The sequence below is a fragment of the Burkholderia catarinensis genome, from assembly GCF_001883705.2.
Classification (GTDB): domain Bacteria; phylum Pseudomonadota; class Gammaproteobacteria; order Burkholderiales; family Burkholderiaceae; genus Burkholderia; species Burkholderia catarinensis.
The window spans coordinates 1-115343 of sequence record NZ_MDEQ02000009.1 but is presented as its reverse complement, the minus strand read 5'-3'; the positions used below and the strand labels follow the sequence as shown (position 1 = coordinate 115343).

The following is a 115343-nucleotide window of genomic DNA, read 5'->3' as shown; positions in this document are numbered from 1 at the left end:
GGCCGAGGCCGCGCGGCAGGTCGCGGCGCTTCATGCCGGCACCGTGCCGTACGAGGCCGATCGCGCGTTCACGACCGACGACGCGCAGGTCGTCGCGCGCGCCGCGCGCGTGGCCGCCTATCGTGACGAAGCGTGGCTGCGCCCGCTGATCGGGCCGCTGCTGGCGGGCGTGTGCGTCGCGCCGACGGCCGCGAAGACCGCGCCGTCGCAGTCGCTCGCGATCGCGCTCGGCCACGCGGTCGAGACGATCCCGACGCCCGAGGGCGTGCGCGCCTTGCGCGATGCGCTGGCCGCCGTGCGTCATACCGGCGTGCAGAAGAAGCTCGCACGCAACCTGAAGCCGGCCGAACGCGCGCTCGGCGAGCGGCCGCATACCGCGCTGCGCATGACGCTCGACGCGAAGCCCGACAAGAAGCAGCTCGCGATGCTCGCCGCCTGCATGGAAGCCGGCTTCTGGCAGCCGATGACGCTCGGCCATGCCGAATGGCGCGAGCGGCTCGTCGATGCGCCGGCCGGCGCCGCGTTCTCCGCGCGCATGATCTGGCAAGCGCGCGGCAGTGACGGCACGACGCAGTCGTTCATGCCCGACATCGCGAAGGGCAAGGTCGTGCTGCGCGACGCAGCCGGGCACGCGTGCGACATCGCGGCCGACAGCGACATCCGGCTATGGCACCCGCTGCTGGCCGGCGCGGACGAACGGCTCGCATGGCAGCGCGCGATCGTCGGCCGCGCGCTGCGGCAGCCGGTCAGGCAGGCCTTCCGCGAGTACTACGTGCCCGCCGATGACGACGCGTCGGCCAGCGATTCCGCGATGTTCGAAGGTCACGTGCTGTCGAGCCGGCCGCTGCTCGGCGTCGCGCGCCGCGAGGGCTGGTCGATCCGCGCATACGACGACGGGCTCGTCCGCGAGTTCGGCGACGTGCGCGCGACCTTCCTCGTCGATGCCCGGCTCTATCCCGGTTCGGAAAGCCACGGCACGTCGCGCCGGCTGCACGTCGAGCGCCGGCACGAACGGCGCTGGGTGCCGCTGCCGATCGGCGAGATCGATCGCGTCGTGTTCTCGGAAGTGGCACGCGCGGTCGACCTGCTCGTCAGCGTGGCCGCGTTCGCGCTCGACGACGACGCGACGCGCACAGCCGCCGCTGCGCTCACGACGGACGCGGTCCGCCAGCGCGAAATCGAAACGGAACGCCGGCAGCGCCTGAACCGGTTGTCGGATCTGCCGCTGGGCACGATGGCGCGGCAACGCCGGCACGTGCTGTCGCTCGTGTTCGCCGAACCGGTTGCGCAAGGGAAGATCACGATCGATGAACGCCATGTGCGCGTCGGCCCGTGGTCGGTGCATTGCGCGACCGGGCGCGTGACGCGCGACGGCGAGCCCGTCGAACCCGCGATCGAGCCGCCGCCGTCGCCGCTGCGCGCGGTGCCGTGGCTGCCTTACGACGAAGCGCTGCTGCAACGGATCGTCGATGTGGTCGCGGGGTTGCTCGACTGAGCGGCGGCCGTCAGATCGAGCCGAACAGCGCGCGCGGCCGGTCCTTCAGCGTGCCGGACAGGATCCGCAGCCCGTTGACGAGCTCGTCGCGCGTGGCCGGGCACGCGAGGTTGATGCGCACGCCGTGCTCGATTTCCGCGCGATCGACCGCGAACGTCGACGACGGCATCACGATCACGCCGCGCGCCTTCGCGTTCGCGCAGCGCTACAAGGCGCGCTTCAACCAGGACGTCGAGTTGTATGCACCGTTCGCGTACGACGCGGCGCTCGCGATGATCGCGGCGATCCGCAAGGCCGATTCGGTCGATCGCAGCAAGCTCGTCACGAGCCTGCCGGGTGTGTCGGTGACCGGCGTGACCGGGAAGATCTCGTTCGACGAGCGCGGCGACCTGATCAAGCCGCCGTACACGCTGTTCCGCGTCGAACAAGGGCAATGGCACAGCATCCGCACGGTCGGCGGCGCGTCGAACTGATCGACGCCGGGCAGCCCGGCAGCGGGCGGCGTTATCGCGCCGCCTGCTGCCGCTGCACCTCCTGCGCTTTCATCTGCAGATACGCGCCGCGCTCGACTTCGTGCAGCTGTTGCGGATACTGCTCGGTCGCATCGAACCAGTGCGCGAGGCGCTGGTCGAGCGACTTGTCGAGCGTCGCGAGATACGCGTCGATCGCGAGGTAGTAGCGCATCGTGTTGCGCTCCAGCAGCCCGCGCACGCCGCCGATGTATTGCGGCTGCGCGGCCGATGCGGCGCCGACGGTCGTAAACCCGATCTTGTCGCTGCCGGCCGTCGCGAGGTAGGTCTTCATCGCCATGCGGCCGACCGTGCCGAAGCCATACGAATACGTGAGGTGCAGGAACGTGCGCGACGCGCCGACCGGCACGGCCTCCAGCTCGATCCGGTAATCCTTCGTACCCATCGGGCCGCTGTCGGCGGTCAGGTCGACCTGGAAATAGTCGGGCGTGGCGGCCGCCACGCGATAGCGGAACTGCACGCGATAGGTGTCCGACAGCTTCTGCTGGATCTTGCGGCCGAGGTTCACGTCGAGCACCGGGCCGTTGCTGCCGGTCGACGCGTGACAGTACTTCGTGTTCAGGTGCAGGATCAGTACCGCGCACCAGTTCGCGGGGCCCTGCGCGGGATCGTCGAGCTGGCCGTTCACGACCGCGAACGGATAGTCGACCACCGCATAGATGTCGCCCTTCAGCGATGACGACGCCTCGGACGATTCGAGGTAGAGCGGGCGGTGGAACGGGTTGTTCTTCAGTTGCTCGCCCAGGCTGTGATAACGGTCGAGCAGCGCCGCCGCGCCGGTCGCGCCCTCCGCGCCGAACGACAGCGCGCTCCAGCCGACACACAGCGCCGCGACGAGCGCGTGCCACGCGCGGCGGGCACGCCACGTGCCGCGCGGATATTCGGATGTCTCCATTCTTGTTCTCCCGCCGGGCGCGCGATGGTCTCGCGCATGGGTCACAGAATACGCCTGCCCGCAGCGCAACATTGCAAGGCGCGCGGCCGCTATCGGCTCCGCTTCACCGGCATCGGCAATTGCGCGGCGGTGATCCGGATCAGCGCCGACAGCCATTCGCGGTCGTCCCAGCGATCGCCGGCAATGACGAGGTGCGGCTTCGCGTTCGGGTACGGCGAGCCTTCGTCGCAGGCGCCGAGAAACGCGCGGCCTTCGGACGTCGGCTTGACGAACAGCCGGTCGTCGCAGACGAGCGCGACCATCTTGCCGTCGCAATAGATGCCGTATTCGCCGAACATCTTGCGGGCCGATACCGTGCCGGCCGCCGCCATCTGCTCGACGATGAAATCGACCGTGCCCTGACTGGATGCCATCCGCTGCTCCTTGCGAAAGAATTTAAGACCGTGGCGTGCACCGGCCGTTCCGTTCCATCGACAGATGCGCTGCGGCACGTTATCCATTCGTCGTCGGAAAACGCATTCACGCACGGGCGGGCCTTCCCGGCCAACAATCTCCTGACACGCCTGACAGTTACATCGCGGCCCGATGAATCGTTCGCCGCACCCGTTCGCCGCGCGTTCCGCTTACTTGTCGGCGGCAAACGCACTCGACATCTGCCGCGCCCGCTTCACATCGTCGCCATGCAGATAAATCGACGTCGTCGAAATCGACGCATGCCGCAGGTTGTCACGCACCGTCGTCAACTCCGCGCCTCTCGCAAGCGCGTGCGTCGCATGCGTATGACGCATCCAGTGCGGGCTCGCCTGCCGCAGCTTCTGCGCGAGCGCCGGGTTGTCGGCATCGACGAGCCCGGCCGTCTGCGCGAAAAAGCGCTGCATCACCTTCCACAGCCGCACGCTCGTGATCGCGGCCGCGCCGTCTTCCGCGAGGCTCGGGATCAGCGGCGTATCGGGCCGCCAGCGCACCGGCGTGACCGGCAGCCGGCGCGCGACCAGATAGCGATCGAGCGCCGTGCGCGCGAGCGGCGGCAGCGCGACGCGCGCGGCCTTGCTGCCCTTGCCGATCACCTTCAGCCATGCGTCGCCGTGCGCGTCCGTCTCGATGCCGCCGAGCGTCGCGCCGACCAGCTCGCTCGCACGCAGCCCGGTCGCATAGCCGAAATCGAGGATGAAGCGCAGCCGTTGCGCGGCGGCCGGCGTCCAGCCCGACTGCGGCGCGCCGGCGGCCGTGCCCTTGCGAAACTCGAGCCCGTCGGCGATCGTGCGCACCAGCAGCCATTCGCCTTCGGTGAACGCATGCGACGTGTCGAGCGCGTTCGCGCCGCGCGTGTCGCGCACCTTGACGCCCGCGAACGGATTCGCGAGCAGGTAGCGCTGCTCGATCAGCCAGCGGAACAGCGCGCCGAGCACCGACAGCGTGTATGCCGCCGAGCGTGCGGACAGCGCGCCCGAGAACGGCCGCCAGTCGGGCGCGCTGCGCGGCCGCACGGGCCCGACCCAGCGTTCGTGCGGCGTCGGGCGCCGGATGAACGCGCGATACGCGACCGCATCCTCGGTCGTCAGCGACGACAGCGCGCGGCCGCGCTCGACGATCGCCCACAGGATCAGCCGCTCGGCCTCCTTGCGGTACGCGCGCCGCGTCGCGGCCGATTCGTGCAGCGACAGCCATGCGTGCACGGCCGCGTAATCGTTGTCCGCATCGAGCGTGCTGGTCGCGCGCGGCGCGCGGAACGTGCCGGCCGACCCGTCGACCTCGTGCGGCAGCTTCAACTGCTCCCACGGCACGATGCTGCCGCGCGGCGTCGCGGCGATCAGCGCGCGCGCCCGTTCGGTCAGGTCCGGATGCTCGGCGAAGAACGCTTCGATGCGTCGCGCGCTGGCCGCGCCGAGGCCTGCAATCGCACTCCACCACTGGCGCCGGCGCGGAATCCGCACGGTCAGGTCGGCCAGCGTCGCGATCCCGTGCGCACGCAGCGCGACGACCGCACGCGCGGGCAGCCACAGGCCGACGTCGTCGCTGATCTGCGGAACCGGGGTGCGCGCATAACGCAGCATGCCGATCGCTTCGATCGCGGCCTTCGCCTCCCGCACACGCTCACCGTCGGGATGACCAAGCCGTTCCGCGAGATCGGGCCGGCCGGCCTGGCGCGCGACGCGCACGAGGCGGCGTCGAATGCCGCCGATCACGCCGCGCGCCGAGCGCCCTTCGCCGAGACGACCGGGCAGGTAGCGCTCGACGGCCTGGCGCACGGTCATGCCCGCATACCACGCGCGCAGCGCGGCCAGTTCGTCGGCGTCGGGAAAGCCTGCGGGCGCAGGCGCGGAATCGGGGGAAGGCGGTGAGGCGAGGCGCGGTTTCATGGGCGCAAGTTTGACAGAAGCGCGCGCAACAGCGAAACCCAATGGGGCATGAACGCGCGGTGCGGCCTGTTATGCTGCGCACTGCATTCCGGTGTCGCCCGTCCGTTTCCGCCACGCATGCGCCGGCAGCGGGCGCGATACACATTGCATTGAATTGCATTGGACGATCCGATGCGTGGCATCAGGCTTCGCAAGCCGCAGCCCGTCGTTTATCAAAGGCTGCACGGTTCGTCCAGTGCATTTCCGGCCGTCGGTCAATAACACCTTCCTATATAAGAACCGCAATTTCATGACATCACGCCTTCTCGCCGCGCTCGTTGCCGCGGCCTTGAGCTGCACCGCGCTGCCCGCCGCCCACGCGCGCACCTATCTCGCGCCGGCCGCATCGTTCGGGAAAGGGGCTTACATTCACCAGTTCGTGCTGCGCGACCCCGTCACGCACCAGCCGCTGCCGAATGCGCGCTACCGGCTGTTCCTGCCCGGTCAGGTCATCGCGGGCGTGCCCGTCAAGCCGGGCCAGCACGACAGCGTGATCTTCGGCACGACCGACGCGGCCGGGCGCACCGTCAGGATCCGGCTGCCGAAATTGCATCCGCAAAAGCAATGGGTGTTCAACGCCATCATCGGCGAAGGCGACATGGGCGAAGCGTTCCATCTGGTCAGCTCGTCCGGCGACGCGCCGCTCGGCGGCGTGCCGTATGTGCTGGACGTCCAGGACGAATATCTGGCGTGCGGCTACTCGGATGCCGGCGGCTACACCTACTACGCGCAATCGCGCACGCCGCGCAACATCAATCTCTACACCGGGATGCTGATCGCGCCCGACGACACCGACTGGTGCGCGGGCCCGGGAGCGGCCATCGCGAACGGTGCGAACGATCCCGGCGCGCCGGACCTGTACACGCAATATCTCGGCAGTCTGGTCGCCAACGGCAACCGGATCAGCGACGAGTTGCGGCAGCAGATCATCGGGAAGCTGCTGTCGCTCGCCATCGCCGGACACGACACGGCTCGTATCGCCGCGGTGCTCGACCTCGGCGACATCCCCGACGACCGCCTGAACGACATCGGCTATCGGCTCGTCGACGCGGGCATGGAAGTCGAGCGCGGGCTCGCAATGATCGACGCGCATCTCGCGAAGCAGCCGGACGATGCGTATGCGCTCGACAGCAAGGGCTGGGCGCTGCATCGCCTCGGCCGCGACGACGAAGCGCTGACGTGGTTCGACCGGTCGATCGCGATCTTCGCAAAATCCGGCGACGAAGAAAGCGTGGCACGCGAAGCGCATGCGACCGGCTTGACGCACAAGGGCGAAGTGCTGTGGAAGCTGGGCCGCCAGGACGAAGCACGCGATGCGTTCGCGCAGGCACGCAAGGTTCAGCCGAAGAACGTGGAGCTGGCGGAAACGTTGAAGCGGCTGGCGATTCAGATCGGGCAGGACGGCGCGAAGGCGGCCGATACGACCAGCGAGTAGAGGAAGTGACGGCGCGGCAACGGCTGTCGCGGGCCTTTCCCGAAACGATGGCCGGGCCCGGCCGACGTCGCCGGACGGGAGCCGCGGGCCACGTCCACCCGCGTCACTCCTCGCCTTTCACGCCCGGATTGAGCATCACGACGAAGCCGGCCACGCCGACGATCAACGCGATCGCGCCGCCGCGCAGCGCCATCGTTTCATCGAACAGCAGCCCCGTCACGACGGCCATCATCCCCGCGAGCGACACGAACACGGCGATCGCCGCGACGACGATCCGGTACTGGCGGCGTATCATCGCGCGCCCGACGCGTTAAGCCGCGGCAGCGGCCGCCGGCACGTCGTTGTCGTCGCCGCGGATCAGCAGCACCGGGCACTTCGAGCCGCGCACGAAGCGCTCGGCGACGCTGCCGAGCAGCACGCGCCGGATGCCGCGCCGCCCGTGCGTGCCGACCACCGCGAGATCGATCCCGCGCTCCTTCACGTAACGCTGCAGGCGTTCCGCGATGTCCTCGCCGATACTCTCGGTCTCGACGAGCTCGGCCTCGCCCTTCGCACCGGCCAGCGCGATGACCTGCTCGGCTTCGCGCAGCACCTTGAACCCGTCGCGTCGAATCTCCTCGACGAGCTCGTGCGGATCGAAGCCTCCCGCGTACGTGAACAACACCGACTTGTCGACCACATACACGGCGCTGACGTGCGCGTCGCCCGTCAACGCCACCTTCACTGCCTCGGCAAGCGCCTGTTGCGACGAAGCGCTGCCGTCGACGGCCACCATGATCTTCTCGTACATGCGAACCTCGCTGGGGTGAACTGCCGTGCGCCCGATCGCGCGCGGCCATGTCGCCATCATCGGCGGATGGCCGGTTCGAATGTTGACGGCGGTCAAGGTCGGCCGGAAACCGCGCGTGCGGCAAAGCGACGCGACCGGAAGTCGGACCCTTGCGCTTGCGGCAAGGTCGCGCACCTGGCCGGCTGGGGGCCGACGCCATGCGGATTGAGCGGCCATTGCGCGGAAGGCGCTATCATCGGATGTGCGACTTTCGTCCGGCCCTTTTTTGCCGGCTCACCTTCAACTCGCTCAACCGACATGACAACGACTACCGAACGCGTGGACGGCGCCGCCCAGCATCTCGTCGCCGCCCGCCATGCCGGCTCGCCCGGCCCGCTGCTGCCCGATGCGCTGCGTCCCGAGAACGTCGATACCGCGCTCGCAATCCAGCAGCGCGTCGCCGACCTGCTCGGCGAACCCGTCGGCGGCTGGAAATGCGCGCTGCCGCCGCCCGACCGCGTGATCCTCGCGCCGATCTTCGCGTCGACGATCCGCGAAGCCGACGCGCCTTATCGCGTCGTCGGCGGGCCGATCGTGCGGATCGAACCGGAAATCGCGTTCGTGCTCGATCGCGACCTGCCCGCGCGCGCGCAGCCGTACGACGAGCATGACGTGCGCGGCGCGATCCGCGAAGTGCGCATCGTGCTCGAGGTGCTCGGCTGCCGCTATGCGGAGCCGGCGCGCGCATCGAAGTTCGAGCTGCTGGCCGACGGCCAATTCAACCAGGGGCTGTGCGTCGGCCCCGTCGTGCCCGACGGGCTGAACGTGCCGCTCGCGACGCTCGCGCTGTCGTTCGAAGGCGCGCTGAACCGCGCGATCGACGGCCGCCATCCGGACGGCGATCCGCTGAAGCCGCTGGTGTGGCTCGTCAATTTCCTCGCGTCGCGCGGCGATGCCGTGCGCGCCGGGCAAATCGTGACGACGGGCTCGTACGCGGGCGCGATCGACGTGCCGCTCGGCGACGCGCTGACGGTCCGCTTCGGCGAACTCGGCAGTCTGTCGGTGACGTTGACGGCGTGACGGGTCAGGGGCGTGGCTGCCCGGTCACGGCACCGTGCACCTTCGGCCCGCCGTGATAACGTTGCACATCATCGCGCGCTCCGGCCCGAGGGCCGGACACACGAACCGCTTTCACGCCCTTGCCCGCCATGTCGCTGACACCGCTGCCCGCCCTGCTCGACGAAACCCTGCGCACCGTCGCGCGCCGTTACCGGCTGCCGCCGCTCGACAGCGCGTCGTCGCCGGCCGATGCCGCGAACCCGGCCGCCACCCTTGCGCTCGTGATCGAGGACGCGCGCCGGATACGGAGCGACGGCCAGTCTCCCGGCGCGGCACTGCGGCAGCGCTTCATCGATGCACTCGCACGGATGATCCGCGACGCGATGGATCCGCATTCCGGCGATCCCGCCTTTCAGGCCGCGGTGCTGCGGCACGATGCGCCGAGCGTGCGCGAATACGCGTCGTTGTCCGCGCACGCCGAGCAGGACCGGCGCGCGCTGCACTCGGCCGTCAATGCAATCGCGCACCCGGCCAAACTCGAGCGCAGCGCACAGGCGTGGCAACGCGACGGGCTCGCCCGGCTGCACGCGGCCGCCACCGCCGCTTCGTGGGCCGATCTGCATGCCACGCTGCAGCAACTGCTCGCGCTGCCCGACATGGCCGCCGACGCCGCGTTCAAGCAGGACATCGTCAAGCTGAAAGACAGCTCCGCACTCGAACGCATGCTGCGGGTCGACGCGCTGGCATCGGACGAGCACGTCCGTCGATATCGCGCGCTCTGGGTCCGCCAGGGTCCGCTCGAAGGCAGCACGGTCGCCGTCGCGCGGGGAGTCGCGTCGCAGCAGCGCGGCGCGGCTGTCGAAGCGCTGGCCGCGCAGGCGCTCGACGCGTTGGCCCGCAGGCTCGAAGCCGTGGACCGGCAGCGCACGTACCGCGTGGTCACGTCGATGCGCGTGCCGTCATCGATCCCGGGCCGGCACGACCGCGCGAAAACCGAATGGGACGCGATCCTGCTCGAACGCGAGCGCGGCGACGAACCGGCGACCGCATGGAACGTCCGCTTCCTCGTCGAAGCGAAGGCATCCGCGGATGCGGCGACGACCGATTTGCCGCGGCTGCTGCGCGGCCTGACCCTGCTCGCGCAGGCCGACCCGGGCACGATCTATTCGTTCGAGACGCACCAGGGCACGGTGCGCGTGCACGGCGCGTCGCTGCGCGCGCTGACGACCGACGACGCTGCGCTGCCACGGGAAGTGCTCTATTGCTGCGATGCGTCCGCGGACGCGACGCCGCGCCTGTTGGGCGCCGCGAGCCGGATGCAGTTGCTGTCGGCGCAAGCCAGCCTCGAATACGCGAGCGCGCTCGCACAGCAGCCGGATGCCGATCCGGGCCACCTCGGCGTCATCTGGCACGCGCTGCTGACCCTGCCGCAATGGCACGCCGTGCTGCATCAATACCCGTCGTTGCGGCAGGTCCGCGAGCTGATGGTGGCGATCGACGACTTGCGGGCCGCGATCGACGATGTGGCCGACGACGGCATCGCAAGCAGCGTGTGCGCGTGATGCCCGAGCCGGGCCGCCGCTAAACGGCGACACGGGGCCTGCTCAGTTGTTCAGCACGCCGAACGGCAACGTCCACCCCGCCAGCCGGCCGCCGTCGGCCCATCGATCCGCGGCCGGATCGCAAGGCAGCAGAACCGGTGCGGCCGCACACTCGAGCGTTTCCTTCGGCGTATGGCCGAACTCCGCCTTGCACTGAGTGGACTTCCATTCAGCCGGGGCCGGCAATCGGCGCGACTTGCCGGCCTGCGCATGCGGGCTGCCGAAGCGGCCCGTGAGGTACGATACGCGCCGGGGCAAGACGCCCCCCCTGAGAGAACCGGCCGTCGCGGCCCCATACCCAGCACAAGAAAAATGCCAAGAAACCCGTCGCTGCACCGAAACCTGTTCGCCGCGCTGGCGGCCAGCCTGCTCTGGATTCCGGCCGCCCATGCCAGCGGGGACGACGGCTGCTATGCGCCGACCACGCTCCGGCAAACCGGCTACTCGTGCGCCAACCTGCCGATGCTGAGCCCCGCCAACGACACGCGCATCAACGCGATGCTGCTGATGGTCGACAGCGCCAAGGTCGCGCAGGTGTTTCCGGACCCGAAGACGATCCCGGCGAAAGACCGGATCAACCAGATCATCGTGCCGTTCCCGATGGACTTTTCCGGATGGATCTCTATCGGCCAGAAGGAGCCCGACAAGGGCAGCGGCGCGGCGGATGCCGATGCGCCGTCGAACCGGTACGCCGACGGCGAAGGCAGCATTTGCCGCAGCATGAACTCGGGCTCGGACGCGTTCAACGACGCACTGAATGGCACGAGCGGGATCCCCGCCGACGAAGCCACGCGCCTGCGCGCGGCGCGCGCCGACATCGCCCAGAAGACCTGCGCCGCGGGCGGCGCGAGCGCCGCATGGACGAAGCCGCCGGTCAAATCGCCGGTCGGCCAGCAGTTCGCCGCCTACCTCGACGGCACGAACGCGTTCTACCGCGCCGACTTCCTCGGCGCGACCCGGGCCTTCGCGAACGCATCGCACAGCGCGAACCCGTGGCTGAAGGAAACCGGGCTCTACATGGCCGGGCGCGCGCAGTTGAACGCCGCGCAGGCCAATGTGTTCGACAACGACAACCCCGCGCCATCGCGCGCGCGCGTGACGAAGGTGTCGCTCGACGCGGCGAACACCGTGTTTCGGACCTACCTGAAGGTGTATCCGCAGGGGCGCTATGCGGTCTCCGCGACGGGGCTGCTGCGGCGCGTCGCATGGCTCGGCGGGAACGTCACGCAGCAGGCCGACCTCTACGGCCACGCGCTCGCGCGCTGGTCGCCGGCGACGTCGAACGTGCCGCTGATGCAACTGGCGAACGAGCTCGACAGCAAGCTGCTGTTCGGGTCGAAATTCGACGCGAGCCAGATCCAGTCGCCGACCGTGCTCGCGACCGTCGACCTGATGCGCATGCGTACGTCGGACAGCAGCGATTCGAGCCGCAGCAAGCCGCTGACGCTGGACGATCTGCAGGCGCAGAAGCCGCGCTTCGCGAACGCGCCCGCGCTCTACGACTACCTGCTCGCGACCTGGTATGTCCAGATCGGGCACAAGCCGGATGCCGCGCTCGACTTGCTGCCGCCGACGCCCGCCGTGCCGCTCGACTACTTCGGCCTGAGCCAGCAGGCGCTGCGCGGGTTCGCGCTGGAGGATAGCGGCCAGAGCGACAAGGCCCGCCAGCTGTGGCGCGACCTGATCCCGCTCGCGAAATTCCGCTTCCAGCGCGAGGCGCTGGAACTCGCGCTCGCGATCAACCTGGAGCAGGCCGGGCTCGTCAACGACGCGTTCGCCGACGATTCGCTCGTGCAGAACGCCGCGATCCGCGCGGTCCTGCTGCGACGCGCGGCCAATGCGGACCTGCTGCGCGCGCAGGCGCAGAACCAGGCGGCCGGCGGCGCGCTGCGCGACACCGCGCTGTACACGCTGCTGTACAAGGAACTCACGCGCTCGCACTACGCGGATTTCATCGCCGATACCGCGCTCGCGTCCGGCACGCCCGCCGATCCGCTGAAGCCGTTCATCGCGTCCGGCACCAGGAAAGACGACGGCTATACGTGCCCGTCCGCGCGCGACATCGCGGCGACACTCCAAATGAATCCCGGCGATGCGAAAGGATTGAACTGCCTCGCCGATTTCGTGCGCCTCAATCCGCCCGTGGTCAGCCTCGAAGGCGATCCGGCGCCGTGGGTGCGCAACGCATCGGCGGCCTCCGCCACGCGCGTGCCGCCGACCCTCGGCAACGCGCCGTCGCAGTTCGCGGGCAAGCCGTACGAGCGGATGTCGAGCTACGTGACCGTGATGGCCGATGCGCAGGCGAACCCGAACGACCGCGCATACGCGTACTACCGTGCGATCAAGTGCTATGCGCCGGGCGGCTACAACGAATGCGGCGGCAAGGACGTGCCGAAGAACGCGCGCAAGCGCTGGTTCGATACGCTGAAGGCCAGCTATCCGGGCAGCCCGTGGGCGCAGAAGCTGCGCTACTACTGGTAAGCACCGCGTGAAGCGCATCGCGTGCATCGCGCTGCTGCTGGCCGGACGCGTCGCGCTGGCCGGCACCGTCGACGCCGCGCAGTACGACGCGTTCTGGCTCTGGGCGGGCGTGAAGCCGCAGGCGGTCGTACGCGGCGCGCGCGCCGTCTATGTACTGCAAGGACAGATCGAAGCATCGCCGCGGGACGAGTCGCAGGTACGCGTCATCGCACAGGGCGTGGCACTCCCGCCCGCGCCGAATGCGCGCGTGTGGCTCGTCTATCGGGCGCATACGCTGCGCTGGACGCCGCGCGTCACGCAGATCATGCTGGCGCAGCTCGAGCGCTGGCGCGCGTCGGGCCGCACGATCACGGGCATCCAGATCGACTTCGATGCACGCACGCGCCATTTGCAGGATTACCTCGAATTCCTGCGGACGCTGCGCGAGACCTTGCCCGCCGATTGCCGGCTGAGCATCACGGGGCTGCTCGACTGGAGCAGCCGCATCGATACCGACCAGGTCAACCAGCTCAGGGGGATCGTCGACGAAGTGGTCGTGCAGACCTACCAGGGCCGCAGCACGATCCCCGATTACGCGGCCTACCTGCCGCGCGTCGCGCGGCTGCAGCTGCCGTTTCGCATCGGCGTGATCCAGGGCGGCGAGTGGGACGCGCCGCCCTACCTCGCATCGAATCCGTGGTTCCGCGGCTACGTCGTGTTCCTGCGCAACGACTAGCCGGTCGAAATACCGCGACGGCGCCCCTTCCCGCGCACCGGATTCAGTCCGCGCGCGGCGAACTCGCGTCCACGTACACCCACGCGGCGACACCCGATTCGAGCACGACGCGATCGCGGCGATATGAGTCGACTTCGTAGTCGTCCGCGTGCTGCAGTTCTTCTGGCGTGATCGCGAACACGGTGCCCGTTACGCGGTCGCCCGGTTGGCCGGTATAGGCCACCACCGGATGATGGGTCTTCCCGCTCGTCGCGACCACCTCCGGGTCGTCGATCTTCAGCATCGTCATCGCGTAGCCAGGCATCGCGTCCGCCTGACCATCGAGCCTGCGGCCGAAGGTGGCGAGCTGCACCTGTTCGAGTTGCAGCGTGCCATATGAAAAAAGGTGCTCGGAGAAAGTCGGGGCGGTGCTGGACATGATTGGGTTCGATAAGGAAGCCGGATGCCGCGCCCGGCGTATCCGGGCGTCCGCGTCAAGCGGTATGGGCTGAAACGTGCGGCCGGCGATCCGGCAGCCGCTTCGAACGGTGCCGCCGGATCGCCTGCCGTCAATCACCGCGCCGCCCGCCGAAGCGGGCATGCGCCGACACCGTCAAGCCTGCACGAATGCCAGCAGGTCGGCGTTCAGGACCTCCGCATTGACCGTCAGCATCCCGTGCGAATAGCCCGGATAGGTTTTGAGCGACCCGTTCTTCAGCAGCTTGATCGACTTCAGCGCGGCATCCGCGATCGGCACGATCTGGTCGTCTTCGCCATGCAGCACGAGCGTCGGGACGGTGATCGCCTTCAGGTCCTCGGTCTGGTCCGTTTCCGAAAACGCCTTGATGCCTTCGTAGTGCGCCTTCGCGCCGCCTTCCATCCCCTGCCGCCACCAGTTCCGGATGACACCCTGATGCACGGTTGCACCTTCACGGTTGAACCCGTAGAACGGGCCGCTCGCCACATCGAGGAAGAACTGCGCGCGATTGTCGGCGAGCGCTTTCCGGAAGCCGTCGAACACCTCGAGCGGCAAGCCTTCGGGGTTCGATTCGGTTTTCAGCATCAGCGGCGGCACCGCGCTGACCAGCACTGCCTTCGCGACGCGGCCGGCCGGCTGGCCGTGCTTCGCGACGTAGCGGGCCACTTCGCCGCCGCCGGTCGAATGACCGATATGCACCGCGTTGCGCAGGTCGAGGGCTTCGACGACCGCGAATGCGTCCGCCGCGTAATGGTCCATGTCATGGCCGTCGGACACCTGCGCCGACCGGCCGTGGCCGCGCCGGTCGTGCGCCACCACGCGATAGCCCTTCTGAACGAAGAAGAGCATCTGCGCATCCCAGTCGTCGGACGACAACGGCCAGCCATGATGGAAGACGACGGGCTGTGCGTCCTTCGGGCCCCAGTCCTTGTAGAAAATCTCGACGTGATCCTTCGTTGTGACGGTTGGCATCGCGATGGACTCCTGTGAGTGGATGAACGTGGCGTACTGGCCGGCAGCCATTATCGGACATTATTGTGAAACCGCAATGCCATGGCACGCCGCGATTGCCGACCATCCACCAGCAGGAAATAAACGCCCGTGAGACGAACGAGGCGGCGCGCCGGCGTCAGCCGTCCGTCGAGACCGTCACGGCCTCCCACGCCCGGATTTCCGCTTCCAGCGCCGACAATTTGTTCCGCACGAGCCGCAACGCATCGCTGCCGAGCAACAGGTGCGCGGGCGGCCGTTCCGCCGCGATCGCCGCGAGCATCGCGCGCGCGGCTTTCGCCGGGTCTCCCAACTGCTTGCCGCTCTTCTCCTCGCGCGCCTTGCGGATCGGGTCGAAGATCGCGTCGTAGTCGGCGATCGAGCGCGGCGTGCGCGCCATCGAGCGGCCCGCCCAGTCGGTGCGGAACGAACCCGGCGCCACGGCCGTCACGGCGATGCCGAACGGTTCGAGCTCCTTGCCGAGGGTTTCGGAAATGCCTTCCAGCGCGAATTTGCTGCCGCAGTAGTAAGCGATTCCCGGCATCGTGATGTGACCGCCCATCGACGTGATGTTCAGGATGCGGCCGCGCCGGCGCTCGCGCATGAACGGCACGACGGCCTTCATCATCGCGACCGCGCCGAATACGTTCACGTCGAACTGCCGGCGCATCTCCGCGAGCGGCGCTTCTTCCATGATCCCTTCGTGTCCGTAGCCGGCGTTGTTCACCAGCACGTCGACCGGCCCGACGTTCGCATCGATGTCCGCGACGACGCTGTCGATACAGTCGAAGTCGGTCACGTCGAGCACGCGCGCAAAAGCCTGCGCGGACAACGCTTCGAAATCCCGCGCCGCCTGCGCGCTTCGTACGGTGCCGACCACCGTGTGACCTGCCGCGAGCGCTTCTTGCGCGAGCGCGCGGCCGAAGCCGCTGCTGACGCCGGTGATGAGCATGAGGTTGCCGGATGCCATTTGAGCTTCTCCCGAATGTCGATTGAAGCGTGCATACTAGTCTGGCGAACACCGTCGAATAAGCCAGATTCCGCTGATTTTCTTGCACAAAACTATGAGCGCCGCGCCCACCTCCGCCCGATCTCCGTCGCTGTCCCCGCGCGACCGGAAGCGCCTGATCTCGCTGCTGCGCGCGCTGGCGCCCGACGAAGGCTACAACCTCACGGCACTGCCGAGCGTGCGCATCCTGCGTTCGAACCGCGCGCTGTCGCGCACGCCGGTGCTGTACGACCCGGGCATCGTGATCGTGTGCCAGGGATGCAAGCGCGGCTACTTCGGCGGCGAGCGCTATCTGTACGACGAGCATCACTACCTCGCCGTGTCCGTACCCGTGCCGTTCAGCATGGAAACCGACGCGACACCCGAGCGCCCGCTGCTCGCGCTATACCTGCACCTCGATTTCACGATGGCCGCCGAACTCGCGGCGCAGATCGACCGCGAAGGCATGACGGAACACGTGCAGGCGCCCAGGAGCATGATGTCGACGCCGATGGATGAGACGATGCACGCGTCGGTCCTGCGTTTCGTCGACGCGCTGCAGCGGCCGCTCGACGCCGCGGTGCTCGGCCCGGCGCTGCTTCGCGAGCTGTATTTCCGCGTGCTGACCGGCGCGCAAGGCAGCGCGATGCGCAGCGCGCTGGCGATGCGCGGGCAGTTCGGCCGGATCGGCCGGTCGCTGCGCGTGATCCATGCCGATTACGCGCAGCCGCTCGACGTGCCGCAACTGGCCGGCGAAGCCGGCATGAGCGTGCCGAGCTTTCACAGCCACTTCAAGGCGATCACGCAGGTGTCGCCGATGCAGTACCTGAAGTCGACGCGCCTGCATCAGGCGCGGCTGTTGATGGTGCGCCAGGACCTGACGGCGGAGGCGGCCGGCTATGCGGTCGGTTATACGAGCCCGTCGCAGTTCAGCCGGGAATTCAAGCGGCTGTTCGGGCGGACGCCCGCGCAGGAGACGAAGCGCATGCGCGAGAGTTTCGCGATTCCGGCGGCGTTCGAGGATGCGGTTTATGTGTCGTCGCATTGACGTACCGCGTCCCGCTCCGCCTGCACGCCGTCACCGCGCCCCCACCTTCCACACCGCCACCTCGTGCAACGTCTCCCCTGGCCTGAGCACGGTGTTCGGGAACGACGGATGGTTCGGCGAATCGGGAAAGTGCCCGGCTTCCAGCGCGAACGCGTCGGTCTGCCGGTAAACCGTCGCGCCCTTGCCCGCGACGCTGCCGTTCAACCTGTTGAACGTATGGAACGGCAGCCCCGGCTGCGTCGTGTACACCTCGAGAAACCGCCCCGACGCCGGATCGTACGCATTAGCGCGCGGGGCGCAACGCGAAACCTGCCACTGCGCCGACGATGCACAGCGCGCCCACATAAATCTCTGCCGCTTGCGGGTTCGATTTCAGCATCACGGAGACGAACACCGGCGTCAGGCCGCCGAACAGTGCATACGCAACGTTATACGAGAACGAGATTCCCGAAAAACGCACGATCGGCGGAAATGCCTTGACCATGGCGACCGGGATTGCCGCCACCGCCCCGACGAAGAAACCGGATATCGCGTAGAGCGGCAGCAGCGACGACGGATCGACGGAAAGCTGCCTGAGCATGAAAAAATACGATGCGCCGAGCAACAGGCAGCCACCGAAGATCGTGCGGGCGGTGCCGATGCGTCCGGCCACCGAACCGGCGACGATACATCCAACGGTCAGGCAGAGCGTCGCAGCCGAATTGGCCTGCAGCGCGAGCGCCGGCTCGATATGAAAACGCTTTGCGACGAGCGTCGGCGTCATCAGGATCACGACGACGATCGCGGCAGTCAGCGTCCACGTGAGCATCATGGAAACGAGCACTGCCCTGCCGTGATCGCGCAGCACCGCCTTCAACGGCACTTCGCGGGTCAGCGCCCGGCTGCGCTTCATTTCGACGAACACGGGCGTTTCATTGAGCCAGCGTCGCAGAAATGCGGACAGGATTCCGAACAGGCCGCCGACCACGAAAGGAATCCGCCACGCATAAGCGCTGATTGCAGCATGCGAGTAGTGTTGGTTGATCCCTGCCGCGATCAGCGAGCCGAGCAGGATGCCAAGGGTGAGGCCGCCCGTCAGCAGACCGCAGGCGTAGCCGACATGACGCGGCGGCACATGCTCGGACACGAACACCCAGGCGCCGGGCACCTCGCCGCCCACGGCCGCGCCTTGCAGCACGCGACACAGCAGAAGCAGCACGGGGGCGGTAACGCCAAGCGACGCGTAGGTCGGCAACAGCCCCATCATCAGCGTGGGCAAGGCCATCAGCATCACGCTCATCGTGAACATGCGCTTGCGGCCGACGAGATCGCCGAAATGCGCCATGATCACGCCGCCGAGGGGTCGCGCAAGATAGCCTGCCGCAAAAACCCCGAACGTCTGCACCTGGCGCAGCCAGTCGGGGACCGACTGCGGGAAGAACAGTTGACCGATGACCGTCGCGAAAAACACGTAAATCACGAAGTCGTAAAACTCTAGTGCGCCACCCAGCGCGGCGAGCACCAGCGTTCGGTGATCGCCGGCCGACAGCGGACGGTGCGGCGCAAGCGGAATCTGAGACGCGTTCAATGAATTCATTCCTGGAAGAGGTTGGGTTTCGGATCGGCAGGCAGATCCGATGACGTGCCACCTCCCGAGAACACGCAACGCGTTCACGTCATTCCATTGCGCATCGGTTTATCGGCGTCACTGCGGTGCCGGGAATAAACCGACGGTCTCGCGTGTTTGATGGGGATAGACGGGCCGACGGGCCTGTTTCACCCATGCGGTTTGTTCGCGCATGACAAGTTCATTCACTCCCTCGGTGACATCGTGCGGTTTGCGGTCCCGGGCGCCACGAAACCCGTCGAGTTCACCTCGCAAGTCTCGCAACGCCTCGGCCAGGGCTTTACCCTCGCCGTGCCGGGAAGCCCGGGAGCATTGGCGGGCGGGCACGGCAAACAGGCACCCACATCAACCGATTGATCACGCCGACGCCTGACGCCCCCCGCGAACCGTAACGCACCGGCATGCCGGCCGCGGCGCCCGCACGGTGTCGCCGCCCGGCGCCCGCGCCGCCGCGAACACTCAGCTCGCGATCGCCTGGCCGGCCTGCTGCAGCTGACCGAGCATTTCTTCCATGCCGTTTTCGGCGATCCGCTTGCCGATCGCACCGAGGTCGGCGTCTCCGGGCGCGGCAATCAGCGCATAGGTGATCCTGGCCCGGCGCCAGGTCACGACATCCATGCTGCCGACTTGTTGTCGGGCTGGCACGGTGTCGGGTCTTTCGTCCTTCATCACGCACAGCGCCACGGGCAAGCCTTTTTCGGGCAGATAGACCATCTGCACCAGCGGTTTGTGATTGAAATTCAGTCGCTGTATGCGTTTGAATGTCAGCCCGACCGAACGCAGGTCCGGAATGCGTATCCGCAGCCCGTCGTCCCGGCGAATGTTTTCAACCGTATGCGCTGCGGCAGCGAGATTCGACGAATCGAACGCAACGGTGTCGCGTGTATAGAGCCGCTGATAATTCACGGCCGCCATGATCCACGGGGACATCTGCGTCTGCGCAGTTACCGGTGCGCCCTGCGGCGCGAAACCGCGTTGAGCCGCACCCGGCGCGAAGTGGAGTATGGCGCCGCAGCAGAACGCACCCGCGACGAAGGCGACCGCGAGCCACGACACCGTCATGCGAATGCGCGAGCGAACCGGCGCGGACGACGGCGCGCGTACGTCGGGCTGCGACGCCGGCGCATCCACGCGACGACCGTCGCCGACCGCGGACTGCGCCGAAGGCGCGGCGTACGCCTGCGCGATTTCGGCGACCTTGCGTACCAGGCTCTGCGGCACCGGCGGCCATTCCTGCCGCTGGAACGCGCGCTGATAGGGCAACACCGATGCTTCGAACCAGGCAACCCGCGTGGCGATCTCGGCCGACGTTCCAATCGCCCTGTCGACTGCCTCGCGCTGGTGCGACGTGAGTTCGCCATCCACGTATGCCATGAGCAGGATGTCGTCCATTTTCATGCCCCCTGATCCTCACTGTTCGCTGCGCTTGTCACCGTTCGCTCCTTTCGATCGCTGAACAGGGCACCGATCGCCTGGCGGGCACGCGAAAGCCGGCTCATGATCGTACCGATGGGTACGTCGAGCGCCTCGGCCGCTTCGCTGTAGCTGAGCCCTTCCACGCCAACCAGCAACATGACCACGCGCTGCGCTTCAGGCAACTGCTGCACCGCCCTGACGATCTGTGCATCCAGCGCCTGCTGTTCCAGTGTCGGCGCGGAGGGATCGGAGACGGTTTCGAGCAGGTCGTCGTCCCAGTCCATGCCCGAGCGCCGGCGCACACTGCGTGCGCGGAGCTCGTTGAGCCAGGTGGATTGCACGATCGAGAACATCCAGCTGAGCGGCGCGGTGCCCGGTCGCAATTGATGCGCGCGTTCGAGTGCACGGAGGCACGCGCACTGCACGAGATCCTCGGCGTCGTGCCGATCGCCGGAGATTCGCAGCGCGAATGCCCACAGACGCGGCAGCATCGCGGGAAGCATGGCGGACAGTTCGGCTGCGGTCATCTACGTCGATCCCCCCGCGGTGCAACCAAGCCGACGTTGACGAACTGCAGTATCTGACGTGTATCCATGGGTTTAGGCGAAATTGAGCGGGCGACACCCCCGCAGTCCACGTAAACAGCTGGACGGCGCAGATATTCCATCTGCCGTCGCGTATTACCCGAACTGCCGGATCACAGGTCCTCGCGGCCAGAGAGCGCGTTGGCTCAGGCCCGGGCGATGAATGGATAGGTCAGCAAGCCGAACTGCACCAGGTTGACGCCGAAGTGCGCGAGCATGGCCGATTGCAGCCCGCCGGCGCGATAGGCGAGCCCGTATCCGATGCCGGACAGGCCGGCCAGCAGGACCAGCAGCGCGCCGCCCTGATAATGAGCAAGGCCGAACAGAACGGCGCCGGCCACAAGCGCCAGCCAGCCGGCATTCGGTTGCGCGCGCATCAACCGCGTCGCGCCCGCCTGGATATAGCCGCGGAACAACGCCTCTTCCGCGAACGCGACCAGCAGAAAGTTGTCGAGCACCCACAGCCACGCGAAATGCGGCCACTTCGGCGCCCACGCAATCACCCCGGCCCACCAGGCGATCGAGAAGCAGACCACCGATGTCGCCGCACACGCGACGACCACCGCTATCGCCCGTGTCGACAGCGACTTCTCCGGCCGAACCCACGGGTACGCCAGGACCAGCCAGAACGCGACCAGCGGCTTGTCGAAGTTGAGATACATCGTGTAGGGCGCTGCATCCGGCGTCAGACGTGCCGCCTGAATCACCCTGAGATTGTCGAAACCCGGCAGCCAATGCTGAAACAGACCGACCGCAATGACGCAGAAGACGACGTTGCACAAAACCTTGCCGACGAACGGCAGATTCCGCTGCAACAGCACGCCGGTGCCGACCAGCAGTGCGATCGGCACGAGCGCGATCGGCTGCAACTGCCGCGACGCGAACGCGATCGCATAGCCGATTGCGAGCAGGATCAGCGTCAGCCGGCGCGGCATCCTCGAGATCGCCGTCAGTGCGGCAAGAAAAATCGCACACCACGTCAATGCGGTCATTGCACCTTCCGGAGAATCGCTAACGGGTCGTCGATCGCGTCGAGTGCCGCACGCGTATCAGACCACCGTGACGACCACGTCGATGTTGCCGCGGGTCGCCTTCGAATACGGACACGTCTGGTGCGCCGCGTCGACCAGCGCCTGTGCGACATCGGCGTCGACGCCCGGCACGCTGACGTTCAGCCGTGCCTGCAGGAAGTACGCGCCGTCGTTGATGGCCAGATCGATCTGCGCATCGACATGCGTGTCGCGCGGCAGCGAAACCTTCAGCTTTTGCGCGGCCAGGCCCATCGCGCCGATGAAGCATGCCGACCAGCCCGCCGCCAGCAACTGCTCGGGATTCGTGCCGGGCGCGGCCGAGCCGGGCGCGGAGAGCTTCACATCCAGGCGGCCATCCGCGCTATGCGCGGCGCCATCGCGCCCGCCGGTGGTGCGAACCTCGCCGGTGTACAGAATTTTCGTTTCGTGGTGCATGATCGGTACCGTGTTGAACGGGGTGGGTGAATGACGATGCCGAAAATCGGCTTCGCGTCGGCAGCAGGCAATCAACTGCCTCGATAGAGCTTCTCGAGCGCCGCGAGCTGACCGTCTTTCTGCGTCTGCACCAGTTCCGCTCGGACCTGGGCGCGCGTCTTTCCCTTCGGCGACTTGCCGGCCGTCGCCCATTGGCTCGCTTGCCCGACGGCATGGTCGTTGATGCTCGTGTCGACGGGGCTGCTTGCAAATGCGGAAGTGGTGGCTGCAACGGCGGCGCACGCCGCGAAAGCCAAAGCGATCGTCTTTACTTTCATGTCGTTCTCCTGGATAAATTCGACTGTCACAAATCTGTCCGGGCCCGCGGCGGTCGCTGATCTCGCGAAGCCGGCTCGAGCGCCCTGTTCTGATTCGATCGGTGAGATGCATTAAATCCAGACCACGTATCCGACGTGTGTCTCGAGAAATGGCTTTTGCAAGGCCCTGTATCCAGACCGGTGTCATACACATTGAGAAACAAATCTGCCGTCTCGTTTGCGATCAATCGCCAAACGAAACCGGGTTTTTCCGACAAAATGGCGCCACGACAGCGGGTTCACCCTTTATGTCGCCGCCACGAAAAAACCATGGAGAGATAGCCGATGTCCAGATACGCCCTCGGAGCGCTGCTGTTGTTCAGCGTCATGACCTCGGTCCACGCGCACGCCGAAACGATCAAGCCGATCAAGGCGTCGAAGTCCGACCTCGCCGGTGCGATATTCAATCGCGCCGACGCCGTGAAAAAAGACCAAAGCGGCGAAACGAGCGCGGACGTCGCGACGTTCACGTCGACCGACAACGCTTACCAGACCGGCGTCTATCGATCCGGGCCGTCGCATGAAGAAATCAAGGGGCCGCACGGGCTGCCGTACAACGAGTTCCTGTACTTTCTGTCAGGCAGCGTGAAGCTGACGTCGTCGGACGGTTCGGTGATGCTCGTGAAGACCGGCGAGGCCGTCACGCTTCCCAAGGGATGGACGGGACATTTCGACACACCGGGCTATACCAAGCTCTATGTAACCTACAGCCCCGACGACAGAAAAAAATAGTCCGGCATGTCGAGCGATCCGGCCATGGCGGAATAGCGCGCCCTTCTCGATTGTTCTGTTGACGCAGACCATCACTTCGGGAGTCAGGCGGTGCGGAATCAATCACAGGAAATCGAGGACAATCAGCGGCCCGTGCGGGCGCTCGGGAGCACGGAACATTTGTTCTGGCTGCTCGACCAGAATCGGCCGACGCATTTCGCGATGGTCGCGGAGATCGACCGGCGCTTTCCGCCGGACGCATGGCGTGCGGCTTTTCAGGCGCTCCAGCGCCGGCATCCGCTGTTGTCGACCTGCATCGCCACCGACGCGCAACAGAATTCAGGCTTCTATCGCGTGGCTGACGCCGCGGTGCCGTTGCGCGTGCTCGAGCAAGACCCGACTTCGTGGCGGGCGGAAGCGGCCCGCGAAATCGCCACGCGCTTCGACTGGTCCGCGGCGCCGCTGCTGCGCGCGACCTTGCTGCAAGGCGAATGCAGCTCGACGCTGATCCTGGTTGCACATCATTCCGTGGTCGACGGCATGGGCAGTGCATCGCTGATCGACGATCTGTTGCGCATGCTGTCGGGCGAGCGACTGGCATCGTTGCCGTTGGTGCCGTCGCTGGAGACCGTGCTCGATACCGATCTGAACCACGCCGCCGTCTCGCCGGCCCCATCGCCGGCACCCGCGCCCAAGCCATTTCGTCCGGACGCCGCGCAAGTGCCGCAGGTCGACGCCATTGCGCTTTCTGCCGACGTCACCCGCCGGCTCGTGGTCCGGGCACGTGTCGAGCAAACCACCGTGCACGGCGCCATTGCCGCGGCCGTTCACGAAGCCGGCCGGCGTCTGTCCAGCGCGTGGACCGAACGCGCGTTGAGAACCGTCACACCGATCGACCTGCGCGATCTCTCCGACGACGCGCGTGTCGCTGCCGGCGTATACATCACGCAGACCATCACGGTCGACGATCACCCGCGCGGTACGGATGTCTGGACCGCCGCCCGCAAGATCAAACAGGATCTTGCACCGTCGCAAGCGCGCGCGAGCGTGGCGGCGGAACTGAAGGCACTTGATGCCGCGATGTCCGCGCGGCCGAGCGTTCAGCATGCGGCCGGGTTTCTATCGGCCGTGCTTGCCTTCGACGTCATGGTGTCGAATCTGGGCAATCAGCCCATTGCTTGCGCGTACGACGGCTTGTCGCTCAAAGCGCTATGGGGCCCCGTCGTGACTTCGGGCTTCGCCGACGACCAGGTCATCGGCGCGTGCACGATCGATGGCGTGCTACGTCTCACGCATACGAGCCATGGCGCGATACCCGGACTTCTCGAAGAAGTCCGCGCGATTCTCCACGAAGCCGTGAGCTGACCGTCAGGCCGCTCGCCTCGTCTGCGCTCGACGCCGAACATCGCGCGCGTCGCATCGCCAGACGGATTCCGGAACACCGGTGCGTGCATTCAGCACGCCACCGGCAATACCCGCTTGCGGTGCTCGACGATCGACAGAAGCAGCGCCGCCAGGCCGCATGCAGCGATCAGTATCAACAGCATCGTCTTGCCCATGCTGACCAGCACCATGCTGCCGAGCGCGGGGAATCCGAATGCGCCGACGAAATACGACGCCACGAACCACGTCAGCACGGCGTGCCGGTGCCGCGCATCGGCACTGTTGACGGCCTGCGCCTGAACGATCGGATAGACGAGGCCATACCCGGTGCCGAGCAGCACGGCGCTGGCCGAATGCAGCAGCGCGTTGTGCGGCACGGCGAACGTCACGGCGACGCTCAGTAACATGAAGCCGAGCAGGATCTGCGTCGTCGCGCTGACGCGGATCTGAATCACGACCGCACCGAGCAGCCAGCGGATGACGACCACCGTGGCGGAATACAGACCGAAAAACGTTCCGGCTTTCACGCCCGCGCCTTGCGCCATCGACATCTGGAACGTCATCAGCCCCGAGAAGACGCTCGAGCCCAGCGCGATGATCGCGATCGGATAAATCGCATGGGTGCGGGCGATCGCGCCCATCTCGCGTACCCACCGTTCCCGCATCGGCGGCGCAACGGCGTGCGACGCAGGCGAGAGGCGGCCGAAACATTCCAGCATCACCGCAGCCGTCGCGCACAGTCCGCCGACCGTGAAGAACACCGCGCCCGTCGTCCAGTGCCAATTGCGTATCGCGAGTGCCGCAACGGCCGGACCGCCTCCGACGCCGGCCATCTGAAACGACCCGAACCGCAGGAACCAGCGCTCACGTTCGATATCTGCCGTGCGCTCCGCGAGCATCATCGGCGCCGCGAGGCAGAACCCGCCCCAACCGATGCCGACCAGCAATCCGGGCACGACGCTCAGCGAGCCGGTGCGCCCGATCAGCGCGAAGCCGACGACGCCTGCGCCGACGACCAGCGCCGCCAGCGCGGTCGCACGTGCAGCGCCGATCCGGTGCGCAAGCCACGCGACCAGCGGCAGGCCGATCAGCGCACCGATCATCGCTTCGGCCAGTGCGGCCCCCGTGTCGATGTCGCTTCCACCCGCCACACGGAAATGCATCGACAGCAGAAATGTCGCGCCGTAGCCGCATGCCGTCAGCAGCGCGCCGAGCAGCACGAACGAGGCGACGCGCGGCGACATCGTGCGTGGATCGGCCATCATGCTTCCCCTTGTTTCAAGATTCCGGTCGATTCGTGCGGCGGCGCGAAAAGCTCGCCGCTCAGGGCCGTCGCGATATGATCCGCACAATCCGCCATCGAAGAAATGAACTGTTCCGATGATGCGCCGCATACGTTCGTATAGACGCAGACGACAGCCCACGGTCCTGCACGCGCGCGCGACGCGCTCAGGTATCGGCGAGCAGCGGATCGGGATGCTGCCCGACGGTTGCGGCCAGGATCGTGAGTGCCCGGCTCGCCGGAACGCGCGCGTCGCCGGCGTGAGGGCGAAACACCGGGTCGCCGCGGTCGATGCAACGCCCGGTCAGTGCACAGACAGCCGCGCCGTCGGCAAAACCTCTGCTCCAGATCTGCTCGGTAGACTTGCCCAGACACGCGTCGCTCCACGAGACGCTGATCGCGCTTACCGAAATCCGCCTCACGATCACGACGTTGACTGGTCGCCTCGCCGTGCGCGAACCCGCGCTTGCACGGCGCGGCCGGTACCCGATGGACCACTTCTTCGTGCACGCCTGGCGCTGCTCGGCGGACGGATCGAGAACGTTCAGCAGCACCCGTACCACGATATCGCCCTCCGATAGCGCGGTCATCGGTCGGTCTCCGGCAGCCGACTTCATTCGGGCTGCGCCGGCGGAAACGAAACGGATTCGCTCAATTCGCGCCATTGTGCGTCCTCTTCCGCACGGAACCTTGCCGCCGCGCCGGCTACCGCGACCGCGTCGCTGCCCATCAGCAATCGCAAAGGCGCTGTCGGCGATCCGGCAATGCCGAGCAGCGCCCGGGCAATCCGCGCGGGATCGCCGGGTTGCATGCCGTCGATGCTGCGCAACCGTGCCGCGACCGGTTCGATGATCGGCTTGTACGCGTCGCTGATCGGCGGAATGGTCATCGACGAACCGGCCCAACGGGTCCGCATCGATCCCGGCTCGACGATCGTTACCTGGATGCCGAAATCACGGACCTCCTTCGCCAGCACTTCGGAGAAACCGCCCACCGCCCATTTGGCTGCCTGATAGGCGGCGAGCCCGGGGCCGCCGACTCTTCCGCCCACCGACGAGATCTGAATGATGTGGCCGGCCCGTTGCCGACGCATGAACGGCAGTGCCGCACGAGTGACATTGCACACGCCGAAGAAGTTGACCTCCATCTGCTCGTGCAGCGCCTTGTCGGTGATGTCTTCGATCGACGCCAGATCGGCGTAGCCCGCGTTGTTCACCAGCACGTCGAGTCGACCGAATTGCTCCACCGCCAGGCTGACGGCGCCGCGCGCCGCGCCCGGGTCGGTGACGTTCAGCGGGATCGCTTGAATCCGATCGCCATATGCGTCCGCCAGGCTGGCCAGACGCGTCACGTCCCTCGCCGTTGCCGCCAGTTTGTGGCCGGCGGAAAGCACCGCCTCGGCAAGCTGAAGACCCAAGCCGCCGGAGCAGCCCGTGATGAACCAAACTTTGCTGTCATTCATTGTCGCACTCCCGGTCATTTGCGATCGACGTCCCGTCCCGCACACGGCGTGAAAACGGGTGTTCGCCGTGCGTCCGCGGGATCGCGGACTCGCCGAACTCGACGTCATGCATCATTGGGAGCCCGCCATGTATCTCGCGTATGTCCCTGGCGTATCGGAATGTATCCGGCGAACCTCTGTACGAAGCGGCGATCGCGCACTCATCCCGAAGCACTTTCCGCGGTTCATGAACGACATTCACAAATGAATCAATCATCTGGACACCTACATGATTGCGTGCGAGTTTTTGAAAGGCTGTATGAAAGCGGACGGCAACAGAACAACGGCCGCCGCCGACATCGCCTCCATGCCCTCACGCGACGGCGAGCGGCAATGTCACGCGCGCTTCGAGGCCTCCGGTGCTGCGATTGTTCAGTTGCAGTTCCCCCTGCATCGCTTGCGTCAGCCGCCGTGCGATCGCGAGCCCCAATCCGGATCCCGGCGCGCGCGCCGATGTCTGCGGCGCCCGATACCACGGCGTGAATACCGCTTCCATCTCCGCCGGCACGATGCCCGGCCCTGAATCCACCACGGCAAGCATCACGAGTCTGGCATCGACGCGAACGCACAGGCGGACATCGCGCCCGTAACGCAGTGCATTGTCGATCAGGTTGACGAGCACGCGCCGCAGTGCATGCGGGAATGTCACGAGCGGACAGTCCACCCGCCCGTCCAGGGCGACGGCAAGACCCGCGTCACGATAGTTGTCGACCAGCGAGCCGAGCAACTCGTCCACGTCGACGCGGCGCGGCGGCTCCGCCACGCTGCATTGAAGCCGCGCGCAGGCAAGGCTCGCGTTGATCAGTTCTCCCATCTCGGCAAGGTCGCGCTCCATCGCATCGCGCAACGTGCGATCTTCCAGCATTCCGCTACGCAGCATCACGCGCGTCAGCGGCGTACGCAGATCATGCGCATAGGCCGCGAGCACCTGCAGCAATTCCGTCAAGCGTTCCCCGTGCTGGTGATGCGCGTCGTTGATCGCGACTGCCAGTCTCGCGATCGACGGCGTGCCGCGCTCGACCAGTGACCGGGGCAACTCTTCCAGCCCATGGTTCTCGACTGCCGCGGCGAGTTGCCGGATGGTCGCGTCCAGTCGCAGCGCACGCAGCCACAGCACCACCACCAACAGCGCAAGCACCGCGGCCGCCACGCTTGCAATCAGGAAATCGCCGCCGACGGCGGGAAGCAATTCATTCGCCAGCAGGTCGCGAGCGTCGTACAGGGCCGCCGCGACGAACAGCACGCCAGCCACGACGAACAGCCGGGCCGGACACGCGACGAGTTCGCGCGCATGCCCACGGCATGCGCGGCTGAGGTTGCGGATACAGCGCGTGAGCCGAGCCTCAAACCAGGCTCCGGACGATAAGGTAGGAATGTTGGCCATCTTCGTTCTCCTGTCGCCGTCGCGGCGGACGGTACAGGGAAGATGAAAACATGCGTGAGGGGGTTCGCACCATCAAACGAGCGGCCATCCACCCCCTACGAAGGTTTAGGTTGCCGTTGCGGCGCAGACCGGCGATCAGCCGTATCCGAGCGCACGGGCAAGCCAGCCTTCGAGCTCCTGTGCGTCGATCGGCTTCTCGAGGAGACAAAGCGCGGTGCTGGCCCGCGCTCGCTCGGACGTGCGGGCGGTGACGAACGCCGTGACCAACACGGTAGGAATGCGCAGGCCGCGTGCTTCCATCCGGGCCAGGACTTCGATGCCATCCATCTCGGGCATCTGGATGTCGCAGATCAGGCAACCCGTTCGCGACGCCACGTCCGACGCCAGGAATGCCGGCCCCGACGCGAATTCGCGCGCCTCCCCGCCCAACGAACGCACGAAACTTCCCGCGGCGGCGCGTACGAAGGGATCGTCGTCGACAATGGATACGAGATCGGAGGTTGAGAGTGAAAAAGGCATCCCTGCTTATGACGAGGGGGACGGACCGGCCCGTCCCGAGCACTGTTAACCCAAGTTGCCAGCATACCGTCACGCCGCGGCACCGTCATCATACCTACGTATGGGTAGGGCCGGCGTCGGTGCATGGACCGGTTGATGAAAGATCCGGGTAAACGAATGGCGCTCGCTTTTTCCGCAGCGGGCGCGGCGGCCTGTGCCCCGGGCGCGCCACGCCGGAGATCGGGATGCCGCACGCCGCATGGATGCAGGTTATCCGGCTCGGCGCGCGATGCGCCAGCGCCGATGGTTTTCCGCGCCCGGGCCGCCGCTAGCGCGACGGTACGTCGATGCCGAGCGCAGTCATCTTGCGCACCAGTTCAGCGACCGAGCGGCACTGCATTTTTCGCATCGCCTGGCTGCGATGAATCTTGGCCGTGATCTCCGCGATTCCCATGTTGCCCGCGACTTGCTTGTTCATCAGGCCCGTCGCGACGTGTTGCAGCACCTCGCGTTCACGCGGCGTCAGCGATTCCCAACACGCGCGCAGATCGAGCAGCGAGCGATCGTCCTGCAGCCGTTTCGCATCGCGGTCAAGCGCCGCAATCACCGCATCGATCATGTCCTGGTCGCGGAACGGTTTCGTCAGGAAATCCATCGCGCCGGCTTTCATCGCCTTCACCGTCATCGCAATATCGCCGTGCGCCGTGATGAAGATGATCGGCATCTGCGGGCCGCCGCTCTCTGCCAGCGACGTCTGAAACGCGATTCCGCTCTGCCCGCGCAGCCTGACGTCCAGGACGAGGCACGACGGTCCTGCGCCCTTCGTTGCCGCGAGAAACTCGTCCGTCGACGCAAAGGCACGAACGTCCAGGTCGATCGATCGCAGCAGGCTGATCAGCGCGGCACGAACGAACTCGTCGTCATCGACGACGTAGACGACTCGGCCGCTCCGATCCGCGGATGCAGGTGTCGCGTGGGGCATTCTGGTTTCCGGCATCGATATTCGCTGATGAATTTTCAGGAGTGGTCGCGGAGCGGCTCAAACACAACTCGAAGAACCTGTCCGCCCGCCGCGCGTCGCGCCGACGGACGACGCATCATGGATCGACGCGCGGCAGCATGACGGTTGCTCGCGTACCGGCACCCTCGCGCGGCGACAGCGTCAACGTTCCGCCGTGAGCGTCGACAATCGAATGCGAGATGGCGAGGCCCATGCCCATCCCGTTCTCCTTGGTCGTGAAAAGCGGTTCGAGCAGCCGGTCCGCGACGTCGGGTGCAATGCCGCTGCCCGAATCCTCCACGGTCACGCGTACGCTGTCAACGCCGTGCGCTGCGCAGGCAAGCGAAAGACAACGCGCCGTCTCGAGCTCGGCCATCGATTCGGCGCCGTTCGTCAGCAGGTTGATCACGACCTGCTGGAGCTGGATCCGGTCGCCGTATACGTAGACGGGGCCATCGTGACTGCGCAGCTCCAGCACCACGTCCAGCGTGTCGAGCTGCCGCGCGACGAGCGCCGCGGCCTCGCGCACGGCCTCGGCGAGGTCAACCGTCGCAAACTGCGGCGCGGCCTTGCGTGCCTTCGCGCGCAGCGCCTGGATGATGCTCTTGGCCCGCGCCGCGCTCCGATTGATGTGTGCGAGCATCGCCCGCGCTTCGCCGACGTCCGGCGGTTCCCGGTTCAGCCAACGCAACGCGGCGCTCGCCGACGTGTCCACGGCGGCAATCGGCTGTCCGATCTCATGGACGATGGATGCGACGAGCTCCCCCATCGCTGTCAGGCGGCTGGCGCGCTCGAGGCCGGCAAGTGCGGCACGCAACTGTTCCTCGGCATGCGCGCGCTGACGGTTCTGCTCGACCAGCTCCTCATAGAGCCGCGCATTCTCGAGCGCGAACGCGGCCTGCGAGGCGATCACCTCCACCAGCGCCGCCTTGGCCGCGGTAAACATCCGCGCCGCCAGATTGTTTTCCATATACAGCACGCCGACGAGCGTCGCATAACGCATCAGCGGTACGCACATCACCGAACGGGGGCGCCGGCGGCGAACATAAGCATCCTGACCATGAACCGGCGACTCCGACGCATCGTCGATCACCACCCCTTCCTGCGTCCGGGCGACCGCCTGCACGACCGAGACAGGAAGCACGCTCGCCGTCAACGACACGGCCTCTTGCGTCACGACGATCGTACCGTCGATCACGTCCGCGCGCGCCGGTACATGCCAGACGCCCTCGCGCAGCACCGCGAGCGCGCCATGCTCCGCCCCGGCGCTTTCGAGTGTCGTGCGCAACAGCGTTTCCACGAGACGCGCCGGCACGATGTCGCTCGCCAGCGCGTTCGACACGCGCAGCACCGCGTTGACGTCCAGTGCGTGCATCCGACTCCCGACAGGGTTGCCCGCTCCGGCATCGAATACATCGGGATGCGCGGCCTGCAACTGGCGCACCTTCGCCAGCGCCCCCCAACGCTGCCATGCGCTCTGCGCATGGCGCAAATAAGCGTGCGCAGCGATATCGTCGCGGCCCGCATGGAATCGCGCCGCGCACTCGGCTGCCAGCGCCTCGACCTGCGTGAAGCCATGCTTGCCCGCGTGCGCCACGGCGCGCGCATAAGCTTCCGCCGCGTCCAGCGGCTGGCCATTCACGCGCGCGTGCTCCGCGCGCACCAGCTCGCGTCGCGCGACGAAGTTCGCCGGGCAGGCCCGCGCCCAGACGTCGAGTTGCTCGACATGGCGCTGCAGCGCAGCTTCCTGGGACGCATCGCGGCAGGGCAGCGCAAGCAATGCGAGCGCGCCGTAGAACGGCAAATCGGCCCGCTCGGCAAACGAACGAGCCGCATGCTCGCAAGCTTCGGCGCGCCGGCGCGCGTCAAGCGCGTCCGGCAGATCGCCGAACAACAGTGCCGCCTGCAGCCTGTAGACCCAGTAGGCGAGATCGACCAGGGTCGCCGGCCTGCCCTCCGGCGGCGGCAACACGTCGCGATCGTCGGTCTCGCCTTCCTGTAACCGCCTCAGCAGCATCTGCTGCGCAAGCAGTGCATCGATCACGAGCTGGAAATTCGCATCGCGCGCGATCACAAGCCCGTGCGCCACCGTGTCGCGTACGTCGCCGAGAAATTCGCCGGCGAACAGCATGCCGGTGGCCTCGTTGCGCTTGCAATAGAGCGCAAAAGTATGATCGCAGCACTCGACCGTGATCTCGAATGCCCGCGAGATATACCCACGGGCCGAGCGCGCCGGCAACACCCACGGCACCACGATCGTGCCGTGCGCCATGTACACGCGGCCGCGATACCGATCGAGTCCGCGCTCGTCGACCAGATGCAGCGCGAGCTCGCCAAATGCCAGCGACGCGGCGTAATCGCCGTAACGTGCGCCGAAGATCTGGTTCATGCAGACGTAGACGTCGGCCGACGCATCGGAATGGCCGTGCTCGATCGCCAGATTCACCGCGCGCAGCAGAATCATGTCGACCAGATCCTGGTCGGAATAGAGTGCCGGCGGGATCAGGTCGGCAAAGATGTCGACAATCGCGCGCTGCAGCGGATCGCCGATGATCGGCAGGTCACGCAGCGCGTCGATCCCGTTGCGGTCCAGCCAGCCGCGCAGGCGAAGGTATTCGCGATGCACGTCCGCGCTGTCCGGATGAGGCGGGATATCGATGCCGGACCGCTTCAGGAACGCAAGGCCGACACCGAGAGCCAGGTCGAAGCGGCCCAGCGCCGTGTACAACGCCGCGCGCAGGCGCGTGAGATCCGCGCCGAAAGTGCCGTCGCCGGCCACCCGCTCCAGCTCGGCCAGGCGCGCTTCGGCGGCTTCGAGCGCACCGGTCATGAACTCGGCCTCGCCGCACAGCATGCGCGCCTCGAGCCCGTCGTCGCTGGTGTCCCGTTCGCCGAGGAAATCGACGGCGGCGCGAAAAAAGCCGAGTGCGGAATGATGCGCGGTTGCCGCCCTGGCTTGCCGCCCGGCCTCCAGATTCACGCGCGCGAACGCGCAGCGCTGCGCGCGCGCCTCGACAACCGTGCTGGCGAGGTTCGCCTGCGCGGCCAGCACGAAGGCGTCGGCGCAGGCATCGCCCGCCGCCAGCAAGCGGCAGGCGATTGCATGATGCAGCGCCGCCCGTTCGCCCTCCGGGATCGACGCATACGCCGCCTCGCGAATGCGATCGTGCCAGAACGTCCAGTCGTCGCCGTCGCGCTGGAGACTGCCGGCATCGAGCGCCGCCTGCAGCCCCTCGATCGCATCGGGCTCGGTCAGGCCAGCGGCCGTGGCCAGCAGGCGCGTCGACGCACGCTGGCCGATGCAGGCCAGCAAGCGCAACATGAATCGTGCGGCGTCCGGCAGCAGCTCGAACTGCCGCGCCAGCATCATCGCGACGTCATCGCCGCCGCGATGCGCGGCAATGTGCACCATGTTCCAGCGCCACAGGCCGGCGCCCGCGTCGTAATCGAGCATGCCTTCATCGGCTAGCAGGCGCAGCAGGTGATGCACGAAGAACGGATTGCGGCCGGTTCTCCGTCCGATCAGGTCGGACAACGGGCGAAGCGCATCGGTATCCTGATGCAGCGCGTGGGCGATCAGCTCGGTCGTCGCCCGCTCGTTCAGCGGCCCGAGTTCCACCGTCAATGCATCGGGAATGTCGGCCAGCGGGCCGGCCCGCAACGGGTGACCCGCATCGATCTCGTTCCCGCGATATGCACCAACGAGCAGCAACGCCGTGTCGCGGTGTTGCTGCGCCAGGCGCTCCAGCACCTGTATCGTGCCCGCATCGGCCCATTGCAGATCGTCGAGCAGCAGCGCGAGCGGGCGCTCCGGTGCCGCGAAACACGCGATCAGCCGGGCGATCGCTTGCAGCACGCGCTCTCGCTCCAGCCCTGGCGCCAGTTCGGATTGCTCCGGCGTGCCCGCTTGCGGGCCAAGCACCGCCGAGAGCGCCGGCAGGAATCTCGCGAGCGTGCGTCCGACAGGCGCCACTGCCGTTCCGATTCGCGCGCGCCACCTGTCGAATTCGTCGTCCGCGCAACCCAGCACGAACTGCAGCAGCGGCTCCAGCGCCTGGGCAAGCATCGCATACGGCGTGCCGCGGCGCCCTTCCTCGCCCTTGCTGGTGGCCACGAGCAGCGCCCCGTCGTGCCTGATTCGCGCGACGGCCTCCAGAAGCAGCGTCGACTTGCCCATGCCCGAGTGGCCGGAAACCCATGCGACGCGCGCCTCTCCAACGGTGGCGACGGCACGGTACTGCGCGCGCAACGCGTCGATCTCCTGTTCGCGGCCCACCACGTGATCGGCTTGCTGCAGACGCTGCAGCGCCGCATGGACATCGAGCGCGAACATCGGAATGCGACCGTCACGGCGAAGGCACTGCTCGCATCGCTGCAGGTCGGCGACGAGCCCCGCAGCCGTGCCGTACCGCTGCTCCGGCGCCTTTTCGAGCAGCTTCACGACGATCCGCGAAATCTGCTCCGGTACGTGCGGAACGAGGTCGTGAGGGGGGCGCGCCGAATGCGTGGCGTGTGCGTGCACGAGTCCGGCGGCATCGGTCGCATCGAACGGCGGCACACCGGTCAACTGCTCATAGAGAATGCATCCGAGCGAATAAAGATCGGCCCGCGCGTCGACACGCAGGTTCATGCGCGTGCCGAGTTCGGGCGCCGTATAGACGAAATCCGTGTCGTCCCGATCGAGATCGGCGTCGCGCAACGGGTCGGTCGCGCCGGGGCCGATGGCGTAGCCGAAGCCCGTCAGAAACGCACGATCATCGTCATCGACGAGGAAGCGATGCGGCGCAAGCGCGCGATGCACGATACCGGCCGCATGCATCTCGCCCAGCGCTGTCGCGAGCGAAATCGCGCGCCGCAGAAACGCCGGCAAACGCTGCTGCGGTACACCGCCAACGGAGAGCGGCATCCCGCCCGGATCGGCAAGGACGAGCACGGCGCCGCCACCGTGCGACACGATGGCTTGTGGAACAGCGGACCAGCGTTCGTGCAGTGCCGAGCGCAACCCATATTCGCGTTGCAGCGCGGCGACCGCGGACGGTGCCGCGACGCCGCGCCCGGCGACCAGCACGGACGGCGCATGGTCGTCGATCGCACGGTGCAGCCGTGGCGGGCCGGGGCTCAATTCGATAAAGCGGCGTGTCGAAAGTTCGATCATGCGAATGCAGTAAGGAAACGGTGGCGTCATCAACTCGAACGCCGCTGGCACGGCGGCGTGGAGCACGGCATGCGGCACCCGTGCAACGTGCCGGAGCGGGATGCCGGGTTGTATCCGTTCGTTCGAACCCGCGGTCGCGACGCGGGCCGCGGGGCTCCCGCGATTTCGCTCGTGCGGTGTCGCACCTCACCGGCCGCCGCGCCTTTCTTCCAGGTACCCGTGATAACACGCGAACCCGCAGATTATTCCAGCACGATATCGTCAATGCAACAACGCGCGCCGGAATCGGCACGCCCCGCATCACGCAGATCGCGCGCCGCTCCCGACGATCGATTGTCCGCGGTTCGAATCGAGCCGGTTCGACAGCGCGATACGCTCTCCACGCGCTTGCGACGATGTGCGCCGGCCAACGCATGCGAGCTGCCCAAGCGGACTCGCGCCCCGTCATGACCGGCGCTTTCGTATCCGGATGTACCTGGTCTCCGGATGGATACATGACATTGCAAAATGCCACGCCCCGGACACATGCGGGATACCTTTGCGGCGCTCAATACCCACGCGACGGATTCTGACGACCAGCGCAACGCGGCCGGCGCATCCGGCTCCCGCCTTCGCCAGATACCGTGCGTACCGTTCGATCGACCCACCTTCCGGATTCCGACATGAAGACATCAAGGATCACCTTCGCGCTCGTCGCGTTTGCTACCGCAGCCTGCGCCCATGCAGCGGCCCCCGTCGATTCGATGACAGGGAATCAAGATGCCGCGGCCACGACCCAATGGGCACCGGCCGCGGCGATGCCGATGGGAAAGACACGTATCGAAGTGCGCCAGGAGCTCGCGCACGCGCGCCAGAGCGGCGAGCTCGACGCGCTCAGGAAACTCTATTCCGGCCATTGAAGCGCCGTCGTTTCCGGCGATCCGACACGGGCAGGCGCAATAGTGGCCGGCTCGTGCACGTGCTTCATTGGCCGGCCGCCCATCCGCGTCCGGGCGAAGCCACGAAGATGCGTTGCCGTTGACGAGCGGCCCTGCCGCGCGAATTCCAGTGACCCGCAGTCGCGCCGGTCGATTGCGGAAATTGCCATGCGGTTGCACTACGGCGGCCACCGTCGCAGCGCGCTCGATTGTCTCTCACTGTATCCGAGTGCGCCGCAGGTACATTGCATTGCATAAACCCCGTTCGACGAAATAAGCCCGATACCTCCCGGCGGTCCAATACGTCGGTACAGACGTCGCACGGCCAGCTCGATGCACTCACACCACCCTCTGCCCGACCGCCGCATCTGGACATTCCTTTCCCCAGGGATTCCTCCGGACCGCACTCGCTGTCGACGCGTCGCGTGACGTGCAGCCGGGATCCCATGCCGGACTTGAGTCGTCATGGAGCAAACCGAACTTTCAACGATGCTGCCCGATATGCTGCCGCGCCTGTGGTCGTTCGCGATGCGCATTTCCGGTAACCGGTACGATGCCGAAGAGCTCGTCCAGCGTGCATGCATTCGCGCACTCGAGCGGGCTCATCAGTTGCGCTCCGATACGTCGCCGGTGAGCTGGATGTTCTCGATCATCCAGTCGATATGGCTCAATGAACTGCGGCAACGCAATCATCGCAACCGCCTCGTGCTCGAACTGAGCGACGCATTGCTGGAAACGGTCTCCGATCCCCGCTCCACGCCCGAAACCGGGCTGGCCATCCGGCAAATCATCGACGCCGTCGAGCGGCTGCCGGAATCCCAGCGCACCGTATTGCTGCTCGTCAGCGTCGATGGGCTCAGCTATCGGCAAGCAGCCGATACGCTCGACATACCGGTCGGCACCATCATGAGCCGGATATCCCGCGCGCGCAAAGCGCTTCGCATGGTGTTCGACGGATCCGGCGAATCACGAATGGAGACGGGACATTGTATCGACGCGCAGACCTGACATCGACGCGCGACGTCGCGTGTCTGCCGAGGCGAACCGGCAGCGACACGATCGCCGGCGCGGGGGATCGCACTGGAATAAATGATGGCCATCGCGTGTTCAGTGAAAGCAGCCGCACCCGCTTCTGCGCACGTGGCCGAACGCCGACCGCTTGCACCGGTGCCCGCCACGGGCGACTTTATTCCCGCAACCAATGCCGAAGATGTCATCGCTGTCCAGAATGTTGCTCGTCTATGACGGAACCAACGAAGCAAACGCCGCACTCGCGCGGTGTGCGTCGCTTTCTCGCGCATTGTCGGCCACGGTCGACGTCGTCGCCATTGTCGACAACGTAACCGCCAACGCACAGTCGGCCGGACTGCTCAGCGAGCTCGGCCATCAGCGTCTGGAAGAATTCGCCCATCGCGATCTTCAACGGGCGGTCGGCAAACTGACGGACGACGGCATCGCCGCATGCGGCCATCTCCGGTTCGGACGCGCGGCCGATGCTATCGCGGCGCATGCGTCGACAACCTGCGCGGACATGATCGTCGTCGGATATCGTGCCCGCACCGGGTTCGCTCGCTGGTGGCGCGAGCGCCCCGTTCACTTCGATCTGGCCGAGCGCCTTCATGGTGCGGCGCTTATCGTCGTCACGGTCCCGTCGACCTAGCGCCGGCGCGCATCGATGCGCGCGGACGACGCGCGATCGCGTTCGTCCGCGATTCGCCCGGTCTAAATCGCGTCGGCCGCATCGATACATGGTTGAACGGTCGCGGCAAGAATCATCCGCTGCCGGTTGGCGGGCAGACAGACATCGCTCGCTCGCGGACGAAACACCGGATCACCGCGTTGTATCGCACGCCCCGTCAGCACACATATCGACGGGACACGCGCGCGGCTCCTGCACCAGATTTGCTCGGCATACCGCCCTGAACACGAGTCGCTCCATGAAACACTGATCATGGACAACGAAAGGCGTTCCATCACGGCTATTCTGAAAGGCGGTTCGGCCCGCGCACGCGCATCGCCCTCATCCCATTGGCGCAGCCCGAGGCGTCGCGCCTTGTATCGGGTGCGCTGCGCCTGCAAGCAAACGCTGCGTTGTTCTTGCGAAGGATCGAGGACATTGATCAACGTGCGAGCCACGATGTCCGCTTCATGCAACATCACCATCACCTCTTCTCCCAATCAATCGGATCGATCATGTGAAAGCGGACGCACGAATCACCGATACCCCGTCATTCGGCCCCGCGATGCGCCCTCGCTCAGGCTCCGCCTTTCTCACGCAGCATCAGCTCGCTTTTCACCGATTTGACGCCGTGGATCTTCCTGGCCGACTCGACCGCGAGATGGTCTTCGTCTTCAGTTTGCACCTGGCCGGCCAGCGTCACCTGTCCGGTCGCGGCATTGCCGAAAACCGTGATCGCTTGCCCTTGCAGCCCCTTCGTTCGCGACAGCGTTTTCTGAATCGACCGCGAGAACGCGCGATTGGCCGCACGCGTGGCCTTCTTCGTCTGGGTGGACGTCACCGCGGCATCCGTGCCCGCCGCATTGGCACTTTCGTCGGCAAATGCCTGCAGTTGCAGGCAAGCGAGCAGGACGGCCGCCAGACCGCCATTCAGGATGACTTGTCGAATTTTCATGATGGGTTCCTTGGGTTGCTGGTATCGAATGGCACGCATGTTCCGGTCGTGTGCATCGTCGCGACGCACGCGAATCGCATCATTGCCACATCGCGAAGCCGACTCGATCACCTGCCGCCCGAGTCGTTGCCGATGCGATTCGTGTACCGGTGGAACCAGAATAAGGCGCAGCGTCACCGGCATCCATAGCATCTGTAGCTAGCTGCACGACCCGTCAGGATAGATGGCCGCATACGTTCGTATAGGCTGCGGAAATGACTGCACGCGTCGCTGCGCATCACGCCGCCTGATGCGCGGCCGCGGCACCGTCAACCGGAAAACGCGGGAGCGTCACCATTGCGCGCGTGCCGCCTTCGACGCGCGGCGTCAGTGCCAGTTGACCATCGTGCGCATCCACGATCGACTTGCAGATGGAAAGGCCCATGCCCATGCCGTGCGGCTTGGTGGTGAACAGCGGTTCGAAGATGTGTTGCGCCAATCGCGGATCGATGCCGTCGCCGCTATCGTCGATCCGAATGCGCAAGCCATCCTGAACGGCTTCGCACGCCAGCACGAGTACGCGGCGCTCCTCGGGGATGCACAGCATCGATTCCGCGCCGTTCATCAGCAGGCCGATGACGGCCTGCTGCAGCGGAATGCGTTCGCCGCGCATCGGCAGCGGGGACTCGAGTCCGTCGACGCGCAAGCTCACCTTCATCGCATCCAGCGTGCTTGCCATGATCTCGGCCGCCTCGGAAAGCGCTTCGGCAAGATCGAACGTTGCGAACGCGGGCGCTTCGTGCCGTGCGTTGGCGCGCAGCGCGCGGATGATGGTGCGCGCGCGCTCGGCGCACGCGCAGATGTGGGCGAACATCTCGCGCGCGGCGTCGAGGTTCGGCGCGCCGCGATCGAGCCACTTCAGCCCCGCGCGCGCGGAAGTGTCGATTGCCGTGATCGGTTGCGCGACTTCATGCACGATCGAGGCCGCCAGCTCGCCGTAGGCCTTCAGCCGCTCGGCACGATCCGCGTCGGAAGGCGTGTCGCCGATCCTTGCCGCGATGCTGTCCGCGCGTGCCTGCCGAGCGGCAAGCTCGTCGTGCAGACGCAGGTTCTCCAGAACGAACCCGGCATGCAGCGCAATGATCTCGACCAACGCGGTATTCGCCGGCGTAAAGACCCCAGGCAAGCCCCCGTGTTCCAGATACAGTGCCCCCATCAATGCGCCATTGCACCGTATCGGCACGCAGATCACCGAGCGCGGCTTGCGACGGCGCACATAGTCGTCCGTCCGCCAATGGTCGGCAGAGCAGGCATCGGGCAGCACCAGTCCGTTGCGCAGATGGACGGCGGCGGCAATGATCGGGAGCGGCAACCGGTCGACCGGCAGTCGCTCCACGTGCGGCGCATCCGCCGCCGTCGCACCGGCGGCCCCCTCCCAGCCGCCTTCGCGCATGACCGCAATCACGCCCCACGTCGCTGCCGTACCCTGTATCGCAGCCTCGAGCAATTTCCCGACGCGCGTCGCGGGCGGAACCTCGTCCGCCATCATGTGGGAAACCTGGCGCAACACATGCATGTCCAGTGCGGGCAGCGATTGAGACATGAGTTCCTCAAAGACCGGGGTCGTTTCAGGGCCGCTCGCGTCGGAGAGCGATTTCCAGGAAGTCCGCGCAGCGAAAGCGCTGCAGGAATCGTCGAGTTCGTTGTTCATGCGTCTATCTCCTGCTTACCGGGCATCGGCCTCTGCCAACCTGAAATTGACATTTCATGTAGTGAGTACTCCACAAACGAATGGTAGCAGCACTTTCTCAAAATAAAAACGTGAAGATGTCGGACGTGCGCTCGCGATGCTGGCCACCCGGCCGTCGAAGTCAAATATAACTCTTTGAATTTACGATACATTTATGTCATGTTGCGGACACGCCAAGAGTTCCGTAGAATCCGTAGTTCATGTAGCGTTCCCTGTACAAAAAACACGGAATCCCGCTATTGAGAGTTTTTTTCAGGCGGCATGGCCAGGTTGTCGGCCGCCATAGGAACGGTATGGCTCAAGCAGCAAAAGGCAAGACTGTGCGCGGAACCGGTGTCCGGGAGGCAGCGGCACAGGAAACCCGTGACAAGATCCTGCGCGCGGCGACCAAGGTCTTCGCGCGCTACGGCTACGAAGGCGGCAGCGTGGAAAGGATTTCCAGGCTGGCGAAATCCTATGACCGGATGATCTACTACTACTACGGGAGCAAGGAGGGGCTGTTCGTTGCGGTGCTCGAAGGCATCTATCGACGGATGGACGAGGCGGAACTCAAAATGGCGCCCGATGCTTCGAACCCCGTGGAAGCGCTCAAATCCGTGATTCGCTTCAAGCTGGACTATTATTGGCGCAATCCCGATTTCATCACGCTGCTCAACACGGAGAACCTGCACAAGGGCAAGCACTTGTCCAAGCTCGAGCGCCGGGGCGAGTATTCGTCGCATGCGGTAGAGATCATCGCGAAGATTCTCGAGAACGGCGTCGAACAAGGCCTGTTTCGCAAGGGGCTGAGGGCGCGCGACGTTTTCCTGCTGATCATCTCGACCGCGTATTTTTATACGTCGAACCTGTATACGTTGTCCGCGTTCCTCGGGGAGGAACTGAATGCGCCGGATGCCGTGCGCCATTGGGAGACGTTCGTGATCGACAGCGTGCTGCGGGTGGTCCGCAAGGATCCATCGACCGATGATTGAGCGTGTGCCGGCGCCAATATCGACCCTCGTGACCATCAGGATGCAGGCCCCCTTGCGATGAACTATCTTCGCGCCAACACCATCGACGAAGTGCTCGGCAGCCTTGCGGCACAGCCTCGGCCACGCATCGTTTGCGGGGCCACCGACGCCTTTGCCGATATCGGCCTCGTGCCCGCCCGATCGGCCTGGGTGGATATCAGCCGCATCGACGCCTTGCGCGCCATCGAGCAGCACGACGGCGTCATCCGCATCGGCGCGGCGACCACCTGGGAAGCCATCGCCCGGACGGCATGGTTGCCCGTGGCGCTGACGGAGGCGGCCGCTTGCGTCGGCCCCCGGCAGATTCGCGTCCAGGGCACGATCGGCGGAAACGTATGCCATGCGTCGCCGGTGGCGGACGGTATTCCCGCGCTGCTGGCGCTCGACGCTCGCGTCGAGCTGGCGAGCCTGCGGGGCGGGCGCCGCCTGCCGTTGGCCGAGTTCCTGCTCGGCAACGGCCGGACCGCGCTGCATGCGGACGAACTGCTGGTTGCCGTGCTGTTTGCGCAACCGCGCACGCACGACCGCACGTCGTTCATCAAATGCACGAATCGCGACGGCTCGGCGATCGCCGTCGTGTCGGCCGCCGCGCAGCTGCGCGTGTGCGCGGACGGTACGGTGGAGGCGGCCGCCGTTGCCGTCGGCGGCGCATCCGGCGTTGCGCGCCGGATGCGGGCGCTCGAGGCGGCACTGGCGGGCCGGCGGCTCGACGAACTGGCCGGCGTGATCGCAGCGGCACCTCTTGCGGAGCTGTCTCCGGTCGACGACTGCCGGGCGACCGCGTTGCATCGCATTCATCTCGCGCGGCTGGCGGTCACGCGCGCTTTCACATGCTGCATCGAGGAGAACGCACGTGGCGCATCCCCTGCTTGACCCGCTTGCCGACGTTCGCGACACCACCGCGGACGGCAACACGCCGGTTTCGCCGGAACCGGACTGGTTCGAACTCAACGGCACGCGGCGGAGCCTGCCGACAGACCACTCGCAGCGGCTCGTCGACCATCTGCGCGCGGACCTGCGCCAGTTCGGCACCAAGGAAGGTTGCCGCCAGGGCGACTGCGGCAGCTGCACCGTGATCGTCGATGGCGACGCGCGTTACGCGTGCCTGATTCCGGTGGGACAGGTGGCGGGACGCCGTGTCGTCACCGTCGAAGGCCTCGCCGACGGCACCCGATGCGGCGGCCGCCTGCAGGAGGCGTTTCTCGCGCATCAGGCGGTGCAATGCGGCTTTTGCACGCCCGGCATGCTCACGGCATCGGCGGCGGCAATCGACGCCGGCCAGGTGACCGACCGCGCCGGTGCGCGGGCCGCCATCGACGGCGTGCTGTGCCGATGCACGGGCTATCAGAAGATCGTCGACGCCGTGACCGAGGTGGGATGCGGCGCCGCCGCGCGGTGCCGGACGGTTGCCCCGTCCGAAGGGCCGTCCGTCGGCGTACCGCTGACGCGCCTCGACGGGCCCGAAAAGGTCGATGGCAGCCAGCGTTTCGGCGCCGACGACTATCCGGCCGACAGCCTGTTCCTGCGCGCGGTCCGCTGTCCGCATCACCGCGCGCGTTTCGCGTTCGGCGACCTCGACGCTTTTGTCGATGCCCATCCGGGCGTGCATCGCATCCTCACCCACGCCGATGTGCCCGGCATGAATCTGCACGGTGTCGCGACACCGTACGCGGATCAGCCCGTCCTGCCGGAGACGGAGACGCGCCACCATCTCGAGGCCGTGGCGCTGGTGGTCGGCGAGCGCGCCGCCATCGCGGCGCTCGACCTGGACCGCTTTCCGGTGAGCTGGGAACCGCTGAAGCCGGTTCTCGCGATCGCCGATGCCGTGCTGGACGAAAGCCCGCAGTTGCACGCCGATCGTCTCGGCAACGTGCTGATCGAGGGGCTGGTGCGCCGCGGCGACCCGGAACGCGCGATGCAAGGCGCCCGTCACGTCGTGAGCGCAACGTTCGAATCCAGTTTCGTCGAGCACGCATACCTCGAGCCCGAGGCCGGCTGGGCGCGACGCGTGGGCGACACCATCGAAATCCATTCGTCCACGCAGGCGCCGCATCCGCATCGCGGCGATCTCGCACGCATTCTTGCCGTCCCGCCAGAGCGGGTGCGCGTCGTGGCGACCGCGGTCGGCGGCGGTTTCGGCGGCAAGCTCGACATGACGGTCCAGCCGCTGCTCGCGATCGCGGCCTGGCATCTCGACAAGCCCGTCGCGATGGTGTTCTCGCGCGAGGAATCGATGGCCACATCGACCAAGCGCCATCCCGGCCGAATGACGTCGAGCATGGCCGCCGATGCCGATGGCCGGCTCCGTGCCGTGACGTTCGACGCCGACTTCAATACCGGCGCATTCGCGTCCTGGGGCACGGCCGTCGCCAATCGGGTACCGGTGCATGCCGGCGGCCCATATGTCATTCCCCACTACACGGCGCGTGCACGTGCGATTCATACGCACGTCACGGCCGCGGGCGCATTCCGGGGCTTTGGCGTACCGCAAACGACGATGTCCCAGGAACAACTCATCGACGAGCTGGCGTTCACGACCGGCATCGATCCGCTCGAGTTTCGCGCGATGAACGCGCTGCGGCCGGGGGACACGCTGCCGACCGGGCAAGTCCTGGACGACAGCGTGGGTCTCGTCGCCTGCCTCGATGCACTGCGACCGGCGTGGCGTGACGCGCACGCCCGGATCGCCACGCTGAATGCGGCGGCGCCGGGCCACCTTCGCCATGGCGTCGGCCTGGCGGCGTTCTTCTACGGTTGCGGCAACACCGCATTGCCGAACCCGTCGACCGTCCGCTTCGGCATCCGGCCCGACGGCACGATCGTCCTGCACCAGGGTGCCGTGGATGCCGGCCAGGGCGCGAACACCGTCATTCCGCAAATCGCGGCCGATGCGCTGGGCGTACCGGTCGATCGGCTGCAATTCGTCGGACCGGACACCGCGTTGACGCCCGATTGCGGCCGCACGTCGGCGTCGCGCCAGACGTTCATCACCGGTCGAGCGGCCTTCCTGGCCGGAACGACACTGCGTCACCGGCTGCTCGCACTGGCAGGCGCGGCACCCGATGCGCGGATTTCGTCCGATACGCGCGGGATTGCCGTCAACGGCACTGCACTGGATCTCCGAACGCTGCCGATCGATGCGCACGGCTACGTCATCGCGGCGGAAGAAAGCTTCGATCCCCCCACGACGTCGCTCGATGCGTCGGGGCAAGGCACGCCTTACGCCACCTACGCGTTCGGCGCGCAGATGGCCGAAGTCGCGGTGGACTGCGAGAGCGGGCGGGTCCGGGTACTCAAGGTCGTGGCCGCGCACGACGTGGGCAGAATGGTCAATCCGACGCTGCTCGAAGGTCAGATCGAAGGCGCGGTGGCACAAGGCATCGGCATGGCGCTGATGGAGAAGTATCACCCCGGGCAGTACAACAATCTGCATGAGTATGTGATTCCGACGGTGCATGACATGCCCGACGTGCAGTCGATTTTCATCGAAGCGCCGACGGCCGTCGGCCCCTACGGGGCAAAAGGCATTGGCGAGCCGGCGCTGGTCCCCACGGCGGCGGCCATCCTGAATGCCATCCATCACGCGACCGGCGTACGCATCCGCGAAGCCCCCGCCACACCGGATGTCGTCCGGCTGGCGCTCGCGACCCAAAACCAGCCTGCAGGGCTTCGATAGAGCCGTTTCCACCCGCGGATAACTCGATGACATCAACAAGAAATGCCGGGCGAGTCTCGTTACCTGCCGTATTCCGCCCGTCCTGGTATGGGGAACTCGATCCTGCGGGAAAGCGCGCGTTCAAGGCGTCGTTCGCCGGCTGGGCCACCGATGCGTTCGATTTCATGGTGTTCAGCTTCGTGCTGGCTTCGCTGATCGACCTGTGGGGCCTCGATCGCGGCAAGGCAGGCCTGCTGAGCACCGTGACACTGATTTTCTCGTCAGTGGGCGGCTGGATCGCCGGCATCCTGGCCGATCGATACGGACGGGTCAAGGTATTGCAAGGGACCATCCTGTGGTTCTCGGTCTGCACGCTGGCGATCGGCTTCGCGCAGAATTTCGAGCAGATCTTCGTCCTTCGCGCGCTGCAAGGGCTCGGCTTCGGCGGCGAATGGGCCGTGGGCGCCGTGCTGATCGGCGAGATCGTCGCGCCGGCACATCGCGGCAAGGCGGTCGGCCTGGTACAAAGCGGCTGGGCAATCGGCTGGGGTTGCGCGGCGATTCTCTACAGCATTGCGTTTTCCGTTCTGCCCGAGTCGCTGGCCTGGCGCAGCCTTTTCTGGGTTGGAATCGTGCCCGCCTTGCTCGTGCTCTACGTCCGCAAGCACGTGCAGGAACCCGACGTGTTCGTGCAGGCGGACGCCGCCAGGAAACAAGGCGCGAGCCAGCCGTCGGTGTGGGCCATCTTCTCGCGCTCGCAGGTGCGACGCACGGTCCTGGCCGCGCTGCTATGCACGGGCATTCAGGGCGGTTTCTATGCGATGTCCACCTGGCTGCCGGCATTCCTCAAGATCGAGCGACACCTGTCCGTGCTCGACACCAGCGCGTATCTGTTCGTGATCATCGTGGGGTCGTTCTGCGGATATGTCGTCGGCGCGTACCTCTCCGACCTCTGGGGACGCCGGCGCAACTTCATGCTGTTCTCCGCGCTGTCCCTCGTGTCGGTGTGTCTGTACCTGACGCTTCCGCTGTCGAATGCGCAGATGCTGTGGCTGGGCTTTCCGCTGGGTTTTTCTTCATGCGGCATCTTCAGCGGGGTCGGCGCATACCTGACGGAACTGTACCCGTCGGACTTCCGCGCGAACGCGCAAAGCTTCACCTATAACTTCGGTCGCGGGATCGGCGCGCTGTTCCCGAGCCTCGTCGGGATGCTGAGCCATTCGCTCGGCCTGGCGCTGGCCATCGCGATCTTTTCGGGCGCGGCCTATGGCGTGGTGCTGCTGGCGGTTCTCCTGTTGCCGGAGACGAAAGCCACATCGCTTTGACTGCCGGCGATGGAATGACCGCCGTTCAATGCCCGGCGAATTCGCCGGGCGCTGCCCGGAAAACGCGAGCGATTCCCGAGTGCGTGCGCCCACGTCACTCAGCGACCGACGTATACCTGCCACGCCTCGCCGGCGGTAAAGCCCATCGACTCGTACACGTGGCGCCCTGCCGGCGTGCAATGCAGAAACGCGGTATGCGCGCCTGTCTCGAACGCGGCATCCAGTACCGCCTGAGTCGCGGCCCGCGCGTAACCTCGTCGCCGATAGGCGGGTAGTGTCGACACATTGAATACGCCGACCTGACCGTTGCGCACGACGCCGAACGAGGTCGCGACCGGGATCCCGTCGAACTCCACCCAAAAGCCCATCATGCCGTCGGCTTCCAGGACCGCCGGCGCGCTCAGCCTTCGAAATACGCCCTCCGGCGCCTCATAGCCAGCGGCAAGCGCGCCGTTGTACCGTTCGCTGTCCGCTGCCGTTACGCGCCGCACGACCGCTTGCCCGTCGCCGTTCGCCGGCGCGACGGCGCGCTCCAGCCGCTTCGTCATGAACGGCAACGCGACATGTTGCGTCAGGCCATGATCGTCCGCGATCCGCCGGATCTCGTCGGCCTGCGTGCTCGCATCGCGTGTCTGAATGCTCCACGGCAATTCGCACGCGCTGAACACTCCGGAAAGACGCCTGATTTCGTCGACATCGGGCTGACGCGTCACGCTGATGACCGCGTTCAGCACGGCCACGGGCGCGCCACTGTAGATCGCCTTCGTTCCATGCGCGCCGCGTTCCACGAAGCCCACATCCTGCAAGCGACAAAACGCGTCGATCGACTCGTTCCACGCGGCGACGGAAGCATCCAGCAGTTCGGTCAAAGCACTCATTTCGTTCCTGAACAAGGTCGGTAGCTGATATCTATCGACAACACTCGAGCAACCGATTCATTCCATGCCGCCGTGAAATGACATTGACCCTGACCCAGGAAATAGTCCGGTTCAAAAGTGGAGAAATTCGGCCTGATGTGTCCAGGCGGACACGAAGGCCATGCCATGAACACGAGCAAGTTGACGGACGAGCAGATCGCATTTGCACTGCGGCAAGGCGCTCATCGTTTGTGAACCACCGAATCGAGCACGAAGCAGGTTGTCATGTTCTGTACCCCGTCAGTCGCGCTGATTGACGCCCATATCTCGCTGATCCGCTCGTGCGACGCGGCCTCGATCTGAACCAGCAGATCGACCTCCCCGCTCAGCACCGAGCAATCGCGCACCTCGGCGATCCCCTCGAGCGCGGCGAGTACGTCCGCGCCGCGCATCCGGTCCTTGCGATAGACCAGCATCACCGCGCGCACGGGTGCCGCATCGTCGGGCAACGCGAGCCGCAGCGTGTATCCCGCGATGATCTTCAGTGCTTCCAGCCGATCTACCCGATGGCGGACGGCCTGCCGCGACAGGCCGATCCGATCGGCCAGCGCGGCAAGCGGAATGCGCGCGTCCGCACACAACGCATCAATGATTTTCCGGTCGATGCCGTCGAGTTTCATACCGCCGTTCCAGTCGTGCAGGCACCGCGCGCATCGATCGCGCTCCGCAGCGCCGCGATGTGGTCGGGGCCGATGCCGCAGCACCCGCCGACAATCTGCGCGCCCATCTCGATCCATTGCCCTGCCCATTGCGTATAGCCGGGCGGATCGAGGTCGCTGCGCAATCCGTGCAGTTCCTCATTCGCCTGCGCGTCATCGCGCTGCGGCGGAAATGCGTTCGCATAGACGCCAACCGGCAGCGCCGCGCCCGCGCGCACAAGCGCGACTCGCACCGCTTCGACTGCCGGCCCCATCACTTCGGGCTGGCTGCAGTTGAACAGCAGCGCGGCAGCGCGCGCCGACAACGCGGCGTCGACCGCCTCGTCGAGCGTCTGCCCCGACCGCAGCACGGGCTGCGCGCCGTCATCGACATCGTCGCGCAACGTGAACGACACCCATAGCGGCTTCGAATTCGCACCCAGCGCGCGCCGAACCGCGCCGATCTCGCCGGTCAGGCTCTGTGTCTCCGCCAGCCACAGGTCGACATACGGATCGAGTCCGTCGACGAGCGTCGCCAGGATCACGTCGGCGCGCGCCGTGTCGAACAGATCGGGCCGGTACGAACCGCCCGTCGGCGGCAGCGAGCCGGCGACGCGCACCGGCCGCCCCGCGCGGCCGGCCGACTGCCGCGCGATCTGCCCGGCGAGCGCCGCGAGCCCGGCGCCGTCGCGCCGAAACCGGTCTTCGCCAATATGGAACGGCACGATCGCATAGCTGTTCGCGGTGATGACGTCGGCGCCCGCGGCAATAAACGCGTCATGCGCGAGATTGACGTAGTGCGGCGCTTCCATCAGCGCGAGCGCCGACCATTCCGGCTGCCGGAACGGCGCGCCGATTCGTGCCAGCTCGCGCCCCATGCCGCCGTCGAGTAGCGTCATTCCGTTCATTGTCCGAGCTCCACCGTTGCGATCGACCCCGGCTGCTGCAGGATCGAATCGTACGCCGCCTCTACGCGATCGTACGCATCCGCCAGCGCCACATGAAAGCGCTCATCGTGACGCGTCAGCGGCAACCGGATGCCTCCGCGCACCTTGCCCATCCGCTCGAGCAGCCACTTCACCGGGATCGGGTTCGCTTCGGCGAACAGCGCGCCGTGCAGGTCGATCATCGCAAGCTGCAATTCGCGCACCGTGGCCACATCGCCGGCGAGCGCGGCGTCGCACAGCGTGGCCATCGCGCGCGGCATGACGTTGGCGGTCACGGATATATTGCCGCTGCCGCCCATCAGCATCAGAAGCGGCGCGGTCGCGTCGTCGCCGCTGTAGACCGCGAAACCGGGCGGCGCCGCGCGCAACACGCGCATCCCGCGCTCGAGGTCGCCCGTCGCGTCCTTGATACCGACGATGCCCGGCACGCTCGCAAGGCGCAACACCGTCTCATCGCGGAGATCGGCCACCGTGCGGCCCGGTACGTTGTAGAGGATCGCAGGCAGGTCGACCGCCTCGGCGATCCGCGCGAAGTGCCGGTACAGGCCATCCTGCGTCGGCTTGTTGTAGTACGGCACCACCTGCAGCGACGCGCTCGCGCCAAGCGCCTTCGCACGCGTGGTCAGCTCGATCGCCTCGGCCGTCGAATTCGCGCCGCTGCCGGCGATCACCGGGATGCGTCCGGCGGCGTGCTCGACGCACGCTGCGATCACGCGCAGATGCTCGTCGACGGAGACGGTTGGAGATTCGCCGGTGGTGCCGACCGCGACGAGCGCGGCGGTGCCGCTCGCGACGTGCCAGTCGATGAGCGCACGCAGCGCCGGAAAATCGAGGCTGCCGTCGTCGTGCATCGGTGTGACGAGCGCGACGATGCTGCCCCGGATCGGTTGGGAAAGATGGGTCATGGTCGAGTATCGGTGAGCCGGAAGGTCAGATGCATTCCAGCGCCTGCGCGAGGTCCGCCGTCAGGTCGTCGACGTGCTCGACGCCGACCGAGTAGCGAATGAAGTTGAGGGGAATGTCGGCCGCGCGCATCTGCTCCGCAGACATCGTGCCGGCCCACATCGACGCCGTGTGGATCGCGAGCGAATCGACGCCGCCGAGGTTGCCGGCGTTCAGCGGCAAGCGAAGCGCCTCGACGAAACGCTGCGCGTCGTCGTAGCCGCCCCGCACGCCGAACGCAACCACGCCGCCGAACCCGCGCATCTGCCGACACGCGAGCGCGTGCTGCGGATGGCTGCGCAGGCCCGGATAGCACACGCGCTCGATCTTCGGATGCCGTTCGAGAAACTCGGCGAGCGCGAGCGCGTTCGCATTGATCCGCTCGACGCGCAGCGGCAGCGTGCGCAGGCCGCGCAACAGCAGCCATGCGTCCATCGGCGACAACACCGAGCCAAGCGTGATGTGCGTGTGCCAGATCTGCTCGGCGAGCACCCGGCTCGTGCAGATCACGCCGCCGGTGAGGTCGTGATGACCACCGAGGTACTTGGTTGCGCTGTGGACGACGATGTCGACACCGAGCCGATGCGGCTGCTGGTTAACCGGCGACGCGAACGTGTTGTCCGCGAGCGTCAGGATGCCGCGCGCCCGCGCGAGTTCGGTCACCGCCGAGATGTCGGTCACGAGCAAAAGAGGATTGACCGGCGTTTCGAGCACGATCAGCCGCGTGTTCGGACGAATCGCACGGTCGAACGCGGCCGCGTCGGTCTGGTCGACGAACGTCACGTCCACGCCGAACTTGCGCAGCATGTCGTCGAGCAATTTCGTCGTGCTCATGTAGTGGCGCGTCTGGCCGATCACATGATCGCCGGCCTTCACGAGGCTGAGGATCGCCGTCGCGATCGCCCCCATCCCGGATGCCGTGACGAGTGCGGTTTCCGTGCCTTCCAGCTCGGCCATGACCGCCTTCACACGCTCGTGGACGGGGTTACCGTAGCGGGTGTAGTTGCGCGGATGCTGCGGCACGCTCGACATCTCCGCGAATTCCTCGCTGCCGGCAGCCTTGAACACGGCCGAATAGTGGATCGCGGGCGCGACCGTTTTCTCGTCGGTCACATCGCGGTCGGCGGCAAGCGCCAGCGTTTCAAGCTTGTATCCCATGTCGTCCTCGGATCGTTCGATAGGTCGGTTCCATCCGGCGCCGCTATGCACGCACACGGCCCAGATGGCGGTTGAGCGTGCCTTCCACGCGTCTCAGCACGGTCGACAGGACCGCCGTGATGCCGACGTACACGATGCCGGCCAGCATCAGTGCGTCAGTCGTATAGGTTTCGATCGAAATGCGCCGCGCAACGCCCGTCAGGTCGAGCACGGTGATCGTGCTCGCGAGCGCGGTCGACTTGAGCTGCAGCACGATCTCGTTGCCGAGTGTCGGCGCGACGATGCCGATTGCGCGCGGCACGACCACGCACCAGGTCAGCATGAAGCGGCTCATCCCGAACGCGAGCGCGGCCTCCTTTTCACCGGCGGGCACGGCGGCGATCCCGCCGCGGAGATCCTCCGCCATATAGGCGGCGAGGTTGAGCGTCAGCGCACATAGCGCGCACGAGAACGAGCCGCCGATCAGCAGCCACAGCGGCGACGCGCGCACGGCCGGGAACTGCGCGAGGCCGTAATACAGCACGAAGATCTGCACGAGCAGCGGCGTACCGCGAAACACCGACATGAAGAGGCGGCTCGGCGTGGACAACCAGCGGCTCTCCGACACACGCGCGACGGCGAGCGGCACCGCAAGCGCGAATGCGAGCGTGCACGACAGCACCAGCAGTTCCAGCGTGATCCACACGCCGCGCGCGATGTCCGGGCCGGACTGGGCGATCAGGGCAAGAAAGTCGTTCATGGCGGGGCCTGTTCAGGTGCGTGTCGCGTAGCCGCGGCTCGCGACGCGTTCGAGCCACGCGAACGCCGGGTTGGAGACAGCAAGAAAACCGAAGTAGACGAGGCCGACCGCAATGTAGAAGACGAACGGCTGCTTGGTGAACTGTGCGGCGATGTTGGCCTTGCGCAGCATGTCCTCGAGCCCGACGATCGATACGAGCGACGTGTCCTTCAGCAAGTTCTGCCACATGTTGTTCAGGCTGGGCAGGCAAATCCGCCAGGCCTGAGGCAAGCGGACGAACCACAGCGTCTGCAGGCGCGTCATCCCGTACGCACGCGCCGCCTCGATCTGGCCGGCCGGCACCGCGAGGAACGCGCCGCGGAACATCTCCGACGAGTACGCGCCGAACACCAGCGCGAGCGCGATCACGCCGGCCGAGAACGGGCTGACCGTGATCGCGCCGTCGAACTGCGTATTGAGCAGACGCGACAGCCCGAAGTAACAGATCAGCAGGATCAGGAATTCGGGAATGCCGCGCAGGAAATTGGTCACCGCGTAGGTCGCGCCGCTTAGCCAGCGGGCGTTCGACAGCTTCGCCGACGCACCGCCGATGCCGAACAGCATGCCCAGACACAGCGCGGCGAGCGCGAGTTCCAGCGTGACAAGCGCGCCCGCCGCGATCTGGGCGCCGTAGTTCACCAACATGTTCATCGTGGTATCGCTCCTTCCGAGGCGCAGACCGGCCGCGCGCCGCCGCCCGGCGGCCGCGCGTACCCGATGCGCGGTTATTGTGGCGCGATGCTGAACGGGAAGTAGCGCTTGTTGGCGGCCGAGAACGTTCCATCGGCCTGCACCTGGGCGATGCCCTTGTCGAACAGCGTCTTGAGCGCCGCGTCGCCCTTGCGCACGGCGATCGCAGTGCCGTCGCCGAAGGTCTCCGCGTCGGCGATCGGCTTGCCGACGAAGTCGAAGCCGTCCTTCTTGCCGGACTTCGCCAGCCAGTCGTAGGCCACCGTGCTGTCCGCGAGCACCCCGTCGATGCGGCCGGCCTCGAGATCGAGCCACGCTTCGTCGAGGGTCTGGTAGACCTTCACGTTGACGCCCGACTTGCTCGCCGGCAAGCGGCGGCGCAAATAGGACTCGTGCGTCGACGCAGTCTGCACGCCGATCGTCTTGCCGCGCAGCGCTGCCGGGTTGTCGGTGACGCCCGAACCCCGCTTCGCGACGAACTGCACCGGCGCCGTCGTGAAGATGCGTGTGAAATCGACCGACTGCTCGCGCTCCGGCGTCTTCGACATCTGCGCGAGCACCGCATCGATCTGCTTCGCCTTCAGTGCCGGAATCAACGCGTCGAAGTCCATCGTCACCCACTGGCACCTGACCTTCATCGCGTCGCACATCTTCTTGCCGACGTCGATCTCCATGCCCTGCAGCGTGCCGGACGCGTCCTTGTATTCGAACGGTGCGTAATCGGCGAGCGTGCCGACCCGCACGACCTGTTCGGCATGCGCGACGGATCCGAGCAAGGCTGCACCCACGCACAGCGACTGAAATAGTTTTTTCATGATTTCCCCTCCGGTTGGCATTGGATCCGCATCAGATGATGCTGGACAGAAACTTCTGGAAACGCGGCGATTTCTGGCTCACGAATACTTCGTCCGGACTGCCGTCCTCCTCGATCCGCCCCTGATGGACGAACACGACGCGGTTCGCCACTTCGCGCGCAAAACCCATCTCGTGGGTGACGACCAGCATCGTTCGACCCTCGTCCGCGAGCGAGCGCATCACTTTCAACACTTCGCCGACGAGCTCCGGATCGAGCGCAGACGTCGGTTCGTCGAACAGCATCACTTCGGGATCGGTCGCGAGTGCACGCGCGATCGCGACCCGCTGCTGCTGGCCGCCCGACAGCTGGTTCGGGTAGTGCTCGCACTTGCCCGCGAGCCCGACGCGCTCGAGCATCGCGATCGCCTTGTCGCGCGCATCACGCTTCGGCATGCCGAGCACGCGCACCGGCACGAACATCACGTTCTGCAGCACCGTCATGTGCGCCCACAGGTTGAACTGCTGGAACACCATCGCGAGCTTGCGGCGCACGCGCATCACCTGCTTCGGATCGGCGACGACAAGCGCGCCGTCTCGGCCGGCCGGCTTCAGCGCGAGCGTCTCGTTGTTGACGCGGATCCGGCCGCGGTCGGGCGTTTCCAGCAGGTTGATGCACCTGAGGAACGTGCTCTTGCCCGACCCGCTACTGCCGAGGATCGACACGACCTCGTGATTCCTCGCGGTCAGCGAGATGCCTTTCAGCACCTCGACGCCGCCGAACGATTTGTGAATATCCTCGACCACCAGCACGTCGGCCGCTGGCTTGCATGCAGGAATTGCTGCTGGCATCCCCGACTCCCTCTTCGATACGTTGCACATCGCCCCGGTCCGCGCTGCGCCGGCGCCCCACGCGCCGGCGCAGCGCATCAGCTCGACAGCACCCGGTTGCGCTTGAAGCACACCACCTTCGGCTGCGTCATTTCCGTCATCGCGAACCGCACGCCTTCGCGGCCCAGCGACCCATGTTTGAATCCGCCGAACGGCATGCCGTCGAAGCGATAGTCGGACGAGTCGTTGATCATCACGCCGCCCGCCTGAAGCTGCTCCGCCGCGCCGAGCGCGACTTCGAGACGGCTCGTGAAGACGCCCGCGTGCAGACTGCTTTCGGATGCATTCGCAGCGTCGAGCGCCTGCTGCAGGTCGGTGAATTTCGTAATCGTCACGACCGGCGCGAACACTTCGTCGGTCCACACGCGCGCGTCGCACGGCACGTCGACGAGCACGGTCGGCTCATACACCGCGCCGCGCCGGCGATGGCCGGTCAGCACCGTCGCACCGCCCGCGACCGCGTCGTCGACCCAGCGTTCGATCCTGCTCGCCTGCTCCTCGCAGATCATCGGCCCCATGTCCGTCGCGTCGTCGAGCGGATCGCCGACGACCATCTTGCGGGTCAGCTCGACGAAGTGGCGGACGAACGGCTCATACGCAGCCTCGGCCACGAAGATCCGCTGCGTGCCGATGCAATTCTGGCCCGCGGCCCAGAACGCGCCCGATACGCACGACTCGGCTGCGTCCCTCAGGTCGCAGTCGGCCATCACGATCACGGGCGCGTTGCCACCGAGATCCATCGCGATCTTCTTGAGCCCCGCGTCGCGCGTGATCGACTCGCCGGTCGCCGGGCCGCCGGTGAACGTCACCATCCGGATCCGCCGGTCGCGCACCAGCGCCGACGCGATCTCCGCGCCGCCGTGCGCGATCTGCAACGCGTCGCGTGGCGCTCCGGCCTCCCACAGGATCTCGACGAGTGCCTGTGCGGACAGCGGCGCGAGCAGCGACGGCTTCAGGATCGCCGCGTTGCCGGTCGCGATCGCCGGCCCGAGCTTGTGCGCGACAAGGTTCAACGGATCGTTGAACGGCGTGATCGCGAGAATCACACCGAGCGGCTCCAGCGTGTAATAGCCGCTGCGATCCTCCGAACCGGGATACGCATCGAACGGGAGCGTCTCGCCGACGAGGCGCTTCGCCTCTTCGCCGGACAGGCGCAGCGTGTTCACGCAGCGCGCGACCTCCTTGCGCGCCTGCCGCAGCGGCTTGCCTGCTTCGAGCGCGATCGTGCGCGCGAGCGTCTCCGCGCGCGCCTCGACGAACGCCGCCGCGCGGCACAGGATGTCGGCGCGCCGGCTGCGCGGCAGCGCGGCAGCCGCGCGCGCGCCAGCCAGCGCGCACTCGACGAGTGCCGGCGCCACGTCGACCGGCGACAGGCGGACCGTGCCGACGACGCTACCGTCATAGGGCGACCGAATGTCGGCCGTGGCGGCCGACGCGAAGCCGCCGATCACTGCATCGCGCGCGGTCATGCGAGCACCTCCTGCGCCGCGGCGCCGATGCGCTCGCCGAGCTCGATCAGGTCCGACAGGATCGCGAACGCGGTCTCCTCGCGGCCCGCGCCGGGCCCGCTGATCGTCACGCCGCCGAGCACATCGGTGTCGAACGTGATCGCATTCGTCACCCCGCTCGCGGCACGCAGCGGATGGCCGGCCGCCAGCTTGCGAGGCTCGACGCTTGCGGTCACCGTGCCGTCCGGATAACGGACCGCCGACCCGATCAGCCGCCACGACATCCCGTCGGCTACCGCGGCGCGCACGTCGTCCTCGGTCAGCTCGACGACGCCGCGGCACGCTACATCGCCGCGCGTGAGGCCCGCGTTCCACAGCGTGTTCGCGAGAATGACGACCTTCAGCTGCACGTCCGAGCCATTGACGTCAGCCGCCGGGTTCGCTTCCGCATAGCCGCGCTGCTGTGCATCTCGGATCGCCGCGTCGAAGCTCGCGCCGCCCTCGACCTGACCGAGCACGAAGTTCGACGTGCCGTTGAGAATGCCCGCGAAGCCGTTCACATCGCAGCCGCGCAGCGTCGTCGCGAGCTGGCGCAGCACCGGGGTGCCGCTCATCACCGTGCCTTCGTACTTGAGGCACGCACCCGACTGCGCGGCGATCCGCATCAGCGCTTGCTGCGCAAACGCGATCGGCCCCTTGTTGGTGGTGATCACGTGCTTGCCGCATTCGAGCGCGGTGCGGCAGTGCGACAGCGCCGGTTCGCCGGTGTTCGGATCGGTGAAGGTTGCTTCGACGACGACATCGACGTGCTCCGACGCGATCGCTTTCAGCACCGCGTCGAGACTGACGTCCGGCGACACCTGCGTGCCGGCGTCGCGGTGCAGCACGCCGGCGTCGACACCGCGCCGCGCCGTTTCGTCGAGCACGTCCGGATCGATGCCGCCGGGATTCGTCGCGATCCCGAGCCGCAGATCCGCGACCATCGTGACCGACACGTCGAGCCCCATGGCCTGCAGCATCGCGCGCTTCTTCTTGAGCAGCTCGACCAGTCCTTGATTGACGCCGCCAAAGCCGACCAGTGCCAACTTGAGTTCCATTTCGATCATCTCCTGTTCAGTGAATTCAGGAAACAGATTAGTGGTGCGAATCGATCGCCAAATTATGCGTTTCGGCCGTTATCGCATGCGTGTATTGCGGTTGGTCATGCAGGACGGCCGGATCGGCCGTCCTCGTGCCGTGCGTTCGTGTCAGCCGGCGGGCGGCTCGTCGTCGCCGTCCTTCTCGACCGGCACGAACAGCCCGATCTTGAGTGGATTCAGCACGACGTTCGTATTGATGCGGCGAATCATCGGATTGCTCTGCATGATCCGTGCGGACAATCGGTCGTACGCTTCGACGTCTGACGCGGTGATGATCGCGATCAGGTCGACGGAGCCCGTCACGTAATAGATCTGCTGAATCTCGTCGCGCGACTTCGACCACTCGCGGAACTTCGCGATCGTCTCGTAGTTTTCGCGTTCGATTTCGATCGCGGCGATGAAGGTCATCGGGCGGCCGACCGCGGCACGATCGACCACCGCGATTTCCGCAGAAATGATCTTTTCGGTGCGCATCCGCTTCAGCCGCTTCTGCACCGCGGACGTAGACAGGCCGATCCGCTCGGCGATGGCATCCGCGGTGGTGGTGCAGTCGCGCTGGACGATATTCAAGATCTTGCGGTCAAAGGCGTCGAGTGAGTCGGTCATGGCGCGGCTCGCGGGGCAAGAGGTGTTCGGGTCAAAGGTAGAAAGGGCGGGACGACCTGATCCCGACGAGACGCCGGACGCGGTCGAACGCGGCAACGAGCATGTCGCGCCAGTGCTCAGCCGCTCCGTCGATGCATACCGGCGTGAAATGAACCGTATCCACGCCTGCGGGAATACGGAACGGTCGCTCGATGCCGTCATCCGATTCGGTTACAAGCGCAGTTCCGTCGATTTCGGTCAGGCTCATCAGAATATGCGCAGATGCAGCCGCGCCGAGCGGATCGGGCAGAGACGGCGCGGCCGCGGACAACAGCTCAAGCAGCGGTAGCTCGTACGCGCCCGGCCACCAGGTATCGCGTTCGTCGAGCCACGGGCCGGCGCTTGGCATGCCGACCATCTCAAGGACACTGTCCTCACCGAGATGAGCGTACGCTCGACATCGGCCCGCTCGATCGGTTGACGAACGCGCCAGCCAGCCGCCGACGTGCGGGACAGGATCCGTCAGCACGATGTTCGCAGGCTTCATTCGGCCAAGCACCCTGGCCGAGCACGCCGATGATATGAATCCGGTTCCGGCCCGCGCCTCATGATCCGGCACGATGTGACACACCCACTTGGGCCCGGCCTGCAACGCAACGAGCGCGTCTCCGGACCGAACCTGTGCGGTTCGCCTGCGGGCGCGTTCAATGACGACGAATGGCGTGGCTGACATACAACTCTCTCAATGCTTGTGGAGCCGCCTCGCAGCCATGCTGGCGCGCCCCAAGGGTTCTACCGACAGAGATTGGGTTGAAGAAATCATAACGCCCACGTGCGACGCAAAAAATATCACTTTCCCGCACGTGAGATGGAAATAATCGAAAACCATAGAATTTGCGACGTATTTCGTCTCGTCGATGAATGAGCAGCGGCAAAATGGTCGCGGCTTCTGCCTCAAAATCGTTTTGCGCATCGAGCGGCAGCAGATAGCCCAGGGGCAAGCGCGAGGAAACGCAGGACGTCCAGGCCGAATGGCACATTGCGATGCGTCCGGGCAAGCGTCGCGCTCTGGACAAGGACACCACGCTGGGTCAATTGCTCGACGAGTACGAACGGCTCAAAGCGCGCATTCGCGCAAAGGTGGAGCACCCGTTTCGGGTCATCAAACTCCAGTTCGGTCACGTCAAGGTGCGCTATCGCGGGTTGATGAAGAACACGCAGCAACTGCATACGCTGCTCGCGTTGAGCAATCGGTGGATGATGCGTCGACGGATAGTGCGTCACGCCGCGGCGTGATCGCATCAGCATCCGGCCCGACCGGGCCGAGATGGGAGCGGAACCAAATATTCATGCCGCCGATGACATCGGATTCGAGCGTCGCTTCTCATCGATTTCGTCACGTTGCCCGCACGTCGTCAGCAGGCTGTTGCTGACGTCGTTTTGAACAGTGTCCCTATATACGTCATTGATTTTAATGCGCCATTTTCAATCAGATCGACTGAAAGATGCGATGTTGAAGATCTGCCGGATGGTCTGCCGGGGCGGTCGGTTCGGAGACACCTATGGCTGGGATCATTAAAACGCCTCGGCATCAATGAGAGGCGTCTCAGGCGCGGAGCGCTCTCCATAGCGAATACCGACAATTGGATCGGCGGGGAACCGCCACACCGTCAACTCGCCGCCCCCGCACCACCTTGCCCGCGCCACGCCCGCGGCGCCATCGCGAACCGTTCGCGGAACGCTCGGCTGAAATGCGACATGTCGTTGAATCCCCAGCGCAACGCGATGTCGGACACACGCAGCACCCCGCATTGCGGATTCGCGAGATCTTCCGCGCACCGTTCGAGCCGCAGGTTCCATATGTAGCGCATCAGCGATGTGTTTTCTGCCTCGAACAGCTTGTTGATGTACCGCGACGATATCCCGGTCGCCTGCTCGACCATCGTGGGGTTCAATTCCGGGTCGCGCAGATGTTCGAGCAGATGCCGTTTCACGCGCATGAGCGTCAGCGCCTTCATCCGCGATTGCGCGACGTCGTTGCGCTGCAGGCTCCCGAGTGTCATCGCGATCAGCGAGATTGCGGTATCCGACAACTGCAGCATCTCGTCCTCGGACACGTGGCGGATCTGCGACGACATCTGTTCGAGAAACCCGCGCATCACGCAGCCGACTCCTTGCCCGGTCGGCATCGGGCAAGCGGTACGGTGCTCCATCCCGACGACGAGCTGGTTTAGCGTCGTGCGCGGAATGCTGACGACGATTTCGCGCCATGACTGGCCGAACTGCAGGTGATGCGGCCTTGTCGCGTCGTACACCGCGAAATCACCCGGACGCAGTGTGACGATCTTGCCGTCCTGCTCGACCGACTGGCTACCCTCGAGCATCAGTACCGCGAAATACTTGTCCTCGTACTCGCTACGCGCCTGACGAAAGCGCCGGGTCACCGCCTGCTCGCTCGCGTGGATCTCCGAGATCCGCAGCTTGTCGCACTTGCGCTGCCGCACCCGGCCAAAGAAATCGTCTTTCTGGACCGCCGCGATCTGAACATCCGCAAACAGGCGCAGGATCATCTCGCGCCAGAATTCGATGCGCTGGCTGACAGAGCCGTCGGTCGCGACCTCGATTGACGAACGCGTCCATTCGAACGGCGCACCGCCTGGCGCGAGGCCAAAGGCCTCGCTACCGGGGACGGGAGGGAGCGAATGTGTTGTCATGATCGTGCCCCACATGGATGAGCAAACGGCAGCGAGTAGCGTGCCCATTCAAAAACGCGTTGTCCAACCCATTCGAAAGCTTGCGCCGCGTTGCCCGCCGACGCGACACGGGGTGCGCCGACGTGCCAGGCTCATTGTGCGAACGTCGTCTGGCGCCAGTCGGACGACTGTTCATACGCATAGGCGCACCGGTAGATCGTCGCCTCGTCGAAGCGACGCCCGACCAGTTGCAGTCCGATCGGTAGATCTTCCGCGATCCCGCATGGAAGCGATATTGCCGGATGTCCGGATACGTCGAACGGTGCCGTATTCGCGAGCATCTCGAACGCGCGCGTCAGTGATTCGGCCATCGCACAACCGGGCTCCGGCAGTTTCGACGCGCGGATCGGCACAGTCGGCATCAGCAACAGATCGTACGATTGCAGGGCCGTGTCGTAATCTGCACGCAGCCGCCGTGCGAGGTTCTGGCACTTCGCGTAATAGCGGCCGCGATACCGGCTCGTGAAATACTCTCCGAGCAGCATCGTCACCTTGACGGTATCCGGCAGCTCGTTGGCACGCTCGCGCCAGCCCGCGTGATGATCGATCATGCCAGTCACGTACAGACCACCCCAGTTGAAGCCGTGGCTGTTGCCCTTCATCATCTGCTGAGTCGCGCCTTCGGCCGCGATCGGCAGCCAGATCGACGTTCCGGCCGCATGCAACGGCACCGATACCTCGTCGACTTTCGCGCCAAGCTGGCGCAACTGGTACGCGGCGACGAGCACGGCCTCGTCGACGACCGCCTCCGAATTCGCGAGTCCAAACCCTTCGCGCAGGATTCCGATCCGCAGGCCGGCTATGCCGTCTCGGATCGAACCGAGATAGTCGGCGCGCGGCGGCAGCGCCCGCTGGCGCGGATCAAGCCCGTCGTCACCAGCGATCACGTCGAGCAACAGCGCGTTGTCGAGCACGTTGCTCGTCATCGGCCCGAGGTGGTCGACGGTCGCCTCGATTGGCATTGCGCCGGTATACGGGACCAAGCCGTGCGTCGGCTTCATTCCGTAGACACCACAATACGCGGACGGAATCCGCACCGAGCCGCCCTGGTCGCTGCCGAGCGCCATGTCGACTTCGCCGCTCGCGATCAGCGCACCGCTGCCGGACGACGAACCGCCGGCCGAATGTCCGGCCTTGCGCGGATTAAGCACTGGCCCGGACGCGCTCGTATGCGAGCCGCCGGAAAAGCAGTAGTACTCGCAGGTCGACTTGCCGGCGATCGTCGCGCCGGCGTCGAGCATCCGCGTGACGACAGTCGCGTCGATATCGGGCACGTAACCCTCGAACGTGCTCGCGCCGTTGCGCATCGGCACGCCGCCGACGCAGATGTTGTCTTTCACGGCCACAGTCTTGCCGCGCAGCTTGCCGTCGGCGGCGCCGTGGATCGTGCTCTAGCGCGCCCACGCGCCATAACGGTTCTCGTCGCCTTCCGGGCGGTAGCCTGGCGTGCGCGGATACGCTATGGCCGGCAGATAGTCGGGCAGCGCGTCGATCGCGTCGTACGCGTCGAAATTCGCCTGCAGCGCCTCGTCGTAATCGGCGAGCTGCCGGGCATCGACATGAAAGCCGAAGCCGGCTGCGATGTCGGAAAGTTGTTCGCGGGTCGGGCGTTTGATGGCCATCGACGTTCTCCAGTTCGGTAAGGCGGCGCCGCCCGAACTGCGCGGCGCCAGCACGATTCAGCGGGCGACGGCGTCGCGCATCATCCCGGTTTTCGGATGGCAGTTCACGTATTCGTAGACCTGATGTTTCGCGTCGAATACGGACACCTCGTGATACAGCCGCAGCTTCGAAAGCCCGGTGACGACGCGAAAGAACGTGACGAAGATCCGAAGATGAGTCGGATGCGACTCTGCCCATCGCTCGAGGCGGTCGAGCGAGCGCCAGTGGCCGATGTTGTAGCTCTCGTCGAGCAGATTGCCGGCGAGATCGATCGACCGCACGTAGCGGTTGCTATAGCAGCCGACGTCGACACCGTTGTCGCGCAGGAACTCCATCCCGCTGCGAAGCGTCGGCTCGATCTCGTCGAGATACAGTCGGCGTTCGTCGTCTTCGGCCGCACGCCAGTCCTGCCCGGAACGAATCAGCGCGATGTTGTCGTGCGCTCGCACGACCACGCGGCCGCCGCGTGCCGGATCACCCGCGAGGATCCGTAATTCGCCGTCCGCATTCATCCAGTCGGTTTGCGAGATCGGGAACCGGTCGCGCATCGATCCCCAGTAACCATGTTCCTCGATCTCGCCACTGACGCCGTCCATGATCGCACCGACACCGGGAAAATCGTCCGTGAACGCGTACAGCGTCTCGAACTGCTCCGCGCGCGGCGCGACGATCTCGCGGAAGTAGCCGATGCCGTCCGCCAGTCGCGCGTCGGATGCCCACCATTCAGCGACCGCCGGCGAGACGATCCAGCGCGCGTATGCGTCAGGGTCGCGCCAATAGCCGACGGCGATCAGATTGTCGTAGCCCTGGTTGTCGGTGTGCTGCGTCAGATCATGATTGCCCGGACCGTCCGGTGCATCGAAATCGGCGACGATCCGGCGCAGCGCGGCCAGTGCGACGGAGCGCTTGTCGGCGCCGCGATACTGCACGCCGAAATAGCCCATCACGACTTGGCTCAGGTCTTCGGACGCACGGGCGACGTACATCGGGAACGGCGGCTGGTAATCGTCGGCGACACGGCGTGACAGCGTGCGCGGGCAGACCAGGTGTTTATCGATTGCAGATTCCATGCATGGCCTCATTGGAAAGGGATTCGGGTGTCGACGAATCAACCGTCGGTAAAATGAATCGATATGCGCCGGAAGCAGAAGCCGGCGCCGGCTCATCGTCAGAAGATGTGTGCGTAACGCAGGCCGACGAGCAGGCTGTTCTTCGGCCCGTTGCGCACGCTCAGGTCGGTGCCGAGCTGGACCTGTACCTGGTCGGCCTTCGTCACGAACTTCGATGCCGTCAGCCGCATCCGCGTCGTGCGTAGCGCGTCATGGCCGTCGACACCGTCGACGCTCGTTTCGCCGCCCCAAAATTGCGTGATCCCGACGCCGAGCGATGTGCCTGGATCAGGCATGTAGCGAACCATCGCCTGCGCGCTGTAGCTCATCCGCTGATGCAGCGTCGCACCGCTTGCGCCGTACGACGTGTTGTTGCCGTACCAGATCGCGTCGCCGACGAGGTCGAGCGCCCACTGCGCCGAGAAATGCTTCACGTACGCGGCCTGGAAGTCGAGCGACCAGCGGTTCGCGCCGAGATTCAGGCCGCGGTTCTGGTCGTAGCTTCCGGTCGGCGCATACAGGTAGACGGTCGCGGCGATCACGTCCTTCGCTTCGTTCAGGCGGAATTTCAGCGGCGCGGTCAGAATCACGTCGCCGACACCGGTCGTGCTGCCGAGCGCGCTCGCATTGCCGAAGCCGCTCACGTGGCCGAACGGCAGCAGCACCTGCGGATCGATCGTCAGCCGGTCGGTAAGCTGGAATACGTGCAGCAGGCGCGCGATGCCGATGTTCGACTGCAGGTCGAAATCCGACGTCTTGCTGCCGTTCGCGTAGTACGCGTTCGTCGCCGAATAGTTGTAATACAGCACGCCGATCGTCGCGCCGGCCGGGTACTGCTCGTAGTCGCCCGGATCGACCTCGACCGCGCCCGCGTAATGCGACGCGACTACCAGCAACGATGCGCCGATCCAGTGCGCGATTTGCTTCAGTTTCATTCTGTTGACGTTGTCCATCATGCCCCTTGCCTGGATGCGCAGATACCATCGCGTCCGATGTGCGACGAACGCGCGCCGTTGCCGGACGCCGGAGTCGTGGTGTGCTGCACGCTGTTATCCATCGGCGCATCTGGTGCGCCGACGATTCGCGACACCGAACCGCCGTCGCTTGAGGGTGAGAATAGGGAGGCAAAATCCGCGATTCTGTTTTCCGGCGGAACAAGAAATTGGCTGGGGCGGGCCTCTGCTGCCGATGCCATACAGTCGCAACAAGGCAGGTGTCGGATCCGTCTCAGCACAGTTTCCGATCCGTGCCGGCAAAGAACCGCGCTTTTTCTCTTCTTACCCTAGTCGTCGAGCGTGACCGATACGACGTGTCCGCGCGCCGCCAGGGAAGCAGCGGCGTGGCGGCGGTCAACCCGAACCACCACGAGGAGCCCCACGATGAGCGCGAACCACTCTGCAGAAACAGCATCGACGCCCGGCGAACGCGCCTGGGCGCTGTTTCGCGTGATGAAAGAGAAAAACCTGATCCCGGACGGCTATATCGAAGGCCTGACGGAACTGATGTCGACGACCTGGGACCCGGCCAACGGCGCGCGGATCGTCGCGCGCGCATGGGCCGATCCGGGGTTTCGCGAGCTGCTGTTGAAGGACGGTACCGCCGCGTGTGCGCAGTTCGGCTACACCGGCCCGCAGGGCGAATACATCGTCGCGCTCGAAGATACGCCGACGCTGAAGAACGTGATCGTCTGCAGCCTGTGCTCGTGCACGAACTGGCCGGTGCTTGGGCTGCCGCCCGAGTGGTACAAGGGTTTCGAATACCGCGCGCGGCTCGTCCGCGAGGGGCGCACGGTGCTGCGCGAACTCGGTACCGACTTGCCCAACGACGTCGTCGTGAAGGTCTGGGACACGACGGCCGAAAGCCGCTACCTGGTGCTGCCAGTGCGTCCGGTCGGCACCGAGCACATGACCGAGGAACAACTGCGAACGCTTGTCACGAAGGACGTGCTGATCGGCGTCGCGCTACCGCGCGCGAGCTGATCCGCGCCGCATTCCCTTATCGACCTTCATTTCGGAGATCACAGATGGACGGCTTTCACGACCTCGGCGGATTCCAGGGCTTCGGCCGGGTGCCGCACACGATCAACAGCCTCGGCTACAAGCCGGTCTTCAAGGAAGACTGGGAACATCTCGCATACAGCTTGATGTTCGTCGGTGTCGATCAATTGAAAAAGTTCAGCGTCGACGAAGTGCGTCACGCGGTCGAACGGATCGACGTGCGCCAGCATGTCGGCACGCGCTACTACGAGCGCTACGTGATCGCGACCGCGACGCTGCTCGTCGAAACCGGCGTGCTGACGCAGGACGAACTCGACCGCGCGCTCGGTTCGCACTTCCGGCTCGCGAACCAGTCGCATTCCGTCGGCCGAGCGGCGCCTGTCGGCCCGATGCGGTTCGAGGTCGGCGATCGCGTCGTCGTGCGCGACGAATACGTGAGCGGACACATCCGAGCACCGGGCTACGTGCGAGGAAAGGCAGGCGTCGTGCTGCACCGGACGACCGAATCGTGGCCGTTCCCGGACGCGATCGGCCACGGCGACACCGGCGCCGCGCATCAGCCGACCTATCACGTCGAATTCCGCGTGAGGGATCTCTGGGGTGACGCCGCCGACGACGGTTACGTCGTGGCCGACCTGTTCGAAGGCTACCTGGATCGCGCGCCGGAGACGCGCGCATGAATGCGGTGGCGAATCAACCCGCGCTGGCCGACCCACCGGCGCGGATTCCGGTGACGGTACTGTCCGGGTTCCTCGGCGCCGGGAAGACGACGCTGCTGAATTACATCCTGCGCAATCGCGCCGGCCGGAAGGTTGCCGTGATCGTCAACGACATGAGCGAAGTGAACGTCGACGCCGACGATGTGCGACGCAACGTCGAGCTGCATCGCGGCGTGGACGAGCTGGTCGAGATGAGCAACGGCTGCATCTGTTGCACGCTGCGCGCCGATCTTCTCGATCAGGTAAGCACGCTCGCGCGACAGCAGCGCTTCGATTACCTGTTGATCGAGTCGACTGGAATCTCGGAGCCTATGCCGGTCGCGGAAACGTTCGCGTTCCTCGATCGCGACGGCTTCAGCCTCAGCGAACTCGCGCGGCTCGATACGCTCGTCACGGTAGTCAACGGCGAGACGTTCGAGGGCATGATCACGTCGAAAGAACTGACCTCGAACGGAAGTGAAACCGGGCAGCCACGCAAGCTGTCGGACCTGCTGATCGAACAGGTCGAGTATGCGAACGTCGTCCTCGTCAGCCGATTCGATCGGATCGGCGATGTGGGTTTCGACAGGCTGCGCGCGGTGCTCGCGTCGTTGAATCCATCCGCGCGGATTCTGCCGATGCATGATGGTGAAATCGATCCGTCGGACGTGCTCGATACCCGGCGCTTTGATTTGTCGGCGCTCGTCGAATCCCCGGGATGGATGCGGCACATGCAGGTCGACAAACGACCGTCAGAATCCGACACATACGGAATCGGATCGTGGGTCTATCGCGAACGTGCGCCGTTTCATCCGGCGCGCCTGCTCGCATGGCTGCGGCGGCCGTGGACCAACGGCCGGCTACTTCGCTGCAAAGGCTATGCGTGGGCTGCGCACCGCCATCAGGAGATCGGCATGCTCGTGCAGACGGGGGGCCGGTTCCAGTGGGGCTACGTCGGCCGCTGGTGGCGATTCGTGCCGCAGTCGGACTGGCCACGCGACGACTATCGCCGCGCCGGCGTGCTGGAAAAATGGGTGGAGCCGGTCGGCGATTGCCGGCAGGAAATCGTGTTCATCGGGCAGTCAATCGATCACGGACGGTTGCGGCGCGAACTCGATGCGTGCCTGCTGACGGTGGAAGAAATCGAGGCGGGACCGGAATCGTGGGCGGAGTTTCCGAAAGCCGACGCGTTCGACGCGCTCGTGGCCATCGAACATCCGTGACGCTTCCGGCCTGCCGGTCAGGCCCCGGCGGCTTTTATGCGTTTTCATTCACTCACTGCGTCCCGAGTGCTGCCGATGGCGTTTCGCCGAGCTGGCGCTTGTATTCGATCGAGAGGCGCCCGAGGTACCCGCTAATTGTTACGGACCACGCTGCTTCCGGAAGTATTGGACGGAAACGACCAGCCATTTATCGATGTGCGAGTCGATGTACCCGTCAGTCAGCGATGAATTTCTGAAACCCTATCGCTAACAACAGTTATCAACAGCTGACCTCGCCAAAGCCCACGCCGGATCACATCGTCAGTCTTTGGCAAATTACGTCGCGTTTCCGCAGCAGACGAGCGATGGTCCGGGAAGTATCGCTGCACGAGGGGACAAGCGGTCACGAAGCGAGTGTGCTCGCGCCGCCCAATAATAGGTATTCACGCGCCGAAGACAGCGGGCTCGACCATTTGCTTGCTCCACAGCCATTCGAGCAGCTGTTGCGCCCTGGCCGCTTCCATCGATCTGCCGAGAAACGCAATCAGCTCGAGCGGATGCGTTGCCCGCGTCAGCATGTCGAGGAGCGGAAACAGCGCCACGCCATTCCAGAACGCGACGGGTCGATCAAGACTCGGATGCTGCAAGGCGGGATGCGCGGTGACGCGGTCGCCGGTCGCGCAAGGCACCACGACAATGCCGATATTGCGGGCGAAGCGGATCGGACTGTGCAAGGGCAACGGAGGCGCGGGCTCGCTGGGCTGGGGCTGGTTCGACGGCACGTGCGCCAATTCGTCTTGCAGCGCGTGCGTCATGAGGTCTACGCGCGCCGCGGTTTCGTCGCCGAGCGAGGACGTCGCAACCGTATCGGACGTCAATGCGGGCGTCGAGCGCAGGCGCCAGAAAGGCGAATCGGCGCACCATGCCTGACGGTAGTACCCGGCGGTCCATGCGAGGTGACGCGCCGCGCTTTCGATCAGGCGCGATTCGTAAAAGCGCTGCGCCAGTTCGCGCTCCGAGGCATCGCTTGCCCGGCACCACGTGTTGATCGCGATAGCGGCCTGGAGCGAGAAGCGCATCGCCTTCTCGACGCCCGAGGACGAGATCGGGTCGAGCGCGAAGGCCGCGTCGCCGAGCTTGATGCGTCCGTCCTGCCAGGAGAGCGCGTCGACGTAGGGCGTCGATACGCACATGCGCGGCGATTCGCACCAAGGCAAACCTGCCATGTCCTTGAACAAGGCGCTTCGCGTGCAGGCGTTGCGCAAGACAGACTCCGGCTCGCGTTTGAGCGCGTCGTCCCGCGCGGAGGGATCGAACGTGAACATCACGCGGTAACGGCCGCCCGGCAGCGCAGCGCCCCACATCCATCCGTCATCGAGCGCTTCCACGCGCGTGGCGGCATCGGCATGCGCAGCCGGTGTTTCCATCGCGGCTTCGGCCCATACCGTGGACAACCGAGGCGCGTGCAAGCGCTGCGGCTCGCGCCGGCTCTGCCGGCCCTGGGCATCGAGCAGCACGTGCGCCTCGACGTTCCGCAGCCCATCGGGCGTAGCGATTTGCACGCGCCAGGCACCGGGCGCTCCGTCGACTTGCGCGAGGCTCGCCGGCCGCAGCACTTCCACGCCGCGCGCCACGGCCAAGCGCAGCAGCGCCGCATCGAATGCGGCACGCTCCACGACGGCGCCGTCGTGCGCCACCGTCTCGATCGATTCGCTCGTCCAACGTACGCTCGTGGGCTTGCCTGCGAGGATGGGAACGGATTCGAGCACCTCGTCCGCGTCGAGGTAGTCGATGATGTTTCTGACACCCGGCGTCAGCGCTTCCCCGATCTGCGGACGAGGCCATAGCGGACTTCGCTCGACGAGCAGCACGCGATGCCCGAGATGATTCAAGCGAAGCGCCACGCACAGGCCAGCGGGACCGGCGCCGGTCACGAGCATGTCGAACGTGCGATTCACGCCGTTCCCGCACCACTGGACGACGCGCCAGGCGAACCGGCAAACCAGGCCGGCGCATAGCGCGCGAGCCTGCCGTGCGCGCCGATCGCATAGTGCAGCCAGCCGCGGATGTAATCGCAGGCGCTGCGTCCGCGCTCGAGGACCTCGTGATGGCATCCGCCGCCGCAAAGATAGCGCGCCCAGCATGCATTGCAGGGCTGTTGCTTGTGCACGTGACGCTCGGCGAGCCAGATCGTCTGGCGCGCCTGATCGACGCCCGTGGAGAGATGCCCCATGACGCCGGCCTCGTCGCCGACGAAGCGGTGACACGCCGCGAGCTCGCCATCGGCGGAGACGCCGAAATACCCCGCCCCTGCGCCGCACGGATACGGCCGATGCGTGCCGCGCTGGATTTCGCGCAGCGCGTTCTGCATGTTCGAGAACGGGTAGCGATCGCCGCGCATGACCTTTTGCTCGAACGCGAGCCCGCAGGCGATCATCCCTTGCAGCATGTCTGCCATATCGTCCGGGCCCATTTCCGCGCGGCCGTTCGAAGCGCGCAGCAGTGGCGAGAAGCCGACGCTGTGGAACCCCATGTCGACGAAAGTATCGAGCGTGCTCGGCAAGTCGAGATTGAACGGCGTGACGGTCACGCGCGCCGAGACCTGCATGCGCCGCTGGCGCGCAAGCAACGGCGTCACGCGCTCGACGATGTGATCGAACGAGCCCATGCCGCCCTTGAACGGACGCAAGCGGTCATGCACGGGCGCGGGGCCGTCGAGGCTGACGGTGACAGCGAAGCCGTGCTCTTCGAAGAACGCCCCGTCGTCTTCCTGCAGCAGACTGCCGTTCGTCGTCACGGAAAATTGGCATCGGATTCCGCGGGCGTCGGCGCGCTCCCGCGCGTGGACAGTCGCCGCGCGCAGCACCGCGCGATTGGCGAGCGGCTCACCGCCCATGAATGCAAGATTGATCTTGCCGCCCTCGCTCGCCTGCTCGATCAGCAGGTCGACTGCCGCAAGCGCGGTTTCGAGCGGCATGTTCTTCGCCTTGCCGCCAAATTCCCCTTGCTGGGCGTAGCAATAGGTGCAGCCGAGATTGCATTTCTGCGCGACGGCAAGCGACAACGCGTGCACCGGCATCTCGGTCAAAGGCTCGTCGTCGATCGCCGGGCGCATGTCGAGCCCGCGGCTCGCGACCAGCGAGGCGACGGCCTGCGCATCCCCGTCCTCGAGCGCCGCCTGAAACGCGTCACGCAGGTCGTGCGGCACATGAAACAGGCGGCTTCCGTTCACGAGCAACAGTTGCGCGCCCTCCGGATCCTCGACCACGTGGATCCCGGGATGCCGCGGGCGCGACGCCTCGACGATGCGCGCCGCCATCGCCGACGCCAGCGGCGCGAGCCGCGCCGCCGCGCGCGGCTCGACGGTGGGGTCAGGTTTCATCGGCATCCTTGCCGCGGATCACGAACTGCAGATCCTCCTGCCAGGACCGGAACAGATCGTCGTAGGACCACAACCGCGTGTCGACGCGATTGTCCGGCACGTACGTGCCCGTGCGGCGCTTGGAGAGCCACATGTCGCCGCGCGCCAGCCCGTCGTCGCCCGGCTCGACATTGACGAAGTCAGGTCGCGACGCGGCCCAGTAGTAGCACGCGCATTCGCGATAGTCGTTCTGCCAGGGCGCGCAGAGGCCTTGCGTCAGCTCGCCCGGCTTCAGCATCTCGAGGTTGAAGCTGGCGGTGTCGCCCTCGAAAAAGCGCCTCAGCGTGAGCGTCGCCTTCAGGGTCTCGGTTTTGCCTTGGTGGTAATACACCTCTTCCAGGGCGTTCTCGTGAGCCGTGAATTCGCATTCGACCGACTGGCCCTGCAAATGCACGATGCGAGCGATGGAGTTCGACCACTCCATGAACGACACCGCATGGGGATTGGGCTTGCTCACCAGCGTGACAGGATCCCCGCCAGGCAGCACCGGCCCTTTCGTGAGGACCATCGTGCCGACCTTGTGGCCGTCGAAGCTCAGCAGGCGGCGCGACTTGAGATGCTCGTAGCCCGGCTCCGCATCGACGACGTAGTTGTTGTTCTCGACCAGCGTGATGCCTACGAATGCGCGCCGCCAGAGATTGCGGAAATCGAACTCCAGGCCCGGGAAGCAATTCGAAATCGCGGTGCGCGGCAGCGCCGAGGCCGGGTTGCCCACGCCGCGATGGTGAATCTGCGCGGTCAGGTTGGACGCGCGGATCTCCCCGTTGCCGGGCTGCTCGAGGTCTTTCGGAACGTTCGGATCGTTAGCCGACATGCTTGTCTCCCTTCGGATCAGGTTGCCCGAACATCGCGTCTCGCGCCGCCTTGATCACAAGGTTGATGTGGCGGCGCGTGAGCGTCAGGCTACGGCCATCCGCCCCGCGCATCAGGGCCGGCATCTTGCGCAAGCCCTCGGCGGTCAGGTCGCCGATGTCCTCGGGCTGGCGCAGCAGCTTGGCGAACCACGGCGCGCCACCCGCCGCCAGCGTGCTGAACACGCGCTCGTGCAGCGCACGCAGCGCGAGATTGTCGACGATCGATTCGGCGGCGATCGGCTCGTAATAGCGCTCGAAGTCGGCCGTGTTCTGCCGCACCATCGTGCTCGCGACGTTGAGCCTTCCGTTGATCGGGTTGCCGTTCATGACGGCGGTGTTCATGAGGCGGATCGTTTCAAGCGCACGCAGGACGATCTCCGTGGCTTCGTCGATCGATACGCGCTCTTCTTCCGGGACGTCGATGCCGTGGAGAATCTGCTCCATCTCGTCGGACACCACGCGCACCGGCATGGTATCGGGCGCATAGGCCGGCGGCCCGGCGCCGATATAGCCGTGCGCGCGCAGCGTGGAGCCGTCCTTCCTCGTCAGCACGACTTGCACATGGCCATCGCATTCGTCGTCGAGATAGCCCCAACTGACTTGATTGCCATCCTTGTCGGTGTATCCGGCAAAAATCTGCGCGGGGTTGGTCGGCGCAGGATGCGCCTTCGTGGGGCCGCCCGCCTCCCTGAAGCCGAGCCACTTGCCCGGCGTCTCGGCGTAGAGCAGGAGATGGTCGCGATCGATGACGGGATCGAGCTTCAACTCGTCTTCGCGTTCGTCGTCCGAGGTGCGGCGCACCAGCCGCGTCCCGTACACGAGACCGGCGGCAGGGGTGTAGCGCAGGCGGATCTCGGGGAACTGCGCCGTCGGCTTGATGAACTGGACGTGGCCGAGCGGAAGAGGCCGCCCCGGGCGAAAGTGCTCGCAATGGCCGTGCATCGCGTGCCGCTTGTGATCCTTGAGGCCGGTCAGGTTCGCATGGATCTTGTCGTTCGTGTCGTTGGTGCGGCGATATATCTTGATGTTGCCCAGATGGATATCCCAATGCAGCGCGTCGAGATCGAGTTGTTCCGCCGCGAGCAATTGCAGCGTGAGCGGCTGCAGCGTATCGGGCGCCTCGCTCGTGCGCGCAAACACTTCGAGAAAAGGCGCGACAGGCCGCACCTTCTTGTTCTCGTCCTTGAAGCGAATCGTGTCGGGCACATAGGCCTTCACGATCTCGCCGCTTTCGGGATCCACCTCCAGCGTGGTGCGCGGCACGATGCGTCGAAAGTCGAGCGGGTTGTCGGGATCAACGACGAGGTCGAACGCTTCCAGCGGCGTCGCCGCGGCGCCCAGCCTGCCGACCGCGATGGGCGGCAAAATCCGGAGTTCCAGTATCGGCATGTACGGCTCCTAGAGTAGCGCCAGGTCGACGTCGCCGGACAGGATGCGCCTGGCGACGGCGGCCAGGTTCCTGTCGGCTTCGCGCAGACTGAGCAAATACGGATGGCGTGCGGCATCGGTCTCGGCCAGCAAGGCCACCACGAGGTTCTCCGAGGCCGCGAGCAGATCGAGGTGCCCGCGCCAGCGGTTTGCCTCACCGAACGGGCTGTTGAGCGTATAGGGCATCTGGAACGGCGGCCCCGCGAGCGACGCGTCCGGCTCAATCGACACGCGCGACTGCATCAGGATCTCCGAGAGCGCGCGCAGGTTGTACATCTCGCCGAACGCCGCATTGACGATCGTGCCGCGCGGCGTGAACTGCCCGGCCGCATTGAGCCCGCCGTAGAGCGTGAAGCTGTGGATCAGGTACTGCAGCAGCATGCGGTAGCGCAGGTTGAACAGCGACGCCCACAGCTGGGTCACCGGCTCGGTGATGGGCGTCACGGGTGCGCCGCCCTGCTCCGGCTCGAGCTCGGGGTCGAGCGCCACGTAGGGATTGACCGCGACGGGCCGCGAAGGCCGCCAGGTGTCGTCTACCTTCGCCGCGTGCAGCTCGGCCGCCGCTGCCGGATAGGCTTCCGTCCAGGCTTCTTCGAGAAAATCGTCGGGGCGTGCGGCAAGCCAGATGTCGAGGCCGCACAGCTCGCCTTCGAGGACCGCAAGCATCTCGACATAGATCCGCAAGAAGCGCACGAAATGCGAGGGATCCTTGCCGTGGGGCGCCTCCCCTTGCTTGGAGATTTTATCCAGCGCGTTCACCGCGTCGTCGCGCGAGGTGGCGGGCATCACGAGCACGTCCGGCGTTCCGCCTAGCGAGCGACCGCCGCCGCTGCCCCTGTGGCCGCCCTTGTACCCGCGTCCCCATTCGGCGAAATCCGCCTGGCATCGGTAGGTGTCGGCCTGGAACACATCATCGGGCAGGTGGTCCCTGACGAGCGGAATCAGCGTATGAAACAGCTCGGCGACCTTATGAGGCTCGGAGGCCTGCTCGCCGACGCGCCGGCGGATATCCTTGCCCAGCTCGCCGCCGTCCCAATCGAGCGGCGCCTCCGTATAGACGTATTTCGCGAGCGAATCCAGCGTCAGCGGTTCGAGCATGAAAGGGAACGGATAGAACGGCGTATCCCACGGGTAATCGTCACGCTCGAAATGCAAGGGCGAGCCGATCAGGCGCAGCACGTTCTGCACCGTGATCAGGTGGCCCATCTCCTCCTTGGCGATGCCGAGAATGGTTTCCTGCCAATTGCGGACCGTGTCGCGAAACGCCTCCGGCACCTGCGGCCCGCCCAGCGAATAGCCGGCGTACAGATACTGCACCATCAGGCAATGCTCGATTTCCGCGTCGATGGACAGCAGATAGGTGACGTAGTCGCGCGTCGATAGCTCATGGTTGAGCACATGCTTGATGGAAGCGTCTCCGGCGTCCGGCTCGCCAAGCGCAAGCCGCTCCAGGGATGAACCGCCGGGCGCGAGATGCCGCCACAGTCTGAGAGATTGCATTGCCGCTCCTTATTACCTGCGTCAGAAAAAGAGGGTCGTGCAGCACTACAGGGAATGGCTGGTAATTCGGTATTGATGCGCGCCAAACGTCTCTCGACTAGCCGCGCGGTCGTTCGAGCGGGCGCGTCACCGAACCCGCCCGCTCGTCTTTCCCGGCTCCAGCTCTCCGTAGCGATCCGCGGCACGTTCAACTGCGACCGCATGCGCCGAACAATCAGGTTGGCTGGCAGATGAACGGGTATTCGGAATCATCAATCAACGGCTCGATGTCGAAGAAATCGTTGAGCACCGATTCCGCCGTGCAATAGGCGCCTTCCACCCAAGCCTGATCGTTTGAGTAGCACTCCCCTACGATAAAGATGGGCGCATCCTTGCCGTCGATCAGCTGCGACGGCTTGCGTATTTTTTGCTGGACGTCAGCAACATCGTAGTGCGCGGCCCACGCATGGTAGCCCGCACGGAACGGCGGCAGCGACCAGTCGACATAGGCCGCATCGAGCGGCTCGGGCACGTCCGCAAAGTCCGAGTTCGGCCCAAAGTGCAATTCCGCCAACTGCTTTCGCAGCATCTTGACCATTCGGTCGGGCACCTTGCGCGGCCCGATCAGGGGTTGGATATCATCGGCGATCGGCACATGCCGCTCTTCCTCCGGCCCGAGCTCCAACTCGCGCCAAAACGTCGTGAAGGTTTCGTCGTCGTAGGAAGCCAGCAGGCCGTAGACCGGCTTTGCATCCTTGTCGGCCGCGTTGTTGCCGAAGTAGACCACCATGCGGATCGGCGTGTCGGTCACGCTCGGTCCCATGGTGTTGCGCGTTGCGACGGCGAGCAGCAACGTTTCCTGTTTGACGGTCATCCGCTCGCCGGCCGCTTCTTCCACGGCCTTGACCAGCTCGTCGGCGCTCGCGAACTGGACATTCAGGATCGTGTCCGAACCGGACATCGCCTGCACGAACACTGGCGGAAAGTCCTGCTCCTCGAGCGACGCGATCACGGCGTCCGTGACTTCATAGCCGTTGATCTTTGGCGGATAAGGCGTAGCCGGGTCCAGCCACCATTCCTTCTCGAAGAACATGCCGACCTTGTAAGACGGCTGCATGATGGCCGACTCGAGATAGAGCTTGACCTTCTGGTCGTTCAGGACGTCCAGTCCGCCCCGATCGTCATAGCGGGAGCCCTGGGCAACCTGTTCGAGCGCCGCGCGCGGCATGGCCAGCCAGGCAGCCGCCGTGACCTGACGGGCAGCCTCCCGGTAGGGATCTTCCCGCGTCGCGATCGTGTAATGGACGACGCCGTTCTCGACATGGATAGAGCGCAGCCGCCGGTTCGGGTAATACTGAAGCGTGACGCCTCGCTGCCTCGCCAACTGCTCGATGGCCGCAAACAATGCGTGAAACATGCCCGAGTAGCCGGTCGTCAGCGTCATGTACTGATTGCCCGGCGTGAATTCGTTGTTCGCCTCGAAGGCGACCGCGGCATTCCAGTTGATCACGTTGGACGAGTATCCGTTGCCGTCTGCGGCGTACTGATAGCCTTCCGAGCCGAGCTGGTCATACATCAGGTTCCAATAGCCGATGTCCTTGAGCAAATCGCCTTTCTGGAAGATGGAGCTCGACGGCAGTTCGGCCGTGATGCGGCCATGCTGATAAAACGCGTCCCACTGCTTGCGTGTGCTCGGACCACTGGTGCTCGTGACCGACAACGCTTCGACGACGGCGAAGCCCTGGTCGGGCGTGGTCGCGGCACCAAAGTTGTTGGCCGCGTACGGCGCCGGCGTGCGCGAAGAAATATCGCTTTGATAGAGATTCCTGGCACGCAGGTAGTAGAGGGGATTGCTCGATTCGTTGAAAGGTACGGCATAGCGGTCGAGCCCGAGCTGGGCGATCACCGTCGTGACCAGCCGGTGGCCCTGCGCTTTACCGTCGTTTTTGCCGTTCCATTGCGAATAGCGCATGCCGCCCAACTCGAGGTACGAATGGTTGGGATTGTCCTGGTAGTGCCAGGTGCAGACCCGGGCACCGGGTGCACGGGTGCCCCGAAATTCCTTCGAAAAATCGTACTTGCCCCAGTCGAAGAGTTCCAGGACATCGCCCTGCTCCAACTGCCGATGCGGATCGCCCCCCGCTCGCGTCCGGCCATTCAACAGTCGCCAGGCCGTGTACAGACCGGCGGCACCACACCCGAAGATCGAATAGGTCTTGCTTGCCATGGTGTCCTGCTCCCGTAGATGCGCGGCCTGTGCTCAGGCCAGCTTGTTGAAATAGCGACTACCGGTGGAGAAGTGTGAGATATCGAATGGGGTATGACCGTCCAGGGTCAACTGGCAAAGAATTTCGCCTAGCAGCGGAACGAACTTTCCGGCCCAGCCGGTCGCATAGACGACGATGTCGCGGTGGCTCGGCACATAGTCGGGCGCGAAGTCGATCAGCAATTCCTTGTTCGCAATCTTGCTGAGTGCAACGAGGCAGGTCGACGTGAAGCGCGGAACCGGCTCGAGACCATCCATATGCTCGCCGACCCACTCGGCCGTGAACGCGAGCTCCTGAGGATTCGGAACGGGCGTGCGCTGATCGGGGGACGTCAGCGGCGCGAGGACGAAATCGGAGGCGACACGGATATAGCCTGGGTAATTCCAGGCTACCTCCGGGAAGCCGTAGAACTGATTGCCGTTGTCGCCCACCGGGTTCTGGAACACGAACCAGGTGGGGTACTGGATATCCGGCCGAGTCTTGCGGTAGTAGGCCGAGGCCATATTCCAGTAGGTCGCCGCGATACGGAACCCCAGCAGCTTGAACACGTCGTCGGCATAGGGGCCCGGCGTCAGCACCAGCTTTTCGGCAGTGAAGGTCCCAAGCGGAGTCTTCACTTCGAAGAGGCCCTGCCGACGCTCGATGCCGATGACCGGCGCCTCCTGCAACAGCTGCACGAAGGGAGAGCGCTGATTCCAGTCGAGCAGCGTCTGCTGCGTGGCCGCGAGATCGATGCTGGCGCCCTGGGCCTGAAAGAGTCCCGTATACGTCGACGGCAGATTGCGAAAGTGAAAACGCCTCTCCAATTCACGCGCATCCAGCGTTTCATAGGCAACCCCTTCGGCCTTCAGCGCTTGCTCGGCGGCGGGGATATTGCCCTCTGTCGACTTGACTGACGGATCGCCGAACCACAAGGTGCCGACCGTGTCCATGAGCGGCTGCGGCGTCAAGCCTTGCAACTCGTCCCAATAGGGGATCGACTGCTTGACCAGCTTGACCATGTAGGCGTCGGGATAGGGAATGCGGAACTGGCGCGACACGCCAGCCGAGCTGCCAAGCTGGTTCACGAAGGTGAACTGCTCGAGCACCAGCGTCCTGGCCTTGCGCTTGCCGAGATGGTAGGCGGTCGACAGGCCCATGGGCCCTCCACCGACAACGATGACGTCATAGCGATGCGTTGTGTCGTGCATGTTGGGGCTCCAGGGCATCCGGAAGCAAATCAATTTCAGCGATCCGCGAGATCACGGTCCCGATTGATGCAGCAATGGCCGAGTCGCTAAGTCGAACTTCAGAGAGGCTTTGAAAAGCGGAATTGATTACGCCAATTTCATGCTTGGCGATGCGTCGTCGTCCGTATCTCGCTTAGCCAGCCGCTGCGGTCAAATTACATGCCTAGCGACGGTATGTGAGCAAGCTGGCAATCCTGACAGGAGGTTGATATCTCAATCCCGGTTCGTCGCGACGAATCAGGGTTTCCTCCAATGTTCTTATGGCCGATGTAGATGTGGTACATGACCTCGGACCGGATCGGTAAGGATGCTCGCAATCGCCCGGACCGTAGACATCGAGTCCAAGTTCGATCAGGCCGGTACCGCAGCTTCAAAAGCTACTTCTGTAGGCGTTCACAATTAGCGCTAGCAGTGTTCACAGGCGCGCTAATATGTTCAGCAACCCTGCTAGCGTAGGGTTCTGAGCCGCGAGAAGTGGGGAGTTCGATAGCGCGATATTGCTCGGAGAGCTGCATCGAAATTTGCAGCCTTTCGAAATATGGATGCCGGAATCAACTCCAGCAATCTATGGTGCGTTCCGCAGTATTCTGTTTCCGGGTCCAGCCATTCCCTCTTCCAGCGTGGTGCAGAAACGTCGACTTCAGTTGCCCCGGTTGCCGTGTCCGTGTTGCCGCTGCGCTGATCACGGCACCAGTTCCCCAGTGTGGACCGGCACGCCCAGCCTGCGAGCAGCCTCATGCTGACCGACGCTCTCGGCCAACCGGACCGCCTCCATCTTGAATTCCTGCGTGTACTGCCTTCTCGGTACCCGTTTCTCTGACATGCTTCTCTCCGTACATACAAAAAGTTATCAAACTTCTTGCTGTACGTGGAATCGGGGCAGCGTCAAATCCGAAGGAACGCCAAATTGGTAGCTTTCATGCTTGTCATTGCCTCGATAGTTTTAGTGAGCGAAGAGGGTTACAGCGCTCGCCGAATTTCGCATTTTCCCAGAATGCCAACCTCGCCTGCACGCACACCAACCCCTTCTCAAATTAATGCAGCGTCAACCTCTCGATAGCATCCAAGGTCGTCCGACCATCCAGCGAAAGCTCGAAAGATCGGATCGCGTCGGCGTCCAGTTCAAGGGTCACGGTTAAGGTCGCCAAGTCGCGTCGATATGACGTAACGAGCCGGGCTTGCAGCGTTTCGATTTTGTTTGCCTTATTGTTTACTTTCATGGCAATGACCCCTGCCAAGGCTTCGGCGCGATCACATAATTTATCGAACTCGTCGCCCGAACTCGCAGCAATCGCCAATTCGACAAGCTGTCCCATCGTTTGCTTTTCCTCTATCCGAATTGGACCTCGACTTTGATATCGGGCACCGTGTAACGGTTCAAGGACCCAGGATATCTTCCCGCTCATCCAAACGAAAACGCCACCCGAAGGTGGCGCTTGTCGCTTTCCGAAATTCTTAGTCTTTTCCGGCTTCGACCGAACGCCGAACGCGCAGCTTCGCCCGGTACCGCGGTCGAAGTGGGCGCGCCGGCAGCGATCCTTTCTCCACGGCGACTTCCGTGTGTTCAAGTACCACCGCGAGGCCGAACTTCTGCAGCTCGACCACCTTCGGGCGCAACTTGCTCGATGCGTTCATAGCCATAGAATCCTCCCTCGTCGCTGGCGGGGCGCGTCACGCAACGGAATGCGGCGTCGTTTCGCGAATGGGCACGATTTCGTTGTGGCCAAATCCTTGGACGCCGCATTCAGTCTCAAAAAAAACACTTCACGGAAGCGTTATGGTTCTCCCTTCCGTGACAACTGCAGAACCAGATGCTCCTGAACCATTCTGCCAAACAATAAAAAGGCACTTGTCGTGACCGGGAGATGGGTCCCCCCATTTTTTGTTGTCTGCAGGAAACTGCCTTATGCCGTCCGCATACATTTTCGTTACCTGGCTTGTCACGTCGTATGTGTCAGTATTTACGCCATAACCTGCAAAAGATATCTTAATCATTATCTCACTCCATTAGGTAGTAAGGCGAGTCTTCAATATAATTTAAATCTTCAGAAATTGCCAAAAAAAATCTGATGCTTGCAGGTGCAAAGCGAGATTCGAAAATTGAAAAAAATTCGCTGGGCATACTGCCGGCTACCCCAACTGATCGCCTCGGCGCCGCACACGGAACACGAAGCGGTGCAGCCGCTTGTCCGAATCTCGTCGCGCAGAAAGTCGTCGCCGATGCAGTTGGCGCAAATCGGCATGTCGTCGGGGTCGCATTGAGAAGTATTGGTCATTGTAGTTTTCTCTTCTCGCGAGCGTTCCGCCGACCCTACCTTGACTGGCCGATCGTCAGCAGGCGCGGGTCATAGACAAACGGATTTTTTTGCACATTTCCGCCCCCTTCTCCCAAGTGCGATCTTTTTTGTATGTCGACGTCATGATCTCAACGGACAAAAAGGAACGCACTTAATATTCCCGTAAATCCTCACTCTTCCGACCGAGCACCGCGCTTCCGCTGGCCAGGGAAAGCGCGCACTTTTGTCGGGGCGCCCAATTCTACGCGCGACATGATGGCTCAAAGTCCGCACTTGGCACGCCCAGCATGGACCCTCAAGCGGTATAAAAAAAGGGACGCATTAAAAATGCAGATGTGCTCGACCGGCCATTCAGATATACGTTGCCCACTCATTTCACGGCTGACACGGAGTCCCGAACCGCTGATCGTGACTAACTGAGCGGGCTCCCTCCGAAGCTTGATCCGAACGACTGAGATCCGGTTTAAAACTGAGAAGATAAATTACGCACCGCTTGCGATGTGCAATCTGCTGAACTTGGAATCCTTTGGTACACAAACGCATACAAGGTGAGGGGCAATCGACGCGACCTCAGCGCCTACTAACCACGACAAAACATTCTCATTTAAATATCGAAAATATAGAATGCCAACTTTAAAATAGATAACACAAATAACCTCCCCCACCCTTTGCTTCGAGAGCATTTTTATTTGTCAGCAAAATTCCACATATAAGATAATAAAATTTACACACCCAGGCACACCAAACAACCCACATCGCACACATCTAAATATTTCATTAATCTACATTACTACAACCAGCCATCGACCTTACAATACCTCATAGATGCTTATATTTCCTCTTGCAGCTATCAACAATATGAATTGGTACATTCATTTTAGTAGCGATTTCATTTCTGGAAAAACCAAGACCAATCAATCTCCACACCTCTCGATCATACAAATCACCCCACAAAGAAACTCTAAAAACATACTCCCCATTGGGCAAACCTTTGCAAACGACCTTCAACCCACATTCACACCGACCGTGGTATCGCCCTTTCTTCCACCGCACATGGTCTATTTCGTGGCCACGACCGTGCGATGCGACAACGCTCGGGCATTCGATGCTTAATCTTACATTTGGATTCCTCATGCTTGGGGCAACCGACGCCCTCGTTCGCCATTCAATCCCAGCTTTCACTATAATTTTCTTTACCGTCGACCGAGAAATTCCAAGTTTAATTGAAATCGATTTTATATTTTCCCCTTTTCGCGCAAGCCTTATCACCTCCCTCTTGTATGGCTCGCCCCAATCTATGATCCTGATCATGGGTTCGCCGTCAACGCCCAGTGTGTATGTTATTGCCATACCGCAATTGCATTGACCGCGATAAGTGCCTGTCCTGCGATGCCAATGCTTAATAGCATGTCCGGTCCCGTGGCTGGCCAATTTGCTGGGGCAAGTTGACGATGGATGCGGACCAATGGGCCCAAGCCGCACCCCCTTTTTTCGAATCAAATCGGATGGAACATTATCAAAGAGGTCGGAAAAATGCGTATCATCAACTAACGTCTCATCCTCTTCAATCTGCGTGACCAAGGCAGCCGCAGTGATAACACGAAGCGCAGTCATAGCGCTCACACCTCTGATTTTCCTGAAATGTGCTTGCCTAAGATCAACATTATATTTTCTGACATACATTGCTCCGAACGTGCGCTCGACGAGTCGAGCAACGCATTGATCGTACCGCTCCCCAAAAAAATATCGGGACTTCGAGAAAAGATACTTTCTAAATCTGCGAACAAAATTCTCTGATTCGAATGAAACCCTCTCATTCAGGACATCATCCGATATTTTCGCTATCGCCAACAGCGCAGATCTTTGTCGCTCCGTCGCTTCGATTGAAATACGTTCCCCTTCGACTTGACCTGCCGCAACAACTTTATGGAGGAAGTGTGTATATTCCCATTCATAGAGCAACTCCTGATGTCGAACGCAGAAGATCACACCTGGCAACTGGTGAGTTCGCCTCCAATGTAATGGGTCTCCCGATTGGATGTTTTCTCGAAAGCAGGAACGACAGTAGCGATGTCGGTCACACTCCCCATCGAGTTTAACTCCTCTTCTGTCTTTTCCTTGTGGTATATGGTTTGTACTCGCAATACGCTCAAGCCATTTGTGCGCTTGAGCTGGCGACAAGAACGCCGCAAAATACGGATACATCGTCATGCGCTTTGCCACTTCTTGCGCAGACAATCCCCAGGATGCGTATGTTTCCTGTGCAATCAGTGCGGTATTTGCAACAATGCGTTCCACCCCGAAGAGCCGCTTCAGGAGATCTTTCTTTCTGGATACAATGGAACTTTGAATATATCTCGCCACAATACTAAACAGCGGCTCATCATCTAGCGGCTCATCCAAATATGTCGCCATACATGTCCTCCACGATTTCAGACTGCCATGTAAAAGTGCGACTCTGATGTCGTTGATGTCTCACTTTGATGCTTGTCTAGCGCTCTCCTCTACCTCTCCGATGTTCATCAATGATCATCCCATTCTTCGGCGTCACCGCTTGCGGTAGGATATTGGCGAGCCGTCCAAGATCATGATATTTATGCGCGCGCTTTTTATACGCGATATCTGGATCGCCATAGTGGTTAACAAGATCAATCCACCGTACTAACCGCCTCGCGCGTTCAGTTGTACGGTCCCAATCACGGATGATAATTTGTCGATTTCTCGCTGAATCGACCATGAAAGGTGGTACACCGAGCATCGCTACAAGCGTCGAGGTGGCATACGATTTAGCGGTCAGCATCACGATCGCCAACGCTACATCACGTCCATCCTGCGTCGGAGAGATTGACACGCCCCGCTCACCCTGCGTCAGGAAAAAAGAAAAACCGCAGATGCAAAGATAGTGCGGACGGCCTTCACGGCTCGACCACGGCACCACGCAATGATTAAAATCCCGATGAGAACGACTTCCCGGACAGTCAGGGTTGATATCACGTATCGTCCGTGTGCTAATGTCTGTAAGCAAATAGTCTACCCATAATGCACAACAAGGCGAACCCATTTCTTGATCAGTCAGCACAGCGCGTTCTAGTGGAATCGTAATACCGCTTTTTGAAGTAAATAAATCGAAATACTCTTCGCCCAGACGGACAACCAGGTCCTCTCTCATCCGTCTACTATCGATACCTCCGACAGCAAGGTACGCGCATCGACGCGCCATCTCCATACGTCTATTACTCGATTCCAAATTTTCCCAGAGATTCTCACCGCACAGCTGTCGATATGCGAGCCGTGCAACCTGTTGCCATGCCTCCCTTTCACGCGTGGAGGGCGCGGCGATGGGACGGCCACCTACGCTTCTGGCTGCAGAAACCATCAGACGGTGGGTAGGAGATTGACTTGCGCTGTATAGCACGTCGCCGTGCCAGGGACATACAGCCACGCCCGGAAGCTGATGAGCGCGCCTCCAATAGCGGGGATCTCCGCTTTGATCGTCGTCACGCCAGCAAGCCTCGCAGTATCTGATCCTCGGCCGACCCGGTGCGAGGTAGCCCAACCATCGCGTACCTTGCAGCACCTGTCGCACGACTCCTATGCGAGAAGCACCGGGAAAGAGCGAAGAGTAGAACGGTAGCAACGTGAGCCGCTCCGTGATCTGATCCGCACTCATGCCCCACGTTCGCTCTGTCTCTGCTGCTAAATGACCAAACTCGGCCGATGTATCAAACCGTGACTCGCCCCCCATTAATCTCTTCAGAAATGAACTCGTATATATTATACGCTCCCGTTCGATATATCTCGCAACGACACTAAACAGAATCTCATCTGGAAGAGGTTGATCTAGATAAATCGTCATCATCACCACATTTAAGATATTGATAATGATTTAAAGTCACATTAATTCAGCCATTCATCGAAAACAAATCAGCCCATCCTCGATCTCCGCGACGCTATTTTTCGCGACACCCCGTGCGGCTTCAACTCCTTCTCTCGCACCACATCATCATGTCTCAGCGCAAGCCGAAGGACGTCTTCAACCGATGCCGCCGGATCCTTCATTAAGATATCTCTCGAGAAAGCCTCTGCATCTATATCGGACCAATTCATATTAATTAGTACGCTGACACACTTCGAAAATTTTTCCGATGCCTCACTTGCGTTACCATTCAATTTTAAGCGCCGCCTTTCCTTTTCAATCAACATCCGCTCCCGAAGCTCAGTCAATTGTGCAATAGCAGTATCCCGATACCTGTCGAGCGCCAGAAGATCTCTTTTACGTAGAGCGTCCAGCAATCCCTCCACAAGAGAAAATGCTTCTACTACTGCGCTGGAAATTAGCGCAGGCGTGATACATTTTATTCGGCCACGTAACCCTGCGTATTGGACATGTTCCCATGCGAGTTTCATAAATGCGGGCGAACCTGCGCCGACCTCAATCAAGGTTGCTGCAATTTCCTTAGGATCGGTCGGTGCTTCTGGCATGAAGTCTATAGCGGTGATTTCTCGAGCTAGTGGCATCACATTATCCGTTGTTGGGAACAATTCCAAGGAAATATATGTCCTGCTGACAACCCTTCTGAGATTTCGCACCGTCTCTTTTATTACCTCTCCTGCGTCTGGCGTCCCAACAAGAACAAACAGACACTCTCCGTCATTGAGCAAACTCGTCACGAAACCGAGCAAATCCGTCTTCTCTGCCGATTTTATTGCAAATTGAATTTCATCAATGATCAACATTCCAACATGATGATTCTTTAATTTGCTCACCACTACTTTTATATAATCGCCCGTGTTTGCCCGACTCCTCACCTCCTCGACATAGTACGTTCCGAGATGAGTGTCGAACCAGTGCAAAATCCCTTTCATCAAGGTCAATACCGATCCATTTGGCGGGCATGACACAAAAATCCAGACGACCTGAGTAAACCTCGCTTCAATTTGACGAAAAGAAGTATGCTCTATAATCATTGGAAACATACTTAGAACCATCTTCACCGTCGTTGTTTTACCGGCCCCTGATAAGCCCGCTATGAAAATGCAGTCGGCGTGCGACGTTTCCGGTGCATAGATCATCTGCGTGTGACCCTGCTGTGTCGCCTCGTAATGTTCTTGCGTAAGCTTGCGCAATGAGCGCGTTGGCACAAGTCCTCGGTACCGATGCCGTAAAGAGATATGAATCCAGTCGATAAGTTTAAAGTGGGCTTCTGTTAGTACGAGGACTCGAGAAATTCGCTCGATTGCGAGCAGTCGTAGTTGTAGATGCAGTTTTCTTGCGTCTTCCGAGTGTGGCACGGCAAAACCAACCGTCATTGCTGCGGCCAATTGTTCGCGCTCCTCAAACGGAGGCAACGCTAAAATTAGCGGGCTTGCCCAGTTTTCAGGCAGCTCTAAATTGTAATCGTGATAGCAAGCCGAAACGGATGGACAGATTCGGCTAAAAATCGGGTCGCTGCCCACATTCAACGGGACTTCCTTGTATGCATCGACATCCGAATTTTCAACTGTCGTTACGGTAGACTTCCGAGCGCTCTTAACCGATCGCCTCATTATTTCCTCGCATGACACGATTACAAACCAGGAACATAAATCACAAATTATCAAGCATCTTTCTCGTGTCCTCCGCAATCTTTTTCAGAATATTGACATCCTCCGACTCGCTTTTTGGCGATTTTTTCAACGAATCAGGAAAATCATTATCTTTAACAACATCCTGGTTTTTTACTTTGAATCTCCCGAACCTCGACGCTGGTGATTTCATGGCGTCAACATTATTATCAGCATGATTTCGACGCTGCGGCACGGGATGCTCCATGCCAGCCTGCTTAAGCGCCGTTTTTTGCTCGCGTCTCGCCGCCCTATTTTCATAAGAATTATTCAATAGGTCCATTGCACGTTGAGCCTCAAGCGCATCATGCTGTTCTCGGGCGTTACGTTTATCGAGATACTTATATATCTCCCACTCCATTAGAGTCATACTTTCAGGGGAAACTCTATTTGTACCGGCAAGGCGTGCGTATTCCCAATGGTCATCACCCAAGACGATTATTTTCGACAGATCGTCTGGATTGAAGCGTATCTCGACCCCTTCTCCCACACGCTTTCCCCAACAGTGAATAAGTTTTGACTCGATCAACGGCGATGTATAATAAATACCGTGCCAGCGCAAGCCTCGATCCGTTGGCTTTGCCAGTTCAGACGGCCAAGTCGCACGCCGAACCTCATCGATGGAATATTTACGCAAACTTCCAGTCAAATTATCCAACCCCCAGTTCCAGCGATTCAGCGGCGTGTCGGCCAACCCTGCGGTCACCATCTCAGGAATGGCCCCTTCGCGGCCGATTGGCGTCTGGTTGTATCGCAGAATTGCTCGAATCAGTTTTTTTACGAACTCTGTTATCGTCAAGGTAGCCTCCCAAGCATAATGCGGTGCTCCTCGGGTCGCGGCATCCGCTTCGACTACACCGAAACTCGCGCGTTGATAATGAGCCGGTATGATGCCGAACCTCCTCTCCATCAACCCGCGCATCGTGGGGTCCCAAGCTCGTGTGTTACTGATGGATGTCGCAAGACATTTGTTGATCGACTGCCAGGCAGCATAGTGCATGAAATCGCTGCCACGGTCGGTGATGAATCCGGTCAATGGAAAATACTCACACGGCCAGAGGCTCCATTCGATGTCGATTCCGAATCGAGCACAGAATTCATCTTTGGGTGTAGCGATATTTTCCAAGACTAGCGCAACGCCTTCGAACGAAGGCGGATCAAACGTGACATGAAGTCCAACGACCATCCGACTACTTACGTCCATGACCAAATAGACGGTCGGGCGCTTGACTACAATCGTTCTATCGTAGGAAAGCACCAGATACTCGTCCGCGATCGTTGCGTCGATCATATACTCTGCGCCGGGCCCTACTGAATGCTGGAGCGCATGACCTCGCTTAGGACGACCCACGAGGGCATATTCCCTCGGCCCCATTGCTCGCTTCTTTTGGATATCGAGATCGACTCGTGAACGATAGTAATGTGTTAATTGCCGAACGGTAACTATCCCGACTGGCGCCAATTCGAGTTCGATCACTTGACCACTGAGATCCCGAACCACTCTTGTACAGCGGCACACGTAGTTTAGAAAGTCCGCAAGGTCTTGCCAGGTTGTTCTGGTTCGTTTGCCGGAGCGGCGGCCGGACGGGCTGGAAATCCGTTTGCGACGCCCCGCTTTGACCCGCGCTGATGACCTCCGCTTTCGCCTCATCGCGCCGAAGAGCACCCTGCCATTGAATCTCTCTATTTCTCTCCTCATTTCCTCACTGAGGTCGAGCCTCCACGGGCCCATTTTATTGGTGACATAGATGTCGATACATTGCTCAAACAAACGATGTAGCGCTTCGGTGGGTATGGCGTGCTCACCTCGCCTGGACGGTGCACGCCCCGGTCGCTTCTCATACTTCCGCACAATTTCAATTGACTCCGCCTCTTCGCCATCCTGATATCGAGGCGGCTGTATGCGTCGCCCGCAACGCCACAAGTCACCAATGACCGACACAGCGGTCATACCTCTTTGGAGGTATTCACGGTGCAACTTTCGAATACCCTGGATTGCTAGGCCACACTCGTCCGCGAGATCTTGCAAGATGCGCGTTCTATCCGCCCCTCGGAAGAGCGTACGATAGAAATGATCTGGATTGTTCACGAGTGGCTCGATTCGCTTCCAGTTGAGGTCACTCAGTATTTTGTTTCCAAGCGTCGTTCTTTTAATTCTATCTAAAAATCCATATGGATCGTCACCCTGCTTTACCTTAAGTAGTTTACCCTCTCCTTCGTACTCTACTGCACTACGCTCGCGAAACTCATGCATTGGCACATACTTAAGGATTAGCTTAGACCCAAACATAAAACATAGAATTACCTCTGCCTTACGCCCATGAACATGAACCACACGATACAGCTTACCGGTCGACGCTTCACGGTATAGCTCCCTAAGAGCCGGAACTCCTCCAAAATGTTTCTCCACGCCTTTGCATCTCCATATCTGAACATCCGGCAATCAATTTAGTAAATTTCATCGCTCGTTAATTGACGTTGTCAGAAATACGTCTCATACATCATTAAAAATAATGCCCGCCAGTGGAGTCATCTTATCTCTGCCTCGAATTTATTCCGACATACTTTGATACCACGGAGACTTTGTGCCAGTAGATTCGGCACATCAAGAGAACACTCAACCAGGCGCAGCGCGATGAGTCGACGAATAGCAGCGACACCATCACGGCGAGCGAAACCATGAATATCAGCAACCCGATGACAGAACTGGAGAAGGGTCGCGTCACGCGCCGAAGTGAGTTCTCTGAGAAGGGTATTCTGAGTGATCCTCATGTCTTCGGTTAGACCCCGAAGAAGAAATTCCTCGGCGACATTGAACAAATACCAGAGGTGCTTTGCTCGGTTGCTATTCAATCCATCTGATCGTACGATTCGCATCGATACGCCCAATTTTCGCCAGTATTCCTGCTTGATCAGAAATTTAACAGTAGGATCCGAAATCTCTGCGCGAGCAGACATAATTTCAATCGCGCTCCATTGATAACGATCCTCTTTCCGCCTACAAACAAGAAGATCTGTCGTCAGAATGGCTGGGCTTCCGTCCGAAAACACTGGATGTCGAACCCCCAATCCCTGTGCAATTTTGACCGTAGATTCAACATCAATATGCGGGAAATATTCCTTCAGGTCGCATGTGCGTTGATCCCAATGCTCCTCGACGAAGACTGCTAATGCCATGTCCGATGGCAGAGCAATTTGGCGGCCACCGCAGCGAGTACAGACAAATCGATGCGCGCGGCCAATGCTGCCCATCTCCCGTTGAGTCAAGCCAGGAACATATTCGCCTCCGTCTCCCACGCCACGGCGTTCTTGACGCATTCGCTCTCGCCTAAGATCAGATTTGCTGTAGGCATCCGGATTCACGTGCGCTCCCCAAAGTGACAGCGTTCGAAATGAGCAATAGCCTAGGAGTCCTTAATTTATTGATACAGACGACAGAGACTGCGTAGCTCACTGTCGCGCAACTCGGTTCTACCCCGCCTACTGGCTCGTTCGGGTCGGTGGTTGAGCGCTGAGCGATGTTCGGTAAGTTTGTTCGAGCAAAGACCTAGATGCGTGAACTCGACGCCCAGTGCCCGCGGGACGAAGACATCGGCGCGCCCCGAGGAAGCGCACCGCACCGGGTCAAGCGGCCACCCAGCACATGCGTGAACCATCGGCACGCTGCACGGGACTTGTTAAACTGCGCGTTTAGCCGCCCACGATGGGCAGCAGGGGTTTGCCACATCTCGATAGACGCTATCATAAATGATCTATTTACTCCAGATGTGGAGAAAAATCATCTAATTTTGAGAAACTATGACAAGACACGCATGCCCAGGGAGATACTATGCAAAGTCGCCGTAAAGTGCAAGGTATCTCTGGCACCGCATCTGCAAACGACCTCGACTACACCGAGTTCGCGCGGCGTTCGCTGAAGACAGTGCTGTCAGCACGCGGTATCACGTACGCACAGCTTGCGGAAAAACTGTCTGCACTGGGGCATGCCGAAACTGAAGCGTCGATCGCCCAGAAGGTTCGAAGAGGAACCTTTCAATTTGCCTTCTTCATTCTCTGCATGAGAGCTGTCGACATCGCACAGGTGTCGATCGACGTCCCCATTCCGGATTCGTCGAGTTCGATACATATATAAACGGCCTACATTGTGAATTGCCCCCCAAGAGTTGGACACCATTCCAACCCTCGGGGGTTTTTCATTGACGAGGCCGTTCGCAAGGCGAGCGCCCCGCTCACCACACGGCTCAGACGCGGGGTACCATTTCCGGACGGCAAATCCAGCCGATTTGCCACTCCCACGAGCCGCCGGCGACCGCATGGAGCACGTCCGCCCGGCATCGCCCACGATCGCCGGGCGGAAGGTTTCGAATGGTCGCGATCAACGCACGAACGTGGACGTGCCCTAGTTCATCGATGTCTTTCACGTCGCTTTGCAAGCCTTCCCGATCGGCCCCGATAATTCTTTCGCCTCTTGGGCCAAGCAATAGCCTTCGCGCTACTATTCCATAGCTTATGTGTCGTATTGGAGTCGCAAAATGTCCGCTCAAGCTGAAGTCATTCCGACGTTCAAGGCTGATTTCGGCGCCTTGATGAACTACCTGCATGACGCCGATGCCAGCCAGGTGTCGATTTCACCGCGTCGCTACATCAGCGTGCTTCGTCTCGAACTGCAGGATCTCGCTACACAAGCTCATGTCGATCGGAACACGATCAGCCATGCGCCGGATTCCGAGACGGTCCAGCGCTTTTTGCGCGAAACGCTCCGTGTGCTCCGCGCAGCCACTGACGTCTCAGGCGACGTCGAGCGTGCGATTTTCTGGCTCAAGAACGAACCGCTTCGCGAGTTTGATTACAAAACGGCGCTGACTCTTGCATCTGAGGGGCGCGCGGACGCGGCGATCAAGTATCCGCAGATGGTCGAGGCAGGATTCCTCGGATGAAGGACGCATGTGAGCGGGTCTGCCGCCAAGCCCCCCGCGGGCGAGTGTATGCACCCTGCTGTTTTGGGCTTATTCCTTCAACGCTGCACGACGGCACGCCCAATGAAACATGCGACATTGGGATGTAGCTGGCGCTACGATATCTGAATCCGGATATGACTTCGAATGTAGTAATTAGATAAAGATGTCCGCTTTCGGACCGCGTAAGTTACCCTCGCGAACCGCTGCTAGTTTCGCCCGTCGGATCTTGCCGTCGCCAAACTCGTCTTTCAGGGACAGCCCTTTGAATGACGATGGAATTCGACTGAGCTTGGCTCAGGTACCAGCGAACTCCAGACCGTAGTACATGCAGAATGTCAGCCATCAGGGGTAACGGGCATCCTTTGTATTGCCCGTTCACCGCCCGCCAGAGGACACTGAAATGGCTGACTTGCTGGAAGGTACGCTGCCCCTGAACCTGGTTGCGATCGACATCGCCCGTTATTCGAACGCCGTGTTGATCGCGTTGTTGGACGGGAAGCGTCAGTGCTTCCGGATGACCAGCAGCGCTCCTGACTTTGACCTGCTGTTGAGTTAGATATACTGAACACACCCGAGACATCGAGAGCTACCACGTCGATATTGCATTGAAAATATTCCCTTCGCCTGTCGTAACCCTGAAGTACGCACTGACGGCCCTCGGCGAAGGCCATCCTGTATCGAAAAATCCGTGGCGATCTAGCGCCCCAGCCCAATCAACCTGGCCGTTACAACCCCCGTGCATGCGGAACCACGAATCAAACGCCGGGGATGTTACCTCTGGGACTGATACGGTAAATTTTTTAAAGCTTTTCGCATCTATCACCGCAGGAAACTGCTGGCCTACTGGCCCGTCTTTCAGGCTGAGAGGCGCTAAACCAGCAGTTGTACCGCCAGGTGACTGACTCATCGAAAATATATCCTTAATAGTCACTGGCTGTGTAGACGCGTTGAAGATAGTAACTTGCCACGATAGGTACACCACAGCGGGTCCGCTGAAGCAGAGGACTTTATCTACTCGCTTCAGCGGAATAGCATTTGGAGCAACCTCGATATTCAACGCTTCCTGATTGAATTTGTTGGCAACACCCCCTTCGTACGCCTGCCATGCCGTCCCCACTAATGCGGCAATGCTGATAGCAACAGCAACCCTAGGATCTGCGATTTTCACCATGTTCCATATTCACCATTTTTCGACTGGAACGGCCCCGGTCAAGCAATTAGCCCAAACGCTCGGATCGCGTTCGCGCACGCCTACGGCAGGATACCGCACGAGCGGCATGCAGATCAGGGGGAATGGGATACCAAGACGGGAAAACAGGACGTAGGTACTAGCCCGATTCTTACGCTTTCGAGCTATTGAGGTTATTATGCACCCTTTAACCATTGGAGGAGCATATGGCAACATACAAAGAATTGAAAGCAAAAATGGACACTTTGGCAGAACAAACTGAAGCTGCACGCATAGCCGAGCTACAAGCAGTCGTCGATGACATCCGCACCAAGGTCGCGGAGTACGGCCTCACCGAGAAGGACATCTTCGGTGGGCGGCGAGGTCGAGCTGGCGCAAAAAAAGCGACGGCGACGGTGGAAGCAAAGTATCGTGACCCGAAGACTGGCGCGACATGGTCAGGCCGCGGTCGCGCACCAGCTTGGATCAAGGACGCAAAGAACCGGAATCGATTCTTGATCCAAGAATGAGTTTGTTCTTTGCGAAAATCGGTACTTTTTGCCACGAGTAAAAAGTACCGATTTTTGTTGAGTCGGATTTTTCCAACCAAGACCGAAAGCAAAAATCGGCCGCTTTTAGTCGCCCCTGCACCAGAATCGGTGGACGGGCCAACAACGGCCGGTGGCCTAGTTCCAATATTGATTAGGCTATTCCCGCCGATTCGTAACTCGTTTGACCACCAGCTGCAAACGACAATACCGTGACCACCGCTTGGCTTGACACCATGACGAGTCAGATCGTCAGTACCGCGAGACGCCTTGCATCAACGGCAGGTTGACGGGATAGTTTCCATCAATGATCAACAATCTGCCCTGCGCGCCGCGTAGAATCATCCCACCGAGCATGCATGGTGCTCACTTGCGACTTCGGGCCCGTCAGGCTGGTCGCCGCTCTAGAAATAGGAAACCGGTGATGGAGCCAGCGGCTCGTCGAGGAACGACACCCACGCAACTGATTATAGTCTTATGGGGCCCACACTCATCTAACGCTCCTCCTTAAGTTAAGGCAACGTCAACCAGCCGGCCCTTTCGAAACGGTCGTGGAATACTCCCGCTATCCGCTTATTTGCCCCGTACTCATACTCACGCTCAAACGATCCGAACGCACCCGACTGAATCAACAATTTCTCTCCGTTCGCGCATAGGACTGGTCCGACAAATGCGCTGCGTTGAGCTTCAGATAGAAAGAATTCTAGATTTTCCCTATCGGCAATATATCCTGAAAATAGATGTTTTTGCCAATCGTCATCGAACAGGTCCGGCACTGACACGTTCGCGCCTCCGTCCTTTTGGAGCCAAAGCAGCTCGTTCCCCCAACAGTCTTTCCCGAATGCGCGATACGGATATGCCTTATTGCAGATGCGGAAGGAAAAGCGCTCCGTCATGCGAAGAAATATCTGAGGCATGATCTCCGTTTTCACGACATCCACAGGAAAACATATCTTTGCGGCAATCAATCGACAGAGAATGTCCGTATCGGCTGAGTTCAGTATTGACAGCTTGTCATTGCCCACGATGGCGGCTTTGGAAAGAGTTGCGCGCAGCAGAATATTCGGCATACTCGCCACCCAACTCCATATCGCGTCCAGTTCCTTACGGGCGGGCAAGACGTAGAATCCGACGTCGTCCGGGTAACGCAAATTTCCCGCAGACACCCAGATGAATCCACGCGCCCTCGCGTAATGCAACGCCTCGTACGGCGAAGCAAGAAAATGATGACGTCCGCTTGCCCTCGCGTGTGTCTCGATGTGGCGCCATCCAACGGGAACGCATTCCATTGCGGCCAGAGGACCCTTGCCAGCCACCGCTTCCACGAAGACTGCCCGCGCCTCGCCGAGCAATTCTTTCACCCATATGGCGTGACGCTCAAGTTCGGTTCGAGTCCAACGAACGAAGGCCTCGTCGGGATCAACCACGCGCTGGGTCATCACCACAATCGGTGCCACGCCTCTGCCTTCGGACCTCGAAACACAGGCAGCTCGGTCCATCTTCTCAGTATCAGACGTTAGCGTCAGCACGGTTACTTGTGGCTGTCCGCTCGTACCACAATCAAAGGCATCGTAGCAGCTGCGCTCCAACGTGAGATCGCTGGAAGGCGGCACAATGCGTTCGGCACCTCGGATGTTTGTGCACAAGATCGCCGTGTCGGTGGCACGCAAGGCGTCGCGCATACGACTGTGTGGCAGGTCGTACGTCCCTTGCGCACTCACGATGGCAATACGCGGTTTCAGCCATAGATAGGCCTGTTCGACGACCCCGGCATCACGATCGTCCTGATCGCCATCCTTCCTGTCGGCCAGATACACCATACCGCCATGATGCGGCACCTTTAGGACATCGACGCCGAGTCCCGCCGGATACCGCGAGGCGATATACGACCAGTTTTCCTGGTCCCCGGTTAACAGGATGCGCCTGCGCCGCTTTCCATCCAGCCAGACATCCAGCGCGATAACGAGTGATGTGTTATTGAGAAGCCGGTTTCCGAAGAAATTGGGTTCCGCTGCTTCGTCCCTGTAAAACCCGGTGGCCGGATTTGGCTCAACCGGTAACGCTATCAGCTCATCAGCGAAATCAGACGGTACACTGAAAGTGCGTCGCTCCAGTTCGCCACCGGGCCCCTCATCAAGCTCGGCGTCCGTCTCGGGTGACGCGATCAGCCATTCCAACGGCGTCGGGCCTGCAGGGTTCGCCAGAAATCGGAGGTCTTCTCGACGACTACGGAGCAGTCGCTTCAGCAGACGTACAGGCGGAGAGATAACTGCCGCGCTCACCTTTCCGGCCATCCAAGTACCAGCGTACCCTTCCATCGGATAGATCACCCTGGCACCGCGCTCAGACATCAAGCGTTCCAATTCGTCGGCACGGGCAACGGCATTCTGGACACGCTGCGAAAAAAGCCACGTGAGCCGCCGAAAGGCAGGCAAGCATGGCCCCCAGTACTCACCAATGTGTAGACCCGCTTGATTAGCAAGCGTATGCAGCCCACCCTGATGGTCGTGGTCGACGTGCGAGAGCACAACGACATCAATATCTGGCCCCTCAATTCGCCGATTACGAGTCAAGTACGCGGCAAGCTTATCAATATGATTTCCCGCGCTCTTTCCGCCGTCGTAAAGCATACGAAAGCGCGGCAAGCCACCTTGCTTGAGCTCAACGAGTAGGCAGTCACCATGGCCGACCCCATAGACATGAATCTGCAGTTCGTCGTCCATTTTCATCGCCACTCCTGTTTCGTCCACAATCCCAATTCCCGTCATCGCCCCCCCCCTGCTCCAACATCCAATCGCACCACCTGTATCCAGCATCAAACGCCCCTTGCCGTTATGCGCCAATTTCTCTCGCATCACATCAAACAGCGCTTGCGGCAAATGGATGAACGACCGGAGGTCACTAATCCATACGACTGCTACTGTCTGCGCCTCGGCCATCCCGTAAATACGCACTTTCAGCTCTCTCTGACAGGTCAAAGCCATCGACGTATACCAACCGTACGTCTACGTTAGTTGGACACGGCATCAGGTCACACCACGAGCTGTGTTCGTTCCACTGCGGTAGGCCGCGGCTGAGGCGGCGAGAACCGGTGCTTCCACGGTTTTTTCGGCCCATACGCTCCGAGCGGCGCTCCGGCTCGGTCAGAATCTTAATGTTTTCCACGACGCAAGACGTTCCCTCATGTGAGAGCCATCGCATCATAGGACTCGGCGTGCTGCCGAGCACGCGAAACGTGACATTGGGTGGATGTTCCTTCAGGAGGTTTGCGATAAATAGTCTTATCGTGAGTGCTCTCCCAGCGACCTAAACTGTTCCCATGAACACCACCTCTGTCCCGGCCACCGGGCAGCGGAACAGGCGGTCCCGCGGAACGCCCGCCACCCCGCCCGACCTCCCCACCCTGGCCTCGCTCGCCGCGCTGCGCGCGTGGCACGCCGGGCTCACCGCGCGCGCCGCCGTCACACGCTACCTCGACCACGCGCGCGACGACGGACAGTCCTCACGCGGCCTGCTGGGCCACATCCGCCGCCAGCTCGTCGCATGCGCGATCGCCCGCCAGCGCGATGACCTGATCCCGCTGTTCACCCATCCGGCGGCAGACCGCATCCGTCATGCGGCGCAGGTCGTCACCGCGCTCGACGCGCTGCGCACCACCCCGATCCCCGCGCCGCAGCCGACCGATCCGGTGGCCCACTGGCTGCCGCCGCGCATCGTGCGCGCGCTGGCCGCCGCCGGCGTCGACTCGTGTGCCGACCTGCTGGTGCGGATCGCCCACCGCCGGGGCTGGTGGCGGCCGATCCCGGGGCTGGGGCGCCTGGGGGCGCACCATGTCGCCGCCTTCGTCGCGGCGCACCCGGACCTGACCCGGCGCGCCGCCGCGCTGGTTCCTTACGACGTGGTGACCGCTCAGTTGGTCCCACGGGGGTCCCTGGATGCGCTGCCCGCCGACCTCGACGGTTCGCGGGGCCGCTTCCGGGCCCCGCGCGACAGCTGCGGCCTCGCCGCCGCCAACGACTACCAGGCGATCGAGGCATGGTTGGCGCTGCACGAAGGCACCCACACCGTCCGCGCCTATCGGCGCGAGGCCGAACGACTGCTGCTGTGGGCGATCGTGGCGCGCCGTCAGCCCCTCTCGTCACTGACCACCGACGATGCGATCGCCTATCGCGCCTTCCTGCGGCATCCGACGCCCGCCGTCCGCTGGACCGGGCCGCCGCACCCGCGCACGACGCCCGCCTGGCGTCCGTTCGCAGGACCTTTGACGGCGCGGTCAACGGCCTATGCGCTGGCCGTCCTGCGCGCCCTCTTCGGGTGGCTCATAAGCCAGCACTATGTCGTGCTCAATCCGTTTGCGGGGGTGACGGTACGCGGTGGCACAACCCGCGCGCCGTTCGATAGCGGACGGGCGTTGACTGGCCGGGAGTGGAAGATCGTGAGGGCTGCGGCCGACCAGCTCGAGCGGACCGGCTGGACGGCGCCGGCCGCGCAGCGGCTGCGTTTCGTGCTGGATTTCGGCTACGCGACCGGGTTGCGGGCGCAGGAACTGGTGGCCGCAACGCTCGGCGACATCACGGCGGACACCCGCGGCGCGTTATGGCTGCAGGTAACAGGAAAAGGGGCGAAGTCGGGGCGCGTGGCCCTACCGCCCCTCGCGCGGGACGCGCTGCGGCGCGCGCTGAAGGCACGGGGCCTGCCCGTCATGCGCGCTCGCTGGCATCCGACCACCCCGTTGGTGGCTGCTCTCACTGCGGAACATCGCGCGGAACGCCACGCCGGTATCAGCGCGGCGCGGTTGCGGCAAGTGTTAGGTGAGTTTTTTCGGGAGACGGCCAAGCGCGTGAACCCCCGGAATCCAACGCTCGCCGAGAAGCTACGGCACGCCAGCCCCCACTGGCTGCGCCATACACACGCCACCCACGCACTGGACGCCGGCGTGGAACTGGTGGTCGTGCGAGACAACTTGCGGCACGCGTCAGTGGCAACCACGTCGACGTATCTGCACGACGAAGAGGCCAAGCGTGCGCGTCAGATTAGCGGGGTCTTCCAGCGTCAGCCCCGCCGATCGCATCGTCGAGACGCGCACCGTGCGGCCAGGTGACCGCACAAAACATGCAAACCCGGACGGGGCTCATCGATCCTGCCAACCGCGAATTGCCCCCTCATAGACATGCGCGAAAGCTCCGTTGGTCAAGGCGACTCAAGCGCAAGGCATGTCCATGGCAATCATGGTGAGAACAGCCTGACCCCGGAAGTTCCTGTCCATACGACTCGCCGATGCAAATTTCGGCATGGTGCTGCTAACGAACACTATCCATGACGCTACAATAACAATTGTATCGCCGCATCAAGCCGACCATCGGTTTCCACGAGTGGAGCCAGCCATACCAACAGACGATCCGCCACGCGTAGCAACATGCGGACGCGGACTAGCGAAGGGAACACGAATCCCCCCGCCGCGCGTGGGTCCGCCTAAGGCATCGGATATCCGGTCGTTGTGCCTCCATGGCCCTCCGAAACAGTTTTCCGATTTCCTGCGCTCACTACGTACGCAGCACTTAGCTGCGTGGCTAAGAGACGGTTTCAAAAAGGCCCCGAGGGGCTGTTAACTTTCGCGGCGAGCTGTTAACCTCATGCATCGGAACAAGCGAGACCGAGGAGATGGGCAAGCCGATCATCGACGACGAATTGTGGGCACTGATCGAGCCGCTACTGCCGCCACCCAAGCCGCGGCGCGAGAAGAACCCGGGCCGCTTGCCTGTTTCGAATCGCGCCACGCTGACCGGTATCTTGTTCGTTCTCAAGACCGGACTGCGCTGGCGCGACCTGCCTGCCGAGATGGGCTGCGGCTCGGGCGTAACGTGTTGGCGACGACTACGCGACTGGCAGGCCGCCGGCGTGTGGGACCGCTTGCACGAACTGCTGCTCGCGAAGCTGCGAGCAGCAGACCAGATCGACTTCTCGCGAGCTGCTGTCGATTCATCATCGATTCGCGCAGTTGGGGCGGGCCAAAAACTGGGCCAAACCCTACCGATCGCGCGCGACCTGGTTCCAAGCACCACATCGTCACCGACGCCAACGGCACCCCGCTTGCCGCGATCCTGACCGGCGCGAACGTCAACGACGTCACGCAATTGCTGCCGCTGATCGATGCGATTCCGCCAATTCGTGGCCTGCGCGGCCACCCGATTCAACGGCCTCGCGTGGTCTACGCCGATCGCGGTTACGACTCCGAGCGACATCGACGAGCGTTGCGCAATCGCGGTATCGAGCCGGTGATCGCCAAGCGTCGTACCGAACACGGCAGCGGCCTTGGCAAATATCGCTGGGTCGTTGAACGCACGCATGCCTGGCTGCATCACTTCCGTCGCCTCCGTATTCGTTTCGAGCGCCGTGCTGACATTCACGGCGCGTTCCTCAAACTCGGTTGCTGCCTGATCTGCTGGAATACTCTCCGGCGGACCGAGCAGCCTTTATGAAACCGTCTCTAAGGAAACTGCACATTTCGTGCGGATACCTGAACACGCCAACGAGCAGCCATCTCAAGTCATTCTTCCTGGCGTTAACGGCCAATCCGGAGACGTCGACATATTGTCGTGACCTGCTGTACCGCTTCCTCAACGTGCTGAAGATGCACATCGACGGAGAAGGGTCAACTCTCTCAGAGGCTGCAAACCTGTACCAGCGCAAGATGAGGCACTCAGGGCGGCCTATTAACCATCGAAAGCGAGCCTATCCGAACCTTTGTGTGTGAGGCATAAACTGATGGCCAAGGAGCCACTTTATGCCACGCAAACGCAAGGAAGAAGTGACGATTGAACCGGGCAAGGGCTTGAACCTGGACCCGGAACTGATCAAGCAACTGGTGCCCGGGACGCTGGATCGGGCAACGATCAACGAGCAACTGGCCGCGCTCAAGAAGGCGATCTTCGAGCGTGCGCTGGGCGGCGAACTGACCCATCATCTCGGTTACGAGAAGGGTGAAGCCAAGCCGGCGAGTAGCTCGAACCACCGCAACGGCACCAGCCGCAAGCGCATCACGACCGACGATGACCTGCTCGACGTCGAGATTCCGCGCGACCGCGAAGGCACCTTCGATCCGGTGCTGATTGCCAAGGGCGAGCGACGCTTCACCGGCTTCGACGACAAGATCATCGCGATGTACGCACGCGGCATGAGCGTGCGGGAGATTCAGGGTTTCCTGCTGGAGATGTACGGCATCGAGGTGTCGCCGGACTTCATCAGTACCGTCACTGACGCGGTGATCGACGAAGTGCGCGAGTGGCAACAGCGGCCGCTCGAGCCGATGTACCCGGTGGTGTTCTTCGACGCCTTGCGCGTCAAGATCCGCGACGAAGGCGTGGTCCGCAACAAGGCGATCTACCTGGCGCTGGGCGTTCGCCGCGACGGCACACGTGACGTGCTGGGCCTCTGGATCGAGCAGACCGAGGGGGCCAGTTCTGGCTGCGGGTGGTGAACGACCTGAAGCTGCGTGGCGTGCAGGACATCCTGATTGCCGTGGTTGACGGCCTAAAGGGCTTCCCGGAAGCGATCAACACGGTGTTCCCGGAAACGACGGTCCAGACCTGCATCGTGCATCTGATCCGGAACTCGCTGGACTTCGCCAGCTGGAAAGACCGGAAATCGGTCGCGGCGGCGCTCAAGGAGGTCTATCGGGCCCCGTCGGCCGAAGCGGCCGCCGTGGCGCTGGATGCGTTCGATACGAGCCCGTGGGGTACGAAATATCCACCGATTGCCGCCCTCTGGCGACGAGCCTGGGATCAGGTGATTCCGTTCTACGCCTTCGCGCCTGACATCCGGAAAATTGTATATACGACCAACGCCATCGAGTCGCTGCACATGCAGCTTCGAAAGATCATCAAGGCGCGCGGCCACTTCCCGTCGGACGAGGCCGCGCTCAAACTGATCTGGCTGGCGCTGCGCAACGTCGTAGCCAAGTGGACCGGTTCCCGGCACGATTGGAAGAGCGCCATGACCCAGTTCGCGCTGCTCTACCCGGAACGATTCAACATTGGAGTCTGAATCTCAATCCGCCTCACACACGAAATTCCGGATACCTCCTCGAAAGCTCATCGGAACTACGCTGCTGGTCAAGGGGTTGGATACGACCACGCGGTTATCCTCGACGCCGACGCCCTCGATGCCAAGGATCTTTATGTCTCAATGACTCGTGGAGCAAAGTCTCTCACCATCATTGGATCAGGAAGATACTTGTCAGCGAGATAGACGCGAGCAAAAAAACTTCAACTCATCGACTTAGCGCAAGGAGATCGTGCCTCGGCCTCGACCGGGTCACGCTCAGGGAATACAAGCGTATGCATTTGCCCGAGCGTCATGCAACGCGTGATGCTCACCGCTATGCCGCGCGAAGTATGCAGCGCGGCGCCGAGAATCGAGCAGACCGCGGATATCCTCAAGCGCCCAGCCATCAGGCAGCGGTTCGTCAAGCAGGAGCCGCAACAAATTCGAGTCCGTCTCGTGGTCGTAGCAGAGCACCGGCTTGGATTGCGCCGGAATGCCCGTAATCCAAGCTCGCAACGCCCCTCGTAGTTGATCAAACGGCATTGCTTGCTCTCTAAATCGACCGAGTTGCGGCAGCACCAAGGCCCGAACAAAATCGCTACATCGCGCCGCGTCGAAGTCAGTGCATTCGCCGTAGAACTCCGATCCGTTCTCCCCGACGATTGCGAGGCTAATGAGTTGGGGCGCCTCAAAATCCGTGAACTCGGTGTCGATGAAGAATCGGTTTCCCCAACTGCTACGGCCCTTGGAAGGTACCGACCAGTTCAGCCCGTCTTGAAATCTCGCCTCCGTCATAGCCGCCTATTCCACGCGCATTCAGCACGGAACACCTGAACTCCCCCCAAACCTCACTACAAGAGCCCGGACCATGCTGTCGATCTGACAACGCAATCCCTCTCGGTCATTGCTGCGGCCCCGACCCCGACTCCGAGCGCGACCGACGCGCTTGCCAGACCCGCCTTCCGCGAGCATGGCGCGTCGCGAAACCACTCGGTACGGAAAACTTTCGCCCCGTCACCGTTGTGAACTGCGTCACCGTCAGCAGCGTGCGATCGTCCTCGCTGAGTTCGGTCGCCCCAACCCGGATCTCGCTCAGTGGATCCAGATACCAGTCATCTACCTGACGTGCACGACGCGTACTCACCACTGCAGCCCCACGCAGCACGTTACTACCGCCGAGAAATTGCCTCAGCGATGCCGCACCCGACGTGAGATCCGTCCAGATCACACAGGGAATCCCACGCGCTCGCTTTTCTGACACCCGTAGAACCAGCAAGTCTCCAGGCGTCCACTGTTCCATCACCGCCCATACAGCTGCACCGGCCATCGCCGAATGAAGCGGTAGACGGTTCCCATCCTGAATCAAAAACATATGCCTTGCAGCTAGAGAAACTGGCAGCAACCCCGAAAATGGGTCGTAAATGCCGTGGCCAAAGGAGCATCATACCGCGACCATCATCCGATGCAAAGGGTATCTGGCAAACTGGACGGGGCAAGACATCTGGCCGCGATTGGCGCGACGGTTCGCGCTCGTCGGCTGGAGTTTGGCGTCTCGCAGGAAGCGCTTGCCCTTATAACCGGCATTGACCGAAGTCATATGGGCCGCATCGAAAGAGGCGAGCGAAATTTGACTATCCTGAATCTCATCCGAATCGCAGACGCGCTGAACATTTCGCCGTCTACGCTCCTGAAAACCTCTGGTCTTTGAAGTACTGCTTGACGTGACAAGCTAATCTTTGTCACGCCGACCACCCAATGATCTCAGGCATTCGACTTCGCCGGCTCACAGATGAAGAATTCACAACAAGCGAATCCGTCGCTGTCAGTGCAAAATAGCTGCTGCCGCTCGAATCAAGAACTCGCTCCAACCCACTTAGTGAACGCTCCCATGAGCCGCGTTCCGAAACAATTGCCAGTCCGGCCCCAACAGCCCTACCTAGTCGGATGCTCGTCGATACGTCAGTAAGATGAGCTAACACGAGAAGCGCCGAAATCGAGGTACGAGTTGCTCAACTCCCCCTCCTTCACCTTTCTGGCAGACATTCCGATAATCGAAAGAAACAGGGGCGGGTGGATGTATTCTCACACTCGTGCAGATGCACCTTCATCTCGGTGGTCAGGTCGAATCTGAGTTACGGTAGACAATCGGCGACCTGCGATCTCGGCCAACAGCATGCCCCGAATCTCGCGATCGCTCAGAACCTGCTGCAGGTTCGGCGCCGACGGCGAAAGGCTGTCCGGCCGCAAGTTCGACGCGTTCCGGCGGATCGCGGCCGGCGAGACGATTACCGAGATCGCTCAGGCCATATGCGTCAGCACGAAGACCGTGAGCACCTACAAGGCACGAATCCTCGACAAGATGCAGATGCGGCACGATGCGGCGCTCGTGCACTATGCGATGCAGCACAGGCTGTTCGACGACCAGGACGGCATCTTACAGCCGGCGGCAGGCGCTTGCCCCTGCTGGCGCACCCGAGCGCCGCCCACGAAGGTTTTCACCATTGACGATGAGGCGGGCCTGTCGGCTCGTGAAGCAACCATGCAGTGTTCAGTACTACCGAAGCGTCAAGGATCCCCGTCCGGAACTGCGCTCATGTATGCGCGAGATCGCCTATACGCGGGTGCGCTACGGCTATCGACGTGTCCATGTACTGCTGCGCCGCGAAGGCTGGCAGGTAGGCAAGAACCAAGCGTACCGGCTGTATTGTGAAGAGCAGTTGCAGCTGCGCTCGAAGTTGCCGAAGCGACGAAAGATGGTGGTGACGCGGGTGGCGAAGATCGTGCCGGCCAAACCAAACGACGCGTGGAGTATGGATTTTGTGGCCGACCAGTTGGCTGACGGTTCGAAATTTCGCACCTTGACGATCATGGATGTCTTCACGAAGGAAGCGTTGGCCATCGAAGTCGGCCAACGCTTGAAAGGCGAACATGTGGTGTCTGCACTGAATCGAATCGCAGCTCGGCGCGGCGCTCCGCGGCATCTGTTTGTCAACAACGGCAGCGAATTTTCCGGGCGCCTGCTCGACATGTGGGCGTACCACTACCGAGCAAAAATCGACTTCAGCAGGCCCGGTAAGCCGACGGACAATTGCCACATCGAGACGTTTAACGGATCATTCCGCGACGAGTGCTTGAACCTACATTGGTTCGAAACGTTGGGCGAAGCCAAAGCGATCGTCGAGTCGTGGCGCCTGGATTACAACGAGAGCCGTCCTCACTCTGCTCTCAAAGAGTTGGCGCCAGCCGAATTCGCCCGTCAGTTGGTGCTTTCGCCGGGGCCGGCTGGACCCAAAACGCCGCAAAACTCGCTCTAGATCTGGTCCGGAAAACCCAAGCGGATCAAGCCCTACGCGCCGCTGCATTACATGCTGTACGTGAAAACAAGGCAGGGTCAGTATCCGAACATTGCGGAACTGCACGCGTTTGTCAGCTCTGCCATCGCGGCACACGCCCAGCACCAGATAGATCGCCTTGTTGCGGACCACGCCTTCGTCACGAATCTCGATGCACAAGACGTCAAAAACACGATTATTGTCCGCACTACACTGCACCGAGTCCCTGCCGACCGTCAGCGCTTACCATGCCCGCCACCGCCCTGCAATTCGCGCTGCTCGCCAAGCAGCAAGAAATCGCGTCCCTGCGCCACCTGGCCGAGCAGATCGAACTGGTCGACCTGCTCGGCCGCCTGACCCACGCGCTGCAGCGCGAGCGCGGCGCCTCCAGCATCTATTTGGCGTCGAGCGGCAGGCGTTTTGCCGCGGAACGCGCGGCATCGCGCGACGAATCCGCGCCGCTCGTCGCTCAGTTGCGCGAACGCCTCGATCTGGAGCTAACGCCCGCGCGCGGCTCGACGTCGCGCCTGCTGTCGCTGATCGCCTGGGTGCTGCTCGACCTGGAATCGCTGGATGGGCTGCGCGATCGGATCGACCGCATTGCGCTGTCCGCGCCGGATTCCGTCCAGGCATTCAGCACCGTGATCGGCGGCCTGGTGGAGCTGATTTTCCAGCTCGCCGACAGCGCGGCGGATCCGTCGGTGTCGCGCATGCTGATTGCACTCGTCCATGTCGTCGAGGGCAAGGAGGAAGCGGGACAGGAGCGCGCCGTCGGCGCGCACATGTTCGCGGCGGGCACGTTTTCGGCGGACCAGCAGCAGCGCCTGCTGTATCTGATCGCAGCGCAGGAGCGCAGTCTCGAAGTCTTCGCAAACTTCGCGAGCACGGCGCAAAACGCATGGCGGGAAACGCGCATGGCGGAGCCGCACGTGGCGACGCTCGAGAAGCTGCGACACGTACTGTGCACGGCGCACGCCGGCGATGCGCTCGATGCCGGCCTGAGCGAAGCATGGTTTGATGCGGCAAGCGCCCGCATCGATGATCTCTGGCACCTTCAGATTGCGCTGACGCTGCAGGTGCAGGAAACGTGCGACGCACGAATCGACGACGCGCATCGGACGCTGCGCGACTCCGAGCGCCTGATGGCGCAGTTGCGGAGCAATCCGCCCCCGCATATCCAGGCGCTCGCCCATTTCTTCGCCGGCGATCCGTTGTCGGTGCGCGCGGCGGTGCATGAACTGCCGGAACGCCTCTCCGGCTCCGACCCGTGGACGCTCGCCAGCCTGAAATCCCTGCTGGAGTCGCAATCGGCGCGACTGGCCGGCGCGGAGGTCGAACTCGACGCGGCACGTCGCGCCCTCTACGAACGCAAGCTGGTGCAGCGCGCGAAAAACATGCTGATGACGCGCTTCAACCTGCGGGAGGACGAGGCGTATCGGATGCTGCAGAAAGCGTCGATGAACGGCAATCGGGCGCTTGCCGATATCGCGGAAGATGCGCTGACGTCCCCCGAGCGATTCGTCGACGAGCACGTGCAGCCTTCCGTGCGGCGACCTTCTCAACGAAGCGCGCCGGAGGCGCCGGGCAACGGCGGCGCGACCTGACAGGAACGGGCCACGCACCTCGGCAGCGCGCGCGACGCGTGCGGGAAGTGCCGATTGCACCGCACGAGTGCGCTTCGCCGCGATCGGCTGCGGCCGGCGCACCTGGTATTTCGCGTCCAGCCCGCCTGCATCGCGATATCCCCATCACTGGTATGGAAATTGCGTACATCACTCTCGTCAGGCTAATGGCGGCCTGACGGTCGCGCCATGTCGAACCATGGCGGCCGATCACGTGGATAACAGCGTCCGCGCCAGGCACTCGCATGTCGAGCGAGTGCCTGGCGCGTTTTTTTTTGCCCGTCCAACTTTACGAGCGCACACCATGGCCTACCTCACGCCCAACGAATTCGTCACCAGGATGGTCGACGCCGGTGAATCGAAGCTATCGATGTCGACCCGCGATACGCTGATTCGCGCGTACATGGCGGGCGCGATCCTCGCGCTCGCGGCCGCCTTCGCGGTCAGCATCACGATCAACACCGGCAACGCACTGGCCGGTTCGCTGCTGTTTCCGGTCGGATTCTGCATGCTGTACCTGCTCGGCTTCGACCTACTCACCGGCGTCTTCACGCTCGCGCCGCTCGCGGTAATCGATCGCCGGCCCGGCGCGACCTGGGGTGGGGTGTTCCGCAACTGGACATTGGTGTTCTTCGGCAATTTCGCGGGTGCGCTGACGGTCGCACTGTTCATGGCGATCATTTTCACATTCGGCTTTTCGGAGGCGCCGAACGCGATCGGTCAGAAAATCGGCGGCATTGGCGAAGCCCGCACGCTCGGTTATGCCGCACACGGCGCCGCCGGCATGCTCACGCTGTTCGTGCGCGGCGTGATGTGCAACTGGATGGTGTCGACCGGCGTGGTCGCCGCGATGATGTCGACGTCCGTCCCCGGCAAGGTGATCGCGATGTGGATGCCGATCCTCGTGTTCTTCTATATGGGCTTCGAGCACTCGGTCGTGAACATGTTCCTGTTCCCGTCCGGCCTGATGCTCGGCGCCCACTTCACGATCGTCGACTATTTGCTGTGGAACGAGATCCCGACGGTAGTCGGCAACCTGGTCGGTGGGCTGGTGTTCGTCGGTGCGGCGCTGTACAGCACGCACTACAAGACCGCGCCGAAACGCGTGCCCGCTTCGCCGGTGGGTGTCATCGCGCGCAAGGCCTGATCGCGCTGCGGCAAGCCGTGACAGTCCGCCCCGGTGCCGTGGTCGCGCACCGGGGCGGCATTCGTCATTCGACGTTGTCCGTCACGTCCGTCATGCGGATCATGTGCGGGCGTACCGCGTCTTCGTCCGGCGCTTCGCCGGTCGGCTTCGGATGGTTTTGTCAAGTTGAAGGGCGTAGCTTACATGTGCTGCCAAAATAGTAGTTATCCGTATTAGATATCTTGACCGGCCAGAGTTCCATAGACACTCACGAGCCGTTTCGCGCGTAGCGCCGCTCAAACTCTACAGGTGATAAGTCGCCCGTGAAATCGTGCCGGCGAATGGGGTTGTAGAACATCTCAATGTAATCGAATACATCTGTGGTTGCCGTCGCCTTGGTCGGATAGATTCGCCGTTTGATTCGTTCCTTTTTCAGCGCACTGAAGAAGCTTTCCGCCACGGCATTGTCGTGACAGTTACCGCGACGACTCATACTCGGCACCATGTGATGGGCCCTCAGAAATGATTGCCAGTCATCGCTGGTGAGCTGGCTGCCTTGATCCGAATGAATCATGACGCCAGGTTCGGGTTTGCGTTGCCATACCGCTGCCAACAGAGCCTGCAACACCAGGTCACGGGTCATCGTAGAGCGAGTGGCCCAGCCGACGATCTGCCGCGAGTACAGATCCATGACTACCGCCAGATACAGCCAGCCCTCATAGGTCCGGATGTACGTGATGTCCGTTACCCAGACCTTGTTTGGCGCGTCAGGTGCGAAGTCCCAGTTCAATACGTTGGCAACCACACCGACCGGACCTCCGCGATATCGCTGCTTGCTGCCATAGCCAACCTCGGCACGCAAACCTTCGCTCCGCATCAACCTGAGCACGCGGTGACAACTGCACGTCTCGCCCGATTCACGCAAATCGATCGTGATTTTGCGGTAACCGTAGATGCCGCCGCTGGCCAGCCAATGATGCTTGATCAGACTCAGCAGTCGGTCGTCCTGGTGCTTGCGCGCACTGCTCGACTGACGCTGCCAGACGTAATAGCCGCTGCGATGAACGCCGAGCACCCGACACATCGTACGCAGGCAGTGCTCGTTTATATGGGCCCGCATGAATGCGTACCTTGCCGTCATCCCTTTGCAAAGTACGCGGCAGCCTTTTTTAGAATGTCGCGCTCCTCGGTCACCCGCTTGAGTTCGGCCTTCAGTCGCCGCACCTCGGCGCTCTGGTCCAGTTCGGCCTGCCGCACGACATCCGGCTTATCGAACTTCGCCCGCCAGGCATACAGGCTGTGCGCCGTAATGCCCAAACGCTGGGCCACATCTGCGACCGAATGACCACGCTCGGTGACTTGCTTGACTGCTTCGATCTTGAACTCATCCGTGTACCGTTTGCCGCTCATACCGACCTCCTCGGTTGCCATAAATTATGGCTCGAAGATGTCTACGAAAGGCTGGCCGGTCCATGCTTACAGGACATTCGCACACCCGTCTAATTCCCAATTTGGCACGCACCAAGCCTGATCGCTTGCACCAATCTCGGCCGCCAGAGCGCGCCACAAACGAGCATCGCAACACTGCTTGGGACTCATGCCACTGTGCAACGCGTTGCCTGTTAAGCGACAGCCGGCAAATCGCACACTTGGCACGAGACTTGATAGTCCCTACGCATAACTTGTACACAAGAGAGAATACGAGATGCGTGGTTGGACGATTTCAGACTGGCTTGCCGCTTATCGCGATGGCGCCAAGCCTGCCGATCTTCTCGGCGATTTGCTGGCAACACTGCAGGCCGATGACTTGGCTTGGATCTCACGTGCCACGCCGGCGATCCTCCACCGATACCTGCAAGCGCTCGAGAGCCGGTTGCAGGCAGCAGGAGGCGATATCGAGCGCTTGCCGCTGTATGGCGTGCCGTTCGCCGCCAAGGACAACATTGATGTCGGGGGCTTCGACACCACCGCCGGTTGCCCTGCGTTCGCCTACTCTCCCGATGTCAATGCCGTGGTCGTCGAACGCCTGATGGCAGCCGGTGCGATCCCAATCGGCAAGACCAATCTCGACCAGTTCGCGACCGGGCTGGTAGGCGTGCGATCGCCCTATGGCATCCCGCACAACGCGTTCGATCCGGAATACATCTCGGGGGGATCGAGCTCGGGCTCGGCGTCGGTGGTCGCGCGCGGCATCGTGCCGTTTTCGCTGGGCACGGATACTGCCGGATCCGGACGGGTACCGGCCGGCCTCAACAATGTCGTCGGCCTCAAGCCGACGCGCGGTGCGTTCAGCAACACCGGCGTAGTACCTGCATGTCGGACCCTGGATTGCGTGTCGGTGTTCGCCACCACGACGGAAGACGCGGTGCACGTGTACGACGTCGCCGCGGCGCTCGATCCGAAGGATGGCTTGTCTCGCGCCATGCCCGGCAACGCGCAGACGTGGCGGCTGCCCGATGCGCCCCGATTCGGCATCCCCTCCGAACCCGAATTCTTCGGCGACGCGCTGGCCGAGCAAGCCTTCCGGACAGCCATCGCCGATCTGGAGGCACGCGGCGCGACCTGTGTACCCATCGATTTTTCGGTGTTCGACCGCGTCACGGCTTTGTTGTACCACGGGCCCTGGGTCGCGGAACGCTATGCCGCGATTCGCGGTTTCGCTCAGGATCACGAGGCGAAGATCCATCCGGTCGTACGCGATGTCATTTTCAAGGCGCGTGAATTTTCCGCTGCCGATGCATTCGATGGCATCTACCAACTCGCCTATCTGAAGCGAGAGGCCGACGCCGTCCTTTCTCAATTCGATGCCCTGGTCGTGCCCACAGCCCCGACTCACTACAAGATTGCCGAGCTGCTCGCCGATCCGATCCGGCTCAACAGCAATCTGGGCAAATACACCAATTTCGTCAACCTGCTCGACTGGAGCGCGGTGGCTGTCCCTGCCAATTTGCGCGAGGACGGCCTGCCGTTCGGCATCACATTAATCGGCGATGCCTGGTGCGAACGGGCATTGGCCAGTTTCGCCGGGTACTGGCACCAGGCGACGGGGCTGCCCCGTGGAGCGACTGATCTGCCGCTCCCTGCCGGCTCGGCATCATTTGGCGTCGCGGAGCCGGCACACGGCACGATTCGCGTCGCAGTCGTCGGCGCCCATCTGCGCGGCATGCCGCTCAATCACGAGTTGACCTCGCGTCATGCGCACTTTGTCGAAGCGACCTCCACCTCGGGCGATTACCGCCTGTACGCGCTCGCCAACACCACACCGCCCAAGCCCGGTCTCGCCCTATCGCAATCGGGGGCGCCCATCAAGGTAGAGCTCTGGGACTTGCCGATCACCGAGTTCGGGTCCTTTGTCGCCGGCATCCCGTCCCCGCTCGGCATCGGCACGCTCACGCTCGCGGACGGCCTCCAGGTCAAGGGTTTTATCTGCGAACCCCACGCACTCACCGACGCGCGAGACATCACCGAGTTCGGCGGATGGGCGAGCTATCTCGCCAGCCAGTCAGCCGCGCAAGTACCGTCACGTTCCTGAGGCAAACGCACCATGTTCGACACCGTTCTGATCGCCAATCGCGGCGAAATCGCCTGTCGTATCGCACGCACCCTGAAACGTATGGAGATCCGCTCCGTCGCGGTCTACTCCGACGCTGACCGCAGCAGCCTGCATGTGAGCACGGCCGATGTAGCAGTGCCGTTGGGCGGAAATACAGCCGCCGAAAGCTATCTACGCACCGACCTGATCATCGCTGCGGCGAAGCAGACAGGCGCGCAAGCCATCATTCCCGGCTACGGATTCCTGTCCGAGAATGCCGAATTTGCCGCCCGATGCGAGGCCGAGGGCATCACCTTCGTCGGCCCGACTCCGCAACAAATGGAGCAGTTCGGCCTGAAGCACGCGGCCCGCGAGCTGGCCGAGCAGGCAGGTGTACCGCTCACGCCAGGCTCCGGCCTGCTGGCCGATGCGCAAAGCGCATGTGCGGCCGCCTCGGCCATCGGCTATCCGGTCATGCTAAAGAGCATCGCGGGTGGCGGCGGCATCGGCCTGACCCGCTGCAACGACGACACGGAGCTGCTTGCCGCGTTCGAGTCCGTGCAGCGCCTCGGGCAGTCTTTTTTTGCCAACGGCGGCGTGTTCGTCGAGCGCTTCGTCGATCGCGCGCGGCACGTCGAGGTACAGATTTTCGGCGACGGCAGCGGCCATGTCGTCGCGCTCGGGGAGCGCGATTGCTCCTTGCAGAGGCGCAACCAGAAGGTCGTCGAGGAAACGCCAGCGCCGAACCTGCCGGAGCGGGTCCGCGAGGACCTGCTGGCCGCGGCCGAGAGCCTTGGCCGCTCGGTAGCGTATCGTTCCGCTGGCACGGTCGAGTTCATCTACGATGCCGCCAAGGAGGCGTTCTATTTCCTCGAGGTCAACACCCGCCTGCAGGTCGAGCATGCAATCACCGAGAGCGTGACAGGCATCGATCTCGTGGAGTGGATGATCCAGACCGCGGCGGGTGAACCACCCGCGCTAGATCGCGCTATCACCCCGCAAGGCGCATCGATCGAGGTGAGAATCTACGCGGAAAATCCGTTGCGAAACTTCGCGCCTAGTTCCGGTACGCTCACTGAGGTTTCGTTCCCCGAAGGCGTTCGCGTCGACGGCTGGGTCGAAACCGGCACCGACGTCTCGGCTCATTACGACCCAATGATTGCTAAGCTGATCGTGCATGGCGAGGACCGGGCCTCGGCAGTCGCGGCCATGTCGCGTGCACTCGACGCCACGCGCTTGTCGGGCATCACCACGAATCTCGACTATCTGCGCAAGATCGTCGCCAGCAGGGGCTTCCAGTCCGGCGAGGTTTCGACGCACTATCTCAACTGTTTCGACTATCGCCCGAGCGTCGTCGAGGTGATCGAAGCCGGCACTTACACGACGATCCAGGACTACCCGGGCCGTATCGGCTATTGGGATATCGGCGTGCCACCGTCGGGTCCGATGGACGACTGGGCGTTCCGTCTCGCCAACCGCATCGTCGGCAACGCCGAATGCGCCGCCGGCATCGAAACGACGGTACTAGGGCCAACTCTGAAATTCCATGGCGACGCGATCATCGCGCTGACAGGAGCACCAACACCGGCCACACTCGACGATGTCCCTGTCGTTTTCTGGACGCAGCTTCAGGTGCGTGCGAGCCAGGTCCTGCGCATCGGCAAGGCAACAAGTGGCTGCCGCACCTATCTGGCCGTTCGTAACGGCTTCGACATGCCGGTCTATCTGGGTAGCCGTTCAACCTTCTCACTCGGGCAGTTCGGAGGGCATGCCGGCCGCACCCTTCGCCCTTCGGACGTGCTGCCCATCGCCGATCCGGCACTCCCCGCGAACTCGGACCTCACACCGCAATATGCGCCTCAGGTGCTCCCGGTGGAGGCCGTGCCCAGCTACGGCAGCACGTGGGAGATCGGCGTGCTGTATGGCCCGCATGGTGCGCCTGATTTCTTCACCCCCGAATCGATCGAGACTTTCTTCGACAGCGAATGGGAGGTGCACTACAACTCGAACCGTCTCGGTATCCGGCTGAACGGACCGAAACCTCAGTGGATGAGATCGGACGGCGGCGAGGCCGGTCTGCATCCCTCGAACATCCACGATTGCGAGTATGCAATTGGGAGCATCAACTTCACGGGTGACATGCCCGTGATCCTGACCCGTGATGGCCCGAGTCTTGGCGGCTTCGTCTGCCCGGTCACCATCGCAAAGGCAGAGCTCTGGAAGGTCGGACAAGTAAAACCTGGTGATCGCATTCGCTTTCGTGAGATTTCGTTTGATGAGGCGCTTGCACTCGAGACGAGCCAGGACGCTGCCGTTCTTACCTGCAGCGCCGCTTCGATCGCAGCCCCCGGGTTTGTCAGCCAACGCGGGGCGCCGATCCTGTTCGAGGCGCCGCCCGACGGGGATCGGCCCAAGACCGTGTTCCGTCAGGCTGGGGACAAATACATCCTGGTCGAGTACGGTGAGAATATCCTCGACCTGAACCTGCGGTTCCGGATTCATGCCCTGATGGAGGCGTTGAAGGCAAACGCCATGACAGGCGTTCACGAACTTTCGCCAGGGGTGCGATCGCTACAGGTTCGTTACGATAGTCGTGTGATCACCCAACGGGACTTGGTGGAAGCACTCGCCAAGGCCGACGCTACACTCAGCGGTATCAGCACGATGAAAGTGCCGACTCGTATCGTCTATCTGCCGATGGCGTACGAGGATACGGCCACGCTTAACGCCGTAGCTCGATATCGGCAATCGGTACGCGACACGGCGCCTTGGTTGCCGAGCAACACCGAGTTCATCAGGCGCATCAACGGCCTTGCCTCTGCCGACGAGGTGCGCGATAGCATCTTTCGCACCAGCTATATGGTCCTTGGCCTCGGCGATGTCTATCTCGGCGCTCCTTGTGCCGTGCCGGTTGATCCTCGCGACCGCTTGCTGACGTCGAAATACAATCCGGCGCGCACTTACACCCCAGAAGGCACGGTTGGCATTGGTGGCATCTACATGTGCATCTATGGCATGGATTCACCGGGCGGATATCAACTCGTGGGACGTACCCTGCCGATATGGAATAAATTTCTGAAGAATCGGATGTTCGTCGACGGAAAGCCATGGCTCTTGCGGTTCTTCGACCAGGTCCGCTTCTATCCGGTCTCCGAGAGCGAACTCGACGCGCTGCGCGCCGACTTCCGAGAAGGCCGGCAAATCGTCCGCATTGACGAGGAGGTCTTCGATCTCGGCGAATACAACGCGTTCCTGCAGCGCATCGAGCCGGAATTACAGACGTTCCGTGAAGCACAAAAGCAGGCATTCAAAGCAGAAGTCGCTCACTGGGCCAGCAGTGCCGAAGGAGAACACGACGCTTCGGGCGGCGTCGAGCGTGTCAATGGCATCCATGTGGCGGACGTCGGCGCGATTCAGGCCGATATCAGCGGCAACGTCTGGAAACTGACGGCGCAGCCTGGCGACACGGTATCGGCCGGCGACACCTTGATGATCCTGGAGGCGATGAAGATGGAATTTCCGATCGTCGCGCCGCGAGACGGAAGAATCATGGATTTCCACTGCCGGCCGGGTATGATGGTTCACGCTGGCGACCCCCTGGTGTCGCTCGAGTAAACTCTTTTATCTGTAACGCACCTGGAACCAGACATGGTGGACAACCGCGCGCCGGAAGGACCGGCAAAGCATGCGAACAATTTAGCTGCGCAGATCTATACGCAGTTGAAAGCCGATATCTTCGATTTCCGCCTATTGCCCGGAGACAAGTTCAGCGAAGGAGATATCGCCTCGCGCATGCAGGTCAGTCGTACCCCGGTTCGTCAGGCTCTGTTCTGGTTGCAGCGGGAGGGTTATGTCGACGTTCACTTCAAGAGTGGATGGCAAGTGCGCGCGTTCGATTTCAAGTATTTCGAGGATCTTTACGAAATCCGAGTAATGATGGAAACGAACGCGATCGCTCGCATCGTGGACGGTCAGCTGGCGCAGCAACTCGATCCCTTGCGAGCGATCTGGTGTGTGTCGGCACGCAAACGAGAGCAGGATGGTACGAAAGTCGCGGCACTTGACGAAGGTTTCCATGCGGGGATCGTTGCCGCGGTCGGGAACCTGGAACTGGCGCGCATGCATGCGGACGTAACCGAACGCATTCGCATCATTCGCCGGCTCGATTTCACCAAGGCACCCCGGATCAGCGCGACCTATCAAGAGCACTCGGCGATTCTCGATGCCATCGCGTCGAGAGACAGCTCGGCTGCGCAGGGATTGATTCGCTCGCACATCGCCGAGAGCCAGGCGGAAGTGAAACGGATTACGCTCTACATGATGCAAACAGCTCGCGACCGATACAGCACCAAGGAAGAAGCATGACGATCACCGCAAACGGGCGCGCCGCACCAGTTTGAAGCGAGCGCGCACCGATTCCATTGTCTAAACGGGCCCAAGCGGGTCCGTTATTTTTTGTTTCCACGCCCAGTCCCAAGTTTCTATGTTGGCACGAAAGATGCTTCGTCGAAACCCGTCTTGTATCCAAGACTAGATACAACTTTCCACCACTAGGGACGATCCATGAAAAAGCGCGAGTTCTTGAAGGTCGCATCGGCAGTCGGAATGGCGGGGATGGCAACCAAGGTGCCGTCAGCGTTTGCCCAGAGTACAGACAAGGGGCCGATCAAGGTTGGTGTACTGCACTCGCTGTCGGGCACGATGGCGATCTCTGAGACGTCGCTGAAGGACACGGCGCTGATGACGATCGCCGACATCAACAAGAGCGGCGGCGTGATGGGGCGCAAGCTCGAGCCCGTGGTGGTCGATCCCGCGTCGAACTGGCCGCTGTTCGCGGAGAAGGCGCGCCAGTTGCTCACGCAGGACAAGGTCGCGTGCGTGTTCGGCTGCTGGACGTCGGTGTCGCGCAAGTCCGTGCTGCCGGTGTTCGAGGAGCTGAACGGGCTGCTCTACTACCCGGTGCAGTACGAAGGCGAGGAAATGTCGCGCAACGTGTTCTACACGGGCGCGGCGCCAAACCAGCAGGCGATTCCGGCCGTCGAGTACCTGATGGGCGCGGAAGGCGGCGGCGCGAAGCGCTTCTTCCTGCTCGGCACCGACTACGTGTATCCGCGCACGACCAACAAGATCCTGCGCGCGTTCCTGAAATCGAAGGGCGTGAAGGACGCCGACATTCAGGAGGTCTACACGCCGTTCGGCCACAGCGATTACCAGACCATCGTCGCGAACATCAAGAACTTCTCGCAAGGCGGCAAGACGACCGTGATCTCGACGATCAACGGCGACTCGAACGTGCCGTTCTACAAGGAGCTCGGCAACCAGGGCATCAAGGCGACCGACGTGCCGGTCGTCGCGTTCTCGGTCGGTGAGGAAGAGCTGCGCGGGATCGACACGAAGCCGCTCGTCGGCCACCTCGCCGCGTGGAATTACTTCATGTCGGTGAAGAACCCGACGAACACGAAATTCAAGGACCAGTTCGCCGCGTGGGTGAAGGCGAACAACCTGCCGGGCGGCGCGAAGCGCGTGACCAACGACCCGATGGAAGCGACCTACGTGGGCATCCATATGTGGAAGCAAGCGGTCGAGAAAGCGAAGAGCACCGACGTCGACAAGGTG

At 63.0% G+C, this 115343-nt stretch carries 92 protein-coding genes and 10 pseudogenes (1 of these 102 running past the window's edge); 36 read left to right on the top strand and 66 right to left on the bottom strand.

The window, feature by feature from the left end; genetic code table 11:
* A protein-coding gene (locus BFF94_RS16450) for a DUF4132 domain-containing protein (protein WP_219139548.1) crosses the window boundary here: on the top strand, positions 1–1495 show its 3' portion. The gene continues 680 nt to the left of window position 1, outside the view; the window shows 1495 of its 2175 coding nt (coding positions 681–2175); the start codon falls outside the window, past its left edge; it ends in the stop codon at positions 1493–1495.
* 10 nt (positions 1496–1505) lie between these two features.
* Here BFF94_RS16450 and BFF94_RS16445 read toward each other — a convergent pair.
* Positions 1506–1694 (bottom strand): annotated as a pseudogene (locus BFF94_RS16445) (aminotransferase-like domain-containing protein); the annotation flags it as partial.
* Here BFF94_RS16445 and BFF94_RS16440 point away from each other — a divergent pair.
* Positions 1675–1968: pseudogene (locus tag BFF94_RS16440) on the top strand (ABC transporter substrate-binding protein); the annotation flags it as partial. The pseudogenes BFF94_RS16445 and BFF94_RS16440 sit on opposite strands and share 20 nt — an antisense overlap.
* A gap of 31 nt (positions 1969–1999) precedes the next feature.
* Here the strand turns inward: BFF94_RS16440 and BFF94_RS16435 are convergent.
* From BFF94_RS16435 to BFF94_RS16425, 3 genes are all read right to left on the bottom strand, one after another.
* Positions 2000–2920 carry a hypothetical protein gene (locus BFF94_RS16435; protein ID WP_128842823.1) on the bottom strand — a complete coding sequence of 307 codons (921 nt, stop codon included), beginning with the start codon at positions 2918–2920 and terminating at the stop codon, positions 2000–2002.
* A gap of 89 nt (positions 2921–3009) precedes the next feature.
* Complete coding sequence (locus BFF94_RS16430) at positions 3010–3333, bottom strand: TfoX/Sxy family protein (protein ID WP_128842822.1); 324 nt, start codon at positions 3331–3333, stop codon at positions 3010–3012.
* Positions 3334–3543: 210 nt separating this feature from the next.
* Entirely contained in the window at positions 3544–5280 is a 1737-nt protein-coding gene (locus BFF94_RS16425) for a site-specific integrase (protein WP_128842821.1), read from the bottom strand.
* Between the two features lie 289 nt (positions 5281–5569).
* On the opposite strand from BFF94_RS16425, the gene BFF94_RS16420 reads away from it, so the two are divergent.
* Positions 5570–6754: a tetratricopeptide repeat protein gene (locus BFF94_RS16420; RefSeq protein ID WP_128842820.1), complete on the top strand. Its 1185-nt coding sequence runs from the start codon at positions 5570–5572 to the stop codon at positions 6752–6754.
* A gap of 103 nt (positions 6755–6857) precedes the next feature.
* Here BFF94_RS16420 and BFF94_RS16415 read toward each other — a convergent pair whose 3' ends face one another.
* Both BFF94_RS16415 and BFF94_RS16410 read right to left on the bottom strand, forming a co-directional pair.
* Positions 6858–7049, bottom strand: coding sequence for a DUF2964 family protein (locus BFF94_RS16415; protein WP_128842819.1), 192 nt, complete (start codon positions 7047–7049; stop codon positions 6858–6860).
* Between the two features lie 15 nt (positions 7050–7064).
* Positions 7065–7544 carry a universal stress protein gene (locus tag BFF94_RS16410; protein ID WP_128842818.1) on the bottom strand — a complete coding sequence of 160 codons (480 nt, stop codon included), beginning with the start codon at positions 7542–7544 and terminating at the stop codon, positions 7065–7067.
* 297 nt (positions 7545–7841) lie between these two features.
* Here BFF94_RS16410 and BFF94_RS16405 point away from each other — a divergent pair, with 297 nt between their 5' ends.
* The gene (locus tag BFF94_RS16405; RefSeq protein WP_128842817.1) at positions 7842–8603 is read left to right on the top strand and encodes a 2-keto-4-pentenoate hydratase; all 762 of its coding nucleotides are present in this window, start codon (positions 7842–7844) and stop codon (positions 8601–8603) included.
* Between the two features lie 128 nt (positions 8604–8731).
* Positions 8732–10144 (top strand): 3-deoxy-D-arabino-heptulosonate 7-phosphate synthase, encoded by a 1413-nt coding sequence (locus BFF94_RS16400; RefSeq protein WP_219139547.1) that lies wholly within the window; start codon positions 8732–8734, stop codon positions 10142–10144.
* A gap of 42 nt (positions 10145–10186) precedes the next feature.
* On the opposite strand, the gene BFF94_RS37915 is transcribed toward BFF94_RS16400, so the two are convergent.
* Positions 10187–10441, bottom strand: a complete 255-nt coding sequence (locus BFF94_RS37915; protein ID WP_246637345.1) for a hypothetical protein — start codon at positions 10439–10441, stop codon at positions 10187–10189.
* A gap of 54 nt (positions 10442–10495) precedes the next feature.
* On the opposite strand from BFF94_RS37915, the gene BFF94_RS16390 reads away from it, so the two are divergent.
* Positions 10496–12664, top strand: coding sequence for a PA5441 family protein (locus BFF94_RS16390; protein WP_128842816.1), 2169 nt, complete (start codon positions 10496–10498; stop codon positions 12662–12664).
* Positions 12665–12671: 7 nt separating this feature from the next.
* Positions 12672–13379: a DUF3142 domain-containing protein gene (locus BFF94_RS16385; protein ID WP_128842815.1), complete on the top strand. Its 708-nt coding sequence runs from the start codon at positions 12672–12674 to the stop codon at positions 13377–13379.
* Between the two features lie 43 nt (positions 13380–13422).
* Here BFF94_RS16385 and BFF94_RS16380 read toward each other — a convergent pair whose 3' ends face one another.
* The 3 genes from BFF94_RS16380 to BFF94_RS16370 form a co-directional block, all read right to left on the bottom strand.
* Positions 13423–13797, bottom strand: a complete 375-nt coding sequence (locus BFF94_RS16380; RefSeq protein WP_128842814.1) for a gamma-glutamylcyclotransferase family protein — start codon at positions 13795–13797, stop codon at positions 13423–13425.
* A 174-nt stretch (positions 13798–13971) separates the two neighbouring features.
* The gene (locus BFF94_RS16375; RefSeq protein WP_128842813.1) at positions 13972–14808 is read right to left on the bottom strand and encodes an alpha/beta fold hydrolase; all 837 of its coding nucleotides are present in this window, start codon (positions 14806–14808) and stop codon (positions 13972–13974) included.
* 157 nt (positions 14809–14965) lie between these two features.
* Entirely contained in the window at positions 14966–15796 is an 831-nt protein-coding gene (locus tag BFF94_RS16370; RefSeq protein ID WP_128842812.1) for an oxidoreductase, read from the bottom strand.
* Positions 15797–15890: 94 nt separating this feature from the next.
* Between BFF94_RS16370 and BFF94_RS16365 the strand changes: the two genes are divergently transcribed.
* Entirely contained in the window at positions 15891–16862 is a 972-nt protein-coding gene (locus BFF94_RS16365) for an AraC family transcriptional regulator (protein WP_128842811.1), read from the top strand.
* 30 nt (positions 16863–16892) lie between these two features.
* Here BFF94_RS16365 and BFF94_RS16360 read toward each other — a convergent pair.
* The 7 genes and pseudogenes from BFF94_RS16360 to BFF94_RS16330 form a co-directional block, all read right to left on the bottom strand.
* Positions 16893–17150 (bottom strand): annotated as a pseudogene (locus tag BFF94_RS16360) (aldose epimerase family protein); the annotation flags it as partial.
* Entirely contained in the window at positions 17146–18438 is a 1293-nt protein-coding gene (locus tag BFF94_RS16355; protein WP_219139583.1) for an MFS transporter, read from the bottom strand. The pseudogene BFF94_RS16360 and the gene BFF94_RS16355, both read right to left, overlap by 5 nt.
* 489 nt (positions 18439–18927) lie before the next feature.
* Positions 18928–19866, bottom strand: a complete 939-nt coding sequence (locus BFF94_RS16350; protein ID WP_219139546.1) for an anti-sigma factor family protein — start codon at positions 19864–19866, stop codon at positions 18928–18930.
* Positions 19863–20411, bottom strand: a complete 549-nt coding sequence (locus tag BFF94_RS16345; RefSeq protein WP_128842810.1) for an RNA polymerase sigma factor — start codon at positions 20409–20411, stop codon at positions 19863–19865. The genes BFF94_RS16350 and BFF94_RS16345 overlap by 4 nt, the downstream gene beginning before the upstream one ends.
* A 203-nt stretch (positions 20412–20614) precedes the next feature.
* The gene (locus BFF94_RS16340) at positions 20615–21460 is read right to left on the bottom strand and encodes a CPBP family intramembrane glutamic endopeptidase (RefSeq protein ID WP_128842809.1); all 846 of its coding nucleotides are present in this window, start codon (positions 21458–21460) and stop codon (positions 20615–20617) included.
* Positions 21461–21517: 57 nt separating this feature from the next.
* Positions 21518–21934, bottom strand: coding sequence for an organic hydroperoxide resistance protein (locus BFF94_RS16335; RefSeq protein WP_128842808.1), 417 nt, complete (start codon positions 21932–21934; stop codon positions 21518–21520).
* A 71-nt stretch (positions 21935–22005) separates the two neighbouring features.
* The gene (locus BFF94_RS16330) at positions 22006–22251 is read right to left on the bottom strand and encodes a DUF4148 domain-containing protein (protein WP_128842807.1); all 246 of its coding nucleotides are present in this window, start codon (positions 22249–22251) and stop codon (positions 22006–22008) included.
* A 324-nt stretch (positions 22252–22575) separates the two neighbouring features.
* Here BFF94_RS16330 and BFF94_RS16325 point away from each other — a divergent pair, with 324 nt between their 5' ends.
* Both BFF94_RS16325 and BFF94_RS16320 read left to right on the top strand, forming a co-directional pair.
* Positions 22576–23022, top strand: a complete 447-nt coding sequence (locus BFF94_RS16325; RefSeq protein WP_128842806.1) for a cupin domain-containing protein — start codon at positions 22576–22578, stop codon at positions 23020–23022.
* 159 nt (positions 23023–23181) lie between these two features.
* Positions 23182–24366, top strand: a complete 1185-nt coding sequence (locus tag BFF94_RS16320) for a condensation domain-containing protein (RefSeq protein WP_246637344.1) — start codon at positions 23182–23184, stop codon at positions 24364–24366.
* An 89-nt stretch (positions 24367–24455) separates the two neighbouring features.
* Here the strand turns inward: BFF94_RS16320 and BFF94_RS16315 are convergent, their stop codons facing one another.
* From BFF94_RS16315 to BFF94_RS16285, 7 genes are all read right to left on the bottom strand, one after another.
* Positions 24456–25649 (bottom strand): MFS transporter, encoded by a 1194-nt coding sequence (locus tag BFF94_RS16315; RefSeq protein WP_219139544.1) that lies wholly within the window; start codon positions 25647–25649, stop codon positions 24456–24458.
* A gap of 184 nt (positions 25650–25833) precedes the next feature.
* Positions 25834–26256, bottom strand: coding sequence for a DUF3331 domain-containing protein (locus BFF94_RS16310; protein ID WP_128842829.1), 423 nt, complete (start codon positions 26254–26256; stop codon positions 25834–25836).
* A 23-nt stretch (positions 26257–26279) separates the two neighbouring features.
* On the bottom strand, positions 26280–27128 hold the full coding sequence (locus BFF94_RS16305; protein WP_128842805.1) for an SDR family NAD(P)-dependent oxidoreductase: 849 nt from the start codon (positions 27126–27128) through the stop codon (positions 26280–26282).
* A gap of 352 nt (positions 27129–27480) precedes the next feature.
* Positions 27481–28551 carry a sensor histidine kinase gene (locus BFF94_RS16300; RefSeq protein ID WP_128842804.1) on the bottom strand — a complete coding sequence of 357 codons (1071 nt, stop codon included), beginning with the start codon at positions 28549–28551 and terminating at the stop codon, positions 27481–27483.
* Positions 28552–28686: 135 nt separating this feature from the next.
* On the bottom strand, positions 28687–29070 hold the full coding sequence (locus BFF94_RS16295; RefSeq protein WP_128842803.1) for a response regulator transcription factor: 384 nt from the start codon (positions 29068–29070) through the stop codon (positions 28687–28689).
* A gap of 307 nt (positions 29071–29377) precedes the next feature.
* A complete protein-coding gene (locus BFF94_RS16290) occupies positions 29378–30031 on the bottom strand; it encodes a response regulator transcription factor (RefSeq protein ID WP_246637343.1) in 654 nt (217 codons plus the stop codon).
* Positions 30032–30146: 115 nt separating this feature from the next.
* On the bottom strand, positions 30147–35204 hold the full coding sequence (locus BFF94_RS16285) for a trifunctional serine/threonine-protein kinase/ATP-binding protein/sensor histidine kinase (protein ID WP_128842801.1): 5058 nt from the start codon (positions 35202–35204) through the stop codon (positions 30147–30149).
* A 1382-nt stretch (positions 35205–36586) separates the two neighbouring features.
* On the opposite strand from BFF94_RS16285, the gene BFF94_RS16280 reads away from it, so the two are divergent.
* Positions 36587–37129 carry an RNA polymerase sigma factor gene (locus tag BFF94_RS16280; protein WP_128842800.1) on the top strand — a complete coding sequence of 181 codons (543 nt, stop codon included), beginning with the start codon at positions 36587–36589 and terminating at the stop codon, positions 37127–37129.
* A gap of 220 nt (positions 37130–37349) precedes the next feature.
* On the top strand, positions 37350–37781 hold the full coding sequence (locus BFF94_RS16275; protein ID WP_128842827.1) for a universal stress protein: 432 nt from the start codon (positions 37350–37352) through the stop codon (positions 37779–37781).
* Between the two features lie 62 nt (positions 37782–37843).
* On the opposite strand, the gene BFF94_RS16270 is transcribed toward BFF94_RS16275, so the two are convergent.
* From BFF94_RS16270 to BFF94_RS16260, 3 genes are all read right to left on the bottom strand, one after another.
* Positions 37844–38284, bottom strand: a complete 441-nt coding sequence (locus BFF94_RS16270) for a DUF3331 domain-containing protein (RefSeq protein WP_128842826.1) — start codon at positions 38282–38284, stop codon at positions 37844–37846.
* Between the two features lie 92 nt (positions 38285–38376).
* Positions 38377–38937, bottom strand: a complete 561-nt coding sequence (locus BFF94_RS16265; protein ID WP_246637342.1) for a BON domain-containing protein — start codon at positions 38935–38937, stop codon at positions 38377–38379.
* A gap of 94 nt (positions 38938–39031) precedes the next feature.
* Positions 39032–40444, bottom strand: coding sequence for a GAF domain-containing sensor histidine kinase (locus BFF94_RS16260; protein WP_128842799.1), 1413 nt, complete (start codon positions 40442–40444; stop codon positions 39032–39034).
* 332 nt (positions 40445–40776) lie between these two features.
* Here BFF94_RS16260 and BFF94_RS16255 point away from each other — a divergent pair, with 332 nt between their 5' ends.
* From BFF94_RS16255 to BFF94_RS16240, 4 genes are read left to right on the top strand one after another with little or no spacing between them, the layout of a single operon-like run.
* Complete coding sequence (locus BFF94_RS16255; RefSeq protein WP_128842798.1) at positions 40777–41454, top strand: TetR/AcrR family transcriptional regulator; 678 nt, start codon at positions 40777–40779, stop codon at positions 41452–41454.
* 57 nt (positions 41455–41511) lie between these two features.
* Positions 41512–42366 (top strand): FAD binding domain-containing protein, encoded by an 855-nt coding sequence (locus BFF94_RS16250; RefSeq protein WP_128842797.1) that lies wholly within the window; start codon positions 41512–41514, stop codon positions 42364–42366.
* Positions 42347–45169 carry a molybdopterin-dependent oxidoreductase gene (locus tag BFF94_RS16245; RefSeq protein ID WP_128842796.1) on the top strand — a complete coding sequence of 941 codons (2823 nt, stop codon included), beginning with the start codon at positions 42347–42349 and terminating at the stop codon, positions 45167–45169. The genes BFF94_RS16250 and BFF94_RS16245 overlap by 20 nt, the downstream gene beginning before the upstream one ends.
* 26 nt (positions 45170–45195) lie before the next feature.
* Positions 45196–46473 carry an MFS transporter gene (locus BFF94_RS16240; protein ID WP_128842795.1) on the top strand — a complete coding sequence of 426 codons (1278 nt, stop codon included), beginning with the start codon at positions 45196–45198 and terminating at the stop codon, positions 46471–46473.
* A 98-nt stretch (positions 46474–46571) separates the two neighbouring features.
* Here the strand turns inward: BFF94_RS16240 and BFF94_RS16235 are convergent, their stop codons facing one another.
* The 14 genes from BFF94_RS16235 to BFF94_RS16170 form a co-directional block, all read right to left on the bottom strand.
* Positions 46572–47351, bottom strand: coding sequence for a GNAT family N-acetyltransferase (locus BFF94_RS16235; protein ID WP_128842794.1), 780 nt, complete (start codon positions 47349–47351; stop codon positions 46572–46574).
* Between the two features lie 221 nt (positions 47352–47572).
* The gene (locus BFF94_RS16230; protein WP_128842793.1) at positions 47573–48010 is read right to left on the bottom strand and encodes an Lrp/AsnC family transcriptional regulator; all 438 of its coding nucleotides are present in this window, start codon (positions 48008–48010) and stop codon (positions 47573–47575) included.
* Entirely contained in the window at positions 48007–48927 is a 921-nt protein-coding gene (locus BFF94_RS16225; protein WP_246637341.1) for a homocysteine S-methyltransferase family protein, read from the bottom strand. Before BFF94_RS16225 ends, BFF94_RS16230 begins: the two co-directional genes overlap by 4 nt.
* Positions 48928–48932: 5 nt before the next feature.
* Positions 48933–49880 carry a 4-hydroxy-tetrahydrodipicolinate synthase gene (dapA, locus tag BFF94_RS16220; RefSeq protein ID WP_128845307.1) on the bottom strand — a complete coding sequence of 316 codons (948 nt, stop codon included), beginning with the start codon at positions 49878–49880 and terminating at the stop codon, positions 48933–48935.
* Positions 49881–49905: 25 nt separating this feature from the next.
* Positions 49906–51075, bottom strand: a complete 1170-nt coding sequence (locus BFF94_RS16215; RefSeq protein WP_128845309.1) for a trans-sulfuration enzyme family protein — start codon at positions 51073–51075, stop codon at positions 49906–49908.
* Between the two features lie 43 nt (positions 51076–51118).
* Entirely contained in the window at positions 51119–51814 is a 696-nt protein-coding gene (locus BFF94_RS16210; RefSeq protein ID WP_128845311.1) for an ABC transporter permease, read from the bottom strand.
* 12 nt (positions 51815–51826) lie between these two features.
* A complete protein-coding gene (locus BFF94_RS16205) occupies positions 51827–52504 on the bottom strand; it encodes an ABC transporter permease (RefSeq protein WP_128845313.1) in 678 nt (225 codons plus the stop codon).
* 74 nt (positions 52505–52578) lie between these two features.
* Entirely contained in the window at positions 52579–53358 is a 780-nt protein-coding gene (locus tag BFF94_RS16200) for an ABC transporter substrate-binding protein (protein WP_128845315.1), read from the bottom strand.
* A 31-nt stretch (positions 53359–53389) separates the two neighbouring features.
* Positions 53390–54187, bottom strand: coding sequence for an ABC transporter ATP-binding protein (locus tag BFF94_RS16195; RefSeq protein ID WP_128845317.1), 798 nt, complete (start codon positions 54185–54187; stop codon positions 53390–53392).
* Between the two features lie 77 nt (positions 54188–54264).
* Positions 54265–55695 (bottom strand): aldehyde dehydrogenase family protein, encoded by a 1431-nt coding sequence (locus BFF94_RS16190; RefSeq protein WP_219139542.1) that lies wholly within the window; start codon positions 55693–55695, stop codon positions 54265–54267.
* A complete protein-coding gene (locus BFF94_RS16185; RefSeq protein WP_128844005.1) occupies positions 55692–56771 on the bottom strand; it encodes a homoserine dehydrogenase in 1080 nt (359 codons plus the stop codon). The genes BFF94_RS16190 and BFF94_RS16185 overlap by 4 nt, the downstream gene beginning before the upstream one ends.
* A gap of 150 nt (positions 56772–56921) precedes the next feature.
* The gene (locus BFF94_RS16180) at positions 56922–57515 is read right to left on the bottom strand and encodes an Lrp/AsnC family transcriptional regulator (RefSeq protein WP_246637340.1); all 594 of its coding nucleotides are present in this window, start codon (positions 57513–57515) and stop codon (positions 56922–56924) included.
* Positions 57451–57945: a hypothetical protein gene (locus tag BFF94_RS16175; RefSeq protein ID WP_246637339.1), complete on the bottom strand. Its 495-nt coding sequence runs from the start codon at positions 57943–57945 to the stop codon at positions 57451–57453. The genes BFF94_RS16180 and BFF94_RS16175 overlap by 65 nt, the downstream gene beginning before the upstream one ends.
* Positions 57946–58102: 157 nt before the next feature.
* The gene (locus BFF94_RS16170) at positions 58103–58438 is read right to left on the bottom strand and encodes a hypothetical protein (protein WP_128844007.1); all 336 of its coding nucleotides are present in this window, start codon (positions 58436–58438) and stop codon (positions 58103–58105) included.
* Between BFF94_RS16170 and BFF94_RS16165 the strand changes: the two are divergent.
* Positions 58398–58694, top strand: a pseudogene (locus BFF94_RS16165) (transposase); the annotation flags it as partial. The gene BFF94_RS16170 and the pseudogene BFF94_RS16165 sit on opposite strands and share 41 nt — an antisense overlap.
* Before the next feature lie 374 nt (positions 58695–59068).
* Here BFF94_RS16165 and BFF94_RS16160 read toward each other — a convergent pair.
* The 4 genes and pseudogenes from BFF94_RS16160 to BFF94_RS16145 all read right to left on the bottom strand — a co-directional run bounded on the left by BFF94_RS16160 (position 59069) and on the right by BFF94_RS16145 (position 63878).
* The gene (locus BFF94_RS16160) at positions 59069–60112 is read right to left on the bottom strand and encodes an AraC-like ligand-binding domain-containing protein (RefSeq protein ID WP_246637338.1); all 1044 of its coding nucleotides are present in this window, start codon (positions 60110–60112) and stop codon (positions 59069–59071) included.
* 131 nt (positions 60113–60243) lie between these two features.
* Positions 60244–61773 (bottom strand): annotated as a pseudogene (locus BFF94_RS16155) (amidase).
* 57 nt (positions 61774–61830) lie between these two features.
* Positions 61831–62883, bottom strand: a complete 1053-nt coding sequence (gene oxdA / locus BFF94_RS16150) for an aliphatic aldoxime dehydratase (RefSeq protein ID WP_128844009.1) — start codon at positions 62881–62883, stop codon at positions 61831–61833.
* A 98-nt stretch (positions 62884–62981) separates the two neighbouring features.
* On the bottom strand, positions 62982–63878 hold the full coding sequence (locus BFF94_RS16145) for a transporter (protein ID WP_128844010.1): 897 nt from the start codon (positions 63876–63878) through the stop codon (positions 62982–62984).
* Positions 63879–64301: 423 nt separating this feature from the next.
* Here BFF94_RS16145 and nthA point away from each other — a divergent pair, with 423 nt between their 5' ends.
* From nthA to BFF94_RS16130, 3 genes are read left to right on the top strand one after another with little or no spacing between them, the layout of a single operon-like run.
* The gene (nthA, locus tag BFF94_RS16140; RefSeq protein WP_128844011.1) at positions 64302–64901 is read left to right on the top strand and encodes a nitrile hydratase subunit alpha; all 600 of its coding nucleotides are present in this window, start codon (positions 64302–64304) and stop codon (positions 64899–64901) included.
* Positions 64902–64945: 44 nt separating this feature from the next.
* Positions 64946–65599, top strand: a complete 654-nt coding sequence (nthB, locus tag BFF94_RS16135; RefSeq protein WP_128844012.1) for a nitrile hydratase subunit beta — start codon at positions 64946–64948, stop codon at positions 65597–65599.
* Entirely contained in the window at positions 65596–66840 is a 1245-nt protein-coding gene (locus tag BFF94_RS16130; RefSeq protein ID WP_128844013.1) for a GTP-binding protein, read from the top strand. The genes nthB and BFF94_RS16130 overlap by 4 nt, the downstream gene beginning before the upstream one ends.
* 422 nt (positions 66841–67262) lie before the next feature.
* Here BFF94_RS16130 and qhpG read toward each other — a convergent pair whose 3' ends face one another.
* The 16 genes and pseudogenes from qhpG to BFF94_RS16050 form a co-directional block, all read right to left on the bottom strand.
* The gene (gene qhpG / locus BFF94_RS16125) at positions 67263–68777 is read right to left on the bottom strand and encodes a flavin-dependent monooxygenase QhpG (protein WP_219139541.1); all 1515 of its coding nucleotides are present in this window, start codon (positions 68775–68777) and stop codon (positions 67263–67265) included.
* A complete protein-coding gene (locus tag BFF94_RS16120; RefSeq protein ID WP_128844016.1) occupies positions 68774–70201 on the bottom strand; it encodes a radical SAM/SPASM domain-containing protein in 1428 nt (475 codons plus the stop codon). The genes qhpG and BFF94_RS16120 overlap by 4 nt, the downstream gene beginning before the upstream one ends.
* Positions 70191–71054 (bottom strand): hypothetical protein, encoded by an 864-nt coding sequence (locus BFF94_RS16115; RefSeq protein WP_128844017.1) that lies wholly within the window; start codon positions 71052–71054, stop codon positions 70191–70193. The genes BFF94_RS16120 and BFF94_RS16115 overlap by 11 nt, the downstream gene beginning before the upstream one ends.
* Positions 71044–72483: a hypothetical protein gene (locus tag BFF94_RS16110; protein WP_128844018.1), complete on the bottom strand. Its 1440-nt coding sequence runs from the start codon at positions 72481–72483 to the stop codon at positions 71044–71046. Before BFF94_RS16110 ends, BFF94_RS16115 begins: the two co-directional genes overlap by 11 nt.
* A 9-nt stretch (positions 72484–72492) precedes the next feature.
* A complete protein-coding gene (locus BFF94_RS16105) occupies positions 72493–74022 on the bottom strand; it encodes a ferritin-like domain-containing protein (RefSeq protein ID WP_128844019.1) in 1530 nt (509 codons plus the stop codon).
* 214 nt (positions 74023–74236) lie between these two features.
* Complete coding sequence (locus BFF94_RS16100) at positions 74237–76228, bottom strand: flavin monoamine oxidase family protein (RefSeq protein ID WP_128844020.1); 1992 nt, start codon at positions 76226–76228, stop codon at positions 74237–74239.
* A 33-nt stretch (positions 76229–76261) separates the two neighbouring features.
* A complete protein-coding gene (locus BFF94_RS16095; RefSeq protein WP_128844021.1) occupies positions 76262–77458 on the bottom strand; it encodes an FAD-dependent oxidoreductase in 1197 nt (398 codons plus the stop codon).
* Between the two features lie 657 nt (positions 77459–78115).
* Positions 78116–78320 (bottom strand): annotated as a pseudogene (locus tag BFF94_RS16090) (transposase); the annotation flags it as partial.
* Between the two features lie 211 nt (positions 78321–78531).
* Entirely contained in the window at positions 78532–78813 is a 282-nt protein-coding gene (locus BFF94_RS16085) for a hypothetical protein (RefSeq protein WP_128844022.1), read from the bottom strand.
* 139 nt (positions 78814–78952) lie between these two features.
* The gene (locus tag BFF94_RS16080) at positions 78953–79132 is read right to left on the bottom strand and encodes a hypothetical protein (protein WP_128844023.1); all 180 of its coding nucleotides are present in this window, start codon (positions 79130–79132) and stop codon (positions 78953–78955) included.
* A gap of 410 nt (positions 79133–79542) precedes the next feature.
* Entirely contained in the window at positions 79543–79773 is a 231-nt protein-coding gene (locus tag BFF94_RS16075; protein WP_128844024.1) for a hypothetical protein, read from the bottom strand.
* An 840-nt stretch (positions 79774–80613) separates the two neighbouring features.
* On the bottom strand, positions 80614–82209 hold the full coding sequence (locus BFF94_RS16070) for a TnsD family Tn7-like transposition protein (RefSeq protein ID WP_128844025.1): 1596 nt from the start codon (positions 82207–82209) through the stop codon (positions 80614–80616).
* A gap of 76 nt (positions 82210–82285) precedes the next feature.
* A complete protein-coding gene (locus BFF94_RS38575) occupies positions 82286–83650 on the bottom strand; it encodes a TniQ family protein (RefSeq protein WP_504740295.1) in 1365 nt (454 codons plus the stop codon).
* Between the two features lie 68 nt (positions 83651–83718).
* Complete coding sequence (locus BFF94_RS16060; RefSeq protein ID WP_246637356.1) at positions 83719–85251, bottom strand: ATP-binding protein; 1533 nt, start codon at positions 85249–85251, stop codon at positions 83719–83721.
* A 130-nt stretch (positions 85252–85381) separates the two neighbouring features.
* Positions 85382–87808, bottom strand: a complete 2427-nt coding sequence (locus BFF94_RS16055; protein WP_128844028.1) for a TnsB C-terminal domain-containing protein — start codon at positions 87806–87808, stop codon at positions 85382–85384.
* A 119-nt stretch (positions 87809–87927) separates the two neighbouring features.
* A complete protein-coding gene (locus tag BFF94_RS16050; protein WP_143269649.1) occupies positions 87928–88716 on the bottom strand; it encodes a PDDEXK family nuclease in 789 nt (262 codons plus the stop codon).
* Positions 88717–89227: 511 nt separating this feature from the next.
* Between BFF94_RS16050 and BFF94_RS16045 the strand changes: the two genes are divergently transcribed.
* The 3 genes from BFF94_RS16045 (at position 89228) to BFF94_RS16035 (ending at position 90912) form a co-directional block, all read left to right on the top strand.
* Positions 89228–89530 carry a DUF6471 domain-containing protein gene (locus BFF94_RS16045; RefSeq protein WP_201260407.1) on the top strand — a complete coding sequence of 101 codons (303 nt, stop codon included), beginning with the start codon at positions 89228–89230 and terminating at the stop codon, positions 89528–89530.
* A 400-nt stretch (positions 89531–89930) separates the two neighbouring features.
* Positions 89931–90335: a DUF2384 domain-containing protein gene (locus BFF94_RS16040; protein ID WP_128844034.1), complete on the top strand. Its 405-nt coding sequence runs from the start codon at positions 89931–89933 to the stop codon at positions 90333–90335.
* 421 nt (positions 90336–90756) lie between these two features.
* The gene (locus BFF94_RS16035) at positions 90757–90912 is read left to right on the top strand and encodes a hypothetical protein (protein WP_158061997.1); all 156 of its coding nucleotides are present in this window, start codon (positions 90757–90759) and stop codon (positions 90910–90912) included.
* 30 nt (positions 90913–90942) lie between these two features.
* Here BFF94_RS16035 and BFF94_RS16030 read toward each other — a convergent pair whose 3' ends face one another.
* Positions 90943–91527, bottom strand: a complete 585-nt coding sequence (locus BFF94_RS16030) for a hypothetical protein (RefSeq protein ID WP_128844036.1) — start codon at positions 91525–91527, stop codon at positions 90943–90945.
* A gap of 224 nt (positions 91528–91751) precedes the next feature.
* Between BFF94_RS16030 and BFF94_RS16025 the strand changes: the two genes are divergently transcribed.
* Complete coding sequence (locus tag BFF94_RS16025) at positions 91752–92054, top strand: H-NS histone family protein (RefSeq protein ID WP_128844039.1); 303 nt, start codon at positions 91752–91754, stop codon at positions 92052–92054.
* Positions 92055–92584: 530 nt separating this feature from the next.
* On the opposite strand, the gene BFF94_RS16020 is transcribed toward BFF94_RS16025, so the two are convergent.
* The gene (locus tag BFF94_RS16020) at positions 92585–95056 is read right to left on the bottom strand and encodes a ComEC/Rec2 family competence protein (RefSeq protein ID WP_219139540.1); all 2472 of its coding nucleotides are present in this window, start codon (positions 95054–95056) and stop codon (positions 92585–92587) included.
* A 335-nt stretch (positions 95057–95391) separates the two neighbouring features.
* Between BFF94_RS16020 and BFF94_RS16015 the strand changes: the two genes are divergently transcribed.
* The 3 genes and pseudogenes from BFF94_RS16015 (at position 95392) to BFF94_RS16005 (ending at position 100115) form a co-directional block, all read left to right on the top strand.
* A complete protein-coding gene (locus BFF94_RS16015) occupies positions 95392–97173 on the top strand; it encodes a site-specific integrase (RefSeq protein ID WP_219139539.1) in 1782 nt (593 codons plus the stop codon).
* A 560-nt stretch (positions 97174–97733) separates the two neighbouring features.
* Positions 97734–98551 (top strand): IS5 family transposase gene (locus BFF94_RS16010; RefSeq protein ID WP_128844045.1). Its coding sequence is split into 2 segments (ribosomal slippage): positions 97734–98082 and positions 98082–98551, totalling 819 coding nucleotides; the frame shifts between segments, so codons are not numbered across the junction.
* A 305-nt stretch (positions 98552–98856) separates the two neighbouring features.
* Positions 98857–100115, top strand: a pseudogene (locus BFF94_RS16005) (IS256 family transposase).
* A gap of 276 nt (positions 100116–100391) precedes the next feature.
* Here BFF94_RS16005 and BFF94_RS16000 read toward each other — a convergent pair.
* Entirely contained in the window at positions 100392–100910 is a 519-nt protein-coding gene (locus BFF94_RS16000) for a 3'-5' exonuclease family protein (protein ID WP_128844047.1), read from the bottom strand.
* Positions 100911–101577: 667 nt separating this feature from the next.
* Between BFF94_RS16000 and BFF94_RS15995 the strand changes: the two genes are divergently transcribed.
* The 3 genes and pseudogenes from BFF94_RS15995 to BFF94_RS15985 all read left to right on the top strand — a co-directional run.
* Positions 101578–101823, top strand: a complete 246-nt coding sequence (locus tag BFF94_RS15995) for a helix-turn-helix domain-containing protein (protein WP_128844051.1) — start codon at positions 101578–101580, stop codon at positions 101821–101823.
* Between the two features lie 519 nt (positions 101824–102342).
* Positions 102343–102549, top strand: a pseudogene (locus BFF94_RS15990) (response regulator transcription factor); the annotation flags it as partial.
* Between the two features lie 67 nt (positions 102550–102616).
* Positions 102617–103429, top strand: a pseudogene (locus BFF94_RS15985) (IS3 family transposase); the annotation flags it as partial.
* Between the two features lie 111 nt (positions 103430–103540).
* Here the strand turns inward: BFF94_RS15985 and BFF94_RS38455 are convergent.
* Positions 103541–103636, bottom strand: a pseudogene (locus BFF94_RS38455) (transposase); the annotation flags it as partial.
* Between the two features lie 59 nt (positions 103637–103695).
* On the opposite strand from BFF94_RS38455, the gene BFF94_RS15975 reads away from it, so the two are divergent.
* Together BFF94_RS15975 and BFF94_RS15970 are read left to right on the top strand one after the other, a co-directional pair.
* On the top strand, positions 103696–105051 hold the full coding sequence (locus BFF94_RS15975; protein ID WP_128844056.1) for a nitrate regulatory protein: 1356 nt from the start codon (positions 103696–103698) through the stop codon (positions 105049–105051).
* 322 nt (positions 105052–105373) lie between these two features.
* Complete coding sequence (locus BFF94_RS15970) at positions 105374–106216, top strand: formate/nitrite transporter family protein (protein WP_128844059.1); 843 nt, start codon at positions 105374–105376, stop codon at positions 106214–106216.
* A 247-nt stretch (positions 106217–106463) separates the two neighbouring features.
* Here the strand turns inward: BFF94_RS15970 and BFF94_RS15965 are convergent.
* Positions 106464–107605, bottom strand: a protein-coding gene (locus tag BFF94_RS15965) for an IS3 family transposase (RefSeq protein ID WP_372454206.1) whose coding sequence is annotated in 2 segments (ribosomal slippage) — positions 106464–107356 and positions 107356–107605 — 1143 coding nt in all. Because the reading frame shifts where the segments join, the coding sequence is not laid out codon by codon here.
* Between the two features lie 295 nt (positions 107606–107900).
* Here BFF94_RS15965 and atzF point away from each other — a divergent pair.
* The 4 genes from atzF to urtA all read left to right on the top strand — a co-directional run.
* The gene (atzF, locus tag BFF94_RS15960) at positions 107901–109727 is read left to right on the top strand and encodes an allophanate hydrolase (protein WP_128844064.1); all 1827 of its coding nucleotides are present in this window, start codon (positions 107901–107903) and stop codon (positions 109725–109727) included.
* Positions 109728–109739: 12 nt separating this feature from the next.
* Positions 109740–113342, top strand: a complete 3603-nt coding sequence (gene uca / locus BFF94_RS15955) for an urea carboxylase (RefSeq protein ID WP_128844066.1) — start codon at positions 109740–109742, stop codon at positions 113340–113342.
* Between the two features lie 33 nt (positions 113343–113375).
* A complete protein-coding gene (locus BFF94_RS15950; protein ID WP_128844069.1) occupies positions 113376–114092 on the top strand; it encodes a GntR family transcriptional regulator in 717 nt (238 codons plus the stop codon).
* A gap of 198 nt (positions 114093–114290) precedes the next feature.
* Positions 114291–115343 (top strand): urea ABC transporter substrate-binding protein (gene urtA, locus BFF94_RS15945; RefSeq protein ID WP_219139538.1); only part of this gene is annotated, 1053 nt, incomplete at its 3' end.

Bases quoted from the DNA above. Each gene is read 5' to 3' on its own strand.
- dapA (WP_128845307.1), bottom strand. From the start codon at position 49,880: ATGACCCATCTTTCCCAACCGATCCGGGGCAGCATCGTCGCGCTCGTC.
- BFF94_RS16210 (WP_128845311.1), bottom strand. From the start codon at position 51,814: ATGAACGACTTTCTTGCCCTGATCGCCCAGTCCGGCCCGGACATCGCG.
- BFF94_RS16020 (WP_219139540.1), bottom strand. From the start codon at position 95,056: ATGGCTTTGACCTGTCAGAGAGAGCTGAAAGTGCGTATTTACGGGATG.
- uca (WP_128844066.1), top strand. From the start codon at position 109,740: ATGTTCGACACCGTTCTGATCGCCAATCGCGGCGAAATCGCCTGTCGT.
- BFF94_RS16420 (WP_128842820.1), top strand. From the start codon at position 5,570: ATGACATCACGCCTTCTCGCCGCGCTCGTTGCCGCGGCCTTGAGCTGC.
- BFF94_RS16375 (WP_128842813.1), bottom strand. From the start codon at position 14,808: ATGCCAACCGTCACAACGAAGGATCACGTCGAGATTTTCTACAAGGAC.
- BFF94_RS16330 (WP_128842807.1), bottom strand. From the start codon at position 22,251: ATGAAAGTAAAGACGATCGCTTTGGCTTTCGCGGCGTGCGCCGCCGTT.
- BFF94_RS16325 (WP_128842806.1), top strand. From the start codon at position 22,576: ATGTCCAGATACGCCCTCGGAGCGCTGCTGTTGTTCAGCGTCATGACC.
- BFF94_RS16225 (WP_246637341.1), bottom strand. From the start codon at position 48,927: ATGACGCTACTCGACGGCGGCATGGGGCGCGAGCTGGCACGAATCGGC.
- nthA (WP_128844011.1), top strand. From the start codon at position 64,302: ATGAGCGCGAACCACTCTGCAGAAACAGCATCGACGCCCGGCGAACGC.
- BFF94_RS38575 (WP_504740295.1), bottom strand. From the start codon at position 83,650: ATGACGATTTATCTAGATCAACCTCTTCCAGATGAGATTCTGTTTAGT.
- BFF94_RS16310 (WP_128842829.1), bottom strand. From the start codon at position 26,256: ATGACCGCGCTATCGGAGGGCGATATCGTGGTACGGGTGCTGCTGAAC.
- BFF94_RS16270 (WP_128842826.1), bottom strand. From the start codon at position 38,284: ATGGTGATGTTGCATGAAGCGGACATCGTGGCTCGCACGTTGATCAAT.
- BFF94_RS16345 (WP_128842810.1), bottom strand. From the start codon at position 20,411: ATGACCGCAGCCGAACTGTCCGCCATGCTTCCCGCGATGCTGCCGCGT.
- BFF94_RS16380 (WP_128842814.1), bottom strand. From the start codon at position 13,797: ATGTCCAGCACCGCCCCGACTTTCTCCGAGCACCTTTTTTCATATGGC.
- BFF94_RS16000 (WP_128844047.1), bottom strand. From the start codon at position 100,910: ATGACGGAGGCGAGATTTCAAGACGGGCTGAACTGGTCGGTACCTTCC.
- BFF94_RS16200 (WP_128845315.1), bottom strand. From the start codon at position 53,358: ATGAAAAAACTATTTCAGTCGCTGTGCGTGGGTGCAGCCTTGCTCGGA.
- BFF94_RS16260 (WP_128842799.1), bottom strand. From the start codon at position 40,444: ATGAACAACGAACTCGACGATTCCTGCAGCGCTTTCGCTGCGCGGACT.
- oxdA (WP_128844009.1), bottom strand. From the start codon at position 62,883: ATGGAATCTGCAATCGATAAACACCTGGTCTGCCCGCGCACGCTGTCA.
- BFF94_RS16275 (WP_128842827.1), top strand. From the start codon at position 37,350: ATGTTGCTCGTCTATGACGGAACCAACGAAGCAAACGCCGCACTCGCG.
- BFF94_RS16415 (WP_128842819.1), bottom strand. From the start codon at position 7,049: ATGATACGCCGCCAGTACCGGATCGTCGTCGCGGCGATCGCCGTGTTC.
- BFF94_RS16105 (WP_128844019.1), bottom strand. From the start codon at position 74,022: ATGCAATCTCTCAGACTGTGGCGGCATCTCGCGCCCGGCGGTTCATCC.
- BFF94_RS16145 (WP_128844010.1), bottom strand. From the start codon at position 63,878: ATGATGGACAACGTCAACAGAATGAAACTGAAGCAAATCGCGCACTGG.
- BFF94_RS16085 (WP_128844022.1), bottom strand. From the start codon at position 78,813: ATGGGACAGCTTGTCGAATTGGCGATTGCTGCGAGTTCGGGCGACGAG.
- BFF94_RS16295 (WP_128842803.1), bottom strand. From the start codon at position 29,070: ATGCCTTTTTCACTCTCAACCTCCGATCTCGTATCCATTGTCGACGAC.
- BFF94_RS16355 (WP_219139583.1), bottom strand. From the start codon at position 18,438: ATGAATTCATTGAACGCGTCTCAGATTCCGCTTGCGCCGCACCGTCCG.
- BFF94_RS16175 (WP_246637339.1), bottom strand. From the start codon at position 57,945: ATGAAGCCTGCGAACATCGTGCTGACGGATCCTGTCCCGCACGTCGGC.
- BFF94_RS16185 (WP_128844005.1), bottom strand. From the start codon at position 56,771: ATGGAACTCAAGTTGGCACTGGTCGGCTTTGGCGGCGTCAATCAAGGA.
- BFF94_RS16110 (WP_128844018.1), bottom strand. From the start codon at position 72,483: ATGCCGATACTGGAACTCCGGATTTTGCCGCCCATCGCGGTCGGCAGG.
- BFF94_RS16340 (WP_128842809.1), bottom strand. From the start codon at position 21,460: ATGACCGCATTGACGTGGTGTGCGATTTTTCTTGCCGCACTGACGGCG.
- BFF94_RS16240 (WP_128842795.1), top strand. From the start codon at position 45,196: ATGACATCAACAAGAAATGCCGGGCGAGTCTCGTTACCTGCCGTATTC.
- BFF94_RS16250 (WP_128842797.1), top strand. From the start codon at position 41,512: ATGAACTATCTTCGCGCCAACACCATCGACGAAGTGCTCGGCAGCCTT.
- BFF94_RS16290 (WP_246637343.1), bottom strand. From the start codon at position 30,031: ATGCCCCACGCGACACCTGCATCCGCGGATCGGAGCGGCCGAGTCGTC.
- BFF94_RS16015 (WP_219139539.1), top strand. From the start codon at position 95,392: ATGAACACCACCTCTGTCCCGGCCACCGGGCAGCGGAACAGGCGGTCC.
- nthB (WP_128844012.1), top strand. From the start codon at position 64,946: ATGGACGGCTTTCACGACCTCGGCGGATTCCAGGGCTTCGGCCGGGTG.
- BFF94_RS15950 (WP_128844069.1), top strand. From the start codon at position 113,376: ATGGTGGACAACCGCGCGCCGGAAGGACCGGCAAAGCATGCGAACAAT.
- BFF94_RS16075 (WP_128844024.1), bottom strand. From the start codon at position 79,773: ATGACCAATACTTCTCAATGCGACCCCGACGACATGCCGATTTGCGCC.
- BFF94_RS16190 (WP_219139542.1), bottom strand. From the start codon at position 55,695: ATGACCGCGCGCGATGCAGTGATCGGCGGCTTCGCGTCGGCCGCCACG.
- BFF94_RS16425 (WP_128842821.1), bottom strand. From the start codon at position 5,280: ATGAAACCGCGCCTCGCCTCACCGCCTTCCCCCGATTCCGCGCCTGCG.
- BFF94_RS16115 (WP_128844017.1), bottom strand. From the start codon at position 71,054: ATGTCGGCTAACGATCCGAACGTTCCGAAAGACCTCGAGCAGCCCGGC.
- BFF94_RS16095 (WP_128844021.1), bottom strand. From the start codon at position 77,458: ATGCACGACACAACGCATCGCTATGACGTCATCGTTGTCGGTGGAGGG.
- BFF94_RS15975 (WP_128844056.1), top strand. From the start codon at position 103,696: ATGCCCGCCACCGCCCTGCAATTCGCGCTGCTCGCCAAGCAGCAAGAA.
- BFF94_RS16390 (WP_128842816.1), top strand. From the start codon at position 10,496: ATGCCAAGAAACCCGTCGCTGCACCGAAACCTGTTCGCCGCGCTGGCG.
- BFF94_RS16350 (WP_219139546.1), bottom strand. From the start codon at position 19,866: ATGAAAATGGACGACATCCTGCTCATGGCATACGTGGATGGCGAACTC.
- BFF94_RS16235 (WP_128842794.1), bottom strand. From the start codon at position 47,351: ATGAGTGCTTTGACCGAACTGCTGGATGCTTCCGTCGCCGCGTGGAAC.
- BFF94_RS16405 (WP_128842817.1), top strand. From the start codon at position 7,842: ATGACAACGACTACCGAACGCGTGGACGGCGCCGCCCAGCATCTCGTC.
- atzF (WP_128844064.1), top strand. From the start codon at position 107,901: ATGCGTGGTTGGACGATTTCAGACTGGCTTGCCGCTTATCGCGATGGC.
- BFF94_RS16280 (WP_128842800.1), top strand. From the start codon at position 36,587: ATGGAGCAAACCGAACTTTCAACGATGCTGCCCGATATGCTGCCGCGC.
- BFF94_RS16315 (WP_219139544.1), bottom strand. From the start codon at position 25,649: ATGATGGCCGATCCACGCACGATGTCGCCGCGCGTCGCCTCGTTCGTG.
- BFF94_RS16205 (WP_128845313.1), bottom strand. From the start codon at position 52,504: ATGAACATGTTGGTGAACTACGGCGCCCAGATCGCGGCGGGCGCGCTT.
- BFF94_RS16435 (WP_128842823.1), bottom strand. From the start codon at position 2,920: ATGGAGACATCCGAATATCCGCGCGGCACGTGGCGTGCCCGCCGCGCG.
- BFF94_RS16285 (WP_128842801.1), bottom strand. From the start codon at position 35,204: ATGATCGAACTTTCGACACGCCGCTTTATCGAATTGAGCCCCGGCCCG.
- BFF94_RS16370 (WP_128842812.1), bottom strand. From the start codon at position 15,796: ATGGCATCCGGCAACCTCATGCTCATCACCGGCGTCAGCAGCGGCTTC.
- BFF94_RS15995 (WP_128844051.1), top strand. From the start codon at position 101,578: ATGCAAAGGGTATCTGGCAAACTGGACGGGGCAAGACATCTGGCCGCG.
- BFF94_RS16160 (WP_246637338.1), bottom strand. From the start codon at position 60,112: ATGACAACACATTCGCTCCCTCCCGTCCCCGGTAGCGAGGCCTTTGGC.
- BFF94_RS16400 (WP_219139547.1), top strand. From the start codon at position 8,732: ATGTCGCTGACACCGCTGCCCGCCCTGCTCGACGAAACCCTGCGCACC.
- BFF94_RS16100 (WP_128844020.1), bottom strand. From the start codon at position 76,228: ATGGCAAGCAAGACCTATTCGATCTTCGGGTGTGGTGCCGCCGGTCTG.
- BFF94_RS16265 (WP_246637342.1), bottom strand. From the start codon at position 38,937: ATGCCGGTGACGCTGCGCCTTATTCTGGTTCCACCGGTACACGAATCG.
- BFF94_RS16080 (WP_128844023.1), bottom strand. From the start codon at position 79,132: ATGAACGCATCGAGCAAGTTGCGCCCGAAGGTGGTCGAGCTGCAGAAG.
- BFF94_RS16045 (WP_201260407.1), top strand. From the start codon at position 89,228: ATGCAAAGTCGCCGTAAAGTGCAAGGTATCTCTGGCACCGCATCTGCA.
- BFF94_RS16300 (WP_128842804.1), bottom strand. From the start codon at position 28,551: ATGGCCAACATTCCTACCTTATCGTCCGGAGCCTGGTTTGAGGCTCGG.
- BFF94_RS16050 (WP_143269649.1), bottom strand. From the start codon at position 88,716: ATGCGTCAAGAACGCCGTGGCGTGGGAGACGGAGGCGAATATGTTCCT.
- BFF94_RS16035 (WP_158061997.1), top strand. From the start codon at position 90,757: ATGGCTGACTTGCTGGAAGGTACGCTGCCCCTGAACCTGGTTGCGATC.
- BFF94_RS16255 (WP_128842798.1), top strand. From the start codon at position 40,777: ATGGCTCAAGCAGCAAAAGGCAAGACTGTGCGCGGAACCGGTGTCCGG.
- BFF94_RS16120 (WP_128844016.1), bottom strand. From the start codon at position 70,201: ATGAAACCTGACCCCACCGTCGAGCCGCGCGCGGCGGCGCGGCTCGCG.
- BFF94_RS16365 (WP_128842811.1), top strand. From the start codon at position 15,891: ATGAGCGCCGCGCCCACCTCCGCCCGATCTCCGTCGCTGTCCCCGCGC.
- BFF94_RS16070 (WP_128844025.1), bottom strand. From the start codon at position 82,209: ATGGCGACATATTTGGATGAGCCGCTAGATGATGAGCCGCTGTTTAGT.
- BFF94_RS16430 (WP_128842822.1), bottom strand. From the start codon at position 3,333: ATGGCATCCAGTCAGGGCACGGTCGATTTCATCGTCGAGCAGATGGCG.
- BFF94_RS16215 (WP_128845309.1), bottom strand. From the start codon at position 51,075: ATGGGATACAAGCTTGAAACGCTGGCGCTTGCCGCCGACCGCGATGTG.
- BFF94_RS16305 (WP_128842805.1), bottom strand. From the start codon at position 27,128: ATGAATGACAGCAAAGTTTGGTTCATCACGGGCTGCTCCGGCGGCTTG.
- BFF94_RS16410 (WP_128842818.1), bottom strand. From the start codon at position 7,544: ATGTACGAGAAGATCATGGTGGCCGTCGACGGCAGCGCTTCGTCGCAA.
- BFF94_RS16030 (WP_128844036.1), bottom strand. From the start codon at position 91,527: ATGGTGAAAATCGCAGATCCTAGGGTTGCTGTTGCTATCAGCATTGCC.
- BFF94_RS16335 (WP_128842808.1), bottom strand. From the start codon at position 21,934: ATGCACCACGAAACGAAAATTCTGTACACCGGCGAGGTTCGCACCACC.
- BFF94_RS16025 (WP_128844039.1), top strand. From the start codon at position 91,752: ATGGCAACATACAAAGAATTGAAAGCAAAAATGGACACTTTGGCAGAA.
- BFF94_RS16040 (WP_128844034.1), top strand. From the start codon at position 89,931: ATGTCCGCTCAAGCTGAAGTCATTCCGACGTTCAAGGCTGATTTCGGC.
- BFF94_RS16230 (WP_128842793.1), bottom strand. From the start codon at position 48,010: ATGAAACTCGACGGCATCGACCGGAAAATCATTGATGCGTTGTGTGCG.
- BFF94_RS16170 (WP_128844007.1), bottom strand. From the start codon at position 58,438: ATGTGCCATTCGGCCTGGACGTCCTGCGTTTCCTCGCGCTTGCCCCTG.
- BFF94_RS16130 (WP_128844013.1), top strand. From the start codon at position 65,596: ATGAATGCGGTGGCGAATCAACCCGCGCTGGCCGACCCACCGGCGCGG.
- BFF94_RS16195 (WP_128845317.1), bottom strand. From the start codon at position 54,187: ATGCCAGCAGCAATTCCTGCATGCAAGCCAGCGGCCGACGTGCTGGTG.
- BFF94_RS15970 (WP_128844059.1), top strand. From the start codon at position 105,374: ATGGCCTACCTCACGCCCAACGAATTCGTCACCAGGATGGTCGACGCC.